Origin of the sequence: Amycolatopsis sp. NPDC001319 (genome assembly GCF_042896185.1) — a bacterium.
Taxonomy (GTDB): domain Bacteria; phylum Actinomycetota; class Actinomycetes; order Mycobacteriales; family Pseudonocardiaceae; genus Amycolatopsis.
Genome location: NZ_JBIAWY010000005.1, coordinates 754,382 through 867,082, shown reverse-complemented (window position 1 = coordinate 867,082; position 112,701 = coordinate 754,382). Strand labels below are relative to the sequence as shown.

At 70.5% G+C, this 112,701-nt stretch carries 102 protein-coding genes, 2 tRNA genes, 1 other RNA gene and 1 pseudogene (1 of these 106 running past the window's edge); 61 read left to right on the top strand and 45 right to left on the bottom strand.

Translation table 11 applies throughout. From position 1 onward, the window contains the following. Positions 1-35: 35 nt before the first annotated feature. Positions 36-1,460: a type I glutamate--ammonia ligase gene (gene glnA, locus ACFY1H_RS23235; RefSeq protein ID WP_364063156.1), complete on the bottom strand. Its 1,425-nt coding sequence runs from the start codon at positions 1,458-1,460 to the stop codon at positions 36-38. Between the two features lie 175 nt (positions 1,461-1,635). Here glnA and ACFY1H_RS23230 point away from each other — a divergent pair, with 175 nt between their 5' ends. Further along, entirely contained in the window at positions 1,636-2,121 is a 486-nt protein-coding gene (locus tag ACFY1H_RS23230; protein ID WP_386949333.1) for an RDD family protein, read from the top strand. A gap of 97 nt (positions 2,122-2,218) precedes the next feature. Here ACFY1H_RS23230 and ACFY1H_RS23225 read toward each other — a convergent pair whose 3' ends face one another. Continuing rightward, positions 2,219-2,947 (bottom strand): DUF4191 domain-containing protein, encoded by a 729-nt coding sequence (locus ACFY1H_RS23225; protein ID WP_366584556.1) that lies wholly within the window; start codon positions 2,945-2,947, stop codon positions 2,219-2,221. Positions 2,948-3,011: 64 nt separating this feature from the next. Here ACFY1H_RS23225 and ACFY1H_RS23220 point away from each other — a divergent pair, with 64 nt between their 5' ends. The 6 genes from ACFY1H_RS23220 to ACFY1H_RS23195 all read left to right on the top strand — a co-directional run bounded on the left by ACFY1H_RS23220 (position 3,012) and on the right by ACFY1H_RS23195 (position 8,456). Then, positions 3,012-5,102, top strand: coding sequence for an ATP-dependent DNA helicase UvrD2 (locus tag ACFY1H_RS23220; RefSeq protein WP_386949330.1), 2,091 nt, complete (start codon positions 3,012-3,014; stop codon positions 5,100-5,102). Between the two features lie 210 nt (positions 5,103-5,312). After that, the gene (locus ACFY1H_RS23215) at positions 5,313-5,573 is read left to right on the top strand and encodes a hypothetical protein (protein ID WP_366584551.1); all 261 of its coding nucleotides are present in this window, start codon (positions 5,313-5,315) and stop codon (positions 5,571-5,573) included. Positions 5,574-5,726: 153 nt separating this feature from the next. Beyond that, on the top strand, positions 5,727-6,071 hold the full coding sequence (locus ACFY1H_RS23210) for a WhiB family transcriptional regulator (RefSeq protein WP_255638685.1): 345 nt from the start codon (positions 5,727-5,729) through the stop codon (positions 6,069-6,071). Next, the gene (locus ACFY1H_RS23205) at positions 6,068-6,325 is read left to right on the top strand and encodes a hypothetical protein (RefSeq protein WP_366584549.1); all 258 of its coding nucleotides are present in this window, start codon (positions 6,068-6,070) and stop codon (positions 6,323-6,325) included. Before ACFY1H_RS23210 ends, ACFY1H_RS23205 begins: the two co-directional genes overlap by 4 nt. An 839-nt stretch (positions 6,326-7,164) precedes the next feature. After that, complete coding sequence (locus tag ACFY1H_RS23200; RefSeq protein WP_386949325.1) at positions 7,165-8,277, top strand: methyltransferase domain-containing protein; 1,113 nt, start codon at positions 7,165-7,167, stop codon at positions 8,275-8,277. Next, the gene (locus ACFY1H_RS23195) at positions 8,274-8,456 is read left to right on the top strand and encodes a hypothetical protein (protein WP_386949322.1); all 183 of its coding nucleotides are present in this window, start codon (positions 8,274-8,276) and stop codon (positions 8,454-8,456) included. The genes ACFY1H_RS23200 and ACFY1H_RS23195 overlap by 4 nt, the downstream gene beginning before the upstream one ends. Positions 8,457-9,598: 1,142 nt before the next feature. Here ACFY1H_RS23195 and ACFY1H_RS23190 read toward each other — a convergent pair. From ACFY1H_RS23190 to ACFY1H_RS23180, 3 genes are all read right to left on the bottom strand, one after another. Beyond that, a complete protein-coding gene (locus ACFY1H_RS23190) occupies positions 9,599-10,537 on the bottom strand; it encodes a hypothetical protein (RefSeq protein WP_386949319.1) in 939 nt (312 codons plus the stop codon). Positions 10,538-10,639: 102 nt separating this feature from the next. Next, entirely contained in the window at positions 10,640-11,971 is a 1,332-nt protein-coding gene (locus ACFY1H_RS23185; RefSeq protein WP_386949316.1) for an ABC1 kinase family protein, read from the bottom strand. 54 nt (positions 11,972-12,025) lie between these two features. Next, a complete protein-coding gene (locus ACFY1H_RS23180; protein WP_386949314.1) occupies positions 12,026-13,063 on the bottom strand; it encodes a hypothetical protein in 1,038 nt (345 codons plus the stop codon). A 221-nt stretch (positions 13,064-13,284) separates the two neighbouring features. Between ACFY1H_RS23180 and ACFY1H_RS23175 the strand changes: the two genes are divergently transcribed. After that, the gene (locus tag ACFY1H_RS23175; RefSeq protein ID WP_366584588.1) at positions 13,285-13,800 is read left to right on the top strand and encodes a M48 family metallopeptidase; all 516 of its coding nucleotides are present in this window, start codon (positions 13,285-13,287) and stop codon (positions 13,798-13,800) included. A 791-nt stretch (positions 13,801-14,591) separates the two neighbouring features. Here the strand turns inward: ACFY1H_RS23175 and ACFY1H_RS23170 are convergent. Continuing rightward, positions 14,592-15,992 carry a zinc-dependent metalloprotease gene (locus ACFY1H_RS23170; protein WP_366584537.1) on the bottom strand — a complete coding sequence of 467 codons (1,401 nt, stop codon included), beginning with the start codon at positions 15,990-15,992 and terminating at the stop codon, positions 14,592-14,594. A 191-nt stretch (positions 15,993-16,183) separates the two neighbouring features. On the opposite strand from ACFY1H_RS23170, the gene ACFY1H_RS23165 reads away from it, so the two are divergent. Next, positions 16,184-17,203: a PDZ domain-containing protein gene (locus ACFY1H_RS23165; RefSeq protein ID WP_386949420.1), complete on the top strand. Its 1,020-nt coding sequence runs from the start codon at positions 16,184-16,186 to the stop codon at positions 17,201-17,203. An 82-nt stretch (positions 17,204-17,285) separates the two neighbouring features. Here the strand turns inward: ACFY1H_RS23165 and ACFY1H_RS23160 are convergent, their stop codons facing one another. Beyond that, positions 17,286-17,846, bottom strand: a complete 561-nt coding sequence (locus tag ACFY1H_RS23160) for a PPA1309 family protein (protein WP_366584533.1) — start codon at positions 17,844-17,846, stop codon at positions 17,286-17,288. A 165-nt stretch (positions 17,847-18,011) separates the two neighbouring features. Between ACFY1H_RS23160 and ACFY1H_RS23155 the strand changes: the two genes are divergently transcribed. The 3 genes from ACFY1H_RS23155 (at position 18,012) to ACFY1H_RS23145 (ending at position 22,867) form a co-directional block, all read left to right on the top strand. Then, positions 18,012-21,011 (top strand): UPF0182 family protein, encoded by a 3,000-nt coding sequence (locus ACFY1H_RS23155; protein WP_386949417.1) that lies wholly within the window; start codon positions 18,012-18,014, stop codon positions 21,009-21,011. Between the two features lie 67 nt (positions 21,012-21,078). After that, a tRNA-Met gene (locus tag ACFY1H_RS23150) sits at positions 21,079-21,152 on the top strand. A gap of 605 nt (positions 21,153-21,757) precedes the next feature. Beyond that, a complete protein-coding gene (locus ACFY1H_RS23145; RefSeq protein ID WP_386949310.1) occupies positions 21,758-22,867 on the top strand; it encodes a cytochrome P450 in 1,110 nt (369 codons plus the stop codon). Positions 22,868-23,538: 671 nt separating this feature from the next. Here the strand turns inward: ACFY1H_RS23145 and ACFY1H_RS23140 are convergent. After that, the gene (locus tag ACFY1H_RS23140) at positions 23,539-24,945 is read right to left on the bottom strand and encodes an FAD-dependent monooxygenase (protein ID WP_386949307.1); all 1,407 of its coding nucleotides are present in this window, start codon (positions 24,943-24,945) and stop codon (positions 23,539-23,541) included. A 76-nt stretch (positions 24,946-25,021) separates the two neighbouring features. Between ACFY1H_RS23140 and ACFY1H_RS23135 the strand changes: the two genes are divergently transcribed. The 8 genes from ACFY1H_RS23135 (at position 25,022) to ACFY1H_RS23100 (ending at position 31,324) form a co-directional block, all read left to right on the top strand. Next, a complete protein-coding gene (locus ACFY1H_RS23135) occupies positions 25,022-25,627 on the top strand; it encodes a TetR/AcrR family transcriptional regulator C-terminal domain-containing protein (RefSeq protein ID WP_386949304.1) in 606 nt (201 codons plus the stop codon). Positions 25,628-25,681: 54 nt separating this feature from the next. Then, positions 25,682-25,755: transfer RNA gene (locus ACFY1H_RS23130), tRNA-Met, on the top strand. A 259-nt stretch (positions 25,756-26,014) separates the two neighbouring features. Then, a complete protein-coding gene (locus ACFY1H_RS23125; RefSeq protein WP_285970170.1) occupies positions 26,015-26,515 on the top strand; it encodes a PadR family transcriptional regulator in 501 nt (166 codons plus the stop codon). Between the two features lie 63 nt (positions 26,516-26,578). Continuing rightward, positions 26,579-27,682, top strand: a complete 1,104-nt coding sequence (gene prfB, locus ACFY1H_RS23120; protein ID WP_366584525.1) for a peptide chain release factor 2 — start codon at positions 26,579-26,581, stop codon at positions 27,680-27,682. A 220-nt stretch (positions 27,683-27,902) separates the two neighbouring features. Next, the gene (ftsE, locus tag ACFY1H_RS23115) at positions 27,903-28,592 is read left to right on the top strand and encodes a cell division ATP-binding protein FtsE (protein WP_220246574.1); all 690 of its coding nucleotides are present in this window, start codon (positions 27,903-27,905) and stop codon (positions 28,590-28,592) included. A 58-nt stretch (positions 28,593-28,650) separates the two neighbouring features. Next, entirely contained in the window at positions 28,651-29,544 is an 894-nt protein-coding gene (gene ftsX, locus ACFY1H_RS23110) for a permease-like cell division protein FtsX (RefSeq protein WP_366584523.1), read from the top strand. A gap of 404 nt (positions 29,545-29,948) precedes the next feature. After that, entirely contained in the window at positions 29,949-30,431 is a 483-nt protein-coding gene (gene smpB, locus ACFY1H_RS23105) for an SsrA-binding protein SmpB (RefSeq protein WP_360604843.1), read from the top strand. Then, positions 30,428-31,324 carry an amidohydrolase family protein gene (locus tag ACFY1H_RS23100; protein ID WP_366584521.1) on the top strand — a complete coding sequence of 299 codons (897 nt, stop codon included), beginning with the start codon at positions 30,428-30,430 and terminating at the stop codon, positions 31,322-31,324. Before smpB ends, ACFY1H_RS23100 begins: the two co-directional genes overlap by 4 nt. Here ACFY1H_RS23100 and ACFY1H_RS23095 read toward each other — a convergent pair. The 5 genes from ACFY1H_RS23095 to ACFY1H_RS23075 all read right to left on the bottom strand — a co-directional run bounded on the left by ACFY1H_RS23095 (position 31,314) and on the right by ACFY1H_RS23075 (position 35,572). Continuing rightward, positions 31,314-32,651 carry an acyltransferase gene (locus ACFY1H_RS23095; protein ID WP_386949296.1) on the bottom strand — a complete coding sequence of 446 codons (1,338 nt, stop codon included), beginning with the start codon at positions 32,649-32,651 and terminating at the stop codon, positions 31,314-31,316. The genes ACFY1H_RS23100 and ACFY1H_RS23095 overlap by 11 nt on opposite strands. A 94-nt stretch (positions 32,652-32,745) precedes the next feature. Next, positions 32,746-33,000: a hypothetical protein gene (locus ACFY1H_RS23090; protein ID WP_386949294.1), complete on the bottom strand. Its 255-nt coding sequence runs from the start codon at positions 32,998-33,000 to the stop codon at positions 32,746-32,748. A gap of 59 nt (positions 33,001-33,059) precedes the next feature. Then, the gene (locus tag ACFY1H_RS23085) at positions 33,060-33,701 is read right to left on the bottom strand and encodes a response regulator transcription factor (protein ID WP_366584517.1); all 642 of its coding nucleotides are present in this window, start codon (positions 33,699-33,701) and stop codon (positions 33,060-33,062) included. A gap of 54 nt (positions 33,702-33,755) precedes the next feature. Further along, entirely contained in the window at positions 33,756-34,889 is a 1,134-nt protein-coding gene (locus tag ACFY1H_RS23080) for a sensor domain-containing protein (RefSeq protein ID WP_366584515.1), read from the bottom strand. Further along, on the bottom strand, positions 34,886-35,572 hold the full coding sequence (locus tag ACFY1H_RS23075) for a sensor domain-containing protein (protein ID WP_366584513.1): 687 nt from the start codon (positions 35,570-35,572) through the stop codon (positions 34,886-34,888). Before ACFY1H_RS23075 ends, ACFY1H_RS23080 begins: the two co-directional genes overlap by 4 nt. Positions 35,573-35,757: 185 nt before the next feature. Here ACFY1H_RS23075 and ssrA point away from each other — a divergent pair. From ssrA to ggt, 3 genes are all read left to right on the top strand, one after another. Further along, positions 35,758-36,130, top strand: a transfer-messenger RNA (tmRNA) gene (gene ssrA / locus ACFY1H_RS23070). A 227-nt stretch (positions 36,131-36,357) separates the two neighbouring features. After that, on the top strand, positions 36,358-36,615 hold the full coding sequence (locus tag ACFY1H_RS23065) for a hypothetical protein (RefSeq protein WP_366584511.1): 258 nt from the start codon (positions 36,358-36,360) through the stop codon (positions 36,613-36,615). Between the two features lie 179 nt (positions 36,616-36,794). Continuing rightward, positions 36,795-38,594: a gamma-glutamyltransferase gene (ggt, locus tag ACFY1H_RS23060; protein WP_386949289.1), complete on the top strand. Its 1,800-nt coding sequence runs from the start codon at positions 36,795-36,797 to the stop codon at positions 38,592-38,594. A 48-nt stretch (positions 38,595-38,642) separates the two neighbouring features. Here the strand turns inward: ggt and ACFY1H_RS23055 are convergent, their stop codons facing one another. Further along, the gene (locus tag ACFY1H_RS23055) at positions 38,643-39,428 is read right to left on the bottom strand and encodes an IclR family transcriptional regulator (RefSeq protein WP_386949286.1); all 786 of its coding nucleotides are present in this window, start codon (positions 39,426-39,428) and stop codon (positions 38,643-38,645) included. Positions 39,429-39,569: 141 nt separating this feature from the next. On the opposite strand from ACFY1H_RS23055, the gene hutH reads away from it, so the two are divergent. From hutH to hutI, 5 genes are read left to right on the top strand one after another with little or no spacing between them, the layout of a single operon-like run. Continuing rightward, positions 39,570-41,096 (top strand): histidine ammonia-lyase, encoded by a 1,527-nt coding sequence (hutH, locus tag ACFY1H_RS23050; RefSeq protein ID WP_386949283.1) that lies wholly within the window; start codon positions 39,570-39,572, stop codon positions 41,094-41,096. Between the two features lie 2 nt (positions 41,097-41,098). Further along, the gene (gene hutU / locus ACFY1H_RS23045; RefSeq protein WP_386949280.1) at positions 41,099-42,751 is read left to right on the top strand and encodes a urocanate hydratase; all 1,653 of its coding nucleotides are present in this window, start codon (positions 41,099-41,101) and stop codon (positions 42,749-42,751) included. Further along, positions 42,748-43,944, top strand: coding sequence for an allantoate amidohydrolase (locus tag ACFY1H_RS23040; protein ID WP_386949277.1), 1,197 nt, complete (start codon positions 42,748-42,750; stop codon positions 43,942-43,944). The genes hutU and ACFY1H_RS23040 overlap by 4 nt, the downstream gene beginning before the upstream one ends. Next, the gene (locus tag ACFY1H_RS23035) at positions 43,941-45,245 is read left to right on the top strand and encodes a formimidoylglutamate deiminase (RefSeq protein ID WP_386949274.1); all 1,305 of its coding nucleotides are present in this window, start codon (positions 43,941-43,943) and stop codon (positions 45,243-45,245) included. Before ACFY1H_RS23040 ends, ACFY1H_RS23035 begins: the two co-directional genes overlap by 4 nt. After that, positions 45,233-46,378, top strand: a complete 1,146-nt coding sequence (gene hutI / locus ACFY1H_RS23030) for an imidazolonepropionase (protein ID WP_386949272.1) — start codon at positions 45,233-45,235, stop codon at positions 46,376-46,378. Before ACFY1H_RS23035 ends, hutI begins: the two co-directional genes overlap by 13 nt. A gap of 4 nt (positions 46,379-46,382) precedes the next feature. On the opposite strand, the gene ACFY1H_RS23025 is transcribed toward hutI, so the two are convergent. After that, positions 46,383-47,294, bottom strand: a complete 912-nt coding sequence (locus tag ACFY1H_RS23025) for an alpha/beta fold hydrolase (protein ID WP_386949269.1) — start codon at positions 47,292-47,294, stop codon at positions 46,383-46,385. A 123-nt stretch (positions 47,295-47,417) separates the two neighbouring features. Continuing rightward, a complete protein-coding gene (locus ACFY1H_RS23020; protein WP_386949266.1) occupies positions 47,418-48,854 on the bottom strand; it encodes a nitrilase-related carbon-nitrogen hydrolase in 1,437 nt (478 codons plus the stop codon). A 321-nt stretch (positions 48,855-49,175) separates the two neighbouring features. On the opposite strand from ACFY1H_RS23020, the gene ACFY1H_RS23015 reads away from it, so the two are divergent. Continuing rightward, a complete protein-coding gene (locus tag ACFY1H_RS23015; protein WP_366584491.1) occupies positions 49,176-50,306 on the top strand; it encodes an inorganic phosphate transporter in 1,131 nt (376 codons plus the stop codon). Between the two features lie 10 nt (positions 50,307-50,316). Next, positions 50,317-50,538 (top strand): hypothetical protein, encoded by a 222-nt coding sequence (locus ACFY1H_RS23010; protein WP_366584489.1) that lies wholly within the window; start codon positions 50,317-50,319, stop codon positions 50,536-50,538. Here the strand turns inward: ACFY1H_RS23010 and ACFY1H_RS23005 are convergent. After that, on the bottom strand, positions 50,520-51,248 hold the full coding sequence (locus ACFY1H_RS23005) for a hypothetical protein (RefSeq protein WP_366584487.1): 729 nt from the start codon (positions 51,246-51,248) through the stop codon (positions 50,520-50,522). The genes ACFY1H_RS23010 and ACFY1H_RS23005 overlap by 19 nt on opposite strands. Continuing rightward, positions 51,245-51,454: a hypothetical protein gene (locus ACFY1H_RS23000; RefSeq protein WP_366584485.1), complete on the bottom strand. Its 210-nt coding sequence runs from the start codon at positions 51,452-51,454 to the stop codon at positions 51,245-51,247. Before ACFY1H_RS23000 ends, ACFY1H_RS23005 begins: the two co-directional genes overlap by 4 nt. Before the next feature lie 75 nt (positions 51,455-51,529). Between ACFY1H_RS23000 and ACFY1H_RS22995 the strand changes: the two genes are divergently transcribed. Then, complete coding sequence (locus ACFY1H_RS22995) at positions 51,530-53,092, top strand: sensor histidine kinase (RefSeq protein WP_386949261.1); 1,563 nt, start codon at positions 51,530-51,532, stop codon at positions 53,090-53,092. Continuing rightward, positions 53,089-53,751: a response regulator transcription factor gene (locus ACFY1H_RS22990; RefSeq protein WP_366584481.1), complete on the top strand. Its 663-nt coding sequence runs from the start codon at positions 53,089-53,091 to the stop codon at positions 53,749-53,751. The genes ACFY1H_RS22995 and ACFY1H_RS22990 overlap by 4 nt, the downstream gene beginning before the upstream one ends. A gap of 169 nt (positions 53,752-53,920) precedes the next feature. Here ACFY1H_RS22990 and ACFY1H_RS22985 read toward each other — a convergent pair whose 3' ends face one another. Then, the gene (locus ACFY1H_RS22985; protein ID WP_386949258.1) at positions 53,921-55,054 is read right to left on the bottom strand and encodes an FAD-dependent oxidoreductase; all 1,134 of its coding nucleotides are present in this window, start codon (positions 55,052-55,054) and stop codon (positions 53,921-53,923) included. Positions 55,055-55,162: 108 nt separating this feature from the next. On the opposite strand from ACFY1H_RS22985, the gene ACFY1H_RS22980 reads away from it, so the two are divergent. After that, positions 55,163-55,660: a TetR/AcrR family transcriptional regulator gene (locus ACFY1H_RS22980; RefSeq protein WP_386949414.1), complete on the top strand. Its 498-nt coding sequence runs from the start codon at positions 55,163-55,165 to the stop codon at positions 55,658-55,660. A 44-nt stretch (positions 55,661-55,704) separates the two neighbouring features. Here the strand turns inward: ACFY1H_RS22980 and ACFY1H_RS22975 are convergent, their stop codons facing one another. The 4 genes from ACFY1H_RS22975 to ACFY1H_RS22960 form a co-directional block, all read right to left on the bottom strand. After that, the gene (locus tag ACFY1H_RS22975; protein WP_386949256.1) at positions 55,705-56,496 is read right to left on the bottom strand and encodes an ABC transporter permease; all 792 of its coding nucleotides are present in this window, start codon (positions 56,494-56,496) and stop codon (positions 55,705-55,707) included. Continuing rightward, on the bottom strand, positions 56,493-57,407 hold the full coding sequence (locus tag ACFY1H_RS22970; protein WP_354866916.1) for an ATP-binding cassette domain-containing protein: 915 nt from the start codon (positions 57,405-57,407) through the stop codon (positions 56,493-56,495). Before ACFY1H_RS22970 ends, ACFY1H_RS22975 begins: the two co-directional genes overlap by 4 nt. Before the next feature lie 104 nt (positions 57,408-57,511). Beyond that, positions 57,512-59,935 (bottom strand): ATP-dependent helicase HrpB, encoded by a 2,424-nt coding sequence (gene hrpB, locus ACFY1H_RS22965; RefSeq protein WP_386949252.1) that lies wholly within the window; start codon positions 59,933-59,935, stop codon positions 57,512-57,514. Then, complete coding sequence (locus ACFY1H_RS22960; protein WP_386949249.1) at positions 59,932-60,762, bottom strand: glutamate ABC transporter substrate-binding protein; 831 nt, start codon at positions 60,760-60,762, stop codon at positions 59,932-59,934. The genes hrpB and ACFY1H_RS22960 overlap by 4 nt, the downstream gene beginning before the upstream one ends. Before the next feature lie 100 nt (positions 60,763-60,862). Between ACFY1H_RS22960 and ACFY1H_RS22955 the strand changes: the two genes are divergently transcribed. The 6 genes from ACFY1H_RS22955 (at position 60,863) to ACFY1H_RS22930 (ending at position 64,563) form a co-directional block, all read left to right on the top strand. Then, positions 60,863-61,402, top strand: coding sequence for a MauE/DoxX family redox-associated membrane protein (locus ACFY1H_RS22955; RefSeq protein WP_386949411.1), 540 nt, complete (start codon positions 60,863-60,865; stop codon positions 61,400-61,402). Next, a complete protein-coding gene (locus ACFY1H_RS22950) occupies positions 61,399-62,208 on the top strand; it encodes a DsbA family protein (RefSeq protein ID WP_386949409.1) in 810 nt (269 codons plus the stop codon). The genes ACFY1H_RS22955 and ACFY1H_RS22950 overlap by 4 nt, the downstream gene beginning before the upstream one ends. An 81-nt stretch (positions 62,209-62,289) precedes the next feature. Beyond that, positions 62,290-62,607: a hypothetical protein gene (locus ACFY1H_RS22945; RefSeq protein WP_386949246.1), complete on the top strand. Its 318-nt coding sequence runs from the start codon at positions 62,290-62,292 to the stop codon at positions 62,605-62,607. Further along, positions 62,604-63,722, top strand: a complete 1,119-nt coding sequence (locus ACFY1H_RS22940; protein ID WP_386949243.1) for a C40 family peptidase — start codon at positions 62,604-62,606, stop codon at positions 63,720-63,722. The genes ACFY1H_RS22945 and ACFY1H_RS22940 overlap by 4 nt, the downstream gene beginning before the upstream one ends. A 6-nt stretch (positions 63,723-63,728) precedes the next feature. Continuing rightward, complete coding sequence (locus ACFY1H_RS22935; RefSeq protein WP_366584463.1) at positions 63,729-64,091, top strand: YbaB/EbfC family DNA-binding protein; 363 nt, start codon at positions 63,729-63,731, stop codon at positions 64,089-64,091. Continuing rightward, positions 64,075-64,563: a YbaB/EbfC family nucleoid-associated protein gene (locus ACFY1H_RS22930; RefSeq protein WP_386949240.1), complete on the top strand. Its 489-nt coding sequence runs from the start codon at positions 64,075-64,077 to the stop codon at positions 64,561-64,563. The genes ACFY1H_RS22935 and ACFY1H_RS22930 overlap by 17 nt, the downstream gene beginning before the upstream one ends. Here ACFY1H_RS22930 and ACFY1H_RS22925 read toward each other — a convergent pair. Continuing rightward, a complete protein-coding gene (locus tag ACFY1H_RS22925) occupies positions 64,560-65,354 on the bottom strand; it encodes a hypothetical protein (protein WP_386949237.1) in 795 nt (264 codons plus the stop codon). The genes ACFY1H_RS22930 and ACFY1H_RS22925 overlap by 4 nt on opposite strands. Positions 65,355-65,521: 167 nt before the next feature. Here ACFY1H_RS22925 and ACFY1H_RS22920 point away from each other — a divergent pair, with 167 nt between their 5' ends. After that, positions 65,522-67,366, top strand: coding sequence for a glycoside hydrolase family 3 protein (locus ACFY1H_RS22920; RefSeq protein WP_386949234.1), 1,845 nt, complete (start codon positions 65,522-65,524; stop codon positions 67,364-67,366). Between the two features lie 54 nt (positions 67,367-67,420). Continuing rightward, on the top strand, positions 67,421-68,725 hold the full coding sequence (locus ACFY1H_RS22915) for an RICIN domain-containing protein (protein WP_366584455.1): 1,305 nt from the start codon (positions 67,421-67,423) through the stop codon (positions 68,723-68,725). A gap of 86 nt (positions 68,726-68,811) precedes the next feature. Here ACFY1H_RS22915 and ACFY1H_RS22910 read toward each other — a convergent pair whose 3' ends face one another. From ACFY1H_RS22910 to ACFY1H_RS22885, 6 genes are all read right to left on the bottom strand, one after another. Continuing rightward, positions 68,812-69,171, bottom strand: a complete 360-nt coding sequence (locus ACFY1H_RS22910) for a hypothetical protein (protein WP_366584453.1) — start codon at positions 69,169-69,171, stop codon at positions 68,812-68,814. Next, the gene (locus ACFY1H_RS22905) at positions 69,168-70,463 is read right to left on the bottom strand and encodes a PepSY-associated TM helix domain-containing protein (RefSeq protein WP_386949230.1); all 1,296 of its coding nucleotides are present in this window, start codon (positions 70,461-70,463) and stop codon (positions 69,168-69,170) included. The genes ACFY1H_RS22910 and ACFY1H_RS22905 overlap by 4 nt, the downstream gene beginning before the upstream one ends. Before the next feature lie 93 nt (positions 70,464-70,556). Beyond that, the gene (locus ACFY1H_RS22900) at positions 70,557-71,420 is read right to left on the bottom strand and encodes a hypothetical protein (protein WP_386949227.1); all 864 of its coding nucleotides are present in this window, start codon (positions 71,418-71,420) and stop codon (positions 70,557-70,559) included. Between the two features lie 359 nt (positions 71,421-71,779). Beyond that, on the bottom strand, positions 71,780-72,124 hold the full coding sequence (locus tag ACFY1H_RS22895) for a helix-turn-helix transcriptional regulator (protein WP_366584447.1): 345 nt from the start codon (positions 72,122-72,124) through the stop codon (positions 71,780-71,782). A gap of 102 nt (positions 72,125-72,226) precedes the next feature. Beyond that, positions 72,227-74,713, bottom strand: coding sequence for a DNA topoisomerase (ATP-hydrolyzing) subunit A (locus ACFY1H_RS22890; protein WP_386949224.1), 2,487 nt, complete (start codon positions 74,711-74,713; stop codon positions 72,227-72,229). A gap of 28 nt (positions 74,714-74,741) precedes the next feature. After that, the gene (locus ACFY1H_RS22885) at positions 74,742-76,793 is read right to left on the bottom strand and encodes a DNA topoisomerase IV subunit B (RefSeq protein WP_366584442.1); all 2,052 of its coding nucleotides are present in this window, start codon (positions 76,791-76,793) and stop codon (positions 74,742-74,744) included. Positions 76,794-77,110: 317 nt separating this feature from the next. Here ACFY1H_RS22885 and ACFY1H_RS22880 point away from each other — a divergent pair, with 317 nt between their 5' ends. Next, positions 77,111-78,226 carry an LLM class flavin-dependent oxidoreductase gene (locus tag ACFY1H_RS22880; protein ID WP_366584440.1) on the top strand — a complete coding sequence of 372 codons (1,116 nt, stop codon included), beginning with the start codon at positions 77,111-77,113 and terminating at the stop codon, positions 78,224-78,226. A gap of 29 nt (positions 78,227-78,255) precedes the next feature. Continuing rightward, positions 78,256-78,864 carry an FMN reductase gene (locus tag ACFY1H_RS22875; protein WP_366584438.1) on the top strand — a complete coding sequence of 203 codons (609 nt, stop codon included), beginning with the start codon at positions 78,256-78,258 and terminating at the stop codon, positions 78,862-78,864. Between the two features lie 48 nt (positions 78,865-78,912). Here ACFY1H_RS22875 and ACFY1H_RS22870 read toward each other — a convergent pair whose 3' ends face one another. Together ACFY1H_RS22870 and ACFY1H_RS22865 are read right to left on the bottom strand one after the other, a co-directional pair. Next, the gene (locus tag ACFY1H_RS22870) at positions 78,913-80,145 is read right to left on the bottom strand and encodes an RNA polymerase sigma factor (RefSeq protein ID WP_386949406.1); all 1,233 of its coding nucleotides are present in this window, start codon (positions 80,143-80,145) and stop codon (positions 78,913-78,915) included. After that, a complete protein-coding gene (locus ACFY1H_RS22865; RefSeq protein WP_366584434.1) occupies positions 80,142-80,498 on the bottom strand; it encodes a YciI family protein in 357 nt (118 codons plus the stop codon). Before ACFY1H_RS22865 ends, ACFY1H_RS22870 begins: the two co-directional genes overlap by 4 nt. Positions 80,499-80,662: 164 nt before the next feature. On the opposite strand from ACFY1H_RS22865, the gene ACFY1H_RS22860 reads away from it, so the two are divergent. The 4 genes and pseudogenes from ACFY1H_RS22860 to ACFY1H_RS22845 all read left to right on the top strand — a co-directional run bounded on the left by ACFY1H_RS22860 (position 80,663) and on the right by ACFY1H_RS22845 (position 83,154). Continuing rightward, entirely contained in the window at positions 80,663-81,001 is a 339-nt protein-coding gene (locus tag ACFY1H_RS22860; protein WP_366584431.1) for a metalloregulator ArsR/SmtB family transcription factor, read from the top strand. Beyond that, a complete protein-coding gene (locus ACFY1H_RS22855) occupies positions 80,998-81,423 on the top strand; it encodes an SRPBCC domain-containing protein (RefSeq protein ID WP_386949219.1) in 426 nt (141 codons plus the stop codon). Before ACFY1H_RS22860 ends, ACFY1H_RS22855 begins: the two co-directional genes overlap by 4 nt. A 135-nt stretch (positions 81,424-81,558) precedes the next feature. Next, a pseudogene (locus ACFY1H_RS22850) lies at positions 81,559-81,951 on the top strand (PGPGW domain-containing protein); the annotation flags it as partial. Positions 81,952-82,482: 531 nt separating this feature from the next. After that, positions 82,483-83,154 (top strand): TetR family transcriptional regulator, encoded by a 672-nt coding sequence (locus tag ACFY1H_RS22845; RefSeq protein WP_386949216.1) that lies wholly within the window; start codon positions 82,483-82,485, stop codon positions 83,152-83,154. Here the strand turns inward: ACFY1H_RS22845 and ACFY1H_RS22840 are convergent. The 5 genes from ACFY1H_RS22840 to ACFY1H_RS22820 form a co-directional block, all read right to left on the bottom strand. Next, entirely contained in the window at positions 83,102-83,794 is a 693-nt protein-coding gene (locus ACFY1H_RS22840) for an epimerase (RefSeq protein ID WP_386949213.1), read from the bottom strand. The two genes, ACFY1H_RS22845 and ACFY1H_RS22840, sit on opposite strands and share 53 nt — an antisense overlap. Further along, positions 83,791-84,189, bottom strand: a complete 399-nt coding sequence (locus tag ACFY1H_RS22835; RefSeq protein ID WP_386949210.1) for a carboxymuconolactone decarboxylase family protein — start codon at positions 84,187-84,189, stop codon at positions 83,791-83,793. Before ACFY1H_RS22835 ends, ACFY1H_RS22840 begins: the two co-directional genes overlap by 4 nt. A 24-nt stretch (positions 84,190-84,213) precedes the next feature. Next, a complete protein-coding gene (locus tag ACFY1H_RS22830) occupies positions 84,214-85,968 on the bottom strand; it encodes a glycoside hydrolase family 2 protein (protein WP_386949207.1) in 1,755 nt (584 codons plus the stop codon). A 63-nt stretch (positions 85,969-86,031) separates the two neighbouring features. Then, positions 86,032-86,637 carry a LysE family transporter gene (locus ACFY1H_RS22825; RefSeq protein ID WP_386949204.1) on the bottom strand — a complete coding sequence of 202 codons (606 nt, stop codon included), beginning with the start codon at positions 86,635-86,637 and terminating at the stop codon, positions 86,032-86,034. A gap of 478 nt (positions 86,638-87,115) precedes the next feature. Then, a complete protein-coding gene (locus tag ACFY1H_RS22820; protein ID WP_366584418.1) occupies positions 87,116-88,264 on the bottom strand; it encodes an AAA family ATPase in 1,149 nt (382 codons plus the stop codon). Positions 88,265-88,748: 484 nt separating this feature from the next. Between ACFY1H_RS22820 and ACFY1H_RS22815 the strand changes: the two genes are divergently transcribed. The 8 genes from ACFY1H_RS22815 (at position 88,749) to ACFY1H_RS22780 (ending at position 100,414) form a co-directional block, all read left to right on the top strand. Beyond that, a complete protein-coding gene (locus tag ACFY1H_RS22815; RefSeq protein ID WP_386949201.1) occupies positions 88,749-90,812 on the top strand; it encodes a fibronectin type III domain-containing protein in 2,064 nt (687 codons plus the stop codon). A 56-nt stretch (positions 90,813-90,868) separates the two neighbouring features. Continuing rightward, the gene (locus ACFY1H_RS22810; RefSeq protein WP_386949199.1) at positions 90,869-91,834 is read left to right on the top strand and encodes a carbohydrate ABC transporter permease; all 966 of its coding nucleotides are present in this window, start codon (positions 90,869-90,871) and stop codon (positions 91,832-91,834) included. A 9-nt stretch (positions 91,835-91,843) separates the two neighbouring features. Further along, a complete protein-coding gene (locus ACFY1H_RS22805) occupies positions 91,844-92,758 on the top strand; it encodes a carbohydrate ABC transporter permease (protein ID WP_366584412.1) in 915 nt (304 codons plus the stop codon). A 10-nt stretch (positions 92,759-92,768) separates the two neighbouring features. Then, positions 92,769-95,138: a glycoside hydrolase N-terminal domain-containing protein gene (locus ACFY1H_RS22800; RefSeq protein WP_386949196.1), complete on the top strand. Its 2,370-nt coding sequence runs from the start codon at positions 92,769-92,771 to the stop codon at positions 95,136-95,138. Next, the gene (locus tag ACFY1H_RS22795; RefSeq protein WP_366584408.1) at positions 95,138-96,109 is read left to right on the top strand and encodes an alpha/beta fold hydrolase; all 972 of its coding nucleotides are present in this window, start codon (positions 95,138-95,140) and stop codon (positions 96,107-96,109) included. The genes ACFY1H_RS22800 and ACFY1H_RS22795 overlap by 1 nt, the downstream gene beginning before the upstream one ends. Positions 96,110-96,191: 82 nt before the next feature. Beyond that, on the top strand, positions 96,192-97,553 hold the full coding sequence (locus ACFY1H_RS22790; RefSeq protein WP_366584406.1) for a sugar ABC transporter substrate-binding protein: 1,362 nt from the start codon (positions 96,192-96,194) through the stop codon (positions 97,551-97,553). A 27-nt stretch (positions 97,554-97,580) separates the two neighbouring features. After that, a complete protein-coding gene (locus tag ACFY1H_RS22785) occupies positions 97,581-99,740 on the top strand; it encodes an alpha-galactosidase (protein WP_386949192.1) in 2,160 nt (719 codons plus the stop codon). Further along, positions 99,737-100,414: a GntR family transcriptional regulator gene (locus ACFY1H_RS22780; protein WP_366584402.1), complete on the top strand. Its 678-nt coding sequence runs from the start codon at positions 99,737-99,739 to the stop codon at positions 100,412-100,414. Before ACFY1H_RS22785 ends, ACFY1H_RS22780 begins: the two co-directional genes overlap by 4 nt. Positions 100,415-100,713: 299 nt before the next feature. On the opposite strand, the gene ACFY1H_RS22775 is transcribed toward ACFY1H_RS22780, so the two are convergent. After that, the gene (locus ACFY1H_RS22775; RefSeq protein WP_366584400.1) at positions 100,714-101,292 is read right to left on the bottom strand and encodes a snapalysin family zinc-dependent metalloprotease; all 579 of its coding nucleotides are present in this window, start codon (positions 101,290-101,292) and stop codon (positions 100,714-100,716) included. Between the two features lie 142 nt (positions 101,293-101,434). Next, positions 101,435-101,923, bottom strand: a complete 489-nt coding sequence (locus tag ACFY1H_RS22770; RefSeq protein ID WP_386949188.1) for a winged helix-turn-helix transcriptional regulator — start codon at positions 101,921-101,923, stop codon at positions 101,435-101,437. A 101-nt stretch (positions 101,924-102,024) separates the two neighbouring features. Here ACFY1H_RS22770 and ACFY1H_RS22765 point away from each other — a divergent pair, with 101 nt between their 5' ends. Then, complete coding sequence (locus tag ACFY1H_RS22765) at positions 102,025-102,729, top strand: SDR family oxidoreductase (protein WP_386949185.1); 705 nt, start codon at positions 102,025-102,027, stop codon at positions 102,727-102,729. A 617-nt stretch (positions 102,730-103,346) separates the two neighbouring features. On the opposite strand, the gene ACFY1H_RS22760 is transcribed toward ACFY1H_RS22765, so the two are convergent. Genes ACFY1H_RS22760 through ACFY1H_RS22750 form a run of 3 tightly spaced genes read right to left on the bottom strand, consistent with a single transcriptional unit; the run spans position 103,347 to position 107,222 of the window. Further along, on the bottom strand, positions 103,347-106,238 hold the full coding sequence (locus ACFY1H_RS22760) for a hypothetical protein (RefSeq protein ID WP_386949182.1): 2,892 nt from the start codon (positions 106,236-106,238) through the stop codon (positions 103,347-103,349). Continuing rightward, positions 106,235-106,552 (bottom strand): hypothetical protein, encoded by a 318-nt coding sequence (locus ACFY1H_RS22755; protein ID WP_386949179.1) that lies wholly within the window; start codon positions 106,550-106,552, stop codon positions 106,235-106,237. Before ACFY1H_RS22755 ends, ACFY1H_RS22760 begins: the two co-directional genes overlap by 4 nt. A gap of 16 nt (positions 106,553-106,568) precedes the next feature. After that, on the bottom strand, positions 106,569-107,222 hold the full coding sequence (locus tag ACFY1H_RS22750; protein ID WP_386949176.1) for a YbaB/EbfC family nucleoid-associated protein: 654 nt from the start codon (positions 107,220-107,222) through the stop codon (positions 106,569-106,571). Between the two features lie 116 nt (positions 107,223-107,338). On the opposite strand from ACFY1H_RS22750, the gene ACFY1H_RS22745 reads away from it, so the two are divergent. The 5 genes from ACFY1H_RS22745 (at position 107,339) to ACFY1H_RS22725 (ending at position 111,064) form a co-directional block, all read left to right on the top strand. Continuing rightward, positions 107,339-107,965: a TetR/AcrR family transcriptional regulator gene (locus ACFY1H_RS22745; RefSeq protein ID WP_366584388.1), complete on the top strand. Its 627-nt coding sequence runs from the start codon at positions 107,339-107,341 to the stop codon at positions 107,963-107,965. Positions 107,966-108,119: 154 nt separating this feature from the next. Beyond that, positions 108,120-109,358, top strand: a complete 1,239-nt coding sequence (locus ACFY1H_RS22740; RefSeq protein ID WP_386949173.1) for a cytochrome P450 — start codon at positions 108,120-108,122, stop codon at positions 109,356-109,358. A gap of 24 nt (positions 109,359-109,382) precedes the next feature. Continuing rightward, positions 109,383-109,577 carry a ferredoxin gene (locus ACFY1H_RS22735; protein ID WP_285970096.1) on the top strand — a complete coding sequence of 65 codons (195 nt, stop codon included), beginning with the start codon at positions 109,383-109,385 and terminating at the stop codon, positions 109,575-109,577. 137 nt (positions 109,578-109,714) lie between these two features. Further along, on the top strand, positions 109,715-110,236 hold the full coding sequence (locus ACFY1H_RS22730) for a hypothetical protein (RefSeq protein ID WP_386949169.1): 522 nt from the start codon (positions 109,715-109,717) through the stop codon (positions 110,234-110,236). 42 nt (positions 110,237-110,278) lie between these two features. After that, positions 110,279-111,064: a TetR/AcrR family transcriptional regulator C-terminal domain-containing protein gene (locus ACFY1H_RS22725; protein WP_386949166.1), complete on the top strand. Its 786-nt coding sequence runs from the start codon at positions 110,279-110,281 to the stop codon at positions 111,062-111,064. Positions 111,065-111,113: 49 nt separating this feature from the next. Here ACFY1H_RS22725 and ACFY1H_RS22720 read toward each other — a convergent pair whose 3' ends face one another. The 3 genes in view from ACFY1H_RS22720 to ACFY1H_RS22710 are tightly spaced (each overlapping or abutting the next) and all read right to left on the bottom strand, a layout consistent with a single transcriptional unit that may run on beyond the window. Further along, positions 111,114-111,350 (bottom strand): ferrous iron transport protein A, encoded by a 237-nt coding sequence (locus tag ACFY1H_RS22720; protein WP_386949163.1) that lies wholly within the window; start codon positions 111,348-111,350, stop codon positions 111,114-111,116. Beyond that, on the bottom strand, positions 111,347-111,571 hold the full coding sequence (locus ACFY1H_RS22715; RefSeq protein ID WP_366584376.1) for a glutaredoxin domain-containing protein: 225 nt from the start codon (positions 111,569-111,571) through the stop codon (positions 111,347-111,349). The genes ACFY1H_RS22720 and ACFY1H_RS22715 overlap by 4 nt, the downstream gene beginning before the upstream one ends. Next, positions 111,568-112,701, bottom strand: the 3' portion of a protein-coding gene (locus ACFY1H_RS22710; RefSeq protein WP_386949160.1) for a phage holin family protein. The gene runs 987 nt beyond the window's last position; only the last 1,134 of its 2,121 coding nucleotides appear in the window; its start codon lies beyond the right edge, outside the window; its stop codon occupies positions 111,568-111,570. Before ACFY1H_RS22710 ends, ACFY1H_RS22715 begins: the two co-directional genes overlap by 4 nt.

Sequence of the window (112,701 nt, the reverse complement as noted above, 5' to 3'; positions counted from 1 at the left end):
GCGTCTTACCCGGCCGTCAGGTCACGGCCGGCCGATCACACGTCGTAGTAGAGCGCGAACTCGTACGGGTGCGGGCGCAGCCGCAGCGGGTCGATTTCGTTTTCGCGCTTGTAGGAGATCCAGGTGTCGATCACGTCGGGCGTGAAGACTCCGCCCTCGAGGAGGAAGTCGTGGTCGGCTTCCAGGGTGTCGAGGACCGTGCCGAGGTCGCCGGGGACGAGCTTGACGTTCTTGGCTTCCTCGGGCGGGAGCTCGTAGAGGTCCTTGTCGATGGGCTCCGGCGGCTCGATCTTGTTCTTGATGCCGTCGAGGCCGGCCATCATCATCGCGGAGAAGGCCAGGTACGGGTTGCCCGACGAGTCCGGGCAGCGGAACTCGGCGCGCTTGGCCTTCGGGTTGTTGCCCGTGATGGGGATGCGGACGCACGCGGAGCGGTTGCGCTGCGAGTACACCAGCGACACCGGCGCCTCGAAGCCCGGCACGAGGCGGTGGTACGAGTTCACCGTCGGGTTCGTGAAGGCCAGCAGGCTCGGCGCGTGCTTGAGCAGGCCGCCGATGTAGTGGCGCGCCGTGTCGGACAGGCCCGCGTAGCCGGACTCGTCGTGGAACAGCGGCTGGCCGTCCTTCCACAGCGACTGGTGGCAGTGCATGCCCGAGCCGTTGTCGCCGGCGAGCGGCTTCGGCATGAACGTCGCGGTCTTGCCGGCGGCGAACACGGTGTTCTTCACGATGTACTTGAACAGCTGCAGGTCGTCCGCGGCGTGCAGCAGCGTGTTGAACTTGTAGTTGATCTCCGTCTGGCCGGCGGTGCCCACCTCGTGGTGCGCGCGCTCGATCTCGAAGCCGGAGCCCTGCAGCTGGCGGACGATGTCGTCGCGCAGGTCGGCGAAGTGGTCGACCGGCGGGACGGGGAAGTAGCCGCCCTTGAACTTCGTCTTGTAGCCCTGGTTGCCACCGACCTCGTCGGCGCCGGTGTTCCACCAGCCCTCGACCGAGTCGATCTCGTGGAACGACGCGTGCTCGGCCGAGTCGAAGCGCACGGAGTCGAAGATGTAGAACTCCGCCTCCGGGCCGAAGTACACGTTGTCGGCCACGCCGTACTCGGCGATGTACTGCTCGGCCTTGCGCGCGATGTTGCGCGGGTCGCGGCTGTAGGCCTCACGCGTGAACGGGTCGTGCACGAAGAAGTTCAGCGAGAGCGTCTTCGCCTTGCGGAACGGGTCGATGCGCGCGGTCTCGGGGTCCGGCAGCAGCAGCATGTCGGACTCGTGGATCGACTGGAAGCCGCGCACCGACGAGCCGTCAAAGGCCAGGCCCTCTTCGTAGGCTTCGAGGTCGAAGGCCTTCGCGGGCACCGTGAAGTGCTGCATCACGCCCGGCAGGTCGCAGAACCTGACGTCGATGGACTCCACCTTCTCGTCGGCGATCAGGCGCTGGATGTCGTCTGGAGTAGTGGGCACCCTCGGTGACTCCTTCTTCGATCGAGCTCGCTCGGCAGTACTCTCTTCGGCTCACGCTAAGAGTGCGGTGTTGCCCGACCGTCACCCGTATGTTTCACACACGTTAACGGGTGGCGTGACACGCGCCATCCGACCAGGGCGGATGTGGTGTGCGCCACCGGCATACCCTGGACGGGTGGCGAGATGGACGGGCGAATGGCTCCCCGGGACCGGCAGCGGACCGGGCTCGGAAAACCGAACCGCGCCGAAGTGGCCCGGTGAAGCGTTCGGGCTGCCCGAATCGGGCGTCGGCTCCGTCGCCGGCTTCGGTCCGCGCCTGCTGGCGCTGGTCATCGACCTGGTGCTCGCGGGCCTGATCACCACGCTGTTCGTGCGCTACGACCTGCAGGACGTCGCCGCGATGCAGACGTTCAACTGGTGGGCCGGCGTCGTCTGGGCCGTCATCACGACCGTGCCGGCGATGTTCTTCGGCTTCACGCCGGGGATGGGCGCCGTGGGCGTCCGCGTGGCGCGGCTCGACGGCGCCACGATGGTCGGCCCCTGGCGCGCGGTGGTGCGGATGGTGCTGACGGTCGTGATCCTGCCGGCCCTCGTCCGCAACACCGACGGCCGCAGCTGGCTCGACCGGGTGACCGGCACCGTCGTGATCCGGATGCGCTGACCCCAGACCCACGAAACACAGACCCGCGAAACGCGGTCCCACGGAAAAGGCCTCCCACTCGGCGACGAGTCGGGAGGCCTTTTCCGTGAACCGTGGGTCAGCGACGGCGGATCGTCCGCTGCACGTTGCGCATCTTCGCGCCGGCGGGCATCGGGCCCTTCGGCATGGCCGCGCCGCGGTTGCCGAGCGCCGCGAGCTTGGCCTCGAGCGCGTCGACCTGCGGCGGTTTGAGGTTGCGCGGCAGCTTCATCAGCGTGCTCTGCAGCTTCTTGAGCGGGATCTCGTTCTCGGCGTTGCCGATGGTGTAGTCGTAGATCGGGGTGTCGCCGATCAGACGCGACACGCGCTTCTTCTCCTGCGAGAGCAGCGCCTTCACGCGGTGCGGCGCGCCCTCGGCCACGAGGATCACGCCGGGCGCGCCGAGCACGCGGTGCACGGCGTCGAGCTGTGTGGTCGCGGCGACGGTCGGCGTCACGCGCCAGCTGCCGCGCATGTTCTCCAGCGCCCACGCGCCGGCGCCGGGCTGGCCGTCGGCCTTCGAGTACACGGTCTTCTGCACGCGGCGCCCGAAGATGATCACCGCGAGCAGCACGCCCAGCACGATGCCCAGCGGCAACAGCGTCCACTGCAGGTCGAAGATGAACCCGATCCCGAACAGGACGCCGGCGACGACCACGATCGAACCGACCATCCAAGGAATCAGCATCGGGTCTTCGCGGCGCTGCATCTTGAACGCCTCGAAGAGCTGCCCGCGCTTCGCCTTGCTCGCCGCGCGCTTCTCCTGCTTGGCCAGCTTGGCCGCTTCCTTGTCCTGCTTTCCCGCCATCTGACCAGGATACGGCCGCGTGCCCTGCCACGAATCCCTCGGCCCCCTCTGCGAGGATCGAGGGGTGGCAAGCGCATCGTCTCCGAAGAGTCGCCAGGGCCTGCTCGACGGGCTGGACCCCGAGCAACGAGCCGCCGCCTCCGCGCCGCGCGGGCCCGTCTGCGTTCTCGCCGGCGCCGGCACGGGCAAGACGCGCACGATCACGCACCGCATCGCGCACCTGGTCGGCGCAGGTCACGTCTCCGCCGGGCAAGTACTCGCCGTCACCTTCACCACGCGCGCGGCGGGCGAGATGCGCACGCGGCTGCGTGGTCTCGGCGTCGACGCCGCGCAGGCGCTCACCTTCCACGCCGCCGCGCGCCGGCAGCTGCGGTACTTCTGGCCGCGCGTGGTGGGCGACCGGCCGTGGGACCTCGTCGACAACAAGTTCCGCCTCGTGGCGCAGGCCGCGCAGCGCGCACGGCTGAGCACGGAGACGGAGGTGCTTCGCGACCTCGCGAGCGAGATCGAGTGGAGCAAGGCCTCGCTCGTGTCGCCCGACGACTACCCTGCCGTCGCCGCGCGCACGCAGCGCGACACCCCGGCCCCGGTGGCGCAGGTCGCGCAGGTCTACCGGCTGTACGAGGAGATCAAGAACTCCGCGCAGGTCCTCGACTTCGACGACCTGCTCCTCCACACCACCGCCGTGCTCGAAGAACACGAAGCCGTCGCCGTCGAGTTCCGCGACCGCTACCGCTGTTTCGTGGTCGACGAGTACCAGGACGTCACGCCGTTGCAGCAGCGCCTGCTCGACGCGTGGCTCGGCGGCCGCGACGACCTCACCGTCGTCGGCGACGCCAACCAGACCATCTACTCCTTCGGCGGCGCCTCGCCGCGGCCGCTCCTGGAGTTCACGCGGCGCTTCCCCGAGGCGACCGTCGTGCGGCTCGAACGCGACTACCGGTCGACGCCCGAGGTCGTCGGGCTGGCGAACCGGGTGATCGGCGCGGCGCGCGGGCGTCCGGCGGGGTCGCGGCTGAAGCTCGTCGGCCAGCGGCCGCCGGGGCCAGAGCCGCGCTTCGCCGAGTACGAGGACGAGTCGGCCGAGGCGGCGGCGGTCGCGCGGCGCGTGCGCGAGCTGCTCGACGGGGGAGTGTCGGCCAGTGAGATCGCGGTGCTGTTCCGCGTGAACGCGCAGTCGGAGGCGTACGAGCAGGCGCTGTCCGAGGCCGGCATCCCGTACCTCGTGCGCGGTGGCGAGCGGTTCTTCGCGCGCACCGAGGTGCGGCAGGCGATGTCGGCGCTTCGGGTGGCGTCGGCCGATCCGACCTCGCTCGACCTGGTGAGGGCGGTGCGGTCGGTGCTCGCGCGCGTCGGCCTCACCGAGCAGCCGCCGGCCGGTGGCGCGGCGAAGGAGCGGTGGGACGCGCTGCTCGCGCTGGTGGAGCTGGCCGAGGAGCTTGCGGCGAGCGTCGCCGACGCCGACCTGCCGCGGTTCGTCGCGGAGCTGGAGCAGCGCGCGGCGGCGCAGCACCCGCCGACGGTCGAGGGCGTCACGCTCGCGTCGCTGCACGCGGCAAAGGGCCTGGAGTGGGACGCGGTGTTCCTCGTCGGCCTGTCCGAGGGCACCATGCCGATCCTCCATGCGGGCGACGACGAGGCCGCGATCGAGGAGGAACGGCGGCTGTTCTACGTCGGTGTCACCCGCGCGCGGGAACACCTGTCACTCTCGTGGTCGCTGTCGCGCACGCCGGGTGGCCGTCGCAACCGTCGCCGCAGCCGGTTCCTCTACGGCCTGATCCCGGAGGACCACCCGGCCGCCCGGGTCGCGCGGTCGCAGCAGGCGTCGGCGCCGGGCTCGAAGGTGGCACGCTGCCGGTTGTGCGGCGGGCCGCTGCTGCAGACGATCGAGGTGAAGCTGGGGCGGTGCTCGAAGTGCCCGTCCACAGTGGATGAAGGACTGCTGGAGAAGCTGAAGACGTGGCGCGGCGAGCGTTCCCGGGAGCTGAAGGTGCCGGCGTTCGTGGTGTTCACCGATGCGACACTGATGGCCATCGCCGAACAGCGACCGACCGACGACGGAGCGCTCGTGTCGATCTCCGGCATCGGTGCGACGAAGCTCGAACGCTTCGGCGCGGAGGTGCTCGACGTGGTTCGCTCCTCGATGCGGTCTTGACCGCGTCCGCACCCTGATCGGTGCGGCGAACCCGCTGCTCGGAGGCGATCTTCGTAGCTTCGGAGAGTTTTCGGGAAAATAAGTTGCCCCGGTGTGCGAGGGGCAATAATCTGCTCGTACCCGGGTGGGAAGCCCCCGGTCTGGGGATCCATATGACGCGCGCCGCCTCGGGTGGCGAACGTCCGGACAGCGGAAGGTGGTGCCGGTGAAATGATCAGCAACATGATGCTCACGAACCCTGGCACCGGTCTGTCCGGCTGCGGTCTCATCCCCGCTTCGCGCCAGGGTACCGGTGTGTCCACGAGCGCCCACTTCGGCGGAGTCCGTCGGAATGACGAGCGTACGTGGACCGCGGTTGAGGTCACCCTGGCCAACGCCGCCCTCGTTGGCGCGTACCCGCAGGTTGACGTCGATCTGCCGACCATCAAGCAGTTCCGTGTTCCGTTGTCGATACGGGAGCGAAGTTCCTGACCTAGTCAGGACACGAGGCTCACGAAGGCCGCGGAACCGGTAACCGGATCCGCGGCCTTCGTGTTTTTTTGGCTGCACAACCCCACGAGGAACAAGTTGTCCAGTTCGATCGACAGTCCCAAAACCACCGAAACGACAAGAAGGAGCACGGAAATGTCGTCCGCCATCGCCTTCGCCGAGGGGTTCGACCTCGGTATCGGCGACCTGCTCGACGGGGTCGCCGCCCCTGAGCTCGACCTGCCCTGCCGTTCCCGCGACGCCGACCTGTGGTTCGCCGAGTCTCCCGCCGAGCTCGAGCGCGCCAAGGCCCTGTGCGCCGACTGCCCCGTCCGCGAGGCCTGCCTCGCGGGTGCCCTCGCGCGGCGCGAGCCGTGGGGCGTCTGGGGTGGCGAGATCTTCGAGCGCGGTGCCGTCATCGCGCGCAAGCGGCCCCGTGGCCGCCCGCGCAAGAACGCCGCCCTTGAGCCCGCCGCCGCAGCCCGGAGCGCCGCCGCATGACCGTCGAACTCATCACCATCCGCGACTACGAAGCGCGCACCCGCGAACCCGACCGCGCGCACCCGTTGCCGAAACAGCTCGATACCCAGGAGACCAGCGAAATGTTGCTTCACGAAGAACTGTCCCGGGCCCGAATACGGGACCTGCAGCAAGAAACTCAAGCGCTCCGCCCCTGGCGCCGCGCCCGAGCCGCCCGCCGGTGGTCCCGCGTGGCCCGCTGGGCGGCGGAACGCTCCAAGCGATTCGAGGACTGAGTTGTCTTTGGGGACTTTGAGGTTCTGAAGGTCTTGTGGTCTGAGGCTTGACGTCGTTGAGGTTGGTTGGCCTTTGCGACGTTCAGTCTCAGGCTGCTGATCTCCTTGGGATCTCTGCGAAGTCTCTGAGGACTCGGGGCTCGACGTCGTTGAGGCTGGGACCTCGATGCCCTCGGTGTTGGGCTCGATGTCACGAAGGTGTCAGGCCACTGCGGCGTTGAGTCGGAGGCTCCCCGGTGTTGGGGCTCGATGTCGTTGAGGCTGTTAGGCCTCTGTGGTGTTGAGTCTCGGGTGCTTGAGGCTCCTAAGCGCTGGAGCTCGATGGCATTAAGGCCGTCGAGCCTCCGCGGCGCAGAGTCTCGGGTCGATGTCTCCCAGGCCTTGGGGCTCGATTTCATTGAGGCTGTTTAGCCTCCGTGGCGCAGAGTCTCCGGCCACTGAAGTCCTTGGTATCTCTCCGGAGTCTCTGAGGTTCTAGGGCTTTCGAAATCCTCGATTTGTTGTCCGCGTGGAGGGCCGGTCACCCGTGTGGTGACCGGCCCTCGGGTCGTTTCGGGTTCGCCGACGTCGGCGATGCCGTCGCTGCGGCGGTCTCGACGTACATCGTGGCTGTCGCTGCGGTTGTGTCGTCGTGGCGGATCCCAGCCGGATCTGGCCCCGGCAGCGACGTTTGCCGCTTCGGCCGCTCGATCTGTGCGGTGTTTGGCGCAACCGGCCGGTGGCCGGCTACTGGCGCCTCGCCTGATCACCGCGGTGCTGCCGGACCCGCGCGGGCTTTGCCGGCGGGCGACCGGTTAGTCGACTCGGTTCCGGTGGGGCTTGGGGTGTTGAATGAGGTCGTGTCCGCTCACACGCATGACCACATCGACTGGGCCGACCGGCTGACTCAGCTCCGCACGGCCGACACCCTCGACGCCGACGCCCTCTCGGCCATCGCCCGGCGGCTGGTCGCCGCCCTGCCCCCGACGCCCACGATCGTCGACCTCGGCTGCGGCGCGGGCGGCATGAGCACCCACTTCGCCCGCGCCTTGACCACCCATGCCGGCGGCACCCTCATCCTCGTCGACGCGACGCCCGAGCTGCTCGCCGAAGCCGAGAAGTCGGTCCGGGCAGCCGTCAACACCGCCTCGAACTCTGCTGGCGTGGGCGATGCGCAGGCCGCACCCGGCGGCGTTGGGGGCGCCGGTTCGACCGGCAGCCTGCCGGCGTCGGAGGACCGCGGCGACGGTGGTTCGACCACTGCGGCCCCGGGCTCGGCCGATGGTCAGGCCACGCCCGGCGACCTTGCGGGCACCAGTTCGCCCGGAGGGCGGCCGGCCGCGAGCGATCGTGCGGAGGGCGGCCAGACGAGTGCGCCGACCGGTGCCGTCGAGGTGCGGGCGGTGCGGGGCGACCTCGCGGACGCCGGGCTGCCGGGGGAGTTGCCGGCGGCGGATTTGGTGTGGGCGTCGCGCGTGGTGCATCACTTGCCGGACCAGCAGGGAGCCGTGGGGACCGTCGCGGCGGTCGCGAAGGCGGGCGGGCTGGTCGCGCTGGCGGAGGGTGGGCTCGATTTCCGTTGCCTGCCTTGGGACTTGGGCGTCGGCAGGCCCGGACTCGAGGACCGGCTGCTGGCCGCGCAGGCCGAGTGGTTCATCGGCATGCGCGAGGGCATCGAGGGTGCCGTCGCGATGCCCTACGGCTGGTCCGTCGCGCTGGAGCGCGCCGGGCTCACCGAAGTCGACTCCTTCGGCGCGCTCGTGCACCACCCCGCTCCGGGCCCCGCGATGCTCGCGGACTACGTCGTCCACCGCGTCGCCCGCATCCTCGAGTTCGGCGGCGAGCACCTCACCCCGGACGACCGCGAAACCCTCACCTCTCTCCTCGACCCCAACAGCCCCCACCACCTCGCCACCCGCCACGACCTCTACCTCACCGGCGCGAAGACCGTCCACTGTGGACGTCGCCCGTGACCGCCTCGGATCCCACGTGCTCCCGTTGCGGCCGCGCCCGCTCCGCGGAGCCCGACCCGCTCGCCGCCCTGTCCTGGGTCTCCACCAAGGACAACGGCCGCTCCCAATGGCTCTGCGCGACCTGCGCCCGCGACCACGTCCGCGACATCGAAGCCAAACTCCCCGACGAGTACTGGTGACCCCTCAGGCGACTCTCACCTTCCCTTCGCTGGTTGACAGGGCGACCGCCAACCGGATCGGTCGCTCGCTCCCTGCGCCCTCGCCTGGACTTTCCCGACGGGCTCGCCGCCGCGCACCCGAGGCACTCGACCTGCCACAGGCCGATCACGTCGGCTAGCAACCCAACGAGTCCGCAGCGCTCCGATCCGGCTGGGCACCGCGGGCGGTGCTGGGCCGACAGCTTCTCCGCCGCGAGCGCAGGCCCTTTGACCCGCGCTCACGGCGGCCCACGCGACCGTCCGGTGCAGTTGCGCCGCGTCTCCGACTCGCATCGCAGGTGGAGGCGGGTTGGCAGGTTCGCTGCCGTGATCGCGGGCCGTTCGGCCCGCTGATCGGCTGCCGATCCGCACTGCTGTCTGGTGCGGTTGCACCGGTCACTCCGACTCGCATCGTGGGTGGAGGCGGGCTGGCAGGTTCGCTGCTGCGATCACGGGCCGTTGGGCCCGTGATCGCCTGCCGATCCGCATTGCTGCCTGGTGCGGTTGCGCCGCGACTGCAGCTCGCATCATGGGTGGGGCGGGTTGGCTAGCTCGCCTTCGTGAGCACGTGCCGTACGGCCGACGGTCGCCTACTGGCCTCACTGCTGTTTGGTGCGGTTGCACCGCCACTGCAGCTCGCATCGCGGGTGGAGGCGGGCTTGCTAGCTCGCCTTCGTGAGCATGTGTGCCGTACAGCCCACGATCGCCTACCGGCCCCCACTGCTGTTTGGTGCGATTACACCGCCACTCCAGCTCGCATCGCGGGCGGAGGCGCCCCGGCAGGTTCGCCTTCGTGAGCACGTGTCGTGCGACCCGTGATCGCCGCCGGCCCCAACCAGAGTCGGGTGCGGGCGGGGCGCTGCCCAACCCACATCGCGGATGGAACGGCTCAGTGCTTTCGCCGTCACGGTCTGCGCTCGCCAGCCCGTCTGGAGGCGTCCGGCGCCGCCGTTTCCCTGGACTTTCCAGGACGGCCGGCGGGCCGCGGTGGGCGGGCGGTGTTCGGGCGGCCCGCCCGGCGTTGCCGAGAGGCTCGGCACGGCCCTCGCTCCGTGTGAACCTCAGGCAATGACCGGACGGGCCAACCAGTCGACCAGCAGCCCGGCCGGGTGCTCACCCCGGCGTCATGCGGCGGTGTCCCGGCGGTGGAGCGCGCGGACCTTCGGGCGGGGTGTGCGGGCGGCCTGGGTGTAGGCGCGGACCAGTTCGTCCGTGACGTCGGCCGGGATGTCGTTGAGTTGGCGGGGTGTGCAGCGCACGAGGACGGTGCCGGTGGCGGTGAGCGCCAAGTGGCTGAAGTCGGTGGGGCCGGCGGCGGTGCGGTAGCGCCAGGCGAGGCCGACCTGGTCCCACCAGGCGTCGGCGATGCCGAGGCGGCGGCCGCGCAGGTCGCAGACCGTGACGTTCCACTGGGGGGACGGCAGGGGAGCGTCGCGGAGGAGGCGGAGGGCCTGGCCGTGGGTGAAGGTTTCGCGGTCGTCCATCGCGCGCAGTACGGCGCGGACCGCCGATGAGCCGCGTTGATTGCCGGCGTCGAGTTCGGCCAGGAGTTCGGCGCGGTCGCACAGGCCCCAGAACAGCGGGAGCGTCGTCAGGCGTTCGACGGCCTTCGGGTTGACCGCTCGGCGCGCCAGGTCCAGGGCGGCGCGCGGGCCGCCGGCGTAGGGGAGACCGTCGATGATCACGGGTTCGGGCATGCGGGCGGTGCGGTAGGTCAGCACGCCGGGTTCGGAGGCCGGGCGACGGTAGTGCGGCAGGAGCAGGTGGATCTCGTCCGTGAGCGGGTGGGCGACGCCGTGGGCGCGCAGCGCGTCGGTGCCCGTGATGATGGCGTCGGGGCCGTAGCGCGCGATGGTGGCGTGCAGCAGCTGTAATCGGGACGGCGGTTTGTCCTGGATCACGAACACGCCGGGGTACACGCGGCGCCACGGCCCGCCCGGCCGCGCCATCCTGGCGGCTCTTCGGTTCGAGATTCCGGCGCTGCGCAGTTTCTTGAGGTCGATCACGCCGACCGACGTGGAGTCACGGTGAGCCACGTCCCGGATGCTTGCGGTAGTCGTCATGATTCGAGGATGACCGCTCGGCCATCCGAGTGGAACCGGCTTCCCGGATCTGTGGATAACTCCGCGAATCAGGTCTGTGGCACCGCCGGGCCTGTGGACAACTCAGCGAGCGAAACCGGGCTGCCACCGCTCCACGATGCCGCGCGCCGGGACCACCGCGTCGAGCTGGCAGAGAATGCCCGTGGACCCCGCGGTGACGCGGTGGATCATCAGGTACTCCGGCGGCAGGTTCAGCGACCGGCCGACGCGGAAGTCGCTGCCGCGGGTGTCGCCGACGCGCCCGGCCTGGCGTTGCATCCAGCGGCGCGTGAAGTGGAACGTCGGCGTGGCCAGCGGTTCCGTGAACGGCGCGAGGTACGCGAGCACCTCGTCGGCGGCCAGGTCGGAGTCGGTGCGGACGAAGCCGTTCTCGCGCAGGAGCCGCATGAGGTCGTCGGACTCGCCGTCGAGGGCCAGGCGCGTCATCTCGCCCAGGTGGCGCGGGATGCCGTTGGGCAGCTTCGCGACGCCGCCGAAGTCGAGCACGCACAGGCGGCCGTCGTCGGTGACCATGAAGTTGCCGGGGTGAGGGTCGGAGTGCAGCAGGTGCGCTCGCGCCGGCGACGAGTAGTGGAACTCCATCAGCAGCCGGCCCGCGAGGTCGCGCGTCTCCTGGTCGCCGCCGGCGATGACCTTGGACAACGGCGTGCCCGTGACCCACTCGGTCACCACGACCTTCGGCGCGCTCGCCACCACGCGCGGGATGAGGAACGCGGGATCGCCCTCGAACGCCTTCACGAACGCGCGCTGGTTGTCGGCCTCGTTGAGGTAGTCGAGCTCCTCGTCCATGCGGTCGGCGAGCTCCGCCATCAACGGCTTCACGTCCGTGCCGGGCACGAACGCCTGGAACAGCCGGCTGAAGCGCTGCAACTGGCGCAGGTCGCTGCGCAGCGCCTCGTCGGCCCCCGGGTACTGGACCTTCACGGCGACCTCGCGCCCGTCGTGCCAGGTGGCGCGGTGGACCTGGCCGATACTGGCCGACGCCGCCGGGACGTCGTCGAAGTGCTTGAACCGCCCCTCCCACGAACGGCCGAGCTGCTGCGCCAGGACCCGCCGCGTCTGTTGCGCCGACATCGGCGGCGCGGCGGACTGCAGCTTGGTCAGCGCTTCGCGGTACGGCTTGGCCATGTCGTCGGGTACCGCGGCCTCGAAGACGCTCAGGGCCTGGCCGAACTTCATCGCGCCGCCCTTGAGCGTCCCCAGCACCTCGAACAGCTGCTCCGCGGCCTTCGCCGACAGCGTCGCGCTCACCTGTTCCGCGCTCTGGCCCGCGAGGCGCTTGCCCCATCCGCCGACGGCCCGGCCGGCTATCCCGAGGGGAATGCTGGCGAGTTTCGCGGTGCGCGCCGCACCTCGGCGCGGCATTGCGGATTCGCGGTCTGCGGAGTCGGTCACCCTCCGATTCTGCCTTGGTGACCTTGGTGGCCGCAGCCTGCCAGGGGGTGTGGGCTACGTCTCCGGTGGCGCTTCGGGCGCTCCGCAATCGCAGTCCGGGTGCGGTTCCCAGTAGCGGTGGCGCAGGTGGCCTTCGAACGGATCGAGCTCCAGGGTGCTGTTCCACGTCGGCGGTGGCTCGGCGCTCGGCGACAGCACGCGCAGCGCCTGCGCGACGGCCAGCGACGCGCACGCCTGGACGGACGCGAGATCGGGCCGCTGGTCGACGTCGACGAGCTGGGTCGCGACGCGGGGCCACGAGTCGTCGAGGTCGGTCTTGCTCAGGTCGCAGCAGCGCAGACATGTGCTTCGGCCCGGCACGACGAGCGGGCCGACGAGGATCGTGCCGTCGCGGACGCGGGCCGGCAGGTGGGTGACGCCGTCTTCGACCAGCTCCGCCACCAGCTCCGGGGCGGGCACGACGGCGTCCGTGAGCACCACGACGTCGGGCGAGCGCTGCAGATTGCGGGCGGTGCTCACCTCGGGCGCGACGCGGGCCAGCACGTTCTGGGTGGCTTTGCGGCGTGAAAGACCCAGCTCGGCGGCGGTGAAGCCCGAACCGAGGTCGGCCTCGGTGACGACGCCGCCGGCGCGGACGTCGACGTGCCCGACCCCGGCGTTGGCCAGCAGCACGGCGACGGCCACGGCGATCCTGCCGTCGCCCCGGACGGCCACCAGGCTCTGGCGTCTTCGCTCGGTGAGCGCGGTCTGGTGGTGCCGGGCGCGCAGGGACCAGAAGCCGGTCTCGACGCGCTTGGAGGCGGGGCTGGGTGCTTCGGTGACCAGGCCCAGCGCGGTGAGCTGTTTGAGCAGAAGCCGCAGCTGGTCGCGGTGTTCGCTCTCGGCGAGCACCGCGTCGAGGCGGCGGCTGCCGTCGAGCCGGCGCACGAGCGCGACGACGCTCGGCGCCAGCCCGGTGGCCACCACGCCGTGGCGCGGGTCGAGGCCGATCTGGACTTCGTCGTTGCCGCGTTCGAGCACGTGGAGGCCCTTGAGCAGCGTCGGGTAGGCGGGGAGGAGGACGTTCGGCGGCGGAACTGTGGACAGGCTCATGATGATCAGCTTGACACCTCGGCGGCGGCCGATCGGCGCTCAGAGGTGAGTTATCCACAGGCAAGGCGAGTTGTGGACAACTCGGGGCTGTGACCTTTCGACGCTCCCAAGTTGTCGGTCGGTGGCCTTACCGTTGTCGGGTGGTCGAAGCACGGATGCCCTCACTGCGGGGCCGGGGCGGAACGAACCCCCCGTCGGACACTCCTGAACACAAGGTCGAGGTGCGGCGCAGCGCGCGCCGGCACCGGACGGTCACCGCGTACTGGAAAGACGACACCCTCGTGGTGCTCATCCCGGCACGGATGACCCGCGCGGAAGAAAGGCACTGGGTCGCGGAGATGGAGCGCAAGCTGCAGCGCACCGAACCGCGCAAACCCGCGTCGCCGAAGTCCTCCGACGACGCGCTGCTGGCACGCTGCGCCGTGCTGGCGGCGAAGTACGTCGATCCACGGGCGATACCCGCGAGCGTGCGCTGGGTGCCGCCCATGCGCACCCGCTGGGCCTCCTGCACGCCCGTCGACGCGACCATCCGCGTCAGCGACCGCCTGCGGCGCGTGCCGCAGTGGGTCCTGGACTACGTGCTGGTCCACGAGCTCGCCCACCTGCGCGAACCCGGGCACGACGCGGCGTTCTGGACGCTGGTCAACCGGTACCCGAAGACGGAACGCGCGATCGGGTACCTGGAGGGCCTGTCGGCGGCGGCTGGGTGGGGGATTTCGGAGGAGGAGGACGACTGAGCTGGTCGCGTGTGAGGGGTTGAAGGCGGTTTTGCTCGAGGCCAAGGAGCCGTGGCCCGCGCATTCGCGCAGGTGGTAAGTCCGCGGCTTGGGGACAGGTCGGCGCGATTGCCGCGGACTGGGCCAGTCCTGTTCGCGGGGCGGAGACTGCGGCTCGCGCGTGAGGTGAAGGGGCCGCGAGGTCGCGCACGGCACGACTTGGCCGGCTTGCAGGAGGGGAAGCTGGGAGGCCGCCGGCTGGGAGGCAGGTCGGCGCGATTGCGGCAGGCTGAGCCAGTCCTGTTCGTGGGCGGAGACTGCGGCTCGCGCGTGAGGTGAAGGGGTCGCGAGGTCGCGCACGGCACGACTTGGCCGGCTCGCCGGAGGGGAAGCTGGGAGGCCGCCGGCTTGGGGACAGGTCGGCGCGATTGCCGTGGACTGGGCCAGTCCTGTTCGCGGGGCGGAGACTGCGGCTCGCGCGTGAGGTGAAGGGGTCGCGAGGTCGCGCACGGCACGACTTGGCCGGCTCGCGGGAGTGGGGCCTGGCCGCCCACCGGCTCGCGGCGGCTTCAACCAGCGGTCGTCTCGGTGCTGGACTGCCGGTGTGCCAGTGCCGAGCTTGGCGAGTTGGAACCGGTTCGTGGCGGCCTGGCTGTCCCTGGGGGATGAGCGATTCCAGGCCGAACAGCCGGTGCTCAACGTCGGTGGCTGCCTTGGCTTGAAAGGTCGGCACGCCGAATTGTTGAGAGCCCCGAAAGCAGCCCGGTCCTCCGTCGCGAAGGCGGCGGAGGACCGGGCTGGACCAAAGGGGATCAGGAGGTCGGGTTGTCGCCCTTGTCCTGGTCTGAAGGGTCGGAGTCCGGCTTCGCATCCGAGGCGGAAGCCGCGTCAGAACCAGAGCCAGACTCAGCCGCCTCGCGTTTTTCCGTTTTCTCCAGCTCCGCGATCGGATCGAAGTCGTCGCCGAGGACTGGGGTGTCGCCGAGGCGGTCGGCGAAGTCCAGGGGCTCGTCGAGGTCCTCGGCGGTCGGCATGAGGTCCGGGTGGGACCAGAGGCTGTCGCGTTTGTCGGTGCCGTGGCGGTCGCCCACGAGTTTCCACAGGGAGGACGCGGCGCGCATGCGGCGGGGGCGCAGCTCGAGGCCCACGAGGGTCGCGAAGGTCTGCTCGGCGGGGCCGCCCGTGGCGCGGCGGCGGCGGAGCGTCTCGCGCAGCGCGTCGGCGCCCGGCAGGCGGTCGCCGATGGCTTCGGCGACCACGACGTCGACCCAGCCCTCGACCAGGGCGAGCAGGGTTTCGAGCCGCTTCAGCGCCGACTGCTGCTCGGGCGTGGTCTTCGGCTCCAGCAAGCCGGACGACATGGCCTCTTCGATGCTCGCCGGGTTCGACGGGTCGATCTGGCCGGCCAGCGACTCCAGCGCGGACGTGTCGACCGTGATCCCGCGGGCGAACTCCTCCACGGTCGCCAGCAGCCGCTGCCGCAACCACGGCACGTGGGCGAACAGGCGCTGGTGCGCGGCCTCGCGCGCGGCGAGGAACACGAGCACCTCGCTGCTGGGGACCTCGAGCCCCTCGGTGAACTTCTCGATGTTCGCGGGCAGCAGCGCCGACGTGTTGGGCGGGCCCAGCGGCAGGCCGACCTCCGTGGACGTCAGCACCTCCTGGGCCAGCTGCGCGAGCGCGTTGCCGAGCTGGGAGCCGAAGGCCATCCCGCCCATCTGCCCCATCATGGACAGCAGCGGCCCGGCGGCCTGCTTGGCCTCCTCGGGCAGCGCCTGCATCCACGCGCCGGAAACCTGCTGCGCGACCGGGTCGCAGAGCCGCTGCCACGTGGGCAGCGTCTTCTCTACCCACGTGCGCGCGGACCACGCGACCGTGGTGTTCGCGCCCGCGGGCAGGATCGTCGCCGCGTCGAGCCACAGCTCCGCCAGGTGCGCGGCGTCGCGCACGGCGGTGGACGAGTCGCCGGTGGACGACGCGAAGCCAATCTTGCCGTCGTCGCTGCCGCTGAGGTTCTGGAGCGCGATCTGCTTCGCCAGGTCGTAGTTCACCGGCCCGCTCGACGAGCCGGCCTGGCTGAGCATCTGGCCCAGCTGGCTCAGCATCTGCCCGAGCTGGTTGAACGCCTCTGCGCCGGACGGCTGCTCCGAGGGGTCACCGTCGCCTCGTCTGTCGGGATCGGGCGGTCCGAAACCGAACGGGGGTTTGCTCATACGTCCACCGTACGCGGGTAGGGCCTCTCCCAGCGCGTCAACCATGGCCTTCACCGGGAAGCGAACACGGTCACCGTACGCTGTCGCTCGTGACCAAACCCGACGAGGAGACCGCGACCGCGAACAGCCGGACCGAGCCGTCGAGGGAACCGGCGCGCGACGAGCGCCGCCTGACGCGCCGCGGCTGGACCCTGCTGGTCAGCGGCGCGCTGTTCCTGGTGTTCGTCGTAGCCGGTTTCCTGGTCCAGGTGCCGTACGTGGCCATCAGTCCGGGCCCGACGTACGACACGCTCGGTCGCGACGCCGCGGGCAACGAGGTCGTCCAGGTCAAGGGCCACGAGACGTACCAGACCAACGGCGAGCTGCGCATGACCACCGTGTCGCTCAACGACGGGATCAACCTCTTCACCGCGCTCGGCCTCTGGGCCAGCGGCCGCTACGCGCTCGCGCCGCGCGAGGAGTACTACCGCCCCGGCGAGACCAACGAGCAGGTCAAGCAGGAGAACATCCAGCAGCTTCAGGACTCCCAGACCAACGCCCAGGTCGCCGCTCTGCGCCACCTCGGCTACCCCGTGGAGGTGCTCGCCAAGGAGATCGTGTCCGGCAGCCCCGCAGACCACGTGCTCGCACCCGGCGACAAGCTGGTCACCGTCAACGGCACGAAGGTCACCGAAGCCGCCGACGTCGCCAAGGCCCTCACCAACACCAAGCCCGGCCAGACCGTGCAGATCACCTTCCAGGCCGACGGCCAGCCCGAACGCACCGTGCCGATCACGCTCGCGAAGCGCGACGACCGCACGCAGGGCTTCATGGGCCTCACCGCCGTCGACCACGCGACCGCGCCGTTCAACGTCAACATCTCGCTGCAGGACGTCGGCGGTCCCTCGGCCGGCCTGATGTTCACGCTGGCGATCATCGACCGCCTCACCCCGCCCGGGAAGCCGGACAGCAACCTCGCGAACGGCCGGCACATCGCGGGCACCGGCGAGATCACCGAGACGGGCGAGGTCGGCCCGATCGGCGGCATCTCGTTCAAGGTCGTGGGCGCGCGCGAGGCCGGCGCCACCGACTTCCTCGTGCCGGAGCACAACTGCGCCGAGGCGAAGTCGGCCGTGCCGGACGGGCTCAACCTGATCAAGGTGTCCACTCTGGACGACGCGCTCACCCAGCTCCAGAACCTCAAGGCCGGCCGGCCCACGGCGCACTGCTGAGGAAGAAAGAAGTGCCAGTACCCGTCCTGACCCGGAGGCCCCCACGCGGAGGCCCCCGGCTCGACGGGGCTCAGGGCAGGATTCAGGGCAGGAAAGTCGTCTTCAACGCGTCGAGCAGGTTCGGCGCGAGGTCGGGGCTCTCCACGATCTCGTCGACGGCGTCCACTTCGGTCGAAGAAGCGTCGGGCCGCGTCCCGCGCAGCCGCATCACGCAGGCGACGTCGCCCTCACGCAGCACCGCCGCCACGAGCCGCGCCTCCGTGCGCCGCGGGTGGTCGGCGGCCGCGCGGCGCAGGCGCTCGGCGTCGGCCTCCGCGACGCCTTCGAGCTCCGCCTCGACGTCGGGCGGCAGCACGATGATCTCCTGCGCGAGCGCGCAGCCCACCACGATCTCGGGCCACGCGATCCGGCCGAGCGACTCGGCGAGGTCACCTTCCGGCAACGCTTCTTGCGCGACGGGCGTCAGCGGGTTCGCGCGGTCGAGCTGGCCCGCCAGCTCGGGCTGCTCGTCGAGCAGTGCCGCGGTGGGCACCAGCGCGAACAGCTGCGGCGGCTGGTCCCAGCCCCCGGACGCGACGAACTCTTCGACTTCCCGGGCCAGGCCGGCGACGGGGTTGGCGGCGGGCGGCTCACTCGGCTGCATGGCGACATCGTCGCAGGCCGGTCCCCGCGCCGTCGTGCGACGTCCGATTCGGGCGGTCCCGGGAACTCGGGAACCCATCCGTAGAGTTAGACCGTCAGGGGACGCAGCTGTCCCCGCGAACGTGTTCACGAAGACAGGAGCGTTGCCGTGGCGACTCGGCCCCCCGTGAGCCTGAAGCTGTCCCGCCGCAGCCGGATCCTCCTCATCATCGCCGCGGTGATCGTGCTGGCGCTGCTGCTGGGTGTCAGGCTGCTGGACACCTACGTCGACTGGCTGTGGTTCGGCGAGGTGCACGCGCGCTCGGTGTTCACCACGGAAATCCTCACGCGGATAGTCCTCTTCGTGGCCGTCGGGTTGCTCGTGGGCGGTTCGCTCGCGATCAGCCTCACCATCGCCTACCGCACGCGTCCGGTGTTCGTGCCCGTCTCGGGCAGCGACGACCCGCTCTCGCGCTACCGCTCGATGATCGTGAGCCGCATCCGGCTGTTCGGGATCGGCATCCCGCTGATCACGGGTCTCATCGCCGGCGCGTCCGCGATGGGCGACTGGCAGACGATCCAGCTGTTCCTCAACGGCACGTCGTTCGGCCAGAAAGACCCGCAGTTCGGGCTCGACATCGGCTTCTACGCGTTCACCCTGCCGTTCGTGAACTGGCTGCTCGGCTGGCTGTTCGTCACGGTCGTGATCTCGTTCTTCGGCGCGCTGATCGCCCACTACATCTTCGGCGGCATCCGCCTCGCCGGCCGCGGCGGCCAGCTGGCGGGCCCGACGCGCGCGCAGCTCGCCATCACCGTCGGCCTCTTCGTGCTGCTGAAGGCGGTCGAGTACTTCTTCGACCGGTACAACCTGCTTCTGTCCGATCGCGACATGCCGCTGTTCAACGGCGCCACCTACACCGACCTCAACGCGGTGCTGCCGGCGAAGCTGATCCTGTTGTGCATCTCGGTGATCTGCGCGATCGCGTTCTTCGCCGGAGCGTTCCTGCGCAACCTGCAGCTGCCGGCGATCGCGCTCGTGCTGCTGATCCTGTCGGGCGTTCTGGTGGGCGTCGCGTGGCCCGCGATCCTCGACCAGTTCTCGGTGAAGCCGAACGCGAACGACAAGGAAGCCACGTCGATCCAGCGCAACATGGACGCGACGCGCGCGGCGTTCGGGCTGCAGAACGTGAAGTACGAGGACTACCAAGGCAGCAACCAGGCGAGCCAGGACCAGGTGAAGGCCGACGCGGGCACGGTGTCCAACATCCGCCTGCTCGACCCGAACGTGCTGTCCGACACCTACACCCAGCTCGCCGGCGGCCAGAACTACTACGGCTTCCCGGCGAAGCTCGACATCGACCGCTACACCGTCGGCGGCTCCACGCAGGACTACATCGTGGCCGCCAAGGAGATCAAGACCGACGGGCTCACGGGCAACCAGACCAACTGGATCACCAAGCACCTCGTCTACACCCACGGCAACGGTTTCGTCGCCGCGCCGGCCAACACGATCAACCGCGCCGTCACGGACGTGTCCGACACGAGCAGCGCCGGCTACCCGCTCATCGGCACCAGCGACACGAAGAACCCCACCGGCGCCGGCTCGGTCGGCGGCAAGCCCGGCATCAAGGTCGACCAGCCGCGCATCTACTACGGCGAGCTGGCCGACCAGAACGACTACGCGATCGTCGGCGGCACCCCCGGCAAGGCCCCGGGCGAGTCCGACTCCCCGGACCAGAAGAACTACTACTACAACGGCACCGGCGGCGTTCCGCTCGACAACTGGTTCAATCGGCTCGCCTTCGCGGCCAACTACGGCGAGCGCAACATCCTCTTCTCCGACGCCATCGGCGACGGCTCGAAGATCATGTACAACCGCACCCCGCGCGACCGCGTCAGCAAGGTCGCGCCGTGGCTGACGCTCGACGGCGACCCGTACCCGGCGGTCGTCAACGGCAAGATCGTGTGGATCGTCGACGGGTACACCACGCTCAACAACTACCCGTACTCCCAGCAGACCCAGCTCGGCGATGCCACCAACGACTCGCTCAACGGCGTCACGCGCCAGGCCAACAACTCGATCAACTACATCCGCAACTCGGTGAAGGCGACCGTCGACGCGTTCGACGGCACGGTCACCCTGTACTCGATCGACGACAAGGAACCCGTGCTCGACGCGTGGGAGAAGGTGTTCCCGGGCCTCGTGAAGCCGAGCGCCGAGATCCCGCCGGACCTGCGCGCGCACTTCCGTTACCCCGAAGATCTCTTCAAGGTCCAGCGTGAGCTGCTCGCCCGGTACCACGTGGACAACCCGCAGCAGTTCTACGCGCAGCAGTCGTTCTGGAGCGTCCCGCAGGACCCGACGGAAGACGGCAGCGCGACCACAGCGGCGGCCAACGTCGCGAACCAACCGGGTTACTACGTCCTCGCCGACGCGGCGGGCGAAGGCACGCCGACGTTCCAGCTGACGAGCGGGCTCACCGGTCTGCAACGGCAATACCTCGCGTCGTGGATGTCGGTGTCGTCCGATCCCCAGGACTACGGAACGATCCGCGTGCTCCGACTACCCACGGTCACCGGCGCGAATCAAGTCGACGGGCCGGTGCAGGTGCAGAACAAGTTCCAAAGTGATCCACAGGTCGCTTCGGACCGGACACTGCTCAACAACCCCAACGTGATCCCCATCTACGGCAACATGATCACGCTGCCGGTCGCCAACGGGTTCCTCTACGTCGAACCGGTGTACATCAGACAGCGCAACCAGCTGAGCTACCCGCAGCTGGCCCGCGTGCTGGTGTCGTTCGGCTCGAAGGTCGGCTACGCGCCGACGTTGAACGAGGCACTGGACCAGGTGTTCGGCAAGGGCACCGGCGCGGCGGCGACCACGCCGGTCGAAGGGGCACCACCGTCCTCGTCGACCCCGCCGAACTCACCGTCGACACCCACGTCGCCGACCACGCCGACCACCCCGCCGGCCAACTCGGGCGGCTCGAACCCGGCCCTCGACAAGGCGGTGACCGACATCCAGTCGGCACTGGGGAGGCTGAAGGCCGCCCAGCAGTCGGGCAACTTCGCCGACCAAGGCGCGGCACTCCAGGCCCTCGACACCGCGGCGAAGGCCTACGAGAACGCCAAAAACGCCACCCCGCCCTCCGGCAGCGGCGCCCCGCAGCAACCCGGCGGGTGACCTCGCGCACGGTAGTGGCACCTGCTTTGCACCTGGCCGAAACCCAGGCGTAAGGTAGGTGTCACGACGCGGGGTGGAGCAGCTCGGTAGCTCGCTGGGCTCATAACCCAGAGGTCGCAGGTTCAAATCCTGTCCCCGCTACAGAGGTAGGAGGCCCGTGCTTGCGGATTGCGCAAGCCGGGCCTCTTTCGCATGTTCTTCGGGGGTCGGACCCCCGGGCCCCCGCCAGGGAGGGCTTCGCCCCCCTGGACCCCCCAGGTGAGTTGCGTTGGGTGGGGAGGTGGCCGTTGGTGAGGGGGCTGTGCGCCTTCGGATTCCCGGTGAGTCGTTCGGCGTGATCGGTGGGTGGCGCGGCGGTTCTTGGGCTCATCGGTGAGGTGGCTTAGGGATGTTGGGTGCTGGGGGTTTGTAGCTCGCTCGAGCGAACGTTGTGCTCCCCCGCACGTCGCGATGCACCGACCCGTCGGTACGGCCTCTCCTTAGTCGCTGGAACTACGTCCTTCGCCCGGGCAACCCACCAGGCGCTTTCTGCGCCGCGATCCTTTGGCGGGGGCCGGGTTCTCGGCTTTCCTCGCGTCGTCGGTCCGGGCCCTTGCGGGGAGCGAGGGGCGCTGTGGCGGGCGGAATAGGGTGCGGGGATGGGTGAAGGTGTGGGGTCGGTGGGGCTGGGGTTGGGGGAGTTGGTCGGGGCGGCGAGGGGGGTCGATCCGTATGGGGCGTATGGGGAATGGCGGCGGAGGGCGCCGGTGGTGCGGGTGGGGGACGGGGTTGTGGTGGTGCTCGGGTTCGGGGAGGCCGAGCGCGTGGTGACGGGGGCGGAGTTCGGGCACCCGGAGCCCGAGGTGGTGGGCGGTGGGGACGCGGATCTGCCGGTGGACGGGGACGGGCAAGTGGTGCGGGCGTTCGCGTTCTTGAATCCGCCGGATCACACGCGGTTGCGCGGGTTGGTGGGCAAGGCGTTCACGGCGCGGACGGTGGAGGCGCTGGTGCCGCGCGTGGAGGAGTTGGTGGGGGAGTTCGTCGGGCGGGTGGTGGCGGCCGGCGAGGGTGATCTGATGGCGGAGCTGGCGGTGCCGTTGCCGGTGACGGTGATCGCGGAGCTGCTGGGGGTGCCGGTCGGGGACCGGGAGCGGTTCGGGGCGTGGTCGGGGGCGATGGCGCGGGCCGCAGAGCCCGGGTTTCTACTGGGGCCCGGGGTTGCGGAGGCGGCGGCGGGGGCGCGGCGGGAGTTCGTGGGGTACTTCAGGGAGCTGGCGGCTGAGCGGCGAAGGGCTCCGGGGGACGACCTGTTGTCGGCGCTCGTTGCCGTGGCGGATGAGGGGGAGCGGCTCAGTGAGGGGGAGTTGCTGGTCACGTTGACGTTGTTGCTCGTGGCGGGGCACGAGACGACGACGAACTTGATCGGCAACGGGGTGTTGGCGTTGCTGCGGAACCCAGAGCAGTACCGGGCTTTGGCGCGTGACGCGGCGTTGGCCGAGGGGGCCGTCGAGGAGGTTCTGCGGTACGACTCGCCGATCCAGCTGACGACGCGGACGGTCCTGACCGACACGACGCTGGGCGGCGTCGAGCTCGCCGCGGGCACGACGGTGCTGGTGTTGGTCGGCGCGGCGAACCGCGATCCGCGGGTGTGCGACGAGCCGGACCGGTTCGACATCACCCGCGCGCCGGGCCGGCACCTGGCCTTCGGACGCGGGATCCACTTCTGCCTGGGCGCTCCCCTGGCGCGACTGCAGGGACGCACGGTGTTGCGGGAGCTCGCGCGCCGGGCGCCGACGCTGCGGCCGGCGGGGGAGCCGGAGTGGGCGGAGACGGTGACACTGCGCGGGCTGCGGACGTTGCCGGTCGCCGTGAGGTGACGGGCGGCCAGGAGGCGGGGCGTCGGGGCGGGTGAGGGTGGCGGCAACGTAGCTGCTCGTGCAGATGGGGTTGCGGGAGTTGGCGAGCCTCGGCTGGTCGGGGAGCCGGAGTGGGCGAAGACGATGACGTTGCGCGGGCTGCGGACGTTATCGGTCGTGGTCAGGTGACCCGCGGCCAGGCGGAAGGGTCGCCGGGGCGGGCGAGGACGGGGCGACCTAGCCGCTCGCGTGGATGGGGTTGCGGGAGCTCGCGAGCTTCGCCCCGTCTGTGGTTGGCGGCGGGTCGTCGCGCGGGCGGTGACGTTGCGCGGCCTACGAAGTCTGCCGAGCCGTCAGGTGAAAGGCAGCCGAGCGGCGGGGTTGTCGGGCGGGCGAGGATGGCAACGACGTAGCCGCTTGCGCAGATGGTGTTGCGGGAGCTCGCGAGTCGGGGCGCCGGAGCTGCGGCCGGCCGGCGAACCAGCGTGGGCGGGGACGGTGATCACGCGAAGTCTGCCGGGGCCGTCAGGTGAAGGGCAGCCGGGCGGCGGGGTCGTCGGCGGGCGAGGACGGCGGCGAAGTTGCCGCTCGCGCGGGTTGCGGGAGTTGGCGAGCCGGGGTGCCGCAGCTGCGGCTGGCCGGGGAGCCGGAGTGGGCGGGGACGGTGGACACGCGAAGTCTGTCGGTCGCCGTCAGGTGAGGGGCAGCCAGGCGAAGTAGCCGTCGGGGCGGATCAGGGCGGCGGGGGCGAACGGCAGGGCCGGGAGGTCCGTTGTGGACAGTGGGCCCGGAACGCGCGGCAGGGCCGACAGATCGGCGCCCGGGGTGGTGAGCAGGACGTGGTGGCCCGTGTGGAAGAGGGTGCTGGCCCAGGAGCCGTCGGGGAGGCGGAAGTCGGGGAGGCGGGTGCCGGTGAGGGGGTGGGCGTCCGTGGGCGCGGGGTAGCGGACGGCGAGGCCGGAGACCAGGCCGGACAGGTGGTGGGACACCTCGGGCAGGTCGGCGAGCGTCGTGAAGAGCGCGCGCAAAGCGCGGCTGGAACGGCTCTGCGGGATGAGGCCGTTCTGGGCCGCGACGTTGTCGAGCACGGCGGCGCCGACGGCGCGGCGTTCGGTTTCATACGTGTCGAGCACGTCGGCGAAGCCGTTGAGGGCCGCGCCGAGCTTCCAGCCCAGGTTGGCGGCGTCCTGGACGCCCAGGTTGAGGCCCTGGCCGCCGGCGGGGAAGTGGATGTGGGCGGCGTCGCCGGCCAGCAGAACGCGGCCGACTCGATACTGTGCCGCCAGGCAGGACGCGTCGGAGAAGCGGGACAGCCAGCGGATTTCCTTGATCACCGCCGGGCCGTAGGTCGCCGCGAACGCCGTGCGGACCTCGGCCTCGGTGACCGGTGAGCCGAACGTCGCGGGTCGCTGCGCGCGGTCGCCGAAGGTCAGGCGGTACAGGAGCGGCTCGGAGAGCGGGATGAGGCCGCAGAACCCCGTCGGGCCGGCGGACTGGACCATTCCGCGCATCGACGTCCACGTGCCGGTGGCGCGGTCGGGGATCCGATCTACGACGACATCGGCCACCACGCCGTAGCCGGCGCCGTCCTCGCCTTCGAAGGGCACGTCCAGCAGCTTGCGCACGGTGCTGCGGCCGCCGTCGCAGCCGACCAGGTAGCGGCAGCTCAGGACGAGCTCCGGCGTGACCACGCGGACGCCCGCCGCGTCCTGCGACAGCCCTACCAGCTCGTGCCCGCGCAGCACCTTGCCGCCGAGCTCCGCGAAGCGCTCTTCCAGCAGCTCCTCGACCTGCGCCTGCGGGATGCCCAGCTGGTACGGGCGCCGCGTGTCCCACCCGGCGTAGCTGATCGGGACGGCCGCGAAGTGTCCCTCCTGGACGGTGGCGAACGCGCGTTCCTCCGCTCTCGGCAGCAGTCCGCGCAGGTCCAGCACCTCGGCCGTGCGCGGCTGCAGGTTGAGCGCCTTCGACAGGCCGGTGCGCTCGGGCAGCCGCTCGATCACCACGGCGTCGACGCCGGCCAGGCGCAGCTCGGCGGCCAGCATCAGGCCCGTGGGCCCGGCTCCGGCGACGACGACGTCGGCGTGCAGCTCGTTCATAGCCACTCCTTAACGTTGTTAAATTGACCCGTCGCCAGGGTGCCCTTAACATCGTTAAATTGTCAAGGAGGTAACCGTGGCCCTGACCAGGCGGGACATTGCGCGTTCGGGACTGCGCCTGCTCAACGAGGTGGGCCTCAACGGGCTGACGCTGCGCCTGATCGCCGGCGACCTCGGCGTGAAGGCGCCGGCGCTCTACTGGCACGTCAAGAACAAGCAGGAACTGCTCGACGAGATGGCCACGCAGATGCTCGCCGACGCCGCGGGCGAGCGCGTGCCGCCGGACGGGCTCGACGAATGGCAGCGCCTGGAGCACCAGGCCAGGAGCCTGCGCGACACACTGCTGGCCTACCGCGACGGCGCGAAGGTCTTCTCCGGCACGTTCCTCACGGACACGAGCCTGGTCGGGCCACCGCCGCTGCAGGAGCGGAGCGACCCGGTGCGCGCCGCCCGGGCGCACTTCGCCGTTTACAGCTTCGTGATCGGCTTCACCATCGAAGAGCAGGCCGTGTATCCGGTGCGTGGTCAACGCGACGAGCGCTACGGGCCGGAAGACGCGGGTGCGGCCGTGCTGGCCGACCCCGAAGCCGGATTTTCCGACGGGCTGGCCATCGTGCTCGCCGGCGCCCGCCAGTGGCTCGACGGGTCATCGTCGCAGGTCGAGGCACCACAAAGGCCTTAAGTGGGGGTGGGTGAAAACGCGTTGAACCCCCGTGTAATCTTATAAACACAACGACGCGGGGTGGAGCAGCTCGGTAGCTCGCTGGGCTCATAACCCAGAGGTCGCAGGTTCAAATCCTGTCCCCGCTACTGTCGAAAAGCCCGGTTTGCGCACAGCGCAGGCCGGGCTTTTTCGTGTCCTGACCTGCTGGTTCGCTCGGGTGGTGGTTGCGCTCGCAGTCCTTGGTCGTTTTGCGCCGGAAGAAGCGCCCCCGCGGTTGCGGAGCGTGTCCAGGTCCACAGTGGACCTGCTTCCGGATTGGGCCGAACGAGGGGATAACACTAGCCACAATGGACAGATCCCGAGGCCACTGTGGACATACCGCCGAAGAAGTGGGAACGTAGAGGTGTGTCCGAATTGAATGCAACAGCCGCCGCTCTGCTCGGTCTCCTCCACGACGGTCCCGCCACGGGCGGGCAGCTGGTCGCGGGAGCCGACGAGCGCTTCGGCGCCTTCTTCAGTGTCACCCGCAGCCAGGTCTACCGCGAGCTCCCGGCGTTGTCCAAGGAGGGCCTCGTCCGGCTGGGCAAGCAGGGTCCGCGCTCGAGCCAGCAGTACGTGCTCACCGCGGCCGGCAAGAAGGCCTTCAAGACGTGGCTGACGTCCGAGGCCGGTCCCGACCACCTGCGCAGCCCGCTCATCCTGCGGCTCGTGCACGCCGGTTCGCTCACGGCGAAGCAGCGCACCGCTCTGCTCGAGACCGCTCGCGGCACCTACCAGGTGCAGCTCGACGAGGCCAAGGCGGCCACCAAGGCGGCCGACGGCCCCTACGCCAAGGCCGTCGCCGAGTTCGCTCAGGCGCAGGCCAAGGCCGCCCTGAAGCTGCTCGACGCCATCCCGTCGGCCTGACCCACGCCACAGCCCACGACCGGTTCGCAACCGGTCGTGGGTTTTGCCGTAACCTTGGTAAACGTGAGTGATGAGTTCGATGCGGCCCTCAAGGACCTGACCGGCAAGCTGACGCAGATCGAGTCGGTGATGGACCTCGATGCGCTGCGTGCGCAGGTCGCGGAGCTCGAGCAGCAGGCCTCCAGCCCCACCCTCTGGGACAACCCGGAGGAGGCGCAGAAGGTCACCAGCCAGCTCTCGCACCGCCAGAGCGAGCTGCGTCGCGTGTCCGACCTGCGGTCGCGCCTCGACGACCTGGGCGTGCTCTACGAGCTGGCCGAGGCCGAGGGCGACGCCGGCAGCATGCAGGAGGCGGAGGGCGACCTCACCGACCTCGGCAAGGACGTCGACGCGCTCGAGGTCCGCACGCTGCTGTCCGGTGAGTACGACGACCGCAACGCCGTCGTCACCATCCGCGCGGAAGCCGGCGGCGTCGACGCGGCCGACTGGGCCGAGATGCTGCTGCGCATGTACCTGCGCTGGGCCGAGCGCCACGGCTACCCCACCGACGTCTACGACATCTCCTACGCCGAAGAGGCGGGCATCAAGTCGGCGACGTTCAAGGTGAGCGCCCCCTACGTCTACGGCACCCTCTCGGTCGAGCAGGGCACCCACCGCCTGGTGCGGATCTCGCCGTTCGACAACCAGAGCCGCCGCCAGACGTCCTTCGCCCACGTCGAGGTGCTGCCGGAGGTCGAGGAGGTCGACCACGTCGACATCGCGGAGAAGGACATCCGCGTCGACGTGTACCGCTCGTCAGGCCCCGGTGGACAGAGCGTGAACACCACCGACTCCGCGGTGCGCATCACGCACCTGCCGACCGGCATCGTCGTCTCCTGCCAGAACGAGAAGTCGCAGCTGCAGAACAAGGCCGCGGCGCTGAAGGTCCTGCAGGCCCGCCTGATGCTGCGCAAGAAGGAAGAGGAACGGGCCGAAATGGACGCCCTCAAGGACGGCGGCTCCAGCTGGGGCAACCAGATGCGCTCCTACGTGCTGCACCCGTACCAGATGGTCAAGGACCTGCGCACCGACTTCGAGGTCGGCAACCCGAGCGCCGTGCTCGACGGCGAGATCGACGGCTTCCTCGAGGCCGGCATCCGCTGGCGCAAGCAGGCCGCGGTCGCGTAACCGCGCGGCTACCTCCGAGTCCGGCTGAGTCCACAGTCGCCTGATCCATCGACAGGCGACCGGATCCACTGTCGACACCCGGAACCGATTCCGGGGCAAGGGACTTCCGCTACCGTCCGGCGCGGCAAAAGCCACGCTTGGCGACGGCTGAGGTCCCTTGCTCGTTCAGGGGGCACGGGCAACCCGGGCTTAACGAGGCCCATGGGTAGTATGCCGAACCGTGATCCGGCTCGAAGAGGTTTCCAAGGTCTACAAGACCTCGACCCGTCCTGCCCTCGAACGGGTGTCGGTCGAGATCGACAAGGGTGAGTTCGTCTTCCTCATCGGCCCTTCGGGTTCCGGGAAGTCGACGTTCCTGCGTCTGCTGCTGCGCGAAGAGGTCCCGAGCAAGGGCCGCGTGATGGTGTCCAACTTCGACGTCGCCAAGCTCGCTCGGCGCAGGGTCCCCCGCCTGCGCCAGACGATCGGCTGCGTCTTCCAGGACTTCCGCCTGCTGGCCAACAAGACGGTGGCCGAGAACGTCGCGTTCGCGCTCGAGGTGATCGGCAAGCCGCGGCTGACCATCAAGAAGGTCGTGCCGGAGGTGCTGGAGCTCGTGGGCCTGGAAGGCAAGGCCGACCGCCTGCCCAACGAGCTCTCCGGTGGCGAGCAGCAGCGCGTGGCGATCGCGCGCGCGTTCGTGAACCGGCCGCTGGTGCTGCTGGCCGACGAGCCGACCGGGAACCTGGACCCCGACACGAGCCAGGACATCATGCTGCTGCTGGAGCGCATCAACCGCACGGGCACGACCGTGCTGATGGCCACCCACGACCACTCCATCGTGGACTCGATGCGGCGCCGGGTCGTCGAGCTGCAGCTCGGCCGCGTGATCCGCGACGACGCCCGCGGGGTGTACGGCATCGGTCGCTGAGCGACCCGCCGCCCGCCTTCCCCGACAGCCCCGACCCAACAAGGGACAGACACCTGCGATGCGTGCCAGTTTCGTCTTCAGCGAGGTCCTCACCGGTTTGCGCCGGAACGTCACGATGACCATCGCGATGATCCTCACCACGGCGGTCTCCCTCGCCATGCTCGGCGGTGGCCTCCTGGCCGTGCGGACGATCGACAAGATGAAGGCGAACTTCCTCGCCGAGGTCGAGGTGCAGGTCAGCCTCGTCGAGGACATCAGCGCCAACGACAAGAACTGCTCGCAGCCGCTGTGCAGCGGCCTGCGTGAGTCGCTGCAGAACAACCCGGGCGTCGAGTCCGTGGTGTACGAGAACCGCGACCAGGCCTACGAGCGGTTCAAGAAGATCTTCGCGAGCCAGCCCGAGCTGCTGGAGCTCACCGGCCCGGAGGCGCTGCCGGCGTCGCTGCAGGTCAAGCTGAAGGACCCGGACCGCAGCGCCGCCATCATCGCCGAGTACTCGGGCAAGCCCGGCGTGCGCAAGGTCGACGACCAGAAGAAGTTCCTCGACCGCGTGTTCAACGTGTTCAACGGCATCCGCAACATCGCGTTCGGCATCGCGCTCATCATGGCCATCGCGGCGCTGCTGCTGATCGCGAACACCATCCAGGTGTCGGCGTTCACGCGGCGCACGGAGGTCGGCATCATGCGGCTCGTGGGCGCCACCCGCTGGTACACACAGCTACCGTTCCTCCTGGAGGCGGTGGTCGCCGGCGTGGTCGGTGCCGTGCTCGGCATCCTGTTCCTGCTGGCTGCCAAGCTCACGTTCCTCGACTCGGTGCTGACGGGTGAGGTCTTCCCGCAGATCACCACGCTGGAGCTGCTGTTCCCCGTGGCTCCGATCCTGCTGGCCGTGTCGGTCGTGATCTCGGCGATCACCGGCTACGTCACGCTCCGCCTGTACGTTCGCCACTAGCTTCGCCCCGACGCCGCGTGGGCAGGATTTCGGTCCTGCCCACGCGGCGTTGTCGTTTTCGGCGCACGGGCCGTTGTGCACGTGGTGATCGTGGAGCCGGGCGCGTTCCGGACGGCGTTCACCGAGCCGGGGGTGTTGCTGTTCTGCGCGGTCGGCGAGGTCTACCGCGAGCAGCTCGAACCGGTCCGAGCCGCGCCGCGCTGGCGGCCGCCGACGGCGTGCAGCCGGGCGACCCGGCCAAGGCGGCCGAGGCAATCGTCACGGCGTGGGCCTTCCGCGACCCGCACCCGCCGCCGACGAGCCCGGCACGCCGGATCGGTGGCTCAGCGCGGTGTCCTGACCAGGGGAGCAGCACGGGGAAACCCTGTCGGCTCCCGCGGGGAAAACCACGTAGAGTTGACATCATGCCCAAGGAACGTGGACAGAAGGTCATCGCGTCGAACCGCAAGGCTCGGCACGACTACTCCATCCTGGACACCTACGAAGCGGGACTGGTGCTGCAGGGCACGGAGGTGAAGAGCCTTCGGGAGGGCAAGGCCTCGCTGGTCGACGCGTTCGCGACCGTCGACGACGGTGAGGTGTGGCTGCGCAACGTGCACATCCCGGAGTACACGCAGGGCACCTGGACCAACCACATGCCGCGGCGCACGCGCAAGCTGCTGCTGCACCGCAGTGAGATCGAGAAGCTGATCGGCAAGACGAAGGAGAGCGGCCTGTCGCTCGTGCCGCTGTCGATGTACTTCAAGGACGGCAAGGTCAAGGTCGAGATCGCCCTGGCCAAGGGCAAGAAGGCCTACGACAAGCGCCAGACGCTGGCCAAACGCGATGCCGAACGCGACATCAGCAAGGCCATGGGCCGCGCGCTGAAGGGCCGGTTCACGGAGTGACGCTCGGTCCCGCCTCGGACGCCGACGTCGCTCGGTGGACCGCTGCCCTCGGCCTCGACGGGCTCGTCGACATCCACGTGCACTTCCTGCCGAAGTCCGTGATGGACAAGGTCTGGGCCTACTTCGACCAGGCGCAGACGCACTACGGCACCGAATGGCCGGTGCACTACCGGACCACGGAGCAAGAGCGCGTGCAGACGCTGCGCGAGCTGGGCGTGAAGCAGTTCGCGCCGCTGGTGTACCCGCACAAGCCGGGCATGGCGGAGTGGCTCACCTCGTGGGTGCTGGAGTTCGCCGAGCAGGTGCCCGAAGCGGTGCCCACGGGGACCTTCTACCCCGAGCCGGCCGCCGCGTCCTCAGTGGACGCCACCCTGCGGGCCGGTGCGCGGTGCTTCAAGGCCCACGTGCAGGTCGGCGCGTACGACCCGCGGGACGACCTGCTGAAGCCGGTGTGGGGTTCGCTGGCCGACGCGGGCGTGCCCGTGGTCGTCCACTGTGGACACGGGCCGCTGCGCGGCGACTTCACGGGCCTGAACGTGTTCGCCGAGGTCCTCGAACGGCACCCGAACCTCACGGCCGTGCTGGCCCACGCGGCGATGCCCGAGTTCACCAGCGCGTTCGAGCTGATGGCCCGCTTCCCGCGCGTGCACATCGACACGACCATGGTCGGCGTGCCGTTCGTGCAGAAGATGTCGCCGCTGCCTGCCGACTGGACCGACCGGCTCGTCGAGTTCGCCGACCGCGTGGTGCTGGGCACCGACTTCCCGAACATCCCGTACTCCTACGCCACGCAGCTGCAGGCGATCGCCGGCTGGGCGGCCGACGATCGCCTGGGTGAGCCGTTCCTGCGGGCCGTGCTGCACGACACCCCCGCGAAGCTGCTCAGCGTTTGACCTTCGCCGCCTCCGTGATCGCGACGGCCCGGCCGAGCAGCGGCGTCAGCGACACCTGGCGGCCGGCCAGCGCGAACCCGGCGGCGAGCAGTACGACCCAGGGGATCGGGCCGTGCGCGAAGCCTTCGCTCAACGGCTGGAACCCGTGCGCCGCGAGCCCGAGCAGGCCACCGGACGCGAGCAGCCCGGCGAGCACGAGCTGCGGCGTCCGCGCGGTGACCACCACGTCGTCGCGCTGCGTCTCGAAGCGGGAGAACAGCCGCAGCAGCACCAGCAGCACGGCCCCACACAACGCGAACCACGCCGGCGCCATCACGAGCCACAGCACCGAACCGGGCGCCGGCGTCGCGTAGCCGAGGCCGAGCACCGTCACGCCGGAGACGACGATCAGGGCCGGCATGTGCCACAGGTACACGGTCATGAACCGGGCGCCGATCCAGCTCAGCGCGCTGCCGATGCCCGGCCGCGCGGCCAGCGCGTTGAGCTGCGGGCGGAACGCGAGCAGCAGACCGAGCTGACCCACGGCCAGGAACAGCAGCAACACGGTGGGCGGGCTCATGTTCGACACCGGGGCGCCCGGCATGCCGATCATGCTGGCCGGGTACGGACCGAACGCGACCAGCAGCGCCGTGACCCCGAACCCGGCGGCGGACAGCGCGAGCGCACCACGGCGGGTCAGCTCGCCCAGCCGGCCTTCCACGTACGCGAAACCGAGCTGGTGCACGGCCACCCACACGAACACCGCGTTGACGTACCCGATCAGGCCGAGGTCGGCGAACCGCGCGACGTCGACGAGCGCGCCCGCCACGGCCATCACCAGCGGCACCCACAGGCCCCAGCGGCGGTGCGCCGCGACCATCAGCGGCGTGAGCAGCACCGTGAGCAGGTAGACGGACAGGAACCACAACAGCTGCGCGGCGATCGAGCTCGCCACCTGCAGCGGCTGAGCCGGAATTCCCATGCCCTGCAGCAGATCGGGCACCACGAGCCACACGGCCAGCAGCGGAAGCACCGGTACCAGCAGCCTTCGGACGCGCGCGGCGAGCCACGCGCGGGAGGATTCCACGCGGCGCAAGGAGAACAGGTTCGCCGCGCCGCCGGCGAAGAAGACCAATGGCATCACTTGCGAAAGCCACGTCACAACCCACCAGCCGGGCGTCGCGAGCGCGTTGCCCGTGGCCAGCGTGCCGTGGGAGTAGGAGAGCACCGGCATCACCCAGTGCTGCGTGATCACGGCCAGGATCGCGCCTGCCCGGACCACGTCGAGGAACTTGTCGCGGCCGGGTTTTCCGGTCGCGGTGCTGACCCGCAGCAGGCTTGTCGTCATGCCTCCAAGGCTGGTCGCTGAAGCCTTGTGAGACAGCGGGGTGAGCCGCCGAGTTCGACCTCCGGTCAGCCCGTGGTCGGTACGGGGGTTGTCCCTACCTCAGGCCGTCGGGCTCCGGTTCGGAGTGCGACGGTTCCGAGTGCGTGGCGCTCACGCGGTACTCCCAGCCGTGCTCGGTCATGCCGAGCTCGTACAGCGTCTCGATCTTCGGGCCGCCGTGGAGGTGGATGTGGCGCACGATCGTGCCCGGCACCGGTTCTTCGTCCGTGAGCTCCTGGACACGGCCGTCGAGCGGACCGCCGAAGAAGCGGACGCTGCGGTCGGTCACCGGGAACTCCTCACCAGACATCGGTCCATGGTAAGCGAGGCCCTCACGCGCGTGCTGCCGCCAATACGGGTGACGGGCCGTCAGCGGCCCAGGTACGTCAGGACCGCTCGCACGCGCCGGTGTTCTTCCGAGCTGGCTTCGAGACCGAGCTTGGAGAAGATGTTGCCGATGTGCTTTTCGACGGCACCGTGCGACACCACGAGCCGGTTGGCGATCGCCGTGTTCGACAACCCTTGCGCCATCAGGCCCAGCACTTCCGATTCGCGCGCGGTGAGCGCGTCGAGCGGGTTGCGGCGCCCGCGCGCCATCAGCTGCGCGATCACGTCCGGGTCGATCGCCGTGCCGCCGTTCGCAACGCGGCGCACCGCGTCGAGGAAGTCGGCGACGTCGGCGACGCGTTCCTTGAGCAGGTAACCGACCCCGCCGGCGCCGCCGGAGAGCAGCTCGACCGCATAGCTCTCCTCGACGTACTGGGAAAGCACCAGTACGGGCAGGCCGGGCACGGCGGTGCGCGCGGCGAGGGCGGCGCGCAGGCCTTCGTCGGTGAACGTGGGCGGCATGCGCACGTCGACGATCGCGAGGTCGGGCCGGTGTTCGGTGACCGCGCCGAGCAGGTCGTCCCCGTTGTCGACGGCGGCGACGGTCTCGATGCCCTCGTCGGCGAGCAGGCGCGTGACCCCCGCCCGCAGCAGCACGGCGTCTTCGGCGATCACTACTCGCATCAGGCCCCCAGGCTCGTGAGAGAAAAGCTCCGGGGCTATTCACTCACGAGCGGGTCACCATTGGCACGGCAGGTCCGCCCGGATCACGGTCGGTCCGCCGACGGGGCTGACCACGGTGATCACGCCGTCGATGGTCGCGGCGCGGTCGGCGAGGCCCGCGAGCCCGCCGCCCGGACGCACCTCGGCGCCGCCGTGCCCGTTGTCAGTGATCTCGACGATCACATGCGTTTCGCTGCGCCACACCTTCACGACGGCTTCGGTGGCGCCGGAGTGCTTGGCGATGTTGGTGAGCGTCTCGCCGACGATGAAGTACGCAGTGGTCTCCACCGCGGCCGGCGGGCGGGGCTCGACGTTCACGCTGACATCGACCGGAATCGGCGACTTCGCTGCCTGGGCTGAGAGCGCCGCGTCGAGGCCGCGGTCGCCGAGCACGGCGGGGTAGATGCCGCGGGCGAGGTCGCGCAGCTCGGAGACGGCGAGTTTGGCGTCGGCGTGGGCCTCGTCGATGAGGTCGCGCACGGCGGCGGGGTCGTTGTCGAACTTAGACTTCGCCCGGCCGAGGCTCATGGCGACGGCGACGAGCCGCTGCTGCGCGCCGTCGTGCAGGTCGCGCTCGATGCGCCGGCGCTCGGCCTCGGCCGCGTCGACGCCGCGGGCCCGCGACGCCTGCAGGTGCTCGGCCTTCTCTTCGAGCTTCTTCGTGCGGTTCGGACCCAGGAGGGACAGGGCGAGGTTGCCGTGGAGCCAGCCGAGCCACGGCGTCACCCAGATGGCCATCGGCAGCAGCACGATCGACGCGATCGCCACCGGCAGCTCCGCGACGGCCAGCGGGAACGCGATCATCAGGTACGCGAGGTCGCGCCACGTCGTCGGGTCGGTGAGCCGGGTGAGCCAGCGGCGCGTCATCGACTGGCCCGCGAGCGGCAGCCGCTCGACCTTCGTGAGCGGCGTCCGCAGCATCGTGCGCGCCCAGCGGCGCTCCGCGTCGCCCGACCAGCGGACGAACGCCGTGGTCGCGAGCAGGATCGGGAACCCGACCCAGACCACGACCGTGCCGACGCCGACCGTCGCGCCCACCACGATGAGCACGAACTGGACCAGGCGGAACACGAAGCTCGTGATCATGTAGACGATCGTGCGCGCGGGGTTCGGCCGGGGATGGTCCGGCAGCTGCTGCTCCGTGGTCATCCGGTCACCGTGCTCGTCTCGTCGATTTCCTGCCACGAGCGCTCCATGCGCCGGCGCTGGGACACGGTCGGCCGCAGCAGAGCCACGGCGAGACCGCCGTGCAACGCCGCCAGGCCCCTGGTCAATGCCACGGACAGGGCGGCGAACAGCACCCCCAGCGCCGCCCAGGGCAGCGCGGCCACCGTCGAGTCGACGGTGAGCCACCGCACATCGTATCCCGGGAAGTACCAGGCGCCCTCGGGCAGGAAGCGGTAGTAGATCGGCAGCGCGACCAAGCCCAGGCTCGTCGCCCAGAACGTCACGACCAGCACGAACTCGGCGAGACCGACCGGGAACAGCAGGAAGAAGTAGCTGAGGTCACGCCACGTGGCACCGTCCTTCAGCCGCCGGGTCCAGCGAGCCCGCTGCCCGGTCGGCGGCAACGGCAGGTACGGGCTGTCCACGTAGGTGTCGAGCAGCGAAAACACCCGCGCGCGCTCCATCCGCCCAGCGCCCCGGGCCAGCAGGACGAGCAACCCCAGCAGCGGCACCCCCAGCCACACGACGAGCGTCCCGGCGCCGGCCGAGAGCAGCACCGTGATGAGGACGAACGACACGATGCCCAGGGGCAGGTTGAGCAGCAGAAACGCCAGCGCCCGACCCAACGGCGGGTGGCGCCTCCTCACGGCGGACACGGTGACCATGGCGGGGCTCCTTCTCCAAGCGAACGACCTGCTCAGCATCGCTTCGGGAGGCCCTCGCCTGAATGGGGCGCGCGGGCATGTTGCGGGTAGGGCCAGCCCCACCTCGCGCCGGCGGGCTCCGCGCCTCCGGGAATCAACCAGGTTGCCGCACGCGTTATGATGGTCAGGTTATGTAGCACCTACAAGGGGGTGAACGGTTTCGACTCTGGACGTTGAGTCAGGGGAAGCGTGTCGGTGCAGGCGAGAGACCACCGCAAGCGTCATCGCAAACCAATAAGCGCCAAGGCCAATAGCCAGCGCGACTTCGCTCTTGCTGCCTAAGTAGCAGAGTGAGTCTGTCGGCCCGGGATCGCCTCCGACCCGGTAGCCGGCATCAGCTAGGAGGCTCACCGCCAGTCCCGGCCACGGGTCCTGGTTGGGAAGCAAACAGTGGCTGGGCTCGTCACTTCAGCTTGTTCACGTGACTGAAGGGGCCAAGTAGAGACAGAGTGGACTGCACACGGAGAAGCCCTGTCAAGGCGCTAGAGGACCCGGGTTCAATTCCCGGCACCTCCACAAGAATGGCCGGCTCATGCTCACTGGGAGCGTGAGCCGGTTTCTTGTGTCGGGTGTTTTCTGGGGGTGCGACCCCCAGACCCCGCCCGGGGGCGGGCCCCCGGACCCCCATCGGGTGGGTTGGGTTGCGTGGCCGGGTGTGGGTGGTGAGGGTGGGGGCCGAGGGGGCGGTGGCGGGTGTGGGGGTCTGGGCCGTGCGGGGTGTTGTCGAGGTGGTCGGGGTGGTTGTCATGGTGGGGGCTGTGGCGGCGGGGTTGGGCATGGTCGTGGTTCGGGCGCGGCGGAGTGTGCGGCCGGGCGAAGAGCAGGTGCGACGGCTGGCGGAGAGTCTGGACGGGCGCTCGGCGGTGTACCTGCGAATGGCCGAGTGTGGGTTGGCGCGGGCGGACGTCGAGCAGGTGGCGCGCAGCCGCGGGTACTTCGTGACCGTGCACCCGTCGATGAAGTACTACGAGTTCAGGTTGCTGCCCCCGCTGCGAAAGGTTTGAAACCGCGGCAGAGTGGGCGTACGGAGCAACCACCCTAAATCCGCGTCAAGTCAGCTTCCTGTCGAACCCCGGCGGGTGGTAAACCTCCGACCACGAAGCTCACCGGCGAGCGCGTGGTGTGGTCCGTACCTCGTCGGGAGTCCCGGAAGGCCGTGGGTGGTCTGAGAAAGGGAGTGCCAATGCGCCGTCGTCGGAGTCGGAGTCTCATCGTTCTGCTGGCCGTGGGGGTGGCGGCGGGGGTGGCGGTGCCCGCGGCCGGGGCCCAGCCTCAGCAAGGGGGCAAGCAGCCGGTCGCCGAGGGGTACGGCGGGGCGGTCGTGTCGGACACCGTCGAGTCCACGCAGGCGGGCATCGACGTCCTGCGCAAGGGCGGCACGGCGGCCGACGCCGCGGTCGCCGTGGCCTCGACGCTCGGGGTGACCGACCCGTACGTCGCCGGGCCTGGTGGTGGTGGGTACTTCGTCTACTACGACGCCAAGACCAAGCGCGTGTCCACCATCGACGGGCGCGAGACCACGCCGGCGGCCGACGGGTCCGACATGTTCGTCGACCCGGCCACCGGCAAGGCCTACGACTTCGAGACCGCCGTGGAGAGCGGCCGGTCGGTCGGCGTGCCCGGGATGCTCGCCACGTGGCAGCGCGCGCTGCAACGCTGGGGGAAGTTCAGCCTCGCCGACAACCTCAAGCCCGCCGTGCAGGTGGCGGAGCGCGGCTTCGTGGTGAACCCCGAGTTCGCCTCGGAAACCGCCTCGGTCAAGGACAAGCTGTCGCACTTCGCGCCCAGCGCCGCGCTGTTCCTGCCGGGCGGCGAGGTGCCGAAGGTCGGCTCCGTGTTCCGCAACCCGGACCTCGCCGACACCTACCGCCAGATCAGCCGCCAGGGCATCGGCGCGTTCTACGGCGGTTCCGTCGGCCGCGACCTCGTCAAGACCGTGCAGAACCCGCCGCTCGCGAAGGGCGCGCCGATCAAGCCGATGTCCGGCCCGATGGAGCTGTCGGACCTGCGCGACTACCGCGCGCTCGACGGTTCGCCGACGCGCGTGAACTACCGCGGCTACGACGTCTACGGCATGGCCCCGTCGTCCAGCGGCGGCATCACCGTCGGGGAGTCGCTGAACATCCTGGGCAACTACAACCTGTCCAAGATGGACCGCACGCAGGCGCTGCACCACTACCTGGAGGCCAGCCGCCTCGCGTTCGCCGACCGCAACCGGTACATCGGCGACTCGCGGTACGTGAAGGTGCCGCAGCAGCAGCTGCTGTCGAAGCAGTTCGCGGCCACGCGCGCGTGCCAGATCGACCCGAACAAGGCCGGTCAGAGCCCCGTCGCGCCCGGTGACCCCTACTCCCACGAGGGCGGCTGCACCATCGCACCCGCCGCTTCGTCCGACAGCAACGAGCAGCACACCAACCACTTCGTCGTCAGCGACAAGTGGGGCAACATCGTCTCCTACACCAACACGATCGAGCAGCTCGCCGGCAGCGGCATCACGGTCTCCGGCCGCGGTTTCCTGCTCAACAACGAGCTCACCGACTTCAACTTCACCCCCACCCAGGGCACCGCGCCCGACCCGAACCTGCCGGCCGGCGGCAAGCGTCCGCGCTCCAGCATGTCCCCGACGATCGTGCTCAAGGACGGCAAGCCCGTGCTCGCCGTCGGTTCCCCGGGCGGCGCCACGATCATCACGACCGTGCTGCAGGTCCTGGTCAACCGCCTCGACCTCGGCATGAGCCTGCCGGACGCGATCGCCGCGCCGCGTGCGTCGCAGCGCAACGCGAAGACGTCCGACGCGGAGCCGGCGTTCCTGGCGCTGCCCACCACGAAGGGGCTCGAAGCGCTGGGGCAGAGCTTCAGCCAGGTCAGTTCCATCGGTGTCGCAGCCGGGCTGGAGTTCAAGCCGGGCGGCAAGATCCTGGCGGCCGGTGAGCCCGTCCGCCGGGGTGGCACCTCGGCGATGGTGATCTCTTCGCACCGCTGATCCACTCGTCGAAAGGCCCGCTTCGCCAGCCCGGCGGAGCGGGCCTTTTCACTGCGGCTTCGTGCCGCCGATCCGGCTCGTCAGCTCCGCGGCCGTCTCCGCGACGGCCGCCGCGAACTCGGGGAACGTCTCGCCGCACGGCCCGTCGTCCGGGCAGAGATGCCGCAGCGTCACGGAAATCGACGCCATCGGCCGCGCCCCGTGGTCGAACACGGGCGCCGCGACGGAGGCGAACCCGTCCGTCACGTGACCGTCCTCGACCGCCCAGCCCAGCCGCCGTTCCGCGGCCAGCGTCCGGCGCAGCGCGGCCAGCGAATCCGGTCCGCGCCGGGTCCGCAGCACAAACGACGCCGCCATCGGGAACAGCGCGCGGACGTGGGCGGCCGGCAGGTGGTTCAGGATCGCCCGTCCCGACGCCGTGAGCTGCCCGGGCAGCCGCACGCCGACGTCGGTGACCAGGGTTTCCGGCCGGGGCGGCCGTTCCTTGATCAGGTACAGCGACTCGTTCCCGTGCAGCACACCCAGGTGCGCGGTGTGCCCGACGCGGTCCACGAGCTTGCGCAGCAGCGGCGCGGCCAGCCGTTCGAGCGGGTCGTGGCGCAGGTACGCCGACCCGAGTTCGAACGCGGCGATCCCGAGGCCGTAGCGGCGCTCGGCCGGGAGGTGGACCACGAAACCGGCGGCGACGAGCTCGTTGAGCAGGTGGTACGTCGTCGACCGCGGCAGGTACAGGTCCCTGGCGACCGCCGCCGCGGACACCGGTCCGGCGTGGCCCGCGAGCAGCCGCAGCACAGCGAGGCCGTTGCGCAGGGCGGGCACGTCCGAACTGCTCACCTCGCTCCTTTCGACCGGGTGGCACGAACGGGACACTCGTGCCACGCAGCGAAGCTCCAACCTCGCTGTGTCTTGGATACCAGACGCTACCGCCAACTCTGCACTCCCGCCGGGGCGCTGATCGTTGTTTCAATGGCTGACATGCCGGAACCAGTGCTCTTGGGCTCGAAGCCGATCACCGCGTCCGACGTCGTCGACGTCGTTCGCGGACACGCGCACGTCGGGCTCACCGAGGCGGCCGAGAAGAACCTCGCCGCCACCCGCCAGCACATCGAGGACCTCGCGCACGCGACCTCGCCCACGTATGGCGTCTCGACGGGCTTCGGTGCGCTCGCGACGCGCCACATCCCCGTGGAGAGCCGCACCGCGCTACAACGCAGCCTCATCCGCTCGCACGCCGCGGGCGCGGGGCCGGCGGTGGAGGCGGAGGTCGTGCGCTCGCTGATGCTGCTGCGCCTGCGCACGCTCGCGAGCGGTTACACCGGTGTGCGACCGGAGACGGCGCAAACGCTTGCGGCCCTGCTCAACGCGGGAATCACCCCCGTCGTCCACGAGTACGGCTCGCTCGGCTGCTCGGGTGACCTCGCGCCGCTGGCGGCCATCGCGCTCGCGTTGATGGGGGAGGGCGAGGTCGACCACGAGGGTGCGCGCAAGCCCGCGGCCGAGGCGCTGAAAGCGGCCGGCATCGCGCCCGTCGTGCTGGCCGAGAAGGAAGGCCTGGCGCTCACCAACGGCACCGACGGCATGCTCGGCATGCTGCTGCTCGCGGCCGCCGACCTGCACAACCTGCTGGACGTCGCGGACCTCACCGCGGCGATGAGCGTCGAGGCACTGCTCGGCACCGACCGGGCCTTCGCCGCCGACCTGCAGGCGCTGCGGCCGCACCCCGGCCAGGCCGTCAGCGCGGCGCGGATGTTCGCGGCGCTGCAGGGCTCGAAGATCGTCGAAAGCCATCGCGGGCCCGACTGCAACCGCGTGCAGGACGCGTACTCGCTGCGGTGCGCCCCGCAGGTCCACGGCGCCGCGCGGGACACGCTCACCCACGCCGAGCTCGTGGCCGACCGCGAGCTGCGGTCCGCTGTGGACAATCCCGTGGTGCTGGCCGACGGCCGCGTCGAGTCCAACGGCAACTTCCACGGCGCGCCCGTGGCGTACGTGCTCGACTTCCTCGCGATCCCGGTCGCCGACGTCGCCAGCATTGCCGAGCGGCGCACCGACCGGATGCTCGACAAAGCGCGGTCGGCCGGCCTGCCGCCGTTCCTCGCCCACGACCCGGGCGTGGACTCCGGGCACATGATCGCGCAGTACACGCAGGCCGCGGTAGTCAGCGAGCTGAAGCGGCTCGCGGTGCCGGCGTCGGTCGACTCCATCCCGAGCAGCGCGATGCAGGAGGACCACGTCTCCATGGGCTGGTCCGCGGCGCGCAAGCTGCGCAAGGCCGTCGACGGCCTGACCACCGTCCTGGCGGTCGAGCTGCTCACCGCCGCCCGTGCGCTCGACTTCCGCTCGCCGCTCGAACCGTCGCCGGTCACCGGCGCGGTGCGCGACCTGCTCCGCACGAAGGTCGAGGGCCCGGGCCCCGACCGGCACCTGGCGCCCGAGATCGCGGCCGCCGAAGAACTCGTCCGCTCCGGCGCCGTCCTGGCCGCCGCCCGTCTGGAGGTCTGAGAATGTCTCGCACCGTCCGTGCCGCCCGCGGCACGCAGCTCACCGCGAAGTCGTGGCAGACCGAGGCCGCGCTGCGGATGTTCCACAACAACCTCGACCCCGAGGTCGCCGAGCGGCCCGAGGACCTGGTCGTCTACGGCGGCACCGGCAAGGCCGCCCGCAACTGGCCGAGCTTCGACGCGATCACCCGTGAACTGACCATTTTGGACAACGACGAGACGCTGCTCGTGCAGTCGGGCAAGCCCGTGGGCGTGTTCCGCACGCACGAGTGGGCGCCGCGGGTGCTGATCGCGAACTCGAACCTGGTCGGCGACTGGGCGACCTGGCCCGAGTTCCGCCGCCTCGAGCAGCAGGGCCTTACGATGTACGGCCAGATGACGGCCGGTTCGTGGATCTACATCGGCACGCAGGGCATCCTGCAGGGCACCTACGAGACGTTCGCCGCCGTCGCGAAGAAGAAGTTCGGCGGCAGCCTGCGCGGCACGCTCACCGTGACCGCGGGTCTCGGCGGCATGGGCGGCGCGCAGCCGCTCGCGGTGACCATGAACGACGGCGTGGCGCTCGTCGTCGAATGCGACCCGCAGCGCGCGCACCGCCGCGTCGAGACGCGTTACCTCGACGAGGTGGCCGACGACCTCGACGACGCCGTCAAGCGCGTCACCACCGCGAAGAAGGAGCGCCGGCCGCTGTCGGTGGCCGTGGTCGGCAACGCCGCCGAGGTGCTGCCGGAGCTGCTGCGCCGCGGCGTCGAGGTCGACATCGTCACCGACCAGACTTCCGCGCACGACCCGCTGTCGTACCTGCCCAAGGGTGTCAGCGTGGACGACTGGCACGACTACGCGGCCAAGAAGCCCGACGAGTTCACCGACCGCTCGCGCGTGTCCATGGCCGACCACGTGACCGCCATGCTCGGCTTCCTCGACGCCGGCGCCGAGGTCTTCGACTACGGCAACTCCCTGCGCCGCGAGGCCAAGCTCGGCGGCTGCGAGCGCGCGTTCGACTTCCCCGGCTTCGTGCCCGCCTACATCCGCCCGCTGTTCTGCGAGGGCAACGGCCCGTTCCGCTGGGCGGCGCTCTCGGGCGACCCCGAGGACATCGCGGCCACCGACCGCGCGATGCTGGAGCTGTTCCCGGAGAACGAGTCCCTGGCCCGCTGGATCAAGATGGCCGGCGAACGCGTGGCGTTCCAGGGGCTCCCGGCGCGGATCTGCTGGCTCGGCTACGGCGAGCGCCACCTCGCGGGCCTGCGGTTCAACGAGATGGTGGCCAGCGGTGAGCTCAAGGCGCCCGTGGTGATCGGGCGCGACCACCTCGACTCCGGCAGTGTCGCCTCGCCGTACCGCGAGACCGAGGCCATGGCCGACGGCTCCGACGCGATCGCCGACTGGCCGCTGCTCAACGCGCTGGTCAACACCGCGTCGGGTGCGAGCTGGGTGTCGATCCACCACGGTGGTGGCGTCGGCATGGGCCGCTCGATCCACGCGGGCCAGGTCAGCGTCGCCGACGGCACGGCACTGGCCGCGCAGAAGCTCGAGCGCGTGCTCACGAACGACCCGGGCATGGGCGTGATCCGCCACGTCGACGCCGGGTACGACCACGCCGCCGAGGTCGCCGACGAGCGTGGCGTGCGGATTCCGATGCGGGACAACGCGTGAGCACTACCGGATTGCTCGGCGAGATCGCCGACGTCGGGCGCGACGCGAAGCGCGGCGGCTACTCGCGGCACGCGTTCGACGCGCCGGAGCACGACCTGCGCACGTGGTTCGTCGAACGCGCGCAGCGGCTGGGCCTGGACGTCGAGACCGACCGCAACGGCAACCTCTGGGCCTGGTGGGGCGCGCCGGGGCCGGACGCCGTGGTGACCGGCAGCCACCTCGACTCGGTGCCGGGCGGCGGCGCGTTCGACGGCCCGCTCGGCGTGACAAGTGCGCTGGCGGCCGTGGAAGCGTTGCAGGACAAGGGGTTCCGTTCGGCCAAGCCGTTCGCGGTGGTCGTGTTCGCCGAGGAGGAGGGCGGCCGGTTCGGCGTGCCGTGTCTCGGTTCGCGATTGATGACCGGCACGATCGACGCCGACAAGGCGCGAGCGCTGCGCGACCCCGACGGCGTCACGTTCTGGGAGGCGGCCGCGAAGTCCGGCCTCGACGTGGACCGGATCGGCGCGGAGCCGGAGCGGCTGGGGCTCATCGGCCGGTTCCTGGAGCTGCACGTGGAGCAGGGCCGCGGCCTGATCGACCTCGGCTCGGCGGTGGCGGTCGGCAGCACGGTGATCGCCCACGGGCGGTGGCGGTTCTCGTTCGCCGGCCAGGGAAATCACGCCGGCGCGACGTTGATCGCCGACCGCGTGGACCCGATGCTGCCCGCGGCCGAGACTGTCGTGGCGGTGCGGCGACTGGCGAAGACGCGGGCGGACGCGCGGGCGACCGTCGGCCGGCTCGTGCCGACGCCGGGTGGCACCAACGTCATCGCGTCCACTGTGGACCTGTGGCTCGACGCGCGCGTACCGGGCACGGTGACGCCGGAGCTCGTCGAGGACATCTCGCAGGTGGCTCGGGCCGCGGCGGAGGCGGAGGGCTGCTCGCTGACCGTCACGCGCGAGTCGTACTCCGACGACGTCGTGTTCGACGAGAAGCTGAGGCGTGACCTCGGGGGATGGCTCGGCGGGGTGCCTGAGCTGCCGACCGGCGCGGGCCACGACGCCGCGATCCTGGCCGGGTTCGTGCCCGCCGGGATGCTGTACGTGCGCAACCCCACCGGCATCAGCCACTCGCCGGAGGAGTTCGCCGAGACCGACGACGTGGAGGCCGGCGCGCGGGCGCTCGCCGAGGTGCTGGAGCGGCTGGCGGCATGACCACGTACTGGTGCGAACGGGCCTGGCTGCCCGGCGGGATCGCCGAGGCCGTGCTGCTCGTGGTGCGCGACGGGCGGATCACGTCGGTCACGCCGGGCACGCGGAGGTCCGGGACCGTCCTGGCCGGGCTCACGCTGCCCGGGTTCGCCAACGGGCACTCGCACGCGTTCCACCGGGCGTTGCGGGGCCGGACGCACCACGAGCGCGGCACGTTCTGGACGTGGCGCGAGCGGATGTACTCGCTGGCGGCGCGGCTCGATCCGGAGGCGTACTACCGGCTCGCGCGCGGGGTCTACGCGGAGATGGTGCTCGGCGGGTACACGAGCGTCGGCGAGTTCCACTACCTGCACCACGCGCCGGGCGGGAAGCCATACGCGTCGCCGAACGCGATGGGCGACGCGTTGCGGCAAGCCGCGCGTGACGCGGGGATCAGGCTGACGCTGCTCGACACGTGTTACCTCTCGGGCGGGATCGACGTGCCGCCGGACGAGGTGCAGCAGCGGTTTTCCGACGGCTCGGCCGAGAAGTGGGCTTCGCGGGTGGCGTCGCTGACGGAAGACGAGCTGTTCCGTGTCGGTGGAGCCATCCACTCGGTGCGGGCGGTGCCGGCCGGCGATTTGCCGACCGTGAACGAGGGTGTGCCCGGCGATCGGCCGTTGCACATCCACCTCTCCGAGCAGCGGGCGGAAAACGAGCAGTGCGAGGCGGCGTACGGCTGGACGCCGACCGGGTTGCTGCAGGAGCACGGCGTGCTGGGTGAGCGGCTGGTCGCCGTCCACGCGACGCACCTGACCGACCAGGACGTGAAGTGGCTGGGTGACGCGCGGTCCGCCGCGTGCTTCTGCCCGACGACCGAGCGCGACCTCGGCGACGGCATCGGCCCCGCGCGGCGGCTGCTCGACGCGGGTGTCCGGTTGGGTGTCGGCAGCGACAGCAACGCGGTGGTCGACGCGTTCGAGGAGACCCGCGCGCTGGAGCTGGACGACCGCTTGGCCAGCGAGGAACGCGGCCGCTTCACCGCCGACGAACTGCTGGCGGCGGGGACCGATCACGCGTCCGTCGGGTGGCCGGAGGTGGGCCGGCTGGCCGTCGGTGCCGGGGCGGATCTGGTGACGGTGGCACTGGATTCCGTGCGGACGGCGGGGATCGAGCCGTCCGGAGTGGTGTTCGCGGCGGGAGCCGCGGACGTGCGGCACGTCGTGGTGGCGGGTCGCGAGGTGGTGCGCGACGGCGCGCACCTGCTCGTGGAGCGACCGGAGGCCGTACTGGCCGAGGAGATCGAGGCGCTGTGGCAGTTCTGATCACGGGAATCGGTGAGCTCACCACCAACGACCCCGAGCTGGGCCAGCTGCACGATGCGGCGCTCGTGCTCGACGGTGGTGTCGTCGCGTGGGCCGGGCCGGCCGCGCAGGCGCCGGTGGCCGACGAGCGCGTGGACGTCGAGGGGCGGGCGGTGCTGCCCGGCTGGGTCGACAGCCACACGCACCTGGTGTTCGCGGGTGACCGCACGGCCGAGTTCGAAGCGCGGATGGCCGGAAAGCCTTACACCGCGGGCGGAATCGCCGTCACGGTCGGGGCGACGCGGGAGGCTTCCGACGAGCAGCTGGCGGCGAACCTGCGCCGGCACGTCGAGGAGGCGGCCGCGCAGGGCACCACCTGCCTGGAGACCAAGACCGGGTACGGGCTGACTGTCGCCGACGAGGCGCGCTCGGCGCGGATCGCGGCGACGGTGGCCGACGAGGTCACCTACCTCGGCGCGCACCTCGTGCCGCCGGGCGCCGACGCGGAGTCCTATGTGGACCTCGTGTGCGGCGAGATGCTGGAGGCGGTGGCGCCCCACGTGCGGTGGGCCGACGTGTTCTCCGAGACGGGGGCATTCGACGAGGCCCAGTCGGCGCGGGTGCTCAAGGCGGCGGCGGAGCGTGGCCTGGGGTTGCGGGTGCACGGCAACCAGCTCGGCGAGGGTCCCGGCGTGCGGCTCGCGGTGGAGCTGGGTGCGGCGAGCGTGGACCACTGCACGTACCTGAGTGAGGAGGACGTCGAGGCGCTGGCGGCGTCGCACACGGTGGCGACGCTGCTGCCGGCGTGCGATTTGTCGACAAGGCAACCGCTGGCTCCGGCGCGGCGGCTGCTCGACGCGGGCGCGACGGTCGCGTTGGCCAGCAACGCGAATCCGGGCAGCTCGTACACGACGTCGATGGCGTTCTGCGTGACCACGGCCGTGCTGCAGATGCGCATGACGGTGGCGGAAGCCGTGTGGTCGGCCACCGCCGGGGGCGCGCGGGCGCTGCAGCGCGACGACGTCGGCTACCTGCGGCCGGGCGCGCGGGCCGACGTGCACGTGCTCGACGCGCCTTCGGTGACGCACCTGGCCTACCGGCCGGGCGTGCCGCTCACGCACTCGGTGTGGCGGCGGGGTGAGCGGATGGCGTGAAACCTCAGCGGTGTGCTGACAGGTGTGCGAGCAGGAGCGGGTTGACGCGGTCGGCCGCTTCCTCCGGCAGCCAGTGGCCGGCGTCCTCGAAGATCTCGAAGCGGTAGGCGGCGTCCACGAACTCCGCGGTGTTCGTGGCGGCCGTGCGGCCGAGCTTGGTGTCCTGGGCGCCCCACACGTAGAGCGTGGGCACGGTGATGCGGCCGGCGGGGACGGTGAACTCGTCGTCGGTGGCGCCGCGGTACCAGTTGAGCGTCGCGGTGAGGGCGCCCGGCTCGGCGAGGCGGGCGACGTTGCGCTCGACCTGGTGCTCCGGGACGCGGCCCGCGTAGGCCGCCCGCAGGCGGGCCGCGCCGTCCGCCAGCATCGACGCCTCGGCGACCCCGCCGGGCGCGCGGAAGAAGCGGACGTAGTCGAGGTCGTGGTTCTGCTGGTCTTCGTCCTGCGCTGCCTGCTTCAGGGCTCCGGGGTGCGGAGTCGAGAGCACGGTGAGCGACTTGAGCCGCTCGGGGTGCCGCGTGGCGAGCACCCAGGCGACCATGCCGCCCCAGTCATGGGCAACGAGGTGGAAACGCCTCGGTTCCCCGGCAGCGGCCGGGGCACCGGCCGCTTCGGCGCCCGCGAGGCCGCCGGTGGCGGCGAGCGTGTCCGCAAAGGACAGTGCGTCGGTCACGAGGGCGTCGATGGAGTAGTGCTCGACGCCGGTCGGGCGCGCTTCGCGGGCGTAACCGCGCTGGTCGACGGCGAGGGCGTGGTAGCCGGCGTCGCCGAGGGCGTGGAGTTCGGCGGTCCACGAGTCGGCGAACTCGGGCCAGCCGTGGAGCAGCAGGACGGGTTCGCCGTCGTCCGGGCCGGTGGCGAGGCCGGTGTGCCGGTGGTTGCCGATTTGCAGCGTCGCCTCGCGCAGCCCGGTCACCGGTGCGCTCGCACGGGCGTGGAGTGGAGGTGTGTGACGCGGGTGCCCTGGTAGTTCACGCTCCCCACCGTAGGCCGTGATGATCATGGAACGCCAATGCGAGCGGGGGCACGGTCGCTGCCCTCAAGGGCGAGCGGTGCGGCCGCGGGTGAAGGCGAGCCCGGCCACGGCCACCAGGCAGCAGAGCCAGGCGAACCAGTCGCCGAAGCGGCTGTAGAGCGTGTCGCCCGTGCCGAGGGGGACGTCGGCGACGGCGACGGCCATGGGGGCCGCGCCGGTGCGGGCCTGGGCGAGGACGTGGCCGCGCGGGTCGCTCAGGAGCGACGTGCCGCGGGTGGCGCTCCAGGCCACGGACACACCGTGCTCGACGCCGCGGAGCAGCGCGGTGCGGCTGTGCTGCCAGCCGTCGACGTCCTCGTCGGAGGCGGGAATCAGCACCAGGCCGGTGCCGGCGCGGGCGTAGTCGCGGGTGGGCGACGGGACGTTGACGTCCATGCAGACCTCGAGCCCGATGGGCTGTTCCGCGAGGTGGGCGAGGTCGTGGCCGGAGGCGAGAGGCGAGAAACCGTTGCGCCACTTGCGGTATTCAACTGTCGGGCCGGCCGGGGGCACGTCGAGGGCGGTGTTGTCGGCCTCGTGACCAGCGTCCGTCACGATCGCGCCGGTCACGACGTGGAGGTTCTTGGCGCGGGCGACGGCGGCCAACGGCCCGGTGACGCCCACCAGCCGGGCGCGGTCGGTGCCGAACGCGGCCTCCGGCAGCACGGCGACGCGGACATCGGCCGGCAACGCCGTGAGCGCGTCCACATAGGACTGGAGAACCCGTTGGCCGGCAGGAGTGTCCGGGTCCGCCGCCCACGCCGGCACGCTGCGGGCGACCGTGGCGACGCGCACCTGGCCCACCGCAGCCGAAGCGGACGCGGCACCGAACGCCAACGCGCCGCCGACCGCCCCGGCCGTCACCACGGTGATGCCGACCCGCGCCGACGCCCGGACGCCGGGCGCGAGCACCGCGGCGAGTGCGGCCGGCACCAGCAGCACGAGGTACTCCACACCCCACCCGCCGAGCACCGACGCGAGGCGCAGCACGTCGGGCTGGTCGCCCTGGCTGGTCGTGAACGTACCCATCACGCCGAACGGGCTGGCCACCGAAACGCCGTACAGCACCGCGGTCCAGACCGCTGGCGCCGCGACGGTCGCGAGCACCGGCCGGCCCACCCGCACGAGCCGGCGGAAGAGCGCCACCGTCGCCGCGAACAGCACCGGCGACCCCAGCAGGATCGCGAGCGCGGCGGGCACCGGCACCGTCTGCGAGTTCAGGAAGTAGTGCCAGCTGCCGGCGCTTCCGCCCAGGTAGGCGAGGAACGCCGCCACGCTCGCCACCCACGCGCTCGTGCGCGGCGCCAAGAGAAACACGGGCAGCGGCGCCAGCCACGCCAGCACGGCGACTGGTTCGAACCCCAGCCCGAAGTGGATGAGCACCCCGGACGCGACGGTGGCGGCCGCCGCCCAGCCGAGATGGCGTCGAGTCGAACGGGAAACGCTTGCCGTGGCGGTCATCCGGACGGCCCCTCTCGTGGTGGGACCACCACCGTCGCAGCCGAACGCCGCCGAAGCACTGGGCTGGACCGGAGTATCCGAGGTAGGGCTGGCACCACCCAAAGCTCCTAATTCCGACATCAAGAATTAACGGTGCAAACACGGATTCACCCAACCTGGCTAGTCGATTGGTTGATCACCAGGTGAACGCGGGAATTGGACTTGCCCGGCCTTGCCCTCGTTTACGCAGAGTTCAACCAGAGGCCACTCGTACGAGATTAGGCGTCGCTCGGTTGATGGGTAGCTTCTAAACAGCACGACCACCGAGCTGGAGAAACGCCCATGGACTTTTCCCTCATTGTCCTGGTGGTGATCGTCGCGGCACTCGCCTTCGACTTCACCAACGGGTTCCACGACACGGCCAACGCCATGGCCACTTCCATTGCCACGGGAGCCCTCAAGCCCAGAATCGCCGTCGCCATTTCGGCCGTGCTGAACCTGGTCGGGGCGTTCCTGTCGATCGAGGTCGCGAAAACGATTTCCGGCGGCATCGTCGACGACACGAAGGTCACCCCGGTGGTGATTTTCGCGGGGTTGGTCGGCGCCATCATCTGGAACCTTGTGACGTGGCTCGTCGGCCTGCCTTCGAGTTCTTCGCACGCGTTGTTCGGCGGTCTGATCGGCGCGACGTGGATCGCGTCGGGCGCGGACGCCGTGCACTTCGGCAAGGTCGTCGAGAAGGTGCTGATCCCCGCGGTCGCGTCGCCGATCGTGGCCGGGATCGTGGCACTCGTCGGCACGTTCCTGACCTACCGCATCACGGAGAAGGCCAAGGAAGGCGTGGTGGGCAAGGGTTTCAAGACCGGTCAGGTCCTCTCGGCCAGCCTCGTCTCGCTCGCCCACGGCACCAACGACGCGCAGAAGACCATGGGTGTCATCACGCTGACGCTCATCGCCGGCGGCACGCTCGCGCCGGGCTCGAACCCGCCGCTGTGGGTCATCGGGGCGTGCGGCCTCGCGATCGCGGCCGGTACGTACCTCGGCGGCTGGCGCATCATCCAGACCATGGGCAAGAAGCTCACCGAGATCCAGACGCCGCAGGGCTTCGCCGCGGAGACCAGCTCCGCAGCCGTGATCCTGGCGTCGTCGCACCTCGGCTTCGCGCTGTCGACGACCCACGTCACCTCGGGCGGCATCATCGGCTCGGGCCTCGGCCGCAAGCTCGCGGAGGTCCGCTGGGGCGTCGCGGGCAAGATGGTCATCGCCTGGGTGCTCACGCTGCCGGCGGCAGCCGTCGTCGGCGCCATCGCGGCGGCGGTCTCGACCCGCGGCAGCTGGGGCACGATCCTCATCGGCGCCGTCGGGGTGCTCGTGGCGCTGGGCATCTGGCTCGCGTCGCGCCGCAACCCGGTGAGCGCCAACACCATCAACGACGCGCCGGACGCCGCCAAGGCCACTCCGGTCGCGGCCTGAGGGAGCGGACATGGACATCGACTGGGGTGCCCTCGGCACCGTCTTCGTCGTCGCACTGGCCGCGGCCGTGGTGCTCACGGTGCTGTTCGCCTACGGCATCCGCGGGCTTTCGGCGCGCGAATCCGCCCGGGAACAAGGCGGCTCGGGCGTCGCGGCGTTCACGGGCTCCATCGTGTGCTTCGCCGTGTGCGCGGCGGTGGTCGCGTACGGGATCTACTTGATCGCGGCCTGAGCGCGGCCGCGTAGTTCGTCCGGAAGCTCGTCGAGCAGCGGCAACACCGCTTCTCGGCGAGCTTTTCCCATATTGGTCAACACGTCGAGCGCCGGTTCCCACAGCGATTCGTCGGCGCCGGCCGCGCGGATCAGCCGCGGCAGCCGTCCTTCGGGCAGCAGGCCCATCACGTGGTCGATGCGCGTTTTGTCGTCCAGCACGTACGCGGTGCGCAGGAGCGCGGCGTCTTCGAGCACGGCGAGGCTGCGCCGCACGGTCGGGTCCGGCAGGTGCCCGACGAACCGCCCGAGCGTGATCCAGTCCTCCCGCCGCGTGAGCTCCGCGGCCACCGCGACCACGGTGTCGAGCGGGATGCGCGTGATGATCGACGTCGCACGCCGCGGGTCCAGCTCCGCCGCCACCGACGCGAGGAACTTCGGCGGCAGCCGCTTCGCGACGTCCACGCCGCGCGAGACGTCCACCAGCCCGGCGATCCGCGCGCACAGCAGTGGTCCGAACACCTTCTCGGCGATCTTCGCGACCACGGGCGCGGGCAGCAGCCGGCTGGCGAGCGCCATGCGTTCGAGCACGACGAGGTTCGCGTCGAACAGCGTGGTCGTGACCTGTTCGCGGAACAGCTGCAGGTCGGCGACGTCCACGTCGGCGAGGTAGGCCAGCCGTTCGGGTTCGACGTCGAGCACGCGCGCGAGCTTGAGGATCTCCGGGTTCACAGCCCGACCGCCTTGCGGACGGCGCCGCGCAGGAGCGCCGGCACGTACTTCAGCCCTTCCTCACCCGCCTGGGCGAGGGCTTTGGCCTGCCGGTGCCGGGCGTCGCGCAACGCGGCGGCGAGGTCCTGCCGCGCGTCTTCGGGCAGGGCTTCGATGCCCTCGGGCAGGGGGCCGCCGAGCTGCTCGGCGAGTGTGCGCTCAGCCATGGTCAGCCATCATGCCTCAGCGGTTGACTTTCGACAGTGGTGACCGCCGTCGCGGGCCTTGTAGCGTCAGGTCCCATGAAGGAGGTGACCAGGCGCAGGTGGCGAGTGGTGCTCGACGTCCTGCTCTGGGTCTTCCTGTCCGGCGTCGTCGCGATCGACGCCACGAACAACCCCAACCCGTGGGAGCTGATCTTCGGGCTGGCCGCCACAACGGTGTCGGTCGCCGCGTGGCGCCGGCTGCCGACGGTGTCGCTGATCGTCACGATGGCCACGGCCGTGGTGGTGGCGTTCGGCTGGGGCGGGCGCGTGGCCGTGTGGGAGGTCTTCCTCATGGTCACCGTGGGGTACCTCGCCGGTCTCCGGATGACGCAGGTGCGCGTGGCCGTGCTCACGTGCTCGGCGATCGCGCTCGCGGGGCTGCCCGTGGCGTTCGTGTTGCCCTCGGCCGGGTTCGGCGCGTGGGGCGCGATGCTCGGGGTGCTCGCGTTCGCGGGGGTCGCGCCGTGGCTGCTGGGGCGCCACGTACGGCTGCGGCGCGAGCTGGCGCGCGCGGGGTGGCGGCGGGCGGAGGAGATGGAGAGCCGCCAGCAGCTTGTCGCCGACCAGGCCCGGCTGCGGGAACGCGCGCGGATCGCCAGTGACATGCACGATTCCCTGGGCCACGAGCTGAGCCTCATCGCCGTGCGCGCGGCGGCTCTCGAAGTGGCGGGTGGTCTCGACGACACGCAACGCGCCGCGGCGGGCGACCTGCGCGCCAACGCCGCGACGGCCACCGAGCGGCTGCGCGAGATCATCGGCGTGCTGCGCGAGGACGCGGCGCCGATCGAGCCCGTGCAGGGTGACCTGGGGGAGCTGCTGGAGCGGGCCCGCGCGTCGGGGCTGCTGATCGAGTCGCAAGTGGACAGTCTCGAGGCGGCGCCGCCGATGGTCGCCCGGGCGGCGTACCGCGTGGTGCAGGAGGCGGTGACGAACGTCGCGAAACACGCGCCGGGCGCGGCCGTGACCGTACGGGTGCTCAGCTCGCCGGCGAGCACCGAGATCCGGGTGGTGAACGCGCGGCCGCCCGCGGGTCCGTTGCCGGGGGCGTCGGGCAGGCGGGGGCTGATCGGGCTGCGTGAGCGCGTCCGGCTCGTCGGGGGTGCGCTGCGGGCGGGGCCCGATGCGGGGGGCGGCTTCGAGGTCGTGGCCACGCTGCCGCACGACGCCGCTCCGGGGCCCGCTTCCGAGGTGGACGCCGACGTCGAGCAGTCCGAGTCGGCGCGCGAGTGGGAACTGGCACGGCGGGACGTGCGGCGCAGCCTGGTGCAGGCGATCGTGATCCCGCTGGCGTTGTTCGGCGTGGTGATCGGCGGCAGCGGGGTGGCGTTCCTCGTGCAGTGGTACGGCTCGGAGGTGTCGATGGGGGTCTATCAGCAGATCCGGCTGGGGGCGACGCGGGAGTCGATCGCACCGCTGCTGCCTTCGCAGCAACGGCTGTTGAAACCGCAGTACGGCGAGCCGCCGAAGCCCGCCGGGAGCACGTGCGAGTACTACGGCACTTCGCGCAGCTGGTGGAACGTGCGTTACGCCGCGATTCGGCTCTGCTTCGAGGGCGACCGGCTCGTGACGAAGGATCTCTACAGTGAGGACGAACCGTGATCCGGGTGCTGCTGGCCGACGACGAGGCCATGATCCGCGCGGGCGTCGCGGCGATCCTGGCGGCCGACGCCGGCATCGAGGTCGTCGCGGAAGCCGCCGACGGCCGTGAAGCCGTGGCCCAGGCCCTGGCCACCCGGCCCGACGTGGTGCTGCTCGACATCCGCATGCCGGTCCTCGACGGCCTCGCCGCGGGCGCCGAGATCCGCCGCGTGCTGCCGGACGCCGGCGTGATCATCCTGACGACCTTCGGCGAAGACGCCTACATCGAACGCGCCCTGGGCTTCGGCGCCAGCGGCTTTCTGCTGAAGGCCGGCGACCCCCGCGAACTGCTGTCGGGCATCCACGCCGTCGCGGACGGCGCCGCGTTCCTCTCCCCGAAGGTCGCGTCCCGCGTCATCGCCCGCCTCTCCGGCGGCGCTCTCACCCGTGGCGCGGCGGCCCGCGACCGCATCGCCGCCCTGACGACCCGCGAACGCGAAGTCCTCACACACCTCGCGACGGGCCTGTCCAACGCCGACATCGCCGCACGCATGTTCGTCGTCGAAGGCACGGTCAAAGCCCACGTCAGCACCATCCTCACCCGCCTGGGCGCCCGCAACCGCGTCCAGGCCGCGATCACGGCTTACGAGGCCGGCCTGGTCGGCGGCGAAGCGGAGTAAACCGAGCCGCTGATCGCCGGACCACCCCAATGTCGCGTTGGGTGCGCTTCGCCACCCCGCGGCCGCCGGCCGACAGCGAGACAAGAGGCCCGCGCCGCACCGCGCACAGGTCGGCCGACGCGCCGGCCGCGCTGCGCAATGGCCGCTGGTGTGCGTGGGAACCCGCGTGTCACGGGTGGTCGGCGGCAGCGCTGGTTCGGGGCAGGCGTGGCGGCTGCCAGTCGTTGATCCAGTTCTCCGCCCGAGCCATCGCCGACGGCGGGGCCAGCCGCAGTAGCGCGGTGCGCACGGCGGCCCCGACCGGGTTGCGCAACAGCGGACCCAGCGAGCCCGCGCGGATCGACGTTCGCCAGACGCGCTGGCTGCGCGAGCGGCGCAGGGCGTCGTAGTCGCGTAGGCCGGAGGCCACGTCGGAAGTCCCGGCCAGGCAGGCGGCCAGCACGACCGCGTCCTCGATGCCCTGGCAGCCGCCCTGGCCCAGGTAGGGCGGCATGGCGTGGGCGGCGTCGCCGAGGAGGGCGAGGTGGTGGTGGGCGTAGGAGGGCAGCGGCGTGGCCAGGTGGCGCAGGTCGTGGTGCAGGACTTCGGGTGAGGAGGCGATCAGCGTGCGCCACAAGGGGTACCGCGAAAGCAGGTAGGCGCGCGGGTCGGCGTGGCGGATGCCTTCCGGGCGGGCCTCGGCGATCCACCAGTAGACGCGGCCGTCGCGCAGGGGGAGGGCGCCGATTTCGGTGCCGCGGCCCCACTGGAGGCTCAGCTCGGCGCCGGGCAGTTCGGCGACGCCGCGGAAGGCCGTGCCGCGGCTGTAGGCCACGCGCGAGTGCGGGTAGAGCGAGGTGCGGATCGGGCTGTGGATGCCGTCGGCGGCGACCACCAGGTCTGCGCGGACGGTGCCGGAAGCGTGCGTGACCAGCCCGTCCGGGGTTGCGGACAGCACGTCGACCCCCGTGTGCAGGCTTGATGCAGGCAACTCGGCGGACAGCGCGGTGATCAAGTCCGCACGGTGGATCGCGGCGAGTGGCAGTCCGTAGCGCTGCACGTAGGCGTCCTGGCTCCACGTCGCCAGCCGGCGGCCGTGCCGGTCGAGCACGGTGCCGTCGCGTTGGGGCTGCAGCGGCGCGTCGACGCCCAGCTCCGCCAGCGCCCGCTGCGCGTTGGGCCAGATCGAGATCCCCGCGCCGATGGCCGAGAACTCCGGCGCCCGCTCGTACACCGTCACCCGCCAGCCGGTGCGGTGCAGCCCCACGGCCGCGCTCAGCCCCACGATGCCCCCGCCGATCACGACCGCGTGCCGTTGCTCCATGACCGTCTCCTCTACGTTTGTAGAGGACTCTACACCTGTAGTGTGCGGATCGTGGACAGGATTTCGGCGATCGGCGACGCGGCCATCGAGGTGATCGCGGCCGACGGCATGCGCGGGCTCACCCACCGGGCCGTCGACCGGGCCGCGGGGCTGCCGGCGGGCTCGACGTCGTACTACGCCCGCACGCGCGCCGCGCTGCTGGAGCTCGCGATCAAGCGCATGGTGGAGCTCGACCAGTCGGACATCGACCCGGCCGCGCAGGACATCGCCGAGGTGCTCGCCTCGACGGTCCACGCCGCCATCACCGTCGGCCGCTCCCGCATGCTCGCCCGTTACGAGTTCGCCCTCGAAGCCACCCGCCGCCCGGAGCTGCGCGCGGCCTACGACGCCGGCGGCCTCGAAATCCGCGAGCTCTGCGTCGCGCTCCTCGGCGCCGCCGGCTCCACGAATCCCGAGCGCCACGCCCGCGTGCTCCTCAACTGGCTCGACGGCTCGATCTTCGACGCCCTCGCCGGCACCGGGTCGACGAATCCGCCCGATCAGGAAGAGCTCGCCGAGGGGGCCCGTGCCGTCCTCAATGGACTCGGCATTCCCAGCACGCAGTGAAGGGGCCCCTCGCAAGAGGCCCCGCCACGAAACGCAAAACCCGATCAGGCGTCACGCCGCTTCAGCACCGAAGTGCCGAGGAACAGCCCCGCCGCCGCCCACACCAGGCAGATCAGCACGCCCACCCACGGCGAGTACGGCGAAACCCCACCCAGCAACGGATTCGTCTCCCCGGCCGGCACCATCCCGCTGATCCCCGCGAACGCCGGGAAGTAGTTCATGATCTCCGGCGCCACATAAGCGGAAAGCAGCATCGGCAACGGCAACAGCAGTACCATCGTCACCACGATCGTCCCCGCCGCGCTGCGCAGTGCGAAACCGATGCCCGCGCACAGCACGCCCAGCAGCGCGAAGTACGCCCCCATGCCCGCGGCCGCCGCGAACCCGTCGCCGAACGTGGTCGTCAGCGCCGCGCCCGGCATCAGCACCGCCGCGGTCGCCATGCCGAGCAGCGCCACCACCACGCCGTACGCGAACAGCACCGGCACCAGCACGGCCGCCTTCGCCAGCGCCAACGTCGAGCGCACCGGCACCCACTGCAGCGTCGAGCGGATGCTGCCGCTGGCGTACTCGCTCGTGACGAACAGCGTGGCCACCGCGATCACGCAGAACTCGGTGAGGTAGATCGAGCCGTTGACCACGATGTCGTGCGGGCCCTGCGGCGGACTGGTGTCCCCAAGCCGTTGTGACAGCCCGGAAACGCCGCTGTAGAGCAGCATCAGCAGCACGCCGCCGGCGAGGCTCCACCACGTGCTGCGCACCGACCAGAACTTCGTCCACTCCGACGCGACGGCCCCCGAAAGCCCGCCGCCCGCGCGTACCTGCGTGGTCGTCATGCCGTCACCCCGTATTCCACCGACGAAGCGGTCAGTTCCATGTACGCCTGCTCCAGCGAAGCCGTCCGCTCGCCGAGGCCGTGCAGCCGCACGCCCAGCTCGTGGGCGAGATCGCCGACTTCGCCGACCCCGGCGCCGGTCACCACCAGCTCGTCGGCCTCGCCGGGTTCCACCGCGGCACCGCGTGTGAGCAGGTGCCGGGCGAGCGTGTCGCGCTCGACGGGCGTGGGCACGCGCACCGAGACCGAGCTGAGCGAGTTGCCGGCGATGAACTCGTCGACGGGCGCGTCGGCCAGCAGTTTTCCCTTGCCGATGACCACGAGGTGGTCGGCCGTCAGCTGCATCTCGCTCATCAGGTGGCTCGATACGAACACCGTGCGACCCTCCTCGGCGAGCGAGCGCATGAGCTGGCGCACCCAGCGCACGCCGTCGGGGTCGAGGCCGTTCACCGGCTCGTCGAACATCAGCACGCCGGGATCGCCGAGCAGCGCGCCCGCGATTCCCAGCCGCTGTCCCATGCCGAGCGAGAACTGGCCCGCTCGCTTGCCGGCGACGTCGGTGAGCCCGACTGTCGCCAGCACCTCCTCGACGCGTGACGCCGGAATGCCGTTGCTGCGCGCCATCGCGAGCAGGTGGCGCCCGGCGCTACGGCCCGGGTGCAGTGCCTTCGCTTCGAGCAGCGCGCCGACCTCGCGCAGCGGGTGCTTGAGCTCGGCGTACGGCTTGCCGTTCACCAGCACGCTGCCCGCCGTGGGCCGGTCGAGGCCCACCGTCATGCGCATGGTCGTCGACTTGCCCGATCCGTTCGGCCCGAGGAACCCGGTGACGCTGCCTGGTGCGACGACGCACGTGAGCCCGTCGACGACCGTCTTCTCCCCGTAGCGCTTCGTCAATCCGCGAAGCGTGATCATGTGCCCTCCCATGGGTTCGATCCCTTGGGAAGGAAGTCTGCGGTTCGAGGGGCACCGCGGGCATCGGACTTCCGGCTCGCGCGACCCCCGACCTTCGGCAGGGGTCAGCGCGACCGGCGGGTGGTGTGGCGCGTCGGCTTGGCCGTCGCCGGGTCCTCGGGCCACGGGTGCTTCGGGTACCGGCCGCGCAGGTCGGCGCGCACGGCCGCGTACCCGGTGCGCCAGAACGACTCCAGGTCGGCCGTCACTGCGGCGGGCCGGCCGGCGGGGGAGAGCAGGTGCAGCAGCACGGGGACGCGGCCGTCGGCGACGGTCGGGGTGGCGGTCCAGCCGAACGTTTCCTGCAGCTTCACCGCGAGCACGGGCTGGTCGCCGGTGTAGTCCACTCGGTAGTGCGAGCCGGACGGGACTTCGAGACGGTCGGGCGCCAGTTCGTCCAGCCGCGCGGCTTCGGGCCACGGCAGTAGGCCGCGCAGGGCACTGCCGACGTCGATCGTGGCAAGGTCGGCGCGGCGCCGAGCACGGGAGAGGTCGAGCCAAGTGTCCACCTCGGACAGCAGGGTGTCGTCGTCCACGGCCGGCCACGGAGCGCCGAGAGTGCGGTGCAGGAAGGCCATGCGCTCACGCAGGCGGCGGCCCTCTTCGCTCCAGCGCAGCAGGCCGAGGCCTTCGGTACGCAGGCCGGTGACCAGGGCGTCGTGCACGAGTTCGGGTTGCGGTGAGCGCAGCGGACGTTCGGCGAGCACGATGGCGCCGAGGTGGCGGACGTGCCGGGCGACGACGTCGCCGTCCCATGCGACTTCGTCCACTTCGGACACCAGTGCGGGTGCGGCTCGCACGGCCAGGGTTTCGTCGGCGACGGCGGCGAGCCGGATCTTGCCCTGCACGCGGCCGGGGTCACGTGTGGCTTCGCCGACGGCCAGCCACTCGGCGTCGCCGAGGCCACTGCCCGCGGGGAGCTCCGCCGCGGTGCCGCCGGCCATGAGGTACACGGGCGTGCTGCCGGTCCGGCGTTTCGCGAGCCGTTCGGGATGGGCCAGCGCGACGACCAGCGCGGCGTCGGGTTTGCCCGCGCTCCCCGGGGATTTCACCAGACCCGAAAGCCGCCGGACCTCCGTTTTCCACCGCCGCGCCGCGTCGTCCGTGCCGCTGCGCAGGCGCCGCAGCTCGGCCTCGACGTCGGTCAGCTGCGCGCCCGCGTCGAGCAGTGCCACGACCTCGGCGGCCGCGCGCGTACCAACGGCGGCGGACCCGTCGAGCAGCGCGCGGGCGAGCCGCGGGTGCAGGCCGAGGTCGGCCATCCGGCGGCCGCGCGAGGTGACGGTGCCGTCGGCGGTCGTCGCGCCCAGCGTGACCAGCAACGTGCGCGCGGCGGCCAGCGCGCCCTCGCCCGGCGGGTCCCACCACGCCAGCCCGCTGCCGTCCGGCGTCGACCAGCACGCGAGCTCCAGCGCGAACCGCGCGAGCTCGGCCGTGCGGATCTCCGGCTCCGGGTACGCGGGCAGCGTCGCCTGCTCGTGCTCCGGCCAGCAGCGATACGCGCGGCCGGGCGCTTCGCGGCCCGCGCGTCCGGCGCGTTGCTCGGCGACGGCCGCGGACACGCGCACGGTCGCCAGCCCGGCCAGGCCGCGCCGGTGGTCCACCCGCGGTACGCGGGCGAGCCCGGAGTCCACCACGGACCGTACGCCGGGCACGGTGAGGCTCGACTCCGCGACGGCCGTCGCCAGCACCACGCGCCTGCGGTCGCGGGGCCGCAGCGCCTCGTCCTGGCGGGCGGCGGTGAGGCGGCCGTGCAGCGGCAGCACGTCGGCGTCGAGCGAGCCCAGCTGTGCGGTCGTGCGCGCGATTTCCCCGGCGCCGGGCAGGAACGCGAGCACGTCACCGTCCCCTTCGGACAGTGCCAGTCGGATCGTGGACGCGACCGTCGCCTCGATTCGCGCGCCACGGGCGGGCGCGCGGTAGGTCAGCTCGACGGGGTAGGTGCGGGCGTGCGCGGTCACCACCGGCGCGTCGCCGAGCAATTCGGCGAGCCGTCCGGCGGCGACGGTCGCCGAGGTCGCGAGCAGCCGCAGGTCTTCGCGCAGGCCGGCGCGGACGTCGAGCAGGAGTGCGAGCAGCAGGTCGGCGTCGAGGTGGCGTTCGTGGCACTCGTCGAGCAGCACCGTCGAGACGCCGGCGAGCTCGGGGTCGTTCTGCACGCGCCGCACGAGCAGACCCGACGTCACGACCTCGATCCGGGTGCGCGGAGACACCTTCCGGTCGCCGCGGACCGCGTACCCGACCGTCTCGCCCACCGGTTCACCCAGCAGCGCGGCCATCCGCGAAGCCGCGGCGCGGGCAGCGAGACGGCGCGGTTCGGCGACCACGACGCGGCCGCCGCCGTTCTCCAGCGCGAGCGGCACGAGCGTGGTCTTGCCGGTGCCGGGCGGCGCGACCAGCACGGCGGTGCCGTGGTCGGCGAGCGCCGCCAGCACGTCGGGCAGCACCGCGCGAACGGGCAGGTCAGGCAGGTTTTCCAGGCGGCTCACTGCTCGGTGATCTCCGGCGGCTTCGGCAGCGGGTAGTTCGACGGGCCGATGTTGGCCTGCAGCGACCGCAGCCAGTCGCCGTCCGAGACCATCTTGCGGATGGCGTCGTCCACGGCGTGCTGGCCCTCGGTGTCGCCCTTGCGCAGGCCGACGCCGTAGCGCTCGGTCGAGAACGGGTGCCCGACCACGCGCAGCAGCTCGGGGTCCTGCGCGACGTAGCCGGCGAGGATCACCGCGTCGGTGGTCACGGCGTCGACTTGGCCGGCGAGCAGGGCTGTCACACAATCGGGGTATCTCGGGTACTCGACGAGCTGCACGGCCTGCGCGAACTTGTCGCGCACCTGCTGGGCCGGCGTCGAGCCGGTGACCGAGCACAGGCGACGGCCGTTGAGGCTCTCCGGACCGGTGATGTCCGACGATGTGAGCCGCACCAGCAGGTCCTGTCCGGTGACGAAGTAGGGCCCCGCGAACGACACGAGCTGCTTGCGCTTGTCGGTGATCGAATAGGTGGCCACCACGAGGTCGACGCTGCCGGAGGTGAGATCCGACTCGCGCGTGGCCGGCGTGGTCTCGTGCCACGTGATGTGGGCCGGGTCCACGCCCAGCTGGCCGGCGACGAACTTGGCGACGTCCACGTCGAAGCCCACGAACCGGCCGTCGATCGTGCGCTGCGAGAGGCCGGGTTGGTCGAAGCGGATCCCGATCGTGAGGTGGTCACCGTCACGCGCGCGCTTGACGAGCGAATCGCCGGGCGAAACCGTCCCCGGACCGCAGGCCACGCACGTGACCAGCAGCAACAGGGCGGTGACCACCGCGCGAACTCGCATGCTCGCCTCCCGTCGGTGGGTGTTGACAACTCACGAAGTTCTCAGGTCCGGCGGCTAGCCTAAGCGTGTGCGACGACTGCCCCAACCCGCGCTCGACACCATCGGCACCCTCGCCCGCCTCGGGCTCGCCGCCGTGTGGCTCGTTTCGGGTGCCATAAAACTGGCCTCGCCGGGGCAGACGTTCATCGCCGTGCAGGCCTACGACGTGCTGCCGAGCGCGCTGGTCCGGCCGGTCGCGACCGCGTTGCCGCTGGTCGAACTGGTGCTGGGCCTGCTGCTGCTGTTCGGCCTGGCCACGCGCTGGGTCGCCACCGCGGCGCTGGTCATGCTGGCCGTGCTCGTGGCGGGCATCGCGCAATCGTGGGCGCGCGGGCTGAGCATCGACTGCGGGTGCTTCGGCGGCGGCGGCCACGTGGCCGCCGGCCAGACCCAGTACCCGCAGGAGATCCTGCGGGACACCGGGTTCGCGGTGCTGGCCGTGTGGCTGATGGTGCGTCCGCGTTCGTTGTTCTCGGTCGACGGCTGGCTCGGCTGGGGACGGCGCCGCGCGGCGGTGGAGGATTCCGCTGTGGAGGATTCCGTGGAGACCGGGAGCTCCGCGGCGCTCGCGAACAACGCGGGCATCGTTGAAGGGAAATAGGAACCGTGGGTGAAGCAGCGCGGAAGCGCCAACGCCAGGCGCAGGCCGCGAAGTCGGTCGCGCAGGCGAGGGGTGCCTCGGGCGACCGGAACAAGATCATCGCCGTTGTCGTGGCGGTCGTGGTCGTCGCCGCGGTGGTGATCGGCGGCGTCGTGTGGATCAACTCGAGCAAGAACTCGACCGAGGGCACGGCCATCGCGCCGACCACGTCCACGACGCTCGGCCCCGGCGTGGTCGAGAAGCTCGACGGCGTGGTCGTCTCCGTCGGCAAGCCCGGCGCACCCAAGACCATCGATCTGTACGCCGACTTCCTGTGCCCGTACTGCAAGCAGCTGCAGGACACCTACGGTCCGAAGATGGAGCAGGCCGTCAACAGCGGCCAGCTGACCGTCCGGTACCACATGGTGACGCTGCTCAACGAGAGCTCGGACCCGCCGGGCTACTCGCTCGATTCGGCCAACGCGGCGCTCGCCGCCGTCTCGTCGCAGAAGTTCACCGCGTTCCACGACGCGCTGTTCAAGAGCCAGCCGGAAGAAGGCGGGCGCGGCTACGACAAGGCGCAGCTGATCAAGCTCGGCCACGACCTGGGCATCACCGACCCGAAGTTCGACCAGGCGGTGAACGCCGGGACCTACAACCAGCAGATCCAGGCCGCTTTCCAGCAGACGGAGAACGACCCGAACCTGGCCCAGGACTTCCCGAACGGCGCGCACGGCTTCGGCACCCCGACCGTCGCGGTCAACGGCAAGGCCATCTCCACCCAGGGCGACTGGCTCACCGGCGTGCTGACCGGCACCGGCAGCTGACCACCTGATCCGGTCATTTCGCCTGTCCGGGCACAACCCGTCCGTTAACCTGGCCCTCTCGGCTCAGGGGAGGGGCGGGTTGTGTCCGGTTTTCATTCTGGTTTTCACGCCGAGGACGGCGCCTACGAGACGTACGCGCGTCAGGTCGATCCACTCGGCGACGACGTCCGGCAGGCGGGCTCGCGACACCTCGCCCCGCACGTGACGGTCGGTTTCTCCGACATGGGCCACGAGTCCGGCTTCTCCGGCGCGTACGGCGCGCGCATGCGTTCGCTTCAGGAGCGGCTGCACGCCCTCGGCGGTGGGTGGCACCAGGTCGGCGAGGCCGCGCGGCGCACGCAGGGCAACTTCGCCGCGGTGGAGGAGGAACACGGCGACGCGCTCCGCAGGCTTCGGTGACGGCCGAGGTCGAGCAGGTCGTACGCGGCGGGCTGGACACCACGAACCAGTTCGCGGCCAAGCTCAAGCACGACCCGGGTGCCCTCCACGGCGCGCGTGACGGGCACGTGGCGCTGCAGGCGTCCGTCGGCCAGGTCCGGGACCAGGCCGGCGCGCAGCGTTCTCAGCTCGCCGATTCCGCGTCGGGCTACACCGCCGATCGCGCGGCCGCGACGTCGCAGGGCCTGGAGAAGGAGATCCAGGACCTGCTCGACGAGAGCGCCGAGATCGAGAAGGCCGTGGCCGCGGCGGCCGAGACACTGCACGTCGGCGAGATCCGCAACGACCAGGTGCGCGACCAGATCGTGCGGGAGATCGCGGCGTCGATGAAGGCGCTGCAGGCCGTCAACGGGATCCAGCCGCCGGAGAGCCGCGCGGCCGCGGCCAGGCAGATCCTGCTGCAACTGCAGACGAAGATCGGGCAGCTCACCGGGCAGGCAGCCACGTTCTCGGAGCAGACGATCAACCAGCTGACCTCGCTGGGCCGGCAGCTCGCCGGGGCGGACTCGACCACGACCAGCGCGGCGTCGTCGACGCACGTGCCGCAATCGTTCAACAGCAACGGCGCGCACGCGGGCGGCGGTGGTGCGAGCGACGGCGGTGGTGGGAGCGACGGCGGTGGTGGTGGTTTCGTCGGGAAGCCGCGGCTGCCGGTGGCGATCCCGCCGCAGCCGGGCACGGGCGTCGACATCAACCTGCCCGGCGGGCGGACGGTGAAGGCGCCCAACGAGACGGCCGCGAAGGCCGTGCGCGCCGCGTTGTCGCAGCTCGGCGTGCCGTACGTGTGGGGCGGCACCGCGCGCGGGCAGGGGCTCGACTGCAGCGGGTTGACCATGACGTCGTACCAGGACGCGGGTTTGCAGCTGCCGCGCACGGCCCGCCAGCAGACCGTGGGTGCCGAGGTGCCGTCGATCGACCAGCTGCTGCCCGGCGACCTCGTGGTGTGGTCCGGCCACGTCGCCATGGTGATCGGCGACGGGCAGATGGTCGAGGCGGGCGATCCCGTGCAGGTCAGCAAGATCCGCACGACGAACGCGGGTCAGCAGTTCATCGGTTTCTACCGGCCGACGGGGTGAGGTTTGGTGGCTGAGTTCGATGTCGGCCTGGAAGCCGCGCGCATCGCGGACGCTTCCGCGCGCGCCGGTGCGGAAGCGTCCGCGAGGTTCGCGCGGTCGGGCCCGGTGGTGGGCAAGGCGGAGTCGCACGGGGTCGCCGTGTCGGTGGCGCCCGGCGGCTTGCTGGTGGATCTCGGGATTTCGCGTGCTGCTTTGCGTTCCGGCTCGGACGCGCTGGCGGCGTTGATCATGGAGCTTTCGAACCGAGCCACGCGCCGCGCGGGCGACCGGATGAACGAGGTCCTTTCGCCGGTGCTCGACCAGGACCAGCTGGCGTCGCTGGGGTACGAACGGCTGACCGAGGATGATCCCGATGCCCAGTACTCGTGAGCTGATCGACCAGGCCCGCGCCCGCGAGGCCGCGCTGTCGCAAGTCGCCGCCCTGATGGCCGACGCGCGCGGCTCGGCCCACGCCCTCGACGGCACGGTCGAGGTCACCGTCGACGCCCTCGGTGCGTTGCGCCGGCTCTGGCTGGCGCCGTCGGTGACCGACGCGGACCCGGCGCGGCTGGCCGCGTTGATCCTCGAGGTCACGCGGCTGGCGATGGTCGAGGCCACGCAGGACTGCTACAACAAAGTCGCGCTCCAGCTGGGAGAAGACGTGACGCTGCTGATCGAGCAGCTCTCCGGCCAACCCGCCCCGGCGCGCTCCGCCGACGACGACCCGGGCATGACCGTGGAGGAGTTCCAGCGGCTCCGCTCGGAACGGCTCGCCCGGCCGACCCGACGCAATTCCGCTCGTCCCTCCGCCTCCGCAGAAGACGACGCGTATTTCGACAACGCGTCGCCCTGGTCCGGCTAACGGCGCGGCGGCAACTTCCCGCACAACGCCTGGGGAAACTGCGGCAGCGCGGCGCGGATTTCTTCGCAGGTCCCGGTTTTCGTGCCGTTCTCCTGCTTCCAGCCCCGCGCCTCCCACGAGTAGACGACACGCTGCACGGGCCCGGTCCCGGGAACGCAGCTCGTGCCGTCGACCGGGCAGTCGCCGACGTGCCGGTTGAGGTCGAACACCAGCCACTGCCCGTCACACGCGAGCACGTCGCGCACCCCGTGCAGGTGCTTCACCGGCACGTCCAGGTCGAACACCGCCCGGTCGACCCACTCGTCCGCACAGTGATCGGCCGGCGGTGTGCAGCCGAGGAACTCGTCGCAGCGGGCGAACGTGGCGCCCGTGCGGTGCCAGGCTTCGTTGTTCAGCACCAGAGCGCGGTTGCCGATCGGGGCCGTCGCGGTGAAGGGGATCTCCGCGGGTTGCTCTGTGGGGCAACCGCCGTAGGCCGAATTCGATGATTCGAAGACCACGTTGGCATGGATGGCGGTGGCCAGCTCGTCCGGTGTTTCGGACATCGTCTCGACGCGCGGTGAACGCGAGCAGCCGGGGCCGCCGGCGGGCAGCAGCACGTGGATCACGACCGAGGCCGGGTCCGGGCCGGGGCGGATGCCGTCGACCGGTGCGGTGACCGTGACCCAGGTGTGCGGGGCGGTCGAAGCCGTGGGTGCCGCCGGCGTCGTTCGCGACAAGACGTAAACGAGCGCCCCGATCACCAGAACGGCGAGCACGATGAGTGTGGGTGCGACGAACTTGCGAGTCATGGTCCCTCCCCAGGCCGAGAGCCAGATTACCCGGTACGGCCGCATTGTTCGCCCGTTCCGCGGTCCCGGTCACCGGCAACCGGTTTGTCCGCAAGGTCTGGACCACTTGGAAAACCTGTGCATTAATTCAAGACGTGAAGTTTGGTGGCTCGACGAGGAGTGGCCGGATGCGCGTCGGACGTTCGATCACGCTGGGGGTGCTGGCCGCGGCGCTGACGGTGAGCGCGCACGCGCCCGCGCTGGCCGGGAACCAACCTGCGTACAAGGACGCGCGGCGGCCGGTTTCGGTGCGCGTCGCGGATCTGATGAAGCGCATGACGCTCGACGACAAGCTCGGGCAGATGATGCAGGCCGAGCGGCTGGGCGTGAAGTCGCCGGCGGATGTGACGACGGGGCGGCTCGGGTCGCTGCTGTCGGGCGGCAGCTCGCAGCCGACGCCGAACACGCCGGCCACCTGGGCCGACATGTACGACGGCTTCCAGAAAGCCGCGCTGGCGACGCCGCTGGGCATCCCGCTGATCTACGGCGTCGACGCGGTGCACGGCCACAACGGCGTGTACGGCGCGACCGTTTTCCCGCACAACATCGGGCTCGGCGCGTCGCGCGATCCGAAACTGGTGGAGAAGATCGGCCGCGCCACGGCGGAAGAGGTGTCCGGCACGGGCATCGACTGGGACTTCGCGCCGTGCCTGTGCGTCGCGCGCAACGACCGCTGGGGGCGGACGTACGAGTCGTTCGGCGAGGTGCCGCAGCTCGCCACGGAGATGACGTCGATCATCACCGGGCTGCAGGGCCGGTCACTGGGCGGGCCGGCGTCGGTGCTGGCGACGGCGAAGCACTACGTCGGCGACGGCGGCACCACCGGCGGCGTCAATGAGGGCAACACGCAGCTCAGCGAGCAGGAGCTGCGCGCGATCCACCTGCCGCCGTTCAAGGAGGCGGTGAAGCGCGGCGTCGGCTCGGTGATGGTGAGCTACTCGAGCTGGAACGACGTGAAGCTGCACGCGAACAAATACCTCGTCACCGACGTCCTCAAGAACGAGCTCGGTTTCGACGGCATCGTCGTCTCGGACTACAACGGCGTCGACAAGATCGACGGCCAGACCGGCTTCACCCCCGACGAGGTCGAGGCGTCGATCAACGCCGGCATCGACATGGTGATGGTGCCCTACGACTGGCAGAAGTTCATCGACACCCTGCGCACCCTCGTGCAGGACGGCAAGGTGCCGATGTCCCGCATCGACGACGCCAACCGCCGCATCCTCACGAAGAAGTTCCAGCTGGGGCTTTTCGAACACCCGCTCACCGATCGGCGTTACCTCAGCACCATCGGAAGTCAGGAACACCGCGATCTCGCGCGCCAGGCGGTGCGGGAGTCACAAGTGTTGCTGAAGAACGAACACAACGTGTTGCCGCTCGACAAGAGCCGCAACAAGATCTTCGTGGCCGGCAAGAACGCCGACGACCTGGGCAACCAGGCCGGCGGCTGGACCGTCGGCTGGCAGGGCACGTCGGGACCGGTCATCCCGGGGACGACGATCCTGCAGGGCATCGAGAAGACCGTGAAGAAGTCTTCCACCGTCACCTTCAGCAAGGACGGCAGCGGGATCGACAAGTCCTACGACGTCGCCGTCGCCGTGGTGGGGGAGACGCCGTACGCGGAAACCAAGGGCGACCGGCCGGGGGACATGGGCCTCGACGCCACGGATCTCGCGACGCTGCAGAAGCTGCACGACTCGGGTGTGCCCACGGTGGTCGTGCTGGTTTCGGGCCGTCCGCTGGACATCGCGAAGCAGCTGCCGGACTGGGCCGGCCTGATCGAATCGTGGCTGCCGGGCAGCGAAGGCCAGGGCGTGGCCGACGTGCTCTTCGGCGACTACAACCCGACCGGCAAGCTGCCGGTCACCTGGATGCGCAGCGCCGACCAGCAGCCGATCAACGTCGGCGACGGGAAGCCCGCGCTGTTCCCCTTCGGCTACGGGCTGCGCTACCACCAGCGTTTCCCGTGGTGATGCACCAGAAGTAACCCTTCCTCCGCTCCCCATCCCCCACCGGAAGGATCGCCCATGTTCGCCAAACGACGCCCGTTCGGGCTGGTCGGGAAAGCGCTGGTGTTCTTCGCCGCGTGCCTCGGCCTCGCGTACGGTTCGCCCGCGCTGACGCCGCACGCCGCTGCCGCGACACCGTTCAAAGTGCTCGCCTTCTACAGCGGCACGTACGACGCGGCACACATCAGCTTCGAAAACGAAGCGCGCCCGTGGTTCCAGCAGCAGGCGGCGGCCAACGGCTACACGTTCACGGCCACCAACAACTGGAACCAGCTCACGTCGCTGACCACCTCGCAGGCCGCGGTGGTGATGTTCCTCGACGACCAGCCGCAGTCGCAGGCGCAGTTCGACGGGTTCAAGCGCTACATGGACTCCGGTGGCGGGTTCTTCGGCTTCCACGTGACGGCGTACAACGACAGCTCGACGCCGTCGTACGCGAACTGGTTCCACAACGACTTCCTCGGCACCGGCCGCTTCGTCTCCAACTCGTGGGGCCCGACCGGTGAGACGCTGAAGATCGAGAACCGCACGCACCCGTCCACGGTGAACCTGCCGGCGACGATCCAGTCGTCGGTGAGCGAGTGGTACTCCTGGCAGAACGACCTGCGCCAGAACCCGAACATCTCGATCCTGGCCTCGCTCGATCCCGGCACGTTCCCGGTCGGCGACGACCCGTCCCAGACGTGGTACAGCGGGTACTACCCGATCATGTGGACGAACAAGAACTACAAGATGATCTACGCGAACTTCGGCCACAACAAGATGAACTACGACACGAACACCGCGCTGTCGTCGACGTTCGCCAGCCCCGACCAGAACCGTTTCGTGCTCGACGGCCTGCGCTGGCTCGGCGGCGCGACCGGTGACGGCGGCACCACGCCACCGGCCGGCGGGATCTCGCCCTCCGCGTGGTACCCGGTGGTGAACAAGGCCACCGGCAAGTGCGTCGACGCGGCCGCGGCGGGCACGGCCAACGGAACCGTGGTGCAGCAGTACACCTGCAACGCCACCAACGCGCAGCAGTACCAGTTCCAGCCGACCAGCGACGGGTACGTGCGCGTGAACAACCGCGGCAACGCGGCCGAAGTGCTCGACGTGCAGGATGTGTCCACTGCGGACAACGCCGGCATCCAGCTGTGGTCCTACAGCAACGGCGCGAACCAGCAGTGGCTGCCGGTGTCCGAAGGTGGCGGCTACTACCACCTGACCGCCCGGCACAGCGGCAAGTGCCTGACGGTGCCCGGCGGCTCGACGGCCGACTCCGTGCGGCTCGTGCAGTCGACGTGCAACGGTGGTGCGGCGCAGTCGTTCAAGATCGCTTGAGTTTTCGGTACGTGCCGGGCCTTCGTTGACGCGGCGGTTGGACCGGCGCACGGCCGCCTCGGGGTTTCCTGCCCCGGGGCGGCCTTTCACGCCGGTCGCCAGGTGGTCTGGGCGCGGATCACGACCACGGCGAGCGCCAGGAGCGCCACGGCGATCACGACGGCGGCCCAGCGGCCTTGTTCGTTGGCAGACCACGCCGCGGCGACGGGGAGCAGGACGAGGGACGTCGTGAGGTAGGCGAGGTGGGTGCCGAGCTCGGCCGGGCGGTCTCCGGTGAGGAGGCCGATGACGTCGGCGACGGCCTGGACGATCAGGGCCAGCTCCACGACGGCGAGCGCGGGGAGGGTCCTGCCGCGGCGGTAGCGGCCGGCGAGCCCGGTGCCGAGCACGGCGAGCCCGCCGGCCACGCAGACCACCGTGGTGGCGAAGGCCAGGGTTTCGATCACGCCGTTGCCTGGCGTGTGTTCGGTTGTGCTTCGCGTTGTGCCCGGGCTTTGCGACGGCGGCGTTTCGAGCCGGAGCGGAACAGCCAGGTCGAGATCCCCGTGAGCATCAACGCCAGCGGCGCGAGCCCGAGGACGAACCAGACGATCCGCCACCAGCCACCGACGAGCCAGCCGAAGTGGGCGGGCTCGAAAACCTTGTCGTAGAACGAGTTCGCGCCCGGCTGGGGTTTCACGTCCACATCGGACACGTGGGTGGCGTCGTGGCTGTCGACGTACACGGTGTGGTCGCCGCCGAAGAACGCGCGAGCGCCGTAGGGCTGGTAGCCCTCACTGGCGATGGAGACGGTGTAGTAGCCGTCTTGCGGTGTGGTCAGGTAGCGGATTTCCCCGGGGGTTTCGGCCAGGGCTGCCTTCGCTGCGCGGTCGATGCCGATCTCCGGCGTGCCGGGCGCGGCGGCGTTGGCGGTGAACGAGTACTTCTGCGGGTCGGCGGCCGTCCCGCCGGTGACCGCGAGCCACGCGTCCTTGACCGGCGGCAGGGAGAACGCGGCGCCCGTGACGCCCCACATCAGCACGAACGGCACCGCGACGATGCCGATCACGTTGTGCAGGTCGTAGTCGCGCGCGAAGCGGCCTTTGCCCGTGCGGACGCGGAAGCCGTGGGAGAAGCGCCGGAAGCCGGGCCACCACACGACGATGCCGGTGATCGCGAGCAGCACCATCAGCAGCCCGAGCACGACCAGGAGCAGCAGCCCCCAGTTCGTGCCGGGCGGCCAAGCGAACCCGACGGTCGGCACGGGTTTCGCGAGCCACGACACGTAGCCCGGGTAGCCCTCGCAGGTCAGGCCGCAGTCGTGGAGGTTCGCGAGGAATCCCATCACCCCGCTCTCGAGGCGGGCGCGGCCGTTGACGTGCCCGGTCCCGGGGTCGACCGCGTACGCCTCGGCGAAGTCCGGGTCGCCGACCGCGATCACGCCGCCGTCGTTGCTCACCCACGCGGGGGAGAAGCCGGGGTTCGCGGTGGCGACGATGTCCCGCGCCTGCTGGAGGCTGATGGGGTGTTCGGTGGGCGTCTGGTGGTAGAAGTCGTTGTGCGTCGCGCGGAAGTAGTCGCCGCGGTACAGCAGGATCGCCCCGGACGTCGTCTCGAGCACCAGGAACAAGCCCAGTACCAGCGACGTCCACCGGTGCGTCACGACCAGCACGCGTCGCACGGGCTTGCGCCTCAGCCAACGTCGGAACCTGCCGGAGCGGGCAGGCGCCTGGGCGCGCGTCAGCTCGTCGGTGCTCATCCGTCCCCCTCGATCCGGTGATCGAAGTGAGGTTAGCCTTGCTTAACTCTCACGTAAAGGGTCGAGGTGAACTCGGGGTGTGACGAAGACTGCTCAAGTGGCTTTGCTCGTCCTCCGGGTTTGGACGGCGAGCGCGGTTCCGGTGATGGCAAGGGCTCCGATTACTGCCCAGGCGATCGGAACGAGGTGTCCGATGAGGCTGGGGAGGGTGGCCAGGATGGCGATCGTGACGATCGTCGCCGCGGCCAGCCAGGTCGCGCGTGCGGCCGGTCGGGCGGTGGTCAGCAGGATGAGGCCGGTGGCGACTGTCAGGACTCCGGCTACCGCGACTTCGTCCACGACTTCCAGCCATTGCACGGTGAACGCTGCGATGGCAGTGATTCCGGTGGCGGTCAGCCACTGTCGGGTGTGGACGGTCGCGGGTTTGGGGTAGGTGGCGATGGCCGCGAGTGTCGCGACTTGGAGCAGGATCATGCCCCAGCTTCCGGGGCCCAGAATTGTGCCGATGGTTGCCGCGGTGATGAACGCTGCGGCGGTGTTCCTGCGTCCGGTCAGTAGTGCGGCCAGTGCGGGTAACCACAGGAGTTCCAGGATGAGGGTGGTTGTCGGTGCGTCGCGCACGAGTGGTGGTGGCCAGGTGAGGCGGAGGATTCCGGTGATCAGTGCCAATGAGGCTTGGAAGACTGTGCCCGCCAGGGCCAGTCGTCGGACTACTTCACCGGCGAGTGCGTAGCGGGGTGGTCCTTCGCTGCTCAATCGCAGCCGTAGTGCGAGGGCGAGGATGCTTGCTGTCTCTCGGGCGTCTGGGCGGCCGTAGTCGAGTTCGTACTCGGGGTCTTCGGAGTGGGTGGTCGTGGCTTCGAGGAATGTGGAGACCATGTCGTCCTCCCACGCCTGGCGGTAGTGCGCCGGTAGTACGCGGGTGAGCCGGCGATACCTGAGTTCGAGGGGTTTCACGTCGTCACCGCCTTGCTCTTGGGGTTCGGCTCGGCGTGCTGCGCACACCGTTGCCGGTGATCGGTCGTGTGGCCGGTACCCCGATCTTTGATTGTCACGACGGTCTGGATCACCTTGTCAAGGCGGGAAAGCGTGCCTTGACAAGGTGATCCAGACCGCGTCAAAGCTGGGGATCGAGGTCCAGGGCGGGGGCTGGGTACGCGGTTGGCTTGGTGGTGTTGGCGGCGGTTGGGGGGTGTGGTGGCGGCTGCGCCGGGTTCTGTGGTTGGGGAGCGGGGATATTCGAGGCTGGTCATTCCCCGCGCTGACCCGGGTCGGTACGTGTGCGTGCGCAGCGCTGCTGGGCCGGCGTGGGCCACTCACGACGAGCCTTCCCCGGCAAGGCCCAGTCCCAGCCGTCGGTGGGCCACGCGGGCATTGGCCGCCTGTCGTTCGGCCTCCAAGGACAGTGCGGTTCGGCCGTCCGGGGTCAAGCGGTAGTAGCGGCGCAGGCGGCCGTTGATGACCTCGTCGTGGTCGGGCTCGACGAGGCCCTCGGTGGTCAGGCGGTCGAGGGCGCCGTACAGGGTGCCGACGCGGAGGGTGAGGCGGTGGGAAGACAGGGTCTTGACCTCGCCGACGATGCCGTAGCCATGGAGCGGGGCGTCGACGAGGGCGGTGAGGATGAAAAACGCCTGTTCGGACATGCCGCGCGTGGTGACCATGGCTCCAATGTATCGCAGGGCGATATATAACGCATCGCACGATCGAGGGACACGAAAAAGCGGGGCACCCGCCACTTGGCAGATGCCCCGCTCAGGCAGGACTCAGTCTCGCTCGATGGTGTGGCCCACGACGTCCGGGCCGGGGTGGGCGTGGCCGGAGCCGTCGCGGCGGAGGTCGACCTCGGGGAGCTCCACGGGGTCGCCGTTGCGGGCGGCGCCGGCGGGGCGGGAACCGATCCAGGCGACGGCCACCGAGTCCTCGCCCTTGAGGAAGCGGTGGGCGCGCACGCCGCCCGTGGCGCGGCCCTTCGCGGGGTACTCGCTGAACGGCGTGACCTTCACCGACTGGCCCGTGGCCGTGACGACCATGGGCTCGCCGTGGTCGTCGTCATCGGTGCGGACGGCGCCGAAGAACACCACCGAAGCACCGGCGCCCAGGTTGATGCCGGCCATGCCGCCGCCCTTGAGACCTTGCGGCCGCACCAGTGAAGAGGGGAAGCGCAGAAGTGACGCTTCGGACGACATGAACGCCAGCGTTTCCTGGCCGTCGGTGAGCCAGGTGGCGCCGACGATCTCGTCGCCGGCCTTGAGCGTGATGATCTCGAACTCGTCGGACCGCACCGGCCACTCCGGCGCGACCACCTTCACCACGCCCGCGCGTGTGCCGATCGCCAGGCCCGGCGAACCTGTCGCCTGCTCGCCCAGCGGGGCGACGCCGACCACCGTCTCGCCCTTCTCCAACGGCACCAGCTCGCGCGCCGCCATGCCGCCGCGGAGCGAGACCGTGCCGGCTTGCTCCGGGAGCACGGGCAACGGCAGCACGTCCGTCTTGAAGGCGCGCCCGCGGCTGGTCACCAGCAGCACCTGGCCGCGCGCGGTCGTGTGCACGATGGCGGACACGGCGTCGTGCTTCACGCGGCCGTTGCGGCGGCGCACCTCGGACGACTCCTCGGACTCCGCCGCCGTCCGCGCGACCAGCCCGGTGGCCGACAGGATGACCTGGCACGGATCGTCGGCGACCTCCAGCGGCCCGGACGGCTTCGACGCCGCCAGCACCTCCTTGAGGTCACCGTCGATCAGCGCGGTGCGCCGCTCCGTCGGGAAGTCCTTCGCGATCTTCGCCAGCTCCGACGACACGAGCTTCTTCAGCACCGAGTCGTCCTCGAGGATCTTCGTGAGCTCCGCGATCTCCTCGCGCAGCCGCTCCTGCTCCGACTCCAGCTCGAGCCGGTCGTACTTGGTCAGGCGGCGCAACGGCGTGTCCAGGATGTAGGTCGCCTGGATCTCGGAGAGCTTGAACCGCGTCATCAGGCCGTCCTTGGCCGCCTGCGCGTTCTCGCTTTCGCGGATGAGCTTGATGACCTTGTCGATGTTCAGCAGCGCGATCAGCAGGCCGTCGACGAGGTGCAGCCGCTCTTCGCGCTTGCGGCGGCGGAACTTGGTGCGCCGCGTGACCACGTCGTAGCGGTGGCGGAGGAAGACCTCCAGCAGCTCCTTGAGCCCGAGCGTCTGCGGCTGGCCGTCGACGAGCACCAGGTTGTTGATGCCGAACGACTGCTCCAGCGGCGTCAGCCGGTACAGGTCCGCCAGCAGCGCCTGCGGGTTCACGCCGACCTTGCACTCGATGACCAGCCGCGTGCCGTTCTCGCGGTCGGTGAGGTCCTTCACGTCCGCGATGCCGGTGAGCCGCTTGGACTTGTTGACCTCGTCGGTGATCTTCTCGATCACCTTCTCCGGACCCACGCCGTAGGGCAGCTCGACGACCGTGATCGCCTGCCGCCCGCGGCTGCCTTCCAGCGGCCCCGTCTCGACGTTCGCGCGCATCCGCACCACGCCGCGCCCCGTCTCGTACGCGCGGCGCACCTCGTCCAGGCCCAGCAGCTTGCCGCCCGTCGGCAGGTCGGGGCCGGGCACGAACTCCATCAGCTTGTCGAGCGTCGCCGTCGGGTGCGTGATCAGCCACCGCGCCGCCGCGATGACCTCGCCGAGGTTGTGGGGGATCATGTTGGTCGCCATCCCGACCGCGATGCCGGACGTGCCGTTCACCAACAGGTTCGGGAACGCGGCGGGCAGCACCGAGGGCTCCTCGAGGGAACCGTCGTAGTTGGGCCGGAAGTCGACCGTGTCTTCACCGAGCTCGCCGACGAGCTGCATGGCTTCCGGGGACATGCGGGCTTCCGTGTAACGCGAAGCTGCCGGTCCATCGTCGGGGCTACCGAAGTTGCCATGCCCGTCGATCAGTGGAACGTTGAGCGAGAAGTCCTGCGCCAACCGCACCATGGCGTCGTAAATGGCGACGTCACCGTGTGGATGGTACTTGCCCATGACGTCGCCTACGACGCGCGAGGACTTCACGTACGCGTGCGTCGGGCGGTAGCCGTTCTCGTTCATGGAGTACAAGATCCGCCGGTGCACCGGCTTCAACCCGTCCCGTGCGTCCGGCAGGGCGCGGGAGTGGATGACCGAGTAGGCGTACTCCAGGTAGGAGTCTTCGATCTCCGTCTTGAGAGAGTTGTCGAAGACGTTGGCCCCGGCGGAGTCGAACGCGCTGGGATCGACCTTGGTGGTGGTGCCCTTGCGGCGTGCCACGGTAGAACTCCTTGGTAGCTAAGGAAAGTCAGACGTCGATGGCGTCGCGGTCGACGCGGTCGGAGGAGGCGACGAGCCAGTTGCGGCGGGGTTCGACCTTTTCGCCCATGAGCAGCTCCAGGGCGCTCTCGGCGGCTTCGGCGTCGTCCATGGTGATGCGGCGGACGGAGCGCGTGGAGGGGTTCATGGTGGTTTCCCAGAGCTCGTCGGCGTCCATCTCGCCGAGGCCCTTGAACCGCGGCACCGGCGTGACGATGCTCTTGCCCGCCTTTTCCAGCTCCGCGAACTTCGTCTCCATCTCGCGCTGCGTGAAGGTGAAGTGCGTCTCCGGGTTGCGGCCCTTCGTCACGAGCTTGTGCAACGGGGGCATCGCCGCGTACAGCCGGCCGTCTTCGATCACGGGGCGCATGTACTTCGCGAACAGCGTGATCAGCAGCGTGCGGATGTGCGAGCCGTCGACGTCGGCGTCGGCCATCAGGATCACGCGGCCGTAGCGCATCGTCGTGAGGTCGAACGTGCGGCCGGTGCCCGCGCCGAGGACCTGCACGATCGACGCGATCTCGGCGTTCTTGAGCGTGTCGCCCAGCGACGCCTTCTGCACGTTCAGGATCTTGCCCCGCAACGGCAGCAGCGCCTGGTACTCCGACACGCGCGCCATGCGGGCCGAACCCAGCGCGCTGTCACCCTCGACGAGGAACAACTCGCTGCGGGAGACGCCCGTGGTGCGGCAGTCGACGAGCTTCGGCGGCATCGCCGCGCCCTCGAGCGCGGTCTTGCGTCGCGCGGCGTCCTTCTGCTGCTTCTGGGTGAGCCGCACGCGCGCGGCGTCGACCACCTTCTGCAGCACGACCTTCGCCTCGGACTTGGTCTTGCGGTCGTCGACCCAGGCCTTGACGTGCTTGTCGACGATGCCCTGGATCACCCGCGTGATGCCGGCCGTGGACAGCTCGTCCTTGGTCTGCGACGTGAACTGCGGCTCGGGCAGCCGCACGTGGATCACGGCGGTCATGCCCTCGAGCACGTCTTCGAGCGTCGGCGGGTCCTCCTTGGGCTTGAGCAGCCCGCGGGTCTTGCCGATCGCGTCCTGCAGCGCGCGCGTGACGGCGCGGTCGAAACCACGCCGGTGCGTGCCGCCGTGGACGTTGCGGATGGTGTTGGTGAAGCACTCCACCGTGCGCTCGTAGCCGGTGCCCCAGCGCAGCGCCACCTCGACCTCGGCGAGACGCTCCACATTGGACTGCATCACGCCGTTGGCGTCGGCCGCGTTCTCCTTGTACGTGCCCTCGCCGGTGATCACGAGGGTGCCGCACACCGGCTTCTCGCCCGACGGCGTGAGGAAGTCGACCATGTCCACCAGCCCGTGGGGGTAGTGGAAGGTCTCCTCGTTGATCGTGTCCTCGATGGCCGTGCGCAGCACGTATGTGACGCCGGGCACCAGGAATGCCGTGTTGCGCAGCTTCGCGCGCACGCCCTCGACGTCGAGCGCCGCGCCCGTCTCGAAGTAACGCGCGTCGTACCAGTAGCGGATCGATGTGCCGCTGCGCTCGCCGCGCTTCATCTTGCCGACGAGGTTCAGGCCGGAGTGGCGCGTGAACTTCGCTTTGGGCCCGGGCGCGTCGAACGTGCCGGGCACCCCGTGCGCGAACGACATCTGGTGCACTTTGCCGTTCTGCTTCACCGTGACGTCGAAGCGGTGCGACAGCGCGTTGACCGCCGACGCGCCCACGCCGTGGAGGCCGCCGGAGGTCTTGTAGCCGGAGCCGCCGAACTTGCCGCCGGCGTGCAGCCGCGTGAGCACGAGTTCGACGCCCGAAAGGCCCGACTTCGCGTGGACGCCGGTGGGGATGCCCCGGCCGTCGTCGTCGACCTGCACGCTGCCGTCGGCGTGGATGGTGACGACGATGCGCGTGGCGTGTCCCGCCACGCCCTCGTCGGTGGAGTTGTCCACGATCTCCGAGAACAGGTGGTTGATGCCACGGCTGTCGGTGGAGCCGATGTACATCCCGGGGCGCTTGCGGACGGCTTCGAGGCCCTCGAGGTGCGTGAGGTCGTCGGCCCCGTACAGAGTCTCAGCAGTCACGAGGTCGCTCTCCCGGATCTTGGCTCGCTGTACGGCGTTGTTCAGGCTGGTTGAGGCACGCATGTGGTCAGGGACCGTGCCTGCGGACGGTGGCGTCCCGGGCAGGCCCCGAGCCGACACCGTACTGCAGGATATCCGCACACCCCGACAGCTTCCGCGCGCTCGGGCCCCGGTGTGGCGAGAGTCCCGTGGTTCAGGGGTGCCGAGAGGGGAGTGCGCCGGGTCACCCGCATGGTCACTATGGAATACTTCTTTCCCGCGAGCAGTTGTGCAGGCAAGGAAGCAAGAACCACGAACTACCCGGCTGAGGAGCGGTCATGCAGTTCGGAATCTTCTCGGTGGGCGACGTCACGACCGACCCCACCAACGGCACCACGCCGTCGGAGCACGAGCGCATCAAGGCGATGGTCCGGATCGCCCTCAAGGCCGAAGAGGTCGGCCTCGACGTGTTCGCGACCGGTGAGCACCACAACCCGCCGTTCGTCCCCTCGTCGCCGACGACGATGCTCGGTTACATCGCCGCGCAGACGAAGACGATCACGCTCTCGACGTCCACGACGCTGATCACCACCAGCGACCCGGTGAAGATCGCCGAGGACTTCGCGATGCTGCAGCACCTGGCCGACGGTCGCGTGGACCTGATGCTGGGCCGCGGCAACACCGGCCCCGTGTACCCGTGGTTCGGGCAGGACATCCGCCAGGGCATCCCGCTCACCATCGAGAACTACGCGCTGCTGCGCCGCCTCTGGCGCGAAGAGGTCGTGGACTGGGAAGGCAAGTTCCGCACGCCGCTGCAGGGCTTCACCTCCACGCCGCGCCCGCTGGACGACGTGCCCCCGTTCGTGTGGCACGGGTCCATCCGCAGCCCGGAGATCGCCGAGCTCGCCGCGTACTACGGCGACGGGTTCTTCGCCAACCACATCTTCTGGCCGACGTCGCACTACCAGCAGCTGATCGGCTTCTACCGCCAGCGCTACGAGCACTACGGTCACGGCAAGGCCGACCAGGCCATCGTCGGGCTGGGTGGGCAGGCCTTCATCCGGCCGAAGTCGCAGGACGCGTGGAACGAGTTCCGGCCGTACTTCGACAACGCGCCGGTGTACGGGCACGGCCCCTCGATGGAGGACTTCACGTCGCAGACGCCGCTGACCGTCGGCAGCCCGCAGGAGGTCATCGACAAGACGCTGACCTTCCGCGAGCACTTCGGCGACTACCAGCGCCAGCTGTTCCTCATGGACCACGCCGGCCTGCCGCTGAAGACCGTGCTGGAGCAGCTCGACCTGCTCGGCGAGCAGGTGGTGCCGGTGCTGCGCAAGGAGCTCGAGTCGATGCGCCCCGCGCACGTGCCGGACGCGCCGACCCACGAGTCGCTGAAGGCCGCCCGCGACGCCGAAGAAGCGACCGAAGAAGCCGCCGAAGAAACCCGCGTCTGAACCCCTTTCCCGGAAAGAAGAAGGCAGAAATGACCGCACGCACCATCGCCGTGGTCACCGCCGGGCTGAGCCAGCCGTCGTCGACGCGGCTGCTGGCCGACCGGCTGGCGGACGCGACGCGCACCGCACTGGGTCCCGACACGGTGGTCGAGGTGATCGAGCTGCGCGACACCGCCGTGGACGTCACCAACAACCTGCTCACCGGTTTCCCCAGCCCGAAGCTGAAGGAAGTCATCGACACGGTGACGCACGCCGACGGTCTCATCGTCGTCACGCCCGTCTTCACCGCCTCCTACAGCGGGATGTTCAAGTCCTTCTTCGACGTCCTGGACAAGGAAGCACTCGACGGCAAGCCGGTGCTGATCGCCGCGACCGGTGGTACGGAACGGCATTCGCTCGTGCTGGACTTCGCGTTGCGGCCGCTGTTCGCTTACCTGCGCGCGATTCCCGTGGCGACGGGCGTGTACGCCGCTTCGTCGGACTGGGGCAGTGCGAGCGCGACCGGCACGCTGCAGCGGCGCGTCGAGCGTGCGGCGGGCGAGCTGGCGGCGGCGGTTTCGGCCGCACCCGAGGCGAAGGCTTCGGACGAGCTGACGTCGCTGCCGTTCGAGCAGCTGCTCGCCGGCGAGGGCTTTTAGCCGACCTTCCGTGAAGGGCGCCTCGAGGGATTTCCCCCGAGGCGCCCTTCACGGCGTTCCGGGGGAGATCTCGGTCAGCCGGCGGCGCAGGAAGCGGCGGTCGGCTTCGTTGCCGGCCAACGCGAGCGCCACGCGGTAGGCGTCCGCGGCTTCTTCGCAGCGGCCCAGCCGGCGCAGCAGATCGGCGCGCGTCGCCGGCAGCAGGTGGTAGCCGTCGAGGTCGCCCGCCATCGCGTCGACGAGCGCCAGGCCGGCGGCCGGACCGTCGGCCATCGCCACGGCCACCGCGCGGTTGAGCTGCACCACCGGCGACGGCACGCGCTTCGCGAGTTCCCCGTACAGCGCGGCGATCTGCGGCCAGTCGGTGTCCGCCGCGGTGGCGGCGGCCGCGTGGCAGGCCGCGATGGCCGCCTGGAGCTGGTACGGGCCGGGGGAGCCGCGGTGCAGCGCCGTGTCCACGAGGGCGAGGCCTTCGTCGATCGCCGCCGCGTCCCAGCGGGCGCGGTCCTGGTCCTCCAGCGTCACGAGGTCTCCGTCGGCGTCGAGCCGCGCGCCGCGGTGGGAGTGCTGGAGCAGCAGCAACGCCAGCAGGCCCTCGATCTCGGGCTCGGCGGGCATGAGCTCCAGCAGCGTGCGGGTGAGCCGGATGGCCTCGACGCACAGGTCGTGGCGTGCGGCCGCGTCGCCGGCGGTCGCGGCGTAACCCTCGTTGAACAGCAGGTACAGCACGCCGAGCACGGCCGCCGTGCGTTCCGGCAACAGGTGCGCGGGTGGCACGCGGTACGGGATGCCGGCTTCGCGGATCTTGCGCTTCGTGCGCACGAGCCGTTGCGACATCGTCTGCTCGCTCACGAGGAACGCGCGGGCGATCTCCGCCGTCGTCAGGCCGGCGAGCGTCCGCAGCGTGAGCGCGACGCGGCCTTCGAGTGGCAACGCGGGGTGGCAGCACGTGAACATGAGCCGCAGCCGGTCGTCCTGGACACCGCTGGGGTCGGCTTCGGGTTCCTCCGTCGGCGCGAGGGCGGCGACTTCGCGCAGCTTCGCGGCTTCCGTCGTGCTGCGTTTGAGGCGCGTGAGGGCGTGGTTGCGCGCGGTGGTGGTGAGCCACGCCGCCGGCCGCCGGGGCACTCCGTCGCGCGGCCAGCGTTCCAGTGCCCGCGCCAGCGCCTCCTGCACGCACTCCTCGGCCAGGTCCCAGTCGCCCGTCAGCCGGATCAGCGTGGCCACCACACGGCCGCCCTCCTCGCGGAAGGCGGCCGTGACCGCGGCTTCGACGCTCAGGGCGTCTCCCCGGGCCAGAGCCACAGCGGGCGGACCTCGATCGGCCCGTACTTCGCGGCGGGGTGCTTCGACGCCACCTCGACGGCCTCGTCGAGGTTTTCGCACTCCAGCAGGTCGAAGCCGAGGATCTGCTCCTTCGTCTCGGCGAACGGCCCGTCGGACAGCAGCACCTCGCCGTCGTTCACGCGCACGGTGGTCGCCATGCTCGCGGGCCGCAACCGGTTGCCGGTCAGGCGCACGCCCCGCCCGTCCATCTCCTTCACCCAGGCCTCGGTGGCCGTGTCCATCGGTTCGTCGGGCACCGGCCGGGAGTCCTCGTGGCTCCGTCCGCAGATCAGCATCATGTAGCGCATCGGCTAGCCCTTCTCTCTGGTGGTTTCCTACCGCGCCGTGGGCGCGGGGTCGAGCTGTTTCGTCTCTGCGACCACCGGGGAGCGCCTGGACCGACAGGGCTCCGCGAGATTTTTAGTTAAGCATCTACTTGACTATTGGGCGAGCCGGGCGCATGGTTAAGCACATGGTTGACCATCAGCTCGACCGGGTGTTCCAGGCACTCGCCGACGCGACCCGGCGCGAGCTCGTGGCGCGGCTGGTCACCGGACCCGCCGCGGTGAAGGAGCTGGCGCAGCCGTTTGCGATGTCGCTGCCCGCCGTGATGCAGCACCTGCGGGTGCTCGAGTCGTGCGGCCTGGTGGCTTCGGAGAAGGCCGGCCGGGTCCGCACGTACCGGCTGGAACCGGCAGGCCTGCGCTTGGCCGAGCAGTGGCTGGGCGAGCAGCGCACCGGCTGGGAACACCGGCTCGACCGTCTCGGTGGCTTTCTGACCACCGACCGACAGGAAGGGAACACGTCATGACCGACGTCAAACATTCCACGTTCACTCTCGAACGCCGTTACCCTGCGCCGCCAGCGCGTGTCTTCGCCGCGTGGGCCGATCCGGCCGCGAAGGCGAGCTGGTTCGGCGCGGCCGGGCACTCGCTGGACTTCCGCGTCGGCGGCCGGGAGACCAACCGCAGCGGCGACCTCAGTTTCACGGCCGACTACCACGACATCGTCGACGGCGAACGCATCGTCTACTCCGGGGCCCTGAGCGGTCCCGCGGGCCTGGCGACGGTCTCGGTCACCACGGTCGAGCTCGTCCCGGACGGCGACGGCACGCGGTTGGTGCTCACCGAACAGGGCACGTTCCTCGACGGACACGAGGAGCCGGCGTGGCGCGAGCAGGGCACGGGTGACTGGCTCGACAAGCTCGGCGCGCACCTCGGCGCGCAGGCCTGACGCCGGGTCCTCGGCCGGTCCCAGCCGTTCACGGTCGGTCCACTTCGGACGCGTGCGCTGGGGCGGTCCGGAGTTTCTCCGGGCGCCCGGTCCGTGAGCCAGGCACACTGGCTGAAACGGACAGGAGGGGGCCGCGTGGAACTCGGCAAACCGGTGAAGCAGGCGTTCGCCGCGGTGGTGGGCGGCTTGCTGTTCCTCGTCGGGGTCGCGTTGCTGGTGCTGCCGGGACCCGGGTTGCTGCTGGTGCTCGCGGGTCTGGTGGTGCTGGCCTCGCAGTTCCCGGCGCTGGAACGGTTCGTCGACCCGGTGCGCACGCGGGCGATGAAGGCCGCCGAGGACAGCGTGGCCTCGCCGCTGCGGATCGCGGGTTCGGTGCTCGCCGGCCTGGCGCTCTTCGCCGCCGGCATCGTGTGGGGCACGGTCGACTGGCTGCCGTTCAGCGGCTGGAGCACCGGGTCGAGCATCATCCTCTCCGGGGTCATCCTGTTCGCCCTGCTGATCTGGAGCTACCGGCGGGTCAAGTCCCGTGAGGGGGAGGCGCGTCCGGCGCCCGCCGGGCAGAATCCGGGTATGACCACTTCGGACTCCCCGCAGGTGCCGGCCGCGATCCAGCAGTTCGTGGACGCCACCAACAAGGCCGACGCCGAGAGCTTCGTCGACGCCTTCACCTCCGACGCGTTCCTCGAGGACTGGGGACGCAAGTTCCACGGCCACGAAGGTGTGCTGAGCTGGAACGAAACCGACAACATCGGGGTCGGGGCGAACTTCACCGTGAAGGGCATCAAGCCCGGCAAGGGCGCGGACAACTACGTCCTCACGCTCGGCGTGAAGAGCAACCGCTTCAACGGCACCGGCACGATGACGATCGACCTGCGCGACGGAAAGATCGCCAGCCTCGTCATCTCCTGACCCGTTCTTACCCAGGCTCGCGGGCGTTCGGGAAGCCGGACGCCCGCGAGCCGGTGCGAGCTGGGCCACAGTGTCCGGCTCAACAGACCGATGGTTCTTTACCGCCCTCTCGGCGGGTTAACAGACTGCTGGGCTGCTAACCTCAGGCCTGTGAGCACCGGTTTTCAGCGCGCCCGCCGCCCCGAGCAGGTCGAGGCCCGGCGCGCCACGATCCTCGCGACAGCCACGGCGATGCTGCGCGAACGGCCGGTCGCCGACATCAGCCTGCGGGAGCTCAGTGACCGCGTCGGGCTCGCGAAGTCCAACGTGCTGCGCTACTTCGACAGTCGCGAAGCGATCTTCCTCGAGGTGCTCGACGAGGTGTGGCAGCGGTGGCTGGACGCCACTGCGCGGGCGCTCAGCGCCGTGTCGGTCGACGGACCCGGTTTCGTGCGCGAGGAACGCGTGGCTGCGACGATCGCCCGCACGCTGCGGGAAGACCGGCTGCTGTGCGAGCTGGTCAGCTCCATGGCGTCGGTGCTGGAGCGCAACATCTCCGTGGACACCGCGCGCAGCTTCAAACACCGCGCGGCCGCCAACATCGACCGGCTGGCCGGCTTGGTGCGCGACGAGGTCCCGGAGCTCTCGCCCGCCGGCGCGGCGCACTTCGCGGGCGCGGTGTTCGTGATCGTCGCCGGCCTGTGGCCCTACGCCAACCCGACCGAGGCCGTCGCGACGGCCAGCGCGGAGCTGGGCGTCGCGCCGGGCGCCGACTTGTTCGCGGAGAACCTCACCGAGGGCCTGGCGAACCTCCTGGCCGGTCTCGTCGCCCGACGTCGTTGAGGTCGCGCGACTCCAGGATCCGCCGCGGGTAGCCGTCGGCCGCGACGGAGATCATCGCGCGCCCGAGCACCTCGGTCGTGATGAACATCGCCGGGAACCGTTGGAGCAGTGGGAAAAGCGGCGTCGTGACGCGATACATCCCGCGGTACAGCGGCGTTTTCGACGTGATGCCGTGCTGCGGCTGGATGAACCCGGGCCGGAACGCGTACGCGTCGAGCGGCAGCCGCGCCAGCTCGTTTTCGGTGGCGCCCTTGACCCGCGCCCACCGCACGCGGCCGCGTTCCGTGCTGTCGGTGCCGGCGCCCGAGACGTAGATGAAGGTGGCGTCGGGCCGTGCCGTCGCGTAGGTGCGGCCGACGGAAAGCGTGAGCTGGTAGGTGATCCGCTCGTACTCCTGCGCCGGCATCCCGGCCGAGGAGACGCCGAGGCAGAAGAAGCACGCGTCGTACTCCGCGAGCTGCTCGGCGTGCGGGCCGAGGTCGTCGAGATCGTCGGGCACCAGCTCCGTCACCTTCGGGTGCTCGGTGCCGGTCGCCGTCCGCCCGACGGTGAGCACCCGCTCCACGCGGTCGTCCAGCAGGCACTCCCGCAGCGCGCCCTGGCCGACCATCCCGGTCGCCCCGAACAGCACGACCTTCACGCTTCACGCACCGGCAGCAGCCCGCGCTCGCCGAAGACCTTCTTCGCCACGGCGGTCGCGTTGAGCGCCTTCGGGAACCCGCAGTACCCCGCCGGCTGCAGCAAGGCCTCGACGATCTCCGCGGGAGTCAGGCCGACGTTCAGCGCCGTCCCGATGTGCAGCTCCAGCTGCGGCTCGCACCCGCCCATCGCGGTCAGCATGCCGATCGTCAGCAGCTGCCGGTCCCGCGGCGCGAGCGCCGGCCGCGAGTAGATCTCGCCGAACCCCCACGACACGATCTGCCGCGCCAGCTCGGGCGCGACGTCACCCAGCCCGTCCAGCACCTTCTGGGCACTGCCTTCGTTCACGGCGTTCATGGTCTCGAGGCCGAGTGCGTAACGCTCTTCTTCGGTCATACTCCGACCGTATGGGATCGTCGGTTACCGCGCGGCGGATTGCACGGCGAGGTTCGCCCTCCGGGCCACCGCGAAGTCGAGCTTCCGGACGCGGCGGTCGTAGGTGAGGAAACCGTTGACTTCCTTCTCGACGTCGGTGAGCTGCGTGTAGACGGCGGCGGACAGTCCGCGGCGGACCTCGGTGCCGAGCCGCTGCTGGAGCTCGACGTAACGCCTGGTCAGGGCCGCGCTGTCGGGTTCCATCTCGTAGGCGAAGCTGCCGGGCGGGGCGAACTCGTGGCCGCGGACTTTCAGGCCCAGGCCGCCGTATTCGCCGTCAACGGTGGCGCGGACGGGGTCGAGCGGTGGGGTGCCGGGGCCGGGGTAGGTGTGGTCGTCGAGGAGGTCGCCGTGACCGGTGTCGGGTTGGGAGCGGCAGCAGTTGACGCCGGATTCGGCGTCGACGAGGCGCGTGGGGTCCCAGGCGGCGATCTCGTCGGCGACGCGGGCGACGTCGAAGTCGCCCCAGCCCTCATTGAAGGGGACCCATGTGACGATGGACGGGAACGAGCGGTGCTGGTCGATCACCCGGTGCAGCTCGATCTCGAAGTTCGCGCGGGCCTGGGGTGCCGGGGTGACGTTCTCCGTCATCGCCGGCATGTCCTGCCAGACGAGGAGGCCGAGGCGGTCGGCGTGGTAGTACCAGCGGTCGGGTTCGACCTTGAGGTGCTTGCGGACCATCGTGAAGCCGAGGGCTTTTTCCTGCTGCAGATCGAATTCCAGGGCGGCGTCGGTGGGGGCGGTGTAGAGGCCGTCGGGCCAGAACCCCTGGTCGAGCGGGCCGAGCTGGAAGAACGGCTTGCCGTTGAGCAGGATGCGGTGGTTTTCGACCGCGACGGACCGGACGCCGAAGTAGGAGCCGACGGTGTCCCCTGTGGACAGTGTGACGCGCAGGTCGTAGAGGAACGGGTCGTCGGGTGACCACAGCCGGGGGTGGCCGACGGTGAGCGTGGTGGGGTGGCCTGCGGTGCCTTCGGCCTGGGCGACGACGTGGCCGTGGTCGGAGGCGGTGGCGCGGAAGGGCGTGCCGTCGGCGCCTTGGACGGTGAGGGTGACCTCACCGGTCGCGGTGTTCGAGGTGGTGTCCACGCGGGTGATGTGCACTGGTCTCACCGGTTCCAGCCAGACGGTCTGCCAGATTCCCGACGACGGCGTGTAGAAGACTCCGGCGCCCGGCGCGCGTTGTTTGCCGAGCGGCTGGCCATCACCGGTCGTGTCCGTGACGCCGACGACGAGCTCCTGTGGGCCGGTGGTCAGGGCGTCGGTGATGTCGGCGCTGAAAGAGTCGTAGCCGCCGGCGTGGCGAGTGACTTCGTGGCCGTTGACGTACACGGTGGTGTCGTAGTCGACGGCTTGGAAGTGCAGCAGGATCCGTTGGGAGCGCCAGGGTTCCGGGATGTCGAAGGTGCGGCGGTACCACATGTGGGTCTCGTGGCGCATGATGCCGGAGAGGGCCGATTCGACGGGGTAGGGGACGAGAATCTTCTCGTGCAGCTGCCGTCCGAAGGGTGGCTCGGCGGTGAGGGCCGGCTCGAATTCCCAGACGCCGTTGAGGTTCTGCCACGCGTCGCGGGTGAGCTGCGGACGCGGGTACTCGGGCAACGCATTGGTGGGGGAGACCGCGTCCGTCCACGGTGTACTCAACGGCGGCGTCTGCCGGTGCCACTCCGGTTGCGCGACGGGGGTGACGCCGGAAAGTCCGAACAGCAGCACCGCGAGAACTACGGCAGGACGCACCATCGTCGGAACCTCCGGGTCGCTTGATGATCATCTCTACCGGGCGCGGCCGCGGATGTAAATCGCTCAGTCCGGCACGACCAGCCGGACGGCCAGCACGACGATCACGACGCTCGACACCAACGCGGTCCCCAACCGTCCCCGACGGCCGGCGAGCACGCGGCCCAGCAACACCCCGCCACCCGCGAGCAGCAGCTGCCAGCTCGCCGACGCGACGAACGCGGCCAGCGCGAACACCGCGCCCGACGCCGTACCGCCGACCACGATGGCCGTGAAGTACACGATCGTTGCCGGATTCAGCAGGGTGAGACCGAGAAAACTCAGGTACGCACGAGCTGGTCCCGGCGGCGCGGCCTCGGCTTCGGGCGTTTCGCCGCCGCGGTACCTCCGCCACCCGCCCACCGCGGTGTGCGCCGCGAGCACCACGAGCACCACCACCGACGCCCACCGCAACGGCCCCGCCACCGGCACCAGCACCGGCGCGAGCGCCGCCCCACCGCTCACCGCGACGACGGCGTAGACGCCATCCGCACTGGCCACCCCGAGCGCCGCCGCGACGGCGACCCGCACCGACGTCCTCGCCGCCAGACCCACCAGCACCGCCCCGACCGCCCCCACCGGTACGGCGATCCCGTACCCCGCGAGCGCCCCGGCGACCAGCGCCGCCGTCACGACCGCGCCCGATCACACCCCCGTGGCGCGCCCTGCTGCCCACGCCGCACCCGGACGGGGGCGAGGGGCGTGGCGTGCGGCGCGGTGGTTGTGGTCATGCGGGGAAGCCTGACCGTGGAGGGGGTGGTGGGCAACCGATTTTCACCGTGCAGGGCCACGATGGTGCCGGTGCCTGACGGGTGTGCGGAGCCAGAGATCGTTCCTGTGTGGGACTTTCCGCGGCTGCCGTATTACCGCTTCGGCCAGTTCCAGAAGGTGGTGAGCCCTGTGTTCGGAAAGGACGCTGGCGCCGGACCTCGCTGGTCGCTCGGGTATTCGGGCGGTGCGGGGGATCGGCCGATGATGTCGGAAGGTTGTGCTCGCTGCGAGCGGTGCTGGGCTGCTTACACCCGACGGCGTGCTTTGCCCGGCAGCGCTTCCGCTGCGACCAGTCCAGCGCGCCGTGATCGAAGCATCGACCGCCGAGGTGGCCGCCGCCTTACCGCTTCGGCCAGTGCCACGAGGGCCGGTCCAACCGCCCCTGTCCGGAAAGGACAGTGGCGCCGAAGTCCTTTTCCAGTTCCAGCAGGTCCGCGCCCGTGGAGTCCAGGGCGCGGACCAGTGGCTGGGAGTGTGACACCACCACAAGTTGCGCGCGGCGGGCTGTTCGGGTGATCAGCGCCGCCAGGGCCGGCAGGAGTTCCGGGTGCAGGCTTGTCTCGGGTTCGTTGAGGACCAGCAGTTCCGGCGGCCGTGGGCTCAGCAACGCGGCGACCCACAGCAGGTACCGCAACGTCCCGTCCGAAAGTTCGGCCGCCGTGAGGGGGCGAAGCAGCCCGTGCTGCTGGAACCGCAGTTCGAAACGGCCGTCGGCTGACGTGATGTCCACCGAGGCGCGGGGGAAGGCGTCCTGAACGGCGGACTCCAGGGCCCCGGCGTCGCCCGACTCCTGGATCGTACGCAGGGCCGCGGCGAGGTCGGCGCCGTCGTGGTCGAGGACGGGGGTGCGGGTGCCGATGCGGGATTCGCGGGCCGGGGCGGTGGCGTCGGTGCGGAAGTGGTCGTAGAAGCGCCACGCGCGGATGCGTTCGCGCAGCAGGAGGAGCTCCGGGGCGGGGAAGGAGCTCAGCATGCTGTCCGTCAGGCCGATGGGCTGCGGCTCGGGCGGCCACGCGCCGGTCGAGTCGCGGACGCGCAAGGTCGGGCCCGCGCGGTCGGCGAGGAGGGTGCGCGGGGACAAGGCCGGGCCGGACCACACGCATTCGCGCTTGAACTCCGGGTCGAGGGAGAACATCGACGAGCTCGGGATCGGCAGCCCGAGGTCCAGGGCGTAGCCGAACTCGTCGCCCGAGAACCCCAGCCGCAGGCCGACCGCCTGGGTGCGGCGCGTGCCCTGCACGGGAGAGCGCCCGGAACGGACCGCGCGCCCGATGGCCTCCGGGCCGGCCCACAGCGTGGAGGGCAGGCCGCCTTCGCGGGCCAAAGCGGCCACGGCGCCGTTGTGCGCGGCGTCGGCCAGCAGACGCAGGGCGCGGTAGAGGCTCGACTTTCCGCTTCCGTTCGCGCCCGTCACCACCGTCAGCTCCGACAGCGGCAGCACCAGATCACGCAACGACCGGTAGTTCTCCACGGCAAGGGTTTTCAGCACCCGGCCGACGCTATCCGCCGCCACTGACAGATAACGATCGTGACTACGAAGCGGCCGACCCCGGGTGCTCCCACCTGCGGCTCTCACGGTCAGTTGTCAAATTAATTCTGCCCGTGTTCGCGGCCGCTGGACTCCGGGGCTTATTCGTCAGATCTTTGTCCGCGAGCTCGTTGACACCGTCGAACCGCGAGGTAAGAATCTCGTTTCACATATCCTATAGGATCTGCGGTCCGGAAGAGGTGTCTGTGGTGGCAGCAAGGCGAAAGGTTGTCGTCCCGGGATGCGGGACGGCGATCGGTCACCGCCGCCGGCCGGCCGGTGCTTCGCGAAGAACGCCGGCAACGAGTGACTTTCCGCGCCAGGACCTCCGATGTCTGGGCGCGCTCAGCGACTGAAGCCCACCCCCGAAGTGGCTGAAGTCAGCAGGAACGCCGGGCGGCGCGCGGGCCGTCCGGTGCCAAGGTCCGACCTCGAAGGAGTGGTCATGCCAACATCGGGCAGAACCGGGAGACGGAAGTTCGCCGTGCTCACCGGGATCGCGGCCTCGGTGCTGACGCTTTCGGCGATCCAGATCCCCGCCTCCGCCGCACCCACGCAGAACACCCAGAGCGGCCAGGAAACCCAGAACAGCACCCAGATCGCCCAGAAGCCCTACATGGGCTGGAGCAGCTGGAGCCTCGAGTCCACCAACTACCCCGGCGTGAACCCGACCGGCGGCGGCAGCTGGCTCAACGAGGCGCACGTGCTGCAGCAGGCCGACATCCTGGCCGCGAAGTTCAAGCAGCACGGCTACGAGTACGTCAACATCGACGCCGGCTGGGTGGGCTCCTTCGACCAGTACGGCCGGCCGGTCGTCGACGCGAAGAAGTTCCCCGACGGCATGAAGTACGTCGCCGACTACGTGCACAAGAAGGGCCTCAAGCTCGGCTCCTACCTCGCGGTCGGCCTGGACCTCAAGGCCTACAACGACGGCAACTCGCCGATCTTCGGCACCACCGACTGCCACACGCGCGACCTGGTCTACCCCGACCTGCGCCAGACCAGCGGCTGGGACAACCAGTCGTACCAGATCAACTTCGCCAGTCCCTGCGCCCAGGCCTACATCCAGTCCGAGGCCGACGTGCTCGCCGGCTTCGGCGTCGACTTCCTCAAGCTCGACGGCGTCGGCCCGGGTTCGTTCAAGGGCGACGCGGCGCACGACAACACCCCCGACGTGAAGGCGTGGTCGGCCGCGCTGAAGAAGACCGGCCGCCCGATGCAGTTCGTATTGTCGTGGTCGTTGTCGCACAACCAGATCGACACCTGGAAGGCCAACTCCAACGGCTGGCGCATCGACACGGACGTCGAGTGCTACTGCGACACCCTCGTCACCTGGAACAACTCGGTGAAGGGCCGCTGGAACGACGTCGTGCAGTACATCCCCGACGCCGGCCCGGGCCACTGGAACAACCTCGACTCCCTCGACGTCGGCAGCGGCAAGATGGACGGCATCACCGAGGCCGAGCGCCAGAGCTACATGACGTTCTGGGCCATCGAATCCGCGCCGCTCTACCTGGGTGACGACCTCACGCAGCTCGACGACTACGGCACCAAGCTGCTCACCAACGACGAGGTCATCGCCGTCGACCAGGCCGGGGTGCCGGCCAAGCCTGTGAGCCAGAAGAGTGACCAGCAGGTCTGGTACGCCCGCAACGCCGACGGCAGCTACACGGTGGCGCTGTTCAACCTCGGCTCCGCCCCGACGGCGGTCACCGCGAACTTCGGCGACTTCGGCCTCACCGGCGCGGCCAAGGCCCGTGACCTCTGGAGCCACCAGGAACTGGGGCTGAGCAACGGTTCCTTCACCGCGACTCTGCCCGTCCACGGCTCGAAGCTGCTGCGCCTGATTCCGGTCAACCCGGTGCAGGTCTCGGCTCCCGCCGTGGTCCACGGCACGGCCTCGACCCCGACCAGCGTCTCGCTGGCCTGGGACGCGTCGGTGAGCAAGCTCGCCCCGGTGACCGGCTACGACGTGCTCGCCGACGGCCGCAAGGTCGCCTCGGCGAGCGGCACCAGCACGACCGTCAACGGCCTCAAGCCCTCGACGTCGTACACCTTCACGGTGGTCGCCCACGACCGCCTCGGCCGCAGCTCCGCCGCGAGCACCGCGGTGTCCTACGTGACGCCGGCCGCGACCGGCCCCGTCGTCTACGAGGCGGAGAACGGCAGCCCCGGCGGCGGCGCGACGGTGTACGACTGCGCCTGCTCCGGCGGCAAGAAGGTCGGCTACATCGGTGGCAGCGGCTTGCTGACCATGAACAACATCAAGGTCGCCGCCGAAGGCACGTACCTGGTGAAGCTCGGTTACGTCGACGGTGACACCAGCCGCTCGGCCGTGGTCACGGTCAACGGCAGCTCGTTCCGGCTCCCCGCGCCGGGCACGAACGACAACGACTGGAACACCGCGCGCACGATCACGGTGCCGATCTACCTGATGGCCGGCAACAACCAGGTCATCTTCGGCAACCCGAGCGACAGCGTGTTCGACGTGGACCAGCTGACCGTCTGACAACCCCGTGGGTGGCGGTGAAAGCCGCCACCCACGGACACGAGTGAGGAGACGCCGTGGTGGTGACCACGCACAACAACAGCCTTCCCGTGCGAGGCGCCGCCGCGGCGTCCCGGGTGGACAGACCGCGCAGGACCCGGCCCGGTGCGGCCGCGCACCGGCACGACGCCAAGATCGCGTGGCTGCTCGTGCTGCCGGCGATCCTCGGGTTCGGCGTGTTCTTCGCCTACCCGACCTTCCGCGGCATCTACCTGAGCTTCACCGAGTTCCACGTGCTGTCCGCTCCGAAGTGGATCGGCCTGGCCAACTTCACGGAGCTCATCAGCGACGGTGTGTTCTGGAAGTCGCTGCTCGTCACGATCTACTTCGTGGTGCTGTCCGTGGTCCTCGGCATGCTCGTGTCGCTGCTGACCGCCGTGATCCTGCACCGGCTCGCGGCCTCCACGACCGTGCGCGGCCTGCTGATCCTGCCGTTCCTGATCTCCGGCGTGGTCACGGCGCTCACGTGGTCACTGCTGCTCGACCCGAGCCTCGGCATCCTCAACGTGCTGATCACCAAGATCTTCGGCCACCCCGTGCTGTTCCTCGGTTCCGGCGGCTGGGCCGTGCCGACGCTGGCCGCGATCAACGTGTGGAAGTCCATGGGCTACAACGCGGTGCTGATCTTCGCGGGCCTGCAGACGATCCCGGCCACGATCTACGAGGCCGGCCGCATCGACGGCGCGAGCGAGGTGCAGATGTTCCGCCGCCTCACGATCCCGTTGCTGCGCCCGATCCTCGTGATGGTCGTGATCCTTACGGTGATCAGCTCGTTCCAGATCTTCGACATCGTGGCCGTGACCACGCAGGGCGGGCCGGAGAACGCGTCCAACGTGCTGCAGATGTACATCTACAACAAGGCGTTCCGCCAGTTCGACTTCGGCTACGCGGCCACGATGTCGCTCGCGTTGTTCGTCCTCCTCATCGCCATCACGTTCACGCAGCTGCGCATGGCGCGCGCCAACGAATCCGACACGAACTAGGGCAGGGACATGGTTACGCTGACTCGACCGGCACCCGCCCGCACACGCAAGCCCGTGTCCGTGGGCCGCATCCTCGCCTGGGCCTACGTCGTGGTGATCCTGCTGGTCACGATCTTCCCGTTCTACTGGATGCTGCGCACCGCGCTGTCCAACAACTACTCGCTCTCCACCGACCCGTCGTCGTTCTTCCCGGTCGACTTCACCTTCGGCGCGTTCAAGCGCGCCCTCGGGCTGGCGTCGCCGGCGGAAGCCGCGGCGCAGGGCGGTTCCGGCGCGTCGCTCGGCCTGACGCTGGCGCTGCGCAACTCGATCATCTACGCGGCCCTGCTCACCGTGTGCACGGTGTTCTTCTCCGCCATCGCGGCCTACGCCTTCGCGCGGCTGCACTGGCGCGGGCGCAACACCGTGTTCTCCATCCTGCTCACGGCGCTGATGGTGCCGCAGGTGCTCACGCTGCTGCCGAACTTCGTGCTGGTGAAGGACCTGGGCCTGCTCAACACGTTCGCCGGCCTGGTGCTGCCCAACGCGTTCTTCTCGGCGTTCAACATCTTCTTCCTGCGCCAGTTCATGCTCGGGCTCTCCACCGAGATCGAGGAAGCCGCGATCATCGACGGCGCCGGACCGCTGCGCGTGTGCTTCCGGATCGTGCTGCCGATGTGCTCGGCGCCGATCGCGACGCTCGCGTTGCTGACCTTCATCAACACCTGGAACGACTACTTCTGGCCGTTGCTTGTCTCGTCCGACACGTCCACGAGCCCGCTGACGCTGGCGCTGGCGGTGTTCAAGCAGTCGTCGCCGCAGGAGGCGCTCGACTGGTCGGGCCTGATGGCCGCGACCATCATCGCCGCGCTGCCGATGCTGCTCGTGTTCATGGTGTTCGGCAGGCGGATCGTGAACTCCATCGGGTTCACCGGGCTCAAGTGAGAGAACTGCTGTGACGAACGAAGATCTGTGCCTCGGCTGGGCCGCGCCCGCGGTCGAGTGGACCGAGGCGAGCCCCGTGGGCAACGGCCGGCTCGGCGCGATGGTGTTCGGCGGCGCCGGCCGTAGCCGCGTGCAGCTCAACGACGCGACGGTCTGGTCCGGCACTCCCGCCGGCCCGGTCGACGCGCTGGCGGACGTCGTCGCCGCCGGTGCCGGACCGCAGCGGCTGGCGGAGGTCCGCGAGGCCGTACGAGCGCGGGACTACCGGCGGGCCGAAGCGTTGCTGGTGTCGTTCGAGGGGCCGTACAGCCAGGAGTTCCTCCCGTGGGGCGACGTCTGGGTGACGCTGCCGGACGGCGAGAGCCGCGGCCGTCAGCTCAACCTGGCCAACGGTGTGGTCAGCGAACGACTGTCCGTTGGTGGGACCACTGTGGGCCGTGCGGTGTGGGCGAGCCGGCCCGCCGGCGCGCTGGTGATTTCCCTGACGGCGTCGGCGCCCGTCGACCTCGGCGTGGAGCTGAGCACGCCCCTGCGTGAGGTCACGCGGCTCGTCGAGGACAGCGGGATCACGCTCGGGATCGAGCTGCCCGTGGACGGCGCGCCCAAGCACGAACCGGAGGTCGCCGAGCCGCTTCGCTACGCCGATCGCGCTCACCCTGGCTACGACCCGTTCGGCGCGCTCGCTCTGCGGCTCGAGACCGACGGCACCGTGTCCACTGTGGAAGGCACGCTCAGCGTGGCCGGAGCGACGCGGGTACTGCTCACGGTGGCCAGCTCCACCAACGCCGCCGACGTCTGGTCCGGCACGGCACCCCGGTCCCGCGAACGCCACCAGGCCGTGGCCGCCGGAACCGCCGCGACCGCGTTGGCCGAGGGCGCCGATGAGCTCTTGCGAAAGCACGAAGCCGACCTTCGGCCGTTGCTCGCGGCGGCGAGCCTGCAGTTCGGGCACCACCGTGCGGGCACCTACGACGTGGCCGCCGACGTCCTGTCCGGAAAGGACGAACAGCTCACCGCCACGGTGATGTTCGCCTACGGCCGCTACCTGCTGGCCACATCGTCCCGGCCCGGTGCGCCGCCCGCGAACCTGCAGGGCATCTGGAACGAAGAGCTGCGCCCGGCGTGGTCGTCGAACTACACCGTGAACATCAACACCGAGATGAACTACTGGGCCGCCGAGACGACCGGGCTCGGCGAGTGCCACACGCCGCTGTTCGACCTGCTGGGCAAGCTCGCGGTGATGGGCGCCGACGTCGCCCGGGAGCTCTACGGCACCCGCGGCTGGGTCACCCACCACAACACCGATCCGTGGGGCTGGGCTCTGCCGGTGGGCATGGGCCACGGCAACCCGTCGTGGGCGATCTGGCAGATGGGCGGCGCGTGGCTCGTCCAGCACGCCTGGGACCACTACGACTTCACGCGCGACACCGCGTTCCTGCGCGAGACGGCGTGGCCGCTGCTCAAGGGCTGCGCCGAGTTCTGCCTCGACTGGCTCACCGAAGGCCCGGGCGGGTTCCTCGACACGATCCCCTCGACGTCACCCGAGAACCTGTTCGTCTCCGAGGCCGGGGAGCCGGAGTCGCTGACCTGGTCGGTCACGATGGACACGGCGCTGATCCGCGCGGTCTTCACCCGCACGCTCGCGGCGGCCGAGGCGCTCGGCATCGAGCACCCGGTGGCGGCCGAGATCACCGCGGCGTTGCCGCGCCTGCGTCCGCTGCGCGTGACCGACGGCGGCTGGCTCGCGGAGTGGGCCGAGGACCTGCCCGAGCAGGACCCGAAGCACCGGCACATGTCGCAGATGATCGCCGTGTACCCGCTCGACCAGATCACCGCCGGTACGGAGCTGGGCGCGGCGGCGACCGCGTTGCTGGACCGCCGTGGCCCGGGCGCGATGGGCTGGTCGTGGGCGTGGAAGATCGCGCTGCGCGCCCGGCTCGGCGACGGGGACACCGCGCGTTCGCTGCTTTCCGAGGCGACGCAGCCGTTCACCGGCGACGGCCACCGCGACGCGCCCGTGGACGGCTCCGAGTGGGGCGGGCTGCTGCCCAACCTGTTCAGCACCCACCCGCCGTTCCAGATCGACGGCAACTACGGCTTTCCGGCCGGGCTCGCGGAGCTCGTGGTGCAAAGTCACGCCGGCGCGATCGACCTGCTGCCGGCGTTGCCCTCGGCGTGGCCGGACGGCACGGCCCGCGGGCTTCGGGCGCGCGGCGGACTGGCAGTGGACGTCACCTGGCAGACCGGGAAGGTCGTGTCGGCTCGGGTGACGCGGTTGTCCGGCGATGCCGGCGACGACGTCGTGGTCCGGTGGCCCGGCGGCGGCACGACGGTCAAGGTCGCCGTCGGCGAAGTGTCCGAACTGGACGGTGAGTTCTGATGTTGACCGACCTGCCGCCGGCGCAGCTGCGGACGTACACGAGCGCGTACCAGGCCCCGGAAGACTTCGACGAGTTCTGGCGGGAAACCCTCGCGGAGACGGCGAAGTACGAGCTCGACCTCACCGTCACCCCGGTCGAGACCGCGCTGCGGACACTCGACGTGTTCGAGGTGACCTACGCCGGCTTCGGCGGCTACCCCATCCACGCCTGGCTGCGCGTGCCCAGGAACCAGCCCGGTCCGTTGCCCGCCGTCGTGCAGTTCCACGGCTACGGCAGCGGCCGCGGCAGCGCGCTCGAGGAGCTGGTCTGGGCTTCCGCGGGCTACGCGCAGCTGCAGGTCGACGTCCGCGGCCAGGGCGGCGCGCACGCGGGCGGCACGACCGGCGACCCGGTGGGCAGCGGCCCGTCGTTCCCGGGATTCCTGACCCGCGGGATCACCAGCCGGGAAACGTACTTCTACCGTCGCGTGTTCACCGACGCGGCGCGCGCGGTGGAGGCCGCGCGGGCGCTCGACGTCGTCGACCCGGACCGGGTCGCGGTGGCGGGCAACAGCCAGGGCGGCGGGATCGCCCTGGCCGCGGCGGCGCTCGTGCCGGACGTCGCGGCGCTCTACGCGCAGGCGCCGTTCCTGTGTGACCTCCGGCGCGCCTCGCTGATCGCGGGCAAGGCGCCGTACACCGAGCTCGCCGGTTACCTGGCCGCACAACGGCACGAGGTCGAGCGGACGTTCGAAGTGCTGTCCTATTTCGACGGTGTCGGCTTCGCGAGCCGCGCCGCCGCCCCGGCGCACTTCTCGATCGGGCTGATGGACGACATCGTCCCGCCGTCGACGGTTTTCGGAGCCTACAACGCCTATCGCGGCCCGAAACACCTCGACGTATGGGAGTACAACGGGCACGAGGCCGGCGGGGGCCAGGACCTGGAGAACGTGCTGGCCACGTTCGCGTCGCTGCTCAAGCCGGGCAGCTGAAAGTCAGTTTTGAAATCCCTCAAGTTTCAAATCCACAGTGGAGTGGAGAAGCGTCCCGAGTGGCGCGGAAGCGAGGAAACCCATGAAGATCCGCACTTGGGCCGCCACCGGGCTGGCGGCGGTGCTCGGAGCAGTGCTGGCCGGCTGCGGCGGTGGCTCGGCCGACGCCGGCGGCAACACCGTGAACTGGTGGACCTGGGACGACCACCAGGCCGCCGCCTACCAGGTGTGCGCCGACGCGTTCCAGAAGGCCAACCCCGGCACCACGGTGAAGATCTCCCAGTACACCGTGGCCGACTACTTCACCAAGCTCACCGCCGGCTTCGTCGCGGGCACTGCGCCCGACGCGTTCCAGGACAGCGTGCAGTACCTGCAGGCCTACGCGAGCCAGCACCAGCTGCTTCCGCTCGACGACTACATCAAGAAGGACAACTTCGATCTCAAGAAGTTCTCCGTGGGCGTCAACTCGTGGAAGTTCACCGACGGCAAGCAGTACGGCCTGCCGCTCGACTGGGCCTCGGCCGGTCTCTACTACAACACCGACGCCCTCACCAAGGCCGGCTACACCGCCGCCGACGTGCACAACCTCAGCTGGAACCCCGACGACGGCGGCACCTTCGACAAGATGGTGGCGCACCTGACCGTCGACAAGAAGGGCGTGCGCGGCGACCAGCCGGGCTTCGACAAGAACAACGTCGCCTCCTACGGGATGGGCCAGCTCGCGGCGAAGGACTTCATCGGCCAGGTGACGTTCAGCGCGTTCGCCTCGACGCTGGGCTGGCGTCTCGGTGACAAGCCGGAGTGGCCGACGAAGTTCAACTACAGCGACCCGCGGTTCGTCAAGACCGTGAACTACATCCGCACGCTGACCGACCGCGGTCTCGCGCCGAAGATCGGCACGTTCACCACCGGCGCCGGCCAGGCCACCGTCAGCGACGCCGACCTGATCGGCTCGGGCAAGGTCGCCATGGAGCTCTCGGGTTCCTGGTCCGCGCCGAGCTTCGCGAAGCTGCCGGGCGTGAAGATCGGGATCGCCGCGCCGCCCACCGGACCCGACGGCAAGACCCGCGCGCTGACGTCGAACTCCAACGGCAACACGATCTGGGCCGGCACGAAGAACCCCGACCTGACCTGGAAGTGGGTCTCGTACATGGGTTCGCAGGAGTGCCAGACGGCGGCCTCGAAGACGGGCACGTTCTTCCCGTCGATCCCGGCTTCGATGGACGCGGCCACCGCGGCCATGAAGCCGCAGGGCGTGGACCTGTCGGTGTTCACCGCGATGCTGAAGAACGGCTCGCTCTACCCGGCCGAGGTGTACGCCAACGGCGCCGCCGTGCAGGCCGCGGAGGAGCCGCTGCTCGAATCGTTCTATTCGCACAATCGCAACGACGACGTGTTCCCCGAAATGGAGAAGCAGAGCGTTTCGCTGCTCGCCAAGAACTAGGAACGCCCGGGAGTCAGGAGTGAGGACATGTCCAGCCCTACGGTGGTCGGCCTGCGGGCCGCCGGCACGAGTTTCGCCGTGGAACTCGGCCGGCCGGTGCCCCGCGTGCTGCACTGGGGCGCCGACCTCGGCGAGCTGTCCGAAGTGGACGCCGAGGCACTGCGGCTGACCGCCGGGGGCGCGGTGCTGAACAACGCGCCCGACGTGGCCCGCTCGTTTTCCGTGTGGCCCACGGAGGCGCAGACGTGGTCCGGCACCCCCGCGTTGTCGGGCCACACCGCCGGCCGCGGCGCGGTGCCGCGGCCGGTGCTGCGGGGCTTTTCCCAGGACGAAGGTGCGTTGACGCTGGAGCTCACCGACGCGTCGTCCGGGCTGGACGTGGAGCTGACCTACCGGCTGACCCCTTCGGGGGTGCTGGAGGTGGCGACCAAGGTGACCCGGCACGTGGACGCGGGCACCGAACCGTACGACCTGGCCGGGGTGGTGGCCGTGCTGCCGCTGCCCCGGCGGGCCGCGGAAGTGCTCGACTTCACGGGCAAGTGGTGCCGCGAACGCAGCCCGCAACGGCAGCCGCTGGCGTTCGGTGGCCACGTGCGCGAGGTGCGCCGCGGCAAGCCGGGCGCGGACTCGCCGTATCTGCTGACGGTCGGCGAGCCCGGGTTTTCCTTCGCCTCGGGCGAAGTCTGGGGCATGCACGTGGCGTGGAGCGGCGACCAGAAGTGGTTCGCCGAGCAGCTGCCCGAAGGCGCGGGCGTGCACGCGAGTGTGCTGGGCGGCGGTGAGCTGCTGCGGCCCGGCGAGGTCCGGCTCGCGGCGGGGGAGTCGTACGTGGCTCCCGTGGTGTGTTTCGCCTGGTCGGACGAGGGGCTCGACGGGCTCGCCGCGCGGTTCCACGCGTACCACCGCGCGCGGGCCGCGCACACGGGCAAGCCGCGGCCGCTGACGTTGAACACGTGGGAGGCCGTGTACTTCGAGCACGACCTCGACCGCCTGCTGGAGCTCACGGAGCTGGCCGCGAAGGTCGGCGTGGAACGGCTCGTGCTCGACGACGGCTGGTTCCGCGGCCGTCGGGACGACACCGCGGGCCTGGGCGACTGGACCGTCGACCGTGCCGTGTGGCCGGAGGGTCTCACGCCGCTGGTGGACCGCGTGCACGCGCTGGGGATGGAGTTCGGGCTGTGGGTCGAGCCGGAGATGGTGAACCTCGACTCCGACACCGCCCGGGAACACCCTTCGTGGCTTCTCGGGCCCGCTGAGCTGGGTGCGCCTTCGCGCAACCAGTACACGTTGAACATCGCGCACCCCGAGGCGTACCAGTACTTGCTGGACTCGCTCGACGCGTTGGTGGGCGAGTACGGCGTCGACTACCTCAAGTGGGACCACAACCGCGAGCTGCACGAGGCGTATGACCGGGTCACGGGCCGGGCGGGCTCGCGCGCGCAGACGCTGGCGCTGTACCGGCTGCTCGACGAGTTGCGAGCCCGCCACCCGAGGCTGGAGATCGAGAGCTGCGCGAGCGGCGGCGGCCGCGTCGACCTGGGGATCCTCGGCCGGACCGATCGCGTGTGGGCGTCGGACTGCATCGACCCGCTGGAGCGGCAGGCGATCCAGCGCTGGACCGCGCAGCTGATCCCGCCGGAGGTGATCGGTTCACACGTCGGCGCGGAGCGCAGCCACACGACCGCGCGCGTGACGGACCTGTCGTTCCGGCTGGTCACAGCGTTGTTCGGGCACGCCGGGATCGAAGCCGATCTCACGCGCAGCTCGGCTTCGGAGCTGGCTGCGTTCACCGCGTGGGCGCAGCTGTACAAGGAGTTCCGGCCCCTGCTGCACGGCGGGCGCGTGGTGCGCGCGGACCTGCCGGACGCCGACGCCTACCTGCACGGCGTGGTTTCGGAGACGCGTGCCCTGCTCTGCTGGGCGCGGCTGGCGACGGGCGCGGCGGGACAGCCCGGACGCGTGCGGCTGCCGGGACTGGACCCGGCGCGGCTGTATCGCGTGCGGGTGCGGGCCGAAGCCGGGCTGCCGTCGTTGCGAGAGGTCACGGCGCCGGAGTGGTTCACGCGGGCGGTCGACGGGCCTGTCGAACTGCCGGGCACCGTGCTCGCGGTGGCCGGCCTGCCGATGCCGGTCCTGGACCCGGCGCAGGCGCTGCTGCTTGACCTGTCCACTGTGGAACGGTCGTGAGGCCGGGCGCGGAGCGCGGGCTCGTCGCGCTACCGGCCCGGCAGGTGCTCGCCGACGGTGTCTACGAGCAGCTCCGCGCCCTCATCATGAACGACGGCATCGCGCCCGGCGCCCGCGTGAACATCGACGAGATCGCGCGGGAGCTGGGTGTCTCGGGCACGCCGGTGCGGGAAGCGTTGGCGCGCCTGGAATCCGAGGAGCTGGTGAGCCGCCTGCCGTTGCGCGGCTACCGCGTGACCGAGCTCCTGACGCGCCGCGAGGTCGACGACATGTACTCGCTGCGGATGCTGCTGGAGCCGCCGAGCGCCGGGCTGGCCGCGAAGGCGATGTCGGACGATCATTCAGCGGCGCTGCGCGCGGAGCTGGCGACGTGTCCCGCCGCGCCCGCGCACGACGCGTACAGCGACTACAAGGCGCTGACCGCGCACGACGCGCGTTTGCACGAGCTGGTGCTGCGCATCGCGGGGAACGCGGCGGTGGAGCAGGCGTTCGCGCGCACCCACTGCCACCTGCACTTCTTCCGGCTCAACTACAACCAGCCGTTCGGCGAGCAGACGATCTCGGAGCACCGCGCCATCGTCGAAGCCCTTGTGTCGGGCAGTGCGGTCGCGGCGCGCAAGGCGATGGCCGCGCACCTGGACGTGGCGCGCGACCGGCTGTTGTCCCGCATGTGACGCACCCCAATGTGGCGTTGGTTGCGTTGGGCGCACCCAATGTGGCGGGGGGGGGGGGGGGGGGGCCCCCCCCCCCCCGTGGGGGGGGGGGGGGGGGGGGGGGGGGGGGTGTTCCCCCGCGCCACGGCCCGGGGGGGGGGGGGGGGCGGCCCCCCCCCGGGCCCGGGCCGCGCGCCGGGCTGTTGCCCCCCTTGTCCCCCCCCCAATGGGGGGGTGGGGGGGGGGGGCCCCCCCCATTGGGGGGGGGGGGGGGGGGCCCCCCCCCAACGCCACATTTGGGGTGCTTGAAGCAGGCAGGGTCAGTGGGTGAGGACTGGCAGCGTCTCGTAGATGCGCTGCTGCGGTCCGCCGGCGCCCAGCGTGCGGAAACCGTTGGCCCACAGGGAGTTCACGCGGGAGCGTTCCTGCGCGTTGGGGTTGGCGTTGGTGCAGGACGGGCCGGGGCCGCCGCCCGACATCAGCTCGGAGCACGGGCCGGAGTAGTGGTCGGGCAGGCCGAGCACGTGGCCGGTCTCGTGGGCGGCGATGCGGGTGTTGTCGTACTGGCGCGCCTGGGCGTAGTCGATGAAGACGGTGCCGGTGCCGTGGCCGTCGCTCTGGGCGTAGGAGCCGCGCGGGTCGTTGCCCTCGACGTAGCGCAGCGAGGCGCCCGAGGAGCGTTCGGCCAGCTTGACGTTGGTGACCGAGCGGTTCCAGTTGGCCGCGCCGGCGTTGATCGCCGCGCGGAAAGTCGGCGCGCCGGAGGTGCTGTAGTACACCGTGGTGACGGCCGCGGCCTGGTCGGTGGCGGCCGTGGCGGCGGTGGCCGTGCCGCCGACGAGCGGGGCGGCGGCGACGGCCAGCGCGATGGCGCCGGACAGCAAGAACTTCCTCGACATCGGAAAGCTCCTCGGGTGGGTGAGGGGAGTTTTGCCTGATTTGCGCGCGCTGCACCGAATCTAGGCAATCAAGCCCTGTTTGTGACCCGACTTTCGTACTGTCCGGAAAGTGGTGATTTACCAACACCATCCACGGGTTGACTCAGGCGACGGGTTGGGCCAGCGGCACCTGCTCGTGCGTGTCCTTGGTGAACCGGCGGAGCTCGGTTCGGTGCACGTCGCCGCCGCAGTGGTCGCACTTCTCGCCGGGGCGGGTGAGCTCGCCGCACGGGGTGTGGACCAGTTGCATCGGCTCACCCGGCGCGGGGGAGTGCGTGTACGTGTCGCCCCAGGCGCCCAGCGCGTGGATCACCGGCAGCGTGTCGGCGCCGGCCTGGGTGAGGCGGTATTCGTCGCGGGTGCGGCCGCCGTCGCGATACGGGACGCGCGCCATCAGGCCGATCTCGACCATCCGCGCGAGCCGTGAGGACAGCACGTTGTCCGCGATGCCGAGGGTGGTGCGGAACTCGTCGAAGCGCGTGGTGCCCGCGTGGGCTTCGCGCAGGATCACCAGCGTCCACGGCTCGCCGAGCACGTCCGCGCCGCGGGCGATGGGGCAGGGCGTGCCTTCCCAGCTTGACCTTCGGCCCATGGTTTCCTCCCGTGCTGGCTTGCTTGAAGCAAGTTTACTCCGTACTGTCGGTGACGGCTAGCTTGCAGATAACAAGTCAGGTGTGTTGGGAGTTGGTTTTGATGGAGATCAAGGGTTCTGTCGCACTGGTGACGGGCGCGAACCGTGGGCTGGGCCGGGAGCTGGCCGCCGCTCTGCTGGAGCGCGGGGCGGCGAAGGTCTACGCCGCGGTGCGCCGTCCGGAGTCAGTTGACCTGCCGAGTGTCGTGCCGCTCGCGGTCGACGTCACCGACCCGGCCTCGATCCAGGCCGCCGCGGCAGCCGCCGGCGACGTGACGCTGCTGATCAACAACGCCGGCGTCTCCACGGGAGCCTCATTTCTCGACGGTTCCCTCGACGACGTCCGCCTCGAGATGGAGACGCACTACTTCGGCCCGCTGCAGACGGCGCGCGCCTTCGCCCCCGTGCTGGCCCGCAACGGCGGTGGCGCGATCCTGAACATCCTCTCGGTGCTGTCGTGGTTCACCGCGCCCCACGTCAACGCCTACTCCGCGGGCAAAGCGGCGGGCCTCCAGCTGACCAACGGCCTGCGCCTCGCCCTCCACGACCAGGGCACCCTCGTGTCGGCCCTGCACGTCGGCTACATGGACACGGACATGGCGGCAGACATCACGGCCCCCAAGTCGGCCCCCGCGGCCATCGCCGCGCTCGCCCTGGACGGCCTCGAGAAGGGCGACTTCGAAATCGTCGCGGACGACATCAGCCGCACCGTGCGGGCCAGCCTGTCGGGAGACATCGCGGGGCAGTACCCGCAGCTGGTTTCCTGACGGTCGCCTTTGGCTGGTTCGGTGAAGCACCGTGCCCCTGGCGGCCTTGTTGGCTGCCAGGAGCGCGGTGGTTTTCGGTGGCGGGCTAGTGGCCGCCGTCTGCTGGGGCTGGTCGCCGCTGCCGGTGTTGGCGTTGGCGTTGGCCCAGCCGGTTTCGGTGATCGCTGCTTGTGAGGGACCGGCTTTTCGTTGGCCGCTGCGGGGCAGTTGCCCTAGTGGCGGTCGCCGGCCGCGGGGCCGTCTTGGCGGCTCGGTGGTCTGCCGAGGGGCGAAGCGCCGAGCGGCCTGGCCAGGTGGCTCACCTGGTTTTCTTGGTGTGTGGGCAAAGCGCTGCACCCCTGGTGGCCTTGTGGGCTGCCGGGGGCGCGGTGGTTTCGGTGACTTCGCCGGTGGCTGCTTGTCGGGCGTCGAATTTTCCTTGGCCGCTGGTCGTTTCGGTCGGTTGCTCCGGCAGCGGTGTCCGGCCGTGGGGCGCGTGTCGGCGGCTCGGTGGTCTGCCGAGGAGCGAGCGCCAAGCAGCGCGGGCGCGTCGGCACGCTTTTGTTGGTGTGTGGGTGAAGCACCGCGCCCCTGGTCGCCTTGTTGGCTGCCAGGGGCGCGGTGGTTTTCGTGGCGGGCTAGTGGCCGCCGTCTGCTGGGGGCTGGTCGCCGCCGCCGGTGTTGGCGTTGGCCCAGCCGGTTTCGGCTGTTTTCTGGATGTCGAGCATCTGCTTCATGATCTCCTGGCCGCCCTTGACCGGCCACGCCCACATTTCCTTGGCGCTGTCGGAGTCGGCGACCCACTGCTTGAGGATCGAGAAGGCCTGCGGGTGGTTCGCCTTCAGCTGGTTCTCGAGGTACTTGTACTTGGCGTAGGCGTCCGGCTGGTGCTGCTTCAGCCAGTCCTCGTGAGCCTTGGTCCACGGCGTCTTCGGCGGCTGGTTGGCCGGGGGTGTGGCGGCGTCGTCGCCGTGGTGACTGGCCGGCGGGGTGCCGTCGTCACCGTGGTGGCTGCTGCCTGGAGGTGTGCCGTCGTCGCCGTGGTGGCTGCCTTGGGTGCCGCCGTGGCTGCTGTCCGAGGCCGCGTCGTCGCCGTGGTGACTGCCGTGAGTCCCGGCGTCGGAGGCGGCGTCGTCGCCGTGGTGACTGCCGTGAGTCCCGGCGTCGGAGGAGGCGTCGTCGGAGTGGGTCCCCGGCGGGGGAGCGTCGTCCTTGGGTGGGACGGGCGGCGGGGCGTCGTCACCGGCGTGCGAGGCCGGGGGCGGGGTGGCTGCGTCGTCGCCGTGGGTTGCCGGCGGCGGGACGTCGTCCTTCGGGGGCACGGGCGGTCGGGCGTCGTCGCCCGCGTGGCTGCTCGGCGGCGGGGTCGCCGCGTCGTCGCCGCTGTGGCTTGCGGGCGGCGGCGTGGCGGCGTCGTCACCGGCATGGGTCGCCGGCGGGGGAACGTCGTCCTTGGGTGGGACGGGCGGTGGAGCGTCGTCGCCCGCGTGGCTTGCGGGCGGCGGCGTGGCGGCGTCGTCGCCGGCGTGGCTGGCCGGAGGCGGTGTCGCGGTGTCGTCGCCGGCGTGGCTTGCGGGCGGCGGCGTGGCGGTGTCGTCGCCGGCGTGGCTTGCGGGCGGCGGCGTGGCGGCGTCGTCGCCGGCGTGGCTGGCCGGAGGCGGTGTCGCGGTGTCGTCGCCGGCGTGGGTTGCGGGCGGCGGGGCGTCGTCCTTGGGCGGAACCGGAGGCGGCGCGTCGTCGCCGGCGTGGCTGGCCGGAGGCGGCGTGGCGGTGTCGTCGCCGGCGTGGGTTGCCGGGGGCGGGACGTCGTCCTTCGGGGGTACGGGTGGCGGCACGTCGTCGCCGGCGTGCGAAGCGGGCGGGGGAGTGGCCGCATCGTCGGTGTGGGTTGCCGGTGGGGGAACGTCGTCCTTCGGCGGAACCGGAGGCGGCACGTCGTCGCCCGCGTGGCTGGCGGGAGGAGGTGTGGCGGCTTCGTCGCCGGAGTGGGTGCCGCTGCCAGAACCGGAGCCACTGCTGCCGGCGGGCGGTGGGACGTCGTCCTTCGGTGGGACTGGGGGTGGGACGTCGTCGCCGGAGTGGGAGGCCGGGGGTGGGGTCGCGGCGTCGTCGCCGCTGTGGGTCGGGGGCGGAGGTGTGGCGGCGTCGTCACCGGAGTGGGTGCCCGAGCCAGAACCGCTGCCGGAACCAGAGCCGCTCCCCGAGCCCGAACCGCTGCCACCCGCGGGCGGGGGCACGTCGTCGCCGGCGTGGCTGGCGGGAGGCGGTGTGGCGGCGTCGTCGCCCGAGTGGGTGCCCGAGCCGGAGCCAGAACCGCTGCCAGAACCCGAACCGCTGCCAGAACCCGAACCGCTGCCACCCGGGGGCGGGGGCACGTCCTTCGGCGGCGGAGGTGTGGCGGCGTCGTCGCCGGAGTGGGAGCCCGAGCCAGAACCAGAGCCGCTGCCCGAACCAGAACCAGAGCCGCTGCCCGAACCTGAACCAGAGCCGCTGCCCGAGCCAGAACCAGAGCCGCTGCCCGAGCCCGAACCTGAACCACCCGCGGGCGGAGGCACGTCATCCTTCGGCGGCACCGGCGGGGGAGTGGCCGCATCGTCGCCGCTGTGCGCACCGGAAGAGCCGGCGCCCGAGGAGCCCGCGCCGCCGCCGGAGCCGCCGCGGGCCGGGGTCGGGGTCATGGGGATGTCGTCGCCGGCGTGGGCCGCGCTGCCGCCGGCGGCGCCGCCGGCGCCGGGGCGGGTTTTGAGGCCCTTGACGATGTTGCCGATGCGCGCGGCGGAGCGGGTGGCCTGCGCGACGACCGCGGCGAGCTTCGCGCCGAGGGAGGTGGCGGTAAGCGTCGCCTGCGTGACGCACCAGCCGACGCCCGCGACGATGGACGCGCCGAACGTCGGGATGGCCGCCGCCAGGGCGATGAGCATCGTGGAGATCATGTCGCCGAGGACCGTGGTGATGAGGTCGCGGAACAGACCGCGCACGGCGGCGATGATGGCCATGTTCGTCTGGATCAGGTACGCCACGATGTCGGTGCCGTGGGCCTTGCTGTCCAGGTCGGCGGCGAGCTCCTGCATGCGCTGCCGGAACGTGTCGGCGGCGTTGCCCTGCCAGTCCTTGACCGCACCGTCCAAAGAGGACTTCTGGTCCTCGCCGATCTGCCGGATGGTCTCGGCGATCGTGTGCACTTCCTGGCTCAGCAGCTGGATCTGGTCCGGGTCGCCCATCAGCATGTCGAGCGGCTCGCGCAGGAAGCTCACGTGCTCGATCAGCCAGCCGAGCCCCGCGGAGATCAGGCTGCCCAGCGGGTTGAGCGCGAACTTCACCGTGTCCACGGCCGAAGCCACCACACCGAGCCCGATCGAGACGCCCAGGGCCGCCTTGTCGGAGTCGTCGGCGGTCTTCATGTCTTCGCAGCTCTTGATGAGGAACGAGTACGAGTCGAGGAAACCCGCGCCGGAGAACTTGTTGGAGTCGGTGATCACCACCCCGGCACCGAAGTCGGGCTTGGCGTTCGGGTCGAACGTCGTGGTCACGTCGGGGTCCCCGCTGTCGTGATGGCCTGCGCGTGGTTGGTTTCCGTGGTGCGGTACTGGTCCGCGGCCGTGCGAGTGTTGTTGGCCTGGTCCGTGATCGCCTTCGCGGCGCCGTTGACCTGGTCGTGCAGCACACCGAGCGCGATGCGCGTCGGGATCCCCAGCACCTGGCCGACGACCACGCCGAACGCGTTGATGTCGCCGCCGTTGACCTCCTGGATGCGGTTGGCCGCGGCCGTCACCTTGCCGCCGCGCTCGTCCAGACCACTCGCGTACGTCGTCAGCACGTCGGGCTCGACGGTGTACCCGTCCATCAGCGCATCTCCCTCGTCACCACGGCTGCATCTCGTCGTCGTCGCCGTCCATACGGCGGCGGTGCGGGCCCGACTGCGGCCTCGGCTGCTGGTCCGGCCGCGGCTGCGGCGGTGCGGGCGGACCCGACTGCGGCGCCGGCGGAACGGGCGGCGGAGGCATCCGCGGCGGCACAGGCGGCGGAGGCGCCTGCGGCGGCATTCCAGGCCGCCCGGGCGGCATACCCCCGGCCGGCGGCATCCGCGGCGGCACGGGCGGCGGCGGAGTGCGGTCCTCGGCCTCGGGCTCACCGGGCTGACGCGGCGCGTCCTGCGGCTCGTCCTCCTCGGGCTCCGGGGCAGGCAGGAAGGACCGGACCACGTCCATCATCTCGGTGCCGCCGGCCAGCGGCTCGAGCGCGTCGGCGACCTCGCGCGACACCTGCCGCTGGGCCTTGCCGTAGGTCTCCATGATGGCGGCGGTGAGCTGGGCGCCGCCGGACGAACGCAGCGCCCGGTCGTCGATGTGCAGGTTCTTCAGCGCGCCGTTGGGGGTGACGGTGACCGTGACCAGTCCGTCCGACGAACGGGCCTTGCCCTCGGCCTCGGTGAGCTTTTCTTGCAGCGCAACGCTTTTCGCGCGCATCTCGTCCACACGCCGCTGGAAGTCGTCCAGCCACTCCTGCTCGTCCACCAGGAAAAAAATATCGAGATGTCCGGCCTGCCGGGGTGAACCGCAGATGACGGGTCGACGACGAAACGAGGCGGCCCATCCGACGCTCGGGCAGGTCAAGCGGTAAGAATGGGCACGTGCCGGAAGAAGTCGAGGTCAGCGCCGGACGCACCCGCAACAGGTGGGGCGAGGGTGATCGGCTGCGCGGGGAGATCCTCGACGCGGCCAGCCGCCTGCTGTCCGAGCTCGGCGGTGAAGACGGCCTGACGATCCGCGGCGTCGCCCGCGCGGTCGGCATCGCGCCCGCCAGCATCTACCAGCACTTCACGGACCGCTCCGCCCTCGTCGCGGGCTTGCTCGACTACGAGTTCGCGCGGCTGCGCGCCGCGATGGAGGCGGCCGAGGCGAGCGAGGACCCGGACGACGTCGTCGGCCGCGTGCGCGCGCTGATCCACGCGTACTGCCGCTTCGCCATGGACAACCCCGGCCACCACCGGCTGATGATGGCCAACGGCGCCACTCGCGCGACGCCCGACGCGTACCCGCAGGGGCCGTTGCCCGACCTCATCGAACTGCTCACGACCGGCTTCGCGCGCTGCGACGCCGCGGGTTTCTCGCTCAGAGTGCCGCCCGAGCGGGCCGGCGTGATCGCCTTCGTCGGCGCCCACGGCCGCGTGGCGCTGTTCCACAACTCGCCCGCGCGGGGCGGCGCCGACTCCGTCCTGCCGTTCGTCGACGAGCTCGTTTCGCTCGTTTTCGCCTGAGCCACGGGCGTTTTCTCCCGTTTCCACCCGGCTGCTCTCGGCCGTCCCGGTGATCTTGTCCACGAAGCTGGCCAACTCTCCACCAGATTGCCTAACATGTGTTCAGTAAGTATCCGAACAATCGTTTGGTAACTCTCCGTAGGAGGGATTTTCGATGACGGAGGCCCTCTCGTCCTCGTCGCCGGCCGTGTCCGCCGCCCCTGAGCCCGAGTTCCCGATGTCGCGCGGGCGCTGCCCGTTCGACCCGCCGCCCGAGCTCGAACGGCGGCTGCACGACGAGCCGGTGTCCCGCGTCCGGATCTGGGACGGCAGCGAGCCGTGGCTGTTCACGCGCTACGAAGACGTCCGCGCGCTGCTTCGCGACTCGCGCGTCAGCGCCAACACCGACCTGCCGGGTTACCCGCCGCAGTCGCCGGGCGTCGCGGCCCGGCGCAAGCGCGCCAAGGCGTTCATCAGCATGGACGACCCCGACCACGCTTCCCAGCGCCGGATGCTCACCGCCGACTTCATGGTCAAGAAGGTGGAGCGCCTGCGCCCGCGGATCCAGAAGATCGTCGACGAGCTGATCGACGACATGCTGGCCGGCTCGAAGCCCGCGGACCTCGTGCAGGCCTTCGCACTTCCGTTGCCGTCGTTGGTGATCTGCGAGCTGCTCGGTGTGCCGTATGAAGACCGCGCGCTGTTCCACCGCCTCAGCAAGGTGCTGATCTCGCAGGAGGCCACGCCGCAGCAGTCGCTGGACGCGATCGAGGAACTGCTGGCCTACCTCAGCCGGCTGGTGGAGCAGAAGCTGAAGGACCCGGGCGACGACGTGCTGAGCCGCCTCGCGACCGAGCAGGTGGCCGCCGGGGCCATGACGGCCGACGACGTCGCCGCGATGGGCCAGCTCCTGCTCGTGGCCGGCCACGAGACCACGGCCAACATGATCGCGCTCGGCACCGTGGCGTTGCTGGAACACCCGGACCAGCTCGACCTCGTGCGCGACGGTGACGCACCGCTGATCGCCAACGCCGTGGAGGAGCTGCTGCGCTACCTCACGATCGTCCACACGGGACGCCGGCGCGTCGCGTTGGAGGACATGGAGATCGCCGGCCGGCAGATCCGCAAGGGTGACGGCCTCATCGCCGCTTCGGACACCGCGAACCGCGACGCCGACGCCTTCCCCGACCCGGACAAGCTCGACGTCACCCGCAAGGCCCGCCACCACGTGGCGTTCGGCTACGGCGTGCACCAGTGCCTCGGCCAGCCGCTCGCGCGCGTCGAGCTGCAGGTGGTCTACAGCACGCTCTACCGGCGGATCCCGACGCTGAAACTGGCGGCCCCGTTGGCGGAGCTGGACTTCAAGCACGACATGCTGGTCTACGGCGTGCACTCGCTGCCCGTGACCTGGTGAAACTCCCGCGAAAGGACTGTTGAGATGAAGGTGGTCATCGACCAGGACCGGTGCGTGGGGGCGGGCCAGTGCGTGCTCGCGGCGCCGGAGGTGTTCGACCAGCGCGAGGACGACGGCATCGTCGTGCTGCTGGATGAGAACCCGCCCGAGGAGCTGCACGACCAGGTCCGGGAGGCGGCGCAGATCTGTCCCGCACTGGCGATCGAGCTGGCGGGGTAGTTCCAATCCGTTGTGTTGTCCATTGTGGAACCGGTCGGGCGCCACACGGTGGTGTGACGCCCGACCGGGGAATGTCGTGGTCGGCGCGGTGCTGGCTAGGGTGACTCGTCCTGGTTGCCGGGGAAGGGAAACCCGTCGTGTCGCTCCGCCGTCTCGTGTCCGTGCTGATCGCCGCGCCGGCCCTCCTCGGGGCGGCCGCCGTGCCCGCCTCGGCGTCCATCGCGCCGATCCCGCCGTCGCCGCTGCGGTGCGCGGCGGTCGGTGACGTCGTGGCCAAGCTGGATTCCCGCGTCGAGGCCATCGTCGCCGAGATGGGCGCCAACCCGAACGCGACGGCGAACCCGGTGGCGACGGCATTCAACGACGCCACCGCCGGCCTGCCTGCCGCACCCGCCACGGGCTGCACGACCGACTCGGCCGCGGCCGACACCGTCGTGCGCTCGGTCTTCACGTACGTGCGCGCCGTGAACCGCTTCTCGCCCACGCTCACGCCGACGATCAGCCTCGTCGTGGACCCGAGCGTGAGCAACTTCGTGTACGCCGTGCAGACCGCTTCGCCGGGCACCTACACCGACACGTCGAACGCCATCACGCCGGAGATGCGCGGTGAGCTGCTGCAGGGCAAGTACGTGCTGACGGTCACCGCGCTCGGCTTCTGACCCTTTATACTGTAAGGAGTCGCCTTCACAGGGGGTTCCTTCGTGGTCGTCTTCGCCGGGCAAGGGGACGCCCGCCGCTCGATGGAGCTCCTGTGGCGCAAGGACGTCGCACCCCGCGGCGGCGGGCCCGGCCCCAAGCCCGGGCTGAGCGTGGACGCCATCGTCGCGGCGGCCGTGGAGATCGCCGACGCCTCGGGCATGGCCGCGCTGTCCATGCGCGCGGTCGGCGAGCGACTCGGCCGCACGGCGATGGCGCTGTACACCTACGTGCCGGGCAAGTCCGAGCTCATCGACCTCATGTACGACCACACGCTCACCGAGCTGCGCGACGACCACGACCTGTCCGGCGGCTGGCGCCCCGCGATCGTCGCCCTGGCGCGCGAGCTCTGGGACTTCCACCTGCGGCATCCGTGGCTGCTGCAGGTTTCGTATGCCCGGCCGGTGCTGGGGCCGGGGGAGTTCCGGATGCAGCAGCTCGTACTGCGGGTCCTCTTCGCGACCGGCCTGCCCGCGGCCCGGGTGCGGTGGATCGTGGGCGCGTTGCTGAGCACGGTCCGTGGCTCGGTCCAGATCGCCGCCGAGTCCCGCCAGGCCTCGCGCGAGACGGGACTGTCCGAAGAGGACTGGTGGTCCGCACGGGCGGCGGTGCTGGGGGAGCTGGTGCCGGACTTGGTTTCGCGGTACCCGCTGGTGGGGCAGCTGGGTTCGGAGCAGCCGCCGGTTCCGTCGGATGAGCCTTACCTCGAACGGGAGGCCCGGCTGAGCCTGGAGTCGGGTTTGGATCTCCTGCTGGACGGCATCGAGGCGGCCGTCGCCCGCGAGCGCTGATTCAGGGCTTGGGCGTTTTCGGTGCTGCGCCGGGTAAGGGCACCGACCGTCACGAATCCCCGGGTGGCGGGCCGCTCGATTTCGGGCGGCGGCGTGCCGGGGCAGGCGGCACCGGCTTCGCCGCGACGACGTCGGACAGGGGCACCACCACGAGGCCCCGCTTCGTTTCCACGGTGCAGGACGAAGAATCGCGGGCCCGCAGCTCGCCGAGGGCGTCGGTGAAGCCGCCCTCGACGCGGTAGCGGACGACGACCCGGGTGCCCAGGGGCAGGTCCAGCAGGATCACAGGCGCGCCGAGAGTTCGGTGTCCGAGGGTTCCACCAGGTGGGTGCCGTCGGCGAAGACGATGGTGGGGATGCGGCGCGCGCCGTCCTGAAGCGAGCGCACCAGGGCCTCGGCGGCGGGGTCCGCCTCGACGTCCACGTAGTCGTACGCCACGCCGCGGGAGTCGAGCAGCGCGCGGCTGCGCTTGACGTCCGGGCACCAGCTCGCGCCGTACACGATCATGAAGCCACCTCCGAAACCTCGACCGGCGTAGCCGCAGCGGGCTCACCGTGGCCCAGGAACGTCAGCCAGTCCTTGAAAACGTGGTGCACCGCCTCCGCCCCGACGGGTTCGCCGGGCGCCGGGAACGAGCGCGGGTGCAGGATGAAGCCGCGCTGCTGCGGGCCGCCGAGGGCGCCGTGGGAGCCGACGTGCCGTTCGAACGGCGACGACTGGTCCGACTCCGGGTCGTAGCGGCTGTTGATCATGATGTCCGCGCAGTGCGGGAACGTGTCGACGCGCTTCACCAGCTCGTCGGCGTACGGGCCGTAGTCCGCCAGCGGGTCCTCGCCGATGACAACGCCCGTTGCCAGGCGCTTCAGGCCGTCGCGGCCGAGGACGACGGGGCCGAACTCCGAGCTGTGCACCAGCATGAACCCGACGCCGTCGTGGTCGACCAGCGTCGGCAGCAGGTCCGGGTACTCGCGCTCGATCGTCTCCAGGTTCACGCGGCCCTCGTGCTCGGTGAACGACACCATCGCCAGGTGCCCGGACACCACGCAGACCACGCCGGGCGCCACGCGCGTGACCTCGCCGGGCGAGCCGCTCGTGGTGCGCGGCCGGTTCTCGGCGCACTCGGCGTCCTCGACGCGCGAGCGCAGCCGGCGCGCGATCAGGCCGCCGGTGTTCGTCGCCTCGGCGAGCGCCGCGTTGACCTGCCAGCTCTCGGCCTGCCGGCGCTTGCCGTGCTCGGCCACGGGTGCGCCGCCGCACAGGCGTCCGACCAGGGCTTCCATCGTCTCGCCGAAGCGGTCGACGAAGGCCTGGCCCTGGGTCTGACCGTGGTCCGACAGCCCGACGATGTGGTAGCGCCGCGGCGCGATGCGACTCGTGCGCAGCAGGCGCGCGAACTGCTGGTCGATGGAGCGCAGCACCTCCAGCGTGTCGAACCGCTCGATGCCGGAGTGGTGCGCGACCTCGTCGTAGCCGAGGAAGTCCGCGTACACCACCGGCCGGCCCGCCAGCATGTCGCCGATGATCGCGGAGACGACCACGTCGCGCGCGATCACCGTGGTGCCCGGGCGCGCGAGCGGGTAGAAGCCGCCGCGCGGGATCCGCGGAACCACGCCGGCGCGACGCTGCTTGGCGGCCGC

Excerpts from the sequence above, each read along its gene's own strand:
- ACFY1H_RS23225 (WP_366584556.1), bottom strand. The coding sequence starts at position 2,947 with ATGGCGGGAAAGCAGGACAAGGAAGCGGCCAAGCTGGCCAAGCAGGAG.
- ACFY1H_RS23215 (WP_366584551.1), top strand. The coding sequence starts at position 5,313 with ATGATCAGCAACATGATGCTCACGAACCCTGGCACCGGTCTGTCCGGC.
- ACFY1H_RS23210 (WP_255638685.1), top strand. The coding sequence starts at position 5,727 with ATGTCGTCCGCCATCGCCTTCGCCGAGGGGTTCGACCTCGGTATCGGC.
- ACFY1H_RS23205 (WP_366584549.1), top strand. The coding sequence starts at position 6,068 with ATGACCGTCGAACTCATCACCATCCGCGACTACGAAGCGCGCACCCGC.
- ACFY1H_RS23190 (WP_386949319.1), bottom strand. The coding sequence starts at position 10,537 with ATGACGACTACCGCAAGCATCCGGGACGTGGCTCACCGTGACTCCACG.
- ACFY1H_RS23180 (WP_386949314.1), bottom strand. The coding sequence starts at position 13,063 with ATGAGCCTGTCCACAGTTCCGCCGCCGAACGTCCTCCTCCCCGCCTAC.
- ACFY1H_RS23170 (WP_366584537.1), bottom strand. The coding sequence starts at position 15,992 with ATGAGCAAACCCCCGTTCGGTTTCGGACCGCCCGATCCCGACAGACGA.
- ACFY1H_RS23160 (WP_366584533.1), bottom strand. The coding sequence starts at position 17,846 with ATGCAGCCGAGTGAGCCGCCCGCCGCCAACCCCGTCGCCGGCCTGGCC.
- ACFY1H_RS23140 (WP_386949307.1), bottom strand. The coding sequence starts at position 24,945 with ATGAACGAGCTGCACGCCGACGTCGTCGTCGCCGGAGCCGGGCCCACG.
- ftsX (WP_366584523.1), top strand. The coding sequence starts at position 28,651 with ATGCGTGCCAGTTTCGTCTTCAGCGAGGTCCTCACCGGTTTGCGCCGG.
- smpB (WP_360604843.1), top strand. The coding sequence starts at position 29,949 with ATGCCCAAGGAACGTGGACAGAAGGTCATCGCGTCGAACCGCAAGGCT.
- ACFY1H_RS23095 (WP_386949296.1), bottom strand. The coding sequence starts at position 32,651 with ATGACGACAAGCCTGCTGCGGGTCAGCACCGCGACCGGAAAACCCGGC.
- ACFY1H_RS23090 (WP_386949294.1), bottom strand. The coding sequence starts at position 33,000 with ATGTCTGGTGAGGAGTTCCCGGTGACCGACCGCAGCGTCCGCTTCTTC.
- ACFY1H_RS23085 (WP_366584517.1), bottom strand. The coding sequence starts at position 33,701 with ATGCGAGTAGTGATCGCCGAAGACGCCGTGCTGCTGCGGGCGGGGGTC.
- ACFY1H_RS23080 (WP_366584515.1), bottom strand. The coding sequence starts at position 34,889 with ATGACCACGGAGCAGCAGCTGCCGGACCATCCCCGGCCGAACCCCGCG.
- ACFY1H_RS23075 (WP_366584513.1), bottom strand. The coding sequence starts at position 35,572 with ATGGTCACCGTGTCCGCCGTGAGGAGGCGCCACCCGCCGTTGGGTCGG.
- ACFY1H_RS23065 (WP_366584511.1), top strand. The coding sequence starts at position 36,358 with ATGGTGGGGGCTGTGGCGGCGGGGTTGGGCATGGTCGTGGTTCGGGCG.
- ggt (WP_386949289.1), top strand. The coding sequence starts at position 36,795 with ATGCGCCGTCGTCGGAGTCGGAGTCTCATCGTTCTGCTGGCCGTGGGG.
- hutH (WP_386949283.1), top strand. The coding sequence starts at position 39,570 with ATGCCGGAACCAGTGCTCTTGGGCTCGAAGCCGATCACCGCGTCCGAC.
- hutU (WP_386949280.1), top strand. The coding sequence starts at position 41,099 with ATGTCTCGCACCGTCCGTGCCGCCCGCGGCACGCAGCTCACCGCGAAG.
- ACFY1H_RS23035 (WP_386949274.1), top strand. The coding sequence starts at position 43,941 with ATGACCACGTACTGGTGCGAACGGGCCTGGCTGCCCGGCGGGATCGCC.
- ACFY1H_RS23020 (WP_386949266.1), bottom strand. The coding sequence starts at position 48,854 with ATGACCGCCACGGCAAGCGTTTCCCGTTCGACTCGACGCCATCTCGGC.
- ACFY1H_RS23015 (WP_366584491.1), top strand. The coding sequence starts at position 49,176 with ATGGACTTTTCCCTCATTGTCCTGGTGGTGATCGTCGCGGCACTCGCC.
- ACFY1H_RS23010 (WP_366584489.1), top strand. The coding sequence starts at position 50,317 with ATGGACATCGACTGGGGTGCCCTCGGCACCGTCTTCGTCGTCGCACTG.
- ACFY1H_RS23000 (WP_366584485.1), bottom strand. The coding sequence starts at position 51,454 with ATGGCTGAGCGCACACTCGCCGAGCAGCTCGGCGGCCCCCTGCCCGAG.
- ACFY1H_RS22995 (WP_386949261.1), top strand. The coding sequence starts at position 51,530 with ATGAAGGAGGTGACCAGGCGCAGGTGGCGAGTGGTGCTCGACGTCCTG.
- ACFY1H_RS22985 (WP_386949258.1), bottom strand. The coding sequence starts at position 55,054 with ATGGAGCAACGGCACGCGGTCGTGATCGGCGGGGGCATCGTGGGGCTG.
- ACFY1H_RS22980 (WP_386949414.1), top strand. The coding sequence starts at position 55,163 with ATGCGCGGGCTCACCCACCGGGCCGTCGACCGGGCCGCGGGGCTGCCG.
- ACFY1H_RS22975 (WP_386949256.1), bottom strand. The coding sequence starts at position 56,496 with ATGACGACCACGCAGGTACGCGCGGGCGGCGGGCTTTCGGGGGCCGTC.
- ACFY1H_RS22970 (WP_354866916.1), bottom strand. The coding sequence starts at position 57,407 with ATGATCACGCTTCGCGGATTGACGAAGCGCTACGGGGAGAAGACGGTC.
- ACFY1H_RS22960 (WP_386949249.1), bottom strand. The coding sequence starts at position 60,762 with ATGCGAGTTCGCGCGGTGGTCACCGCCCTGTTGCTGCTGGTCACGTGC.
- ACFY1H_RS22930 (WP_386949240.1), top strand. The coding sequence starts at position 64,075 with ATGCCCAGTACTCGTGAGCTGATCGACCAGGCCCGCGCCCGCGAGGCC.
- ACFY1H_RS22925 (WP_386949237.1), bottom strand. The coding sequence starts at position 65,354 with ATGACTCGCAAGTTCGTCGCACCCACACTCATCGTGCTCGCCGTTCTG.
- ACFY1H_RS22920 (WP_386949234.1), top strand. The coding sequence starts at position 65,522 with ATGCGCGTCGGACGTTCGATCACGCTGGGGGTGCTGGCCGCGGCGCTG.
- ACFY1H_RS22915 (WP_366584455.1), top strand. The coding sequence starts at position 67,421 with ATGTTCGCCAAACGACGCCCGTTCGGGCTGGTCGGGAAAGCGCTGGTG.
- ACFY1H_RS22905 (WP_386949230.1), bottom strand. The coding sequence starts at position 70,463 with ATGAGCACCGACGAGCTGACGCGCGCCCAGGCGCCTGCCCGCTCCGGC.
- ACFY1H_RS22895 (WP_366584447.1), bottom strand. The coding sequence starts at position 72,124 with ATGGTCACCACGCGCGGCATGTCCGAACAGGCGTTTTTCATCCTCACC.
- ACFY1H_RS22880 (WP_366584440.1), top strand. The coding sequence starts at position 77,111 with ATGCAGTTCGGAATCTTCTCGGTGGGCGACGTCACGACCGACCCCACC.
- ACFY1H_RS22875 (WP_366584438.1), top strand. The coding sequence starts at position 78,256 with ATGACCGCACGCACCATCGCCGTGGTCACCGCCGGGCTGAGCCAGCCG.
- ACFY1H_RS22865 (WP_366584434.1), bottom strand. The coding sequence starts at position 80,498 with ATGCGCTACATGATGCTGATCTGCGGACGGAGCCACGAGGACTCCCGG.
- ACFY1H_RS22860 (WP_366584431.1), top strand. The coding sequence starts at position 80,663 with ATGGTTGACCATCAGCTCGACCGGGTGTTCCAGGCACTCGCCGACGCG.
- ACFY1H_RS22855 (WP_386949219.1), top strand. The coding sequence starts at position 80,998 with ATGACCGACGTCAAACATTCCACGTTCACTCTCGAACGCCGTTACCCT.
- ACFY1H_RS22835 (WP_386949210.1), bottom strand. The coding sequence starts at position 84,189 with ATGACCGAAGAAGAGCGTTACGCACTCGGCCTCGAGACCATGAACGCC.
- ACFY1H_RS22830 (WP_386949207.1), bottom strand. The coding sequence starts at position 85,968 with ATGGTGCGTCCTGCCGTAGTTCTCGCGGTGCTGCTGTTCGGACTTTCC.
- ACFY1H_RS22815 (WP_386949201.1), top strand. The coding sequence starts at position 88,749 with ATGCCAACATCGGGCAGAACCGGGAGACGGAAGTTCGCCGTGCTCACC.
- ACFY1H_RS22805 (WP_366584412.1), top strand. The coding sequence starts at position 91,844 with ATGGTTACGCTGACTCGACCGGCACCCGCCCGCACACGCAAGCCCGTG.
- ACFY1H_RS22795 (WP_366584408.1), top strand. The coding sequence starts at position 95,138 with ATGTTGACCGACCTGCCGCCGGCGCAGCTGCGGACGTACACGAGCGCG.
- ACFY1H_RS22790 (WP_366584406.1), top strand. The coding sequence starts at position 96,192 with ATGAAGATCCGCACTTGGGCCGCCACCGGGCTGGCGGCGGTGCTCGGA.
- ACFY1H_RS22785 (WP_386949192.1), top strand. The coding sequence starts at position 97,581 with ATGTCCAGCCCTACGGTGGTCGGCCTGCGGGCCGCCGGCACGAGTTTC.
- ACFY1H_RS22775 (WP_366584400.1), bottom strand. The coding sequence starts at position 101,292 with ATGTCGAGGAAGTTCTTGCTGTCCGGCGCCATCGCGCTGGCCGTCGCC.
- ACFY1H_RS22770 (WP_386949188.1), bottom strand. The coding sequence starts at position 101,923 with ATGGGCCGAAGGTCAAGCTGGGAAGGCACGCCCTGCCCCATCGCCCGC.
- ACFY1H_RS22765 (WP_386949185.1), top strand. The coding sequence starts at position 102,025 with ATGGAGATCAAGGGTTCTGTCGCACTGGTGACGGGCGCGAACCGTGGG.
- ACFY1H_RS22755 (WP_386949179.1), bottom strand. The coding sequence starts at position 106,552 with ATGGACGGGTACACCGTCGAGCCCGACGTGCTGACGACGTACGCGAGT.
- ACFY1H_RS22740 (WP_386949173.1), top strand. The coding sequence starts at position 108,120 with ATGACGGAGGCCCTCTCGTCCTCGTCGCCGGCCGTGTCCGCCGCCCCT.
- ACFY1H_RS22735 (WP_285970096.1), top strand. The coding sequence starts at position 109,383 with ATGAAGGTGGTCATCGACCAGGACCGGTGCGTGGGGGCGGGCCAGTGC.
- ACFY1H_RS22715 (WP_366584376.1), bottom strand. The coding sequence starts at position 111,571 with ATGATCGTGTACGGCGCGAGCTGGTGCCCGGACGTCAAGCGCAGCCGC.